Here is a 95,329-nt window from a genome sequence, read left to right as displayed (position 1 = left end):
ATTATATACTAATCCACTTTGTTGTGTTTAACAAATGTTTTAATAGTTATATCAAATAATTTTTGATATTATTGAAGGAGAATTATAAAAAATTTTATTTCAAAAGATACTTAGGCATCTAGTTTAATTAAGATAAAAAATAAGAAGGTTGGTTTAATTATGAATTTCCCTTTAATTGCGTCATTGAGTTCAATATTATTTGCACAACTGATTAAATATCCTATAGCTTATTTAACCAATCGAAAAAGTGCAAAATTAAATTTAATCACTTCTACAGGTGGTATGCCCAGTTCTCACTCGGCTGCAGTTAGTAGTTTAACGACGGCTTTGATTTTAGAATATGGTTTTAATTCACCATACGTAGCCATATCTACTGTATTTGCAGTCATTATCATGTTCGATTCGATGGGGGTCCGTCGTCAAAGTGGTGAACAAGGTATTGTCTTGGATATATTAGCCCGTAAACATTTAGCTGAGATCGATTATATATCTGATGATATAAGCTATGATGAAATCGAGGATAACCCTTTGATTTTAAGTTATGATATTGATAATTATGAAAGAATGATAATTAACCGTTATTTAGGCCATAAACCGAGTGAAGTTATTGTTGGTACTCTAACTGGTGGTTTTGTTGCCATGTTTCTACGTTTAGTTTTATTATAATATTATAGAAAGTGTGATACTTTGAGTTTTGAAGAGTCCTTGTTTGATATAACAATTGTTGGCGGAGGGCCTGTCGGTTTATATACTGCCTTTTACGCAGGCTTACGAAATGCGAGAACAAAGATTATAGAAAGTCTAGAATGTTTAGGTGGACAACCTGCCCATCTTTATGCTGAGAAGAACATTTATGACATACCTGGTTATCCTGCTATTAGAGGCGATGAATTAGAACGAAATCTTATTCAACAAATTTCTCGCTTTGATATTTCGATTCAATTAGGAGAAGAAGTTTTAAATGCAAATAAAAAGATGACTGAGGATGGCATCGAATATTTTGAAATTATTACTAGTGAACAAATTCATTATTCACGTACCATTATCTTAGCAATCGGAAATGGTGCCTTTTCTCCTAGAAAATTAAAATTACCAGAAATTGAGAAATATGAAGAAAGTAATCTACATTACTATGTTAATAACATCGAACAATTCACTGGAAGAACAGTAGCAATCTGTGGTGGTGGTGATTCTGCGGTTGATTGGGCATTAGCCTTAGAACCGCTAGCGAATAAAGTGCATTTAATCCATCGTCGTGACAAATTTAGAGCAGTTGAAAGCAGTGTGAAACAATTAGAAAATTCCACAGTCGAGTTATTGACTCCTTTTATTCCGGAATCCGTCAACGGTGATGATAGTCGTATTCAATCGATTAATTTGAAGAAAGCTAAATCAGATGAGATAATTACTTTGGATGTGGATAACTTTATTGTCAGTTACGGTTTTACATCAAGTATTGGCGAAATTAGAAATTGGGGATTCAACCTCAATCGGAATACAATTGAAGTCAATGCTCAATACGAAACGAATATAACTGGCATCTATGCTGTTGGAGATATTGCCAACTATGAAGGCAAAGTAAGAATTATTGCGACAGGCTTTGGTGAAGCTCCCCAAGCAGTGAATGATGCCTTATTAAAAATAGATCCAACAAACGTTAACCCTCCAATTCACAGCTCAGATTTATTCTAAGGAGAGATACTATGAAAAAAGATGAACAATTCATAAAACAAAGTCGTCTAGAGGATCAAGCTCACTACTTATTAAAAGAGCGTGGCGTTAAATTAGAGTCAATAGCAGAAATTGTCTATGATCTACAAAAAGACTACATTGATGATTTAACTTTAGACTATTGTTTAGAAAATATTATTGCGGTGATGAAGAAACGTGAAGTTCAAAATGCAGTTATCACAGGTATTGAAATTGATATCGCAGCGGAGAGACAACAGTTCTCACCTGTCTTAAATGATTTACTGATGCGAGATGAAGGATTATATGGCATTGACGAAGTATTAGTCTTATCCATCGTTAATGTTTATGGCTCAATTGGTCTAACCAACTTTGGTTATGTTGATAAATTAAAACCTGGTATTATTGGTGAGTTAAACGATAGCAAAGATGAACATTGTAATACGTTCATTGATGATATCGTTGGCGCACTTGCTGCAGCAGCTGCAAGTCGAATCGCCCATTCTCAACCTCAAACAGATGAGGTGAATGTTAATACTACACCTAAAGAGTCTTATGAAGATTCACATGAAAATTAAGAAAAAGTGATGAGCCCGCAGACTCATCACTTTTTTTATTTATTCCAATATACAATTTTTCGAATAGCTAAGATAATTAATTCATAAACTAATAAGGCAATGATGAATAACATCATGAAAAATTCCTGAGGGAGTACAGTTATAACCGGATCTTCCAAAGGATTAAACAGCCATAAATCATTATTAAATAGCAATTGATGGAAAAGAATAAACACTTGATCAAATGCGACAACAATGAAAAATAATAAAATCAATGGAAAGGCTAATTTAAATGTAAAATGAGGTGCCATAACTAATTGCCAATTCCGTTTATTAATGTACGAAATGACCCAAATCGTTAACACGAATAAAATCACTAAGATGATAAAACTAATAAAGAATAATACCTTTACCTCTTCAAAATGCTGTGCCCCGCCTTCTGACATACTAAAGTAAGGCATATTTAAATCATGGACTGTTGGATTCACTAAATAGCTTAACATAGTATCATAATTTTCAAGTAACTGCGCTTGAGTTAAACCTGAGATGTCTGTTAAATTAAACCATCCAATACATAATCGGTATAAAAATGGTGATATAAAGATGACAGTTGTAATTGATGAGCACATTGCAAATAAAAGGATAATAAAACTGCTCACTATTCGTTTTAATATATCCATTATTCATGCTTCCATTCTGAAAGTGATTCGATGATATAAGTTGGTTGCTTTTGAATCAATTCTAAGTCTTCTCTCACTGTGACACCTGTTAAAACTAACAGCGTATCCATATCCATATTCATTCCCGCCATAATATCTGTATCGTAGTTATCTCCAATCATTAAAACCTTGCTTTTATCAATCCCAAGTTGCTTAAGTGCCCCTTCCATGATTGGTTTATTGGGCTTACCGATAATAATCGGTTCTTTTCTTGTCGCAAATTGTATAAAGGCAGTAATAGCACCCGAACTTGGATTCATTCCAGTTTCAGTTGGTATTAATCGGTCTGTATTCGTCACCACATATTCAGCTCCAGCAAGGATTGCTTGAACAGCGACAGTTAACTGGTCGTAAGTAACATCACGTTTTAAACCTTGGACAACAACATCAATCGGTTTACTCGGATCAACCGTAAAATTTCTATCAAGCAATTGCTCTTTTAAAGCTGCTTCTCCTAGTACATAAACATTCGCTCCTGGATGATGTAATTCAATATAATCTCCTAAAGCAATAATTGAAGTATAAACATGAGAAGAATCAATTGGAATATCATAATATGAATTTAAATTATGAACGATTTCCTCAACCGTCTTTGTTGCATTATTTGTCACTAATTTAAAAGGGAAACCAACATCAAGTAAATGACGGATAAATACCTCAGCTTCTGGAATTCGCTCTTTCCCACGATACGTCGTCCCATCGAGATCGACTAAATAACCTTCATACTTTGTCATTCCTTAGTTGTCACCTTCTTAATTACGAATTTTTTATCATTAGTCACTTTTTCACTGACTTTCTCAGTGACTTTTTTTGGTTTGTTTATTCCACCTTTCGTTTGATTCTTTTTAAAGGCTTTTTTACGACGAATATTTTTGGGTTTAAAGTTAGTATCTTCTGCTTTTTCTTTGTCTGTTGTAGTTGTTACATGAGGTGTTTTTGGTCTTTGGTTTTTCGGTTTCCTTGAAACATTCTTTTGTTTAGTTTCGCGCTTCTCTAATTGATGGTACTTCTCTACGGCTTCCACCTTACCTAAGACAAAGTAAGCCGCCCCAAAATTACAATACTCTTTAATATAGTCATCTAAGAAATCAATTTGTTGATCGCGTGGCACTTTGCGTCTTCCTAACTGATAAAATCCTCTTAGACGTAACTGATCATGCCCCCAGTCTCCAACAATAAAATCAAACTTTTCAAAGAATGGTTGATACCGATTCGTAAAAGCTTCTTGTTCAAACCCTTCTCGGTAATTCTTTATCAAACGGTATTCTTGTTTGCTAATTTGAATTGTTTCATCGTCGATAATATAGATTTGTTTATCTTCGACTTCTTCACCTTGAATAATGTCATCTAAAATAGATTCAAGTTGATTTGTCATGGTATTTTTATTACTCAAATCACTTGCCTCCTTCTATTGGATATGTTTTTTCTAAATAATTTCGAACTACGTGTCTTAAAAAATCTGGGAAAATTAATTTTGGATTTCCATAATCACCAATCGTTGGGAAAAAAGGTAAGAACCAAATATGATCCACCGTCACAAACTGATAGTATTTGTCGTCAATAATCACTTCTCCATTTACTTCCCACTGATGTTTTAGTTCATTAAAAGCAATGCCCTTAAAAATTAGTTCTCCAAATATCTTACCACGAAAACCAAGTCCATTGATTAATTTGTATCTTAAATCATCTGCTTGTTGGTTCATTTCAGCTAGCATTTCTTTTAAATGCAACCCATTCATCTCCACTACAGCTAAATGCATCGGATGAGGTAGTGCTTCATGTAAGAGATGTTCAGTAATGAGCCCTCTATGCAAATCACTTAAAAATAAACCGGAACTTAATATTGCATTTTCAACCCCAGTTGCTTTTGTAATCGCATTGAGTGCCATTTGAATGAATGAATTGGATCCCGTTGTTTGAAGTGCTTGAAAAGTTTCAGGAATTTGAGCAACCCGGCGTTCCTCAAGTAGCTTTATTCCTTCTTGTTTATAATAATCCGATTCTTTTGGCAGATTATATCTTTGACTCAATTGATGAATGGAAAGAACTTCTGCAGACATCTGCCAAGTATCTGTTGCTTGATCAAAATACAAATCGATTGAACCAACAAAATTACCGTATTTTCCTGCTGCGCAAAGAAAGCTTTGATTCTCCCATTCTCCTTCAACAAGAACATGATGAGTATGTGCTCCGATGATTAATTGTATTTCAGGAAATAGATTCGCAATATAGCGGTCTGTTTCTAAACCTAGATGTGATAGCAAAATAATTAAGTCCGTGTCTTCTTTATCTATAAGATGAAGAGTGTCCTGCAAGCTATCAATAGGATTCTCAATGGTATATCCATTTAAGTGATAAGTTTCATAAGGTGCAGTTAAGCCGATAAAGGCCACTTTCATATCGTCAATCTCTTTGTATACGATATTTTCAGCATAGGAAGGAACTTCTTGAGTATCTTTATCAAATAAATTCGCAATGGTTACTGAATAATTTGCTCGACTATATAAGTCGCTTAGGCGTTCTTTAGAAAAGTTTAAACCTTCATTATTCCCAAGTGTCACGACATCATACTTCGCTTCATTGAACAAATCAACGATGACCTTCCCATATGTTGCTTCAACCAAAGGGTGTACAGAGTCCATAGCATCACCAATATCAATGGTAAGAAGTGCCTCTCCTTTAACTGATGCAAGGGACCGGTTCTCTTCTATAAACTTCGATATTAAAGGCCAATGTTCTAATTGTCCGTGTATGTCATTGGTATGTAGTATTTTTAGACGCAATGTGTACACCTCTTTCATTATACATTTCTTATAGATTATAATACAAAAAAAGACCGAACTTCAATCCCTAGGGAATGGAAGTTCGGAAATATCCTAAACTAAGACGGGTGTCAAAGTTCCTAAGAATATAAAGGCCACAACAAGAACAAGAGCCAATATTAAAACATAAACTAACCATTTTTCCGGAAGTTTTGGAATAGGATACTTAACTACAAAACTTGCACCAAGAATAATATAAGCAACTGCTAGAACATATTGAAATATATTCATTGGTATTATATAACCTAACAGTGAAATAATCGGTATGATAATCGCACTTGCTTCTAAAGGAAGTCCTTGTGTCTTCCCTTCTAACTGTTCACCTTGAAATTCAATCGCTTGGTTAAAATGCGCAAGTCGAATGATAACAGCTAAAATATATAATGCCGCGACGATGACCGATAATACCGATCCTAAAGATAAAGAAATTAATAATGACGCTGGTAACAATGCATAAACAACGGTTTTACTTAAGACATCAAATTCCAAATCAAATGAAATCTGAGCATCTTCTCGCTCAAACATCGCTGTGAAACGGTAACTAAAGATATAACCGACTGAAGCGATAATTAAGGAGATAATTGTATATTGAGATTCTCCAATCATTGAAAACCCAACACCGACCGCTCCAAAGAACATACTAAACAGTGTGAGTGCATTGGATTGATTAATTTTACCTAAGAACATTTGACACACCCTTTCATACTATATGTAATCGTTATTATTATTATTGTACCTATTTATTACCTCATTTACAATTGATAGATGGATTCTTCGTCAATAACGCTTGTCTTCATCGCTTAGAATTGAAATGACAAGATAGTTACTATATAATTATTATAATGCATACATGAGGTGATTAATGTGAAAAAATGGAAAATTGTTGTCGACTCAGGGTCGTCAATTCGTGAAATAGAAACAACAAACCAAAACATCGCTTTGGAAATCGTTCCATTAATGATAAATATTGGTAATGAGGTTTTTGTAGATAGTGCAGACCTAGATATTGCGAACTTCTTATCAGAACTAAAAGATACAAAACAAAAAACATCAAGTGCATGTCCTTCCCCAGAAGTCTATGCACAACGATTTGAAGGTGCAGAGAATGTCATCTGCTTTACCATCTCTTCTCAACTTTCAGGTAGTTACAATAGTGCTTCTTTAGGAAAAGACAATACTTTAGAGAGAAATCCTAACGCAAACATTCATATCTTTGACAGTCGATCAGCTGGTTCAGAGATGGACTTATTGGCTAAAAAAGCATTTGAGTTAGCTGAAACGGAGGCTGATTTCGATACCGTCGTAAAAGAATTGAATGCTTACCATGATAATCTAGATATCGCATTCTTATTAGAATCTGTAGATAACTTAGTTAATAATGGGCGTGTGTCTAAGATTTTAGGTCAAATGATTGGGTTATTAGGTATTCGCTTAATTGGTAACCGAACGCCAGAAGGTACAATTCAATTGGCTCATAAATCAAAAGGTCAAAAGAGAGCGTTAAAAACTTTAATTAACGAATTAAAATCTAAAGGTTATAACGGTGGAGAAATTGAAGTATCTCACGTTCTTAACCCAGATATTGCCAACGCGTTTAAAGAAGAAATTCTAAAAGAATATCCAAACGCTAAAATTACTACACGTGTAACGAGTGCACTATGTAGCTATTATGCAGAGCATAATGGTATGATCGTTGGTTTCGAAACAAATTAATATTTAAAAAAAAAGCGACAATTAAAAATTGTTGCTGTTTTTTTATTTTAACTATATTGCTTCAAAAAATAACTGATTAAACTGAAGTATGGTTTAGTAATCTCATCATGTTCTTGGAAAATACAATGTCCAGCATTGTCTACCGCTATAAGTTCAACTTGAGGTAAGTAGGTAGCGGCTGTAAAAATTCCATCCTCGCGAACAACTTTGTCTTCGACAGATCGAAATACTAGTAATGGGGTTTCAATATTCTTCAAAGCTAATTCATCCACTATCAAATTCAGTTGCTCTAATGATGTCGCCAACCAATTATATGTTCCCCCAGAAGTTGGATGAGCAACTGACTCCAATCGCAAATTAAATGCATATTTTTCTCTTTGCTGACTATGTGTTAAATATGGATTCGGAATATATTCAGATGCATCCGTTGATGCTTCTATGAATTCATTACTTCCTTGAGCGGGAAGGGGCTTATGACCTAAGTTCAGTAAACCGGCACCACTCGCTACTGCATGAGCTAAAGATCTAGGATATGGATATGTATTGACACTAAACATTGGTGAAGATAATATAGCTGCTTTAATTAGCTTTGGGTATTTCTTAATTAATCCTGTACTTACTGCCCCACCCATTGAATGAGCGAATAAGAAAAAGTGCTCGTTCAATTCATAAGTCTCTTTAACACTTTCAATCACTTCTTTTAAATCTTCAATATAGTAATCAAAATGTTGAATATCAATTAAAGAATTACGAGTTTCAACTCTTGAAGATCCATGACCTCTCGCATCATAAATAAGCACATTATAATTGAGTTGCAATAAATAATATACAACTTCAAAATACATCTCTTTATACTCATTAAAGCCATGAACAATAAAGACAGTTGGACGATTGCTATCTTTTAAATAAAATAAATATGATAAAGCAACATCACCCACCGGAATTTCTCCAGAATGTTCATATTGCTCAATATATGGTCGAGCGATAATGTTCATATCTCGGTCATAATGCTCTTCTTCAATCCAAGCTAAGTTCGCTTGCAATGACATGTCTACTTCATTTAAATTGACCTCTGCTTGGTAACTTTGTTTGCGCGGATGTTTTAGTCGATAAGCAAAATCATAGGCAAGTAAGCCTAAGGTGCCCTTAACAAGACCTTTTAATAATTTAGACGTTAAACTTTCCTTCAATTAAATTCCCCCTTCAGTATCCGAAACTAATGACACAACTAATCTCACATATGGTACTTCATCGACACTATAATCTGTCGGTGCTGCGTAGATCGAAATATATTGGCTTTGATAAATATCATAATTGGATAATGATACGGCATCAACATATACATCAAATAAATAATCTGCTAAAATCTTTTCATTCTCCCAAGTTGTCAGATGAACATCCCCGGCGGAGATGTAGAGTTCATATAAATTCTCACCTAAGCGATACTCTGCATCCGAAACACTTGGAAATTGGGCTCTAAAATCAGCTCCATCAGCCGTTATAGAGCTTAAATAATGATACTCCCCCATCTCTTCCACTCGCCTCAAGACACCTTCTTCAAGATGCTCGCCAAATTGAATTTGCTCCCAACCTTTCGTTCCTCGCAAGTGATTCATTTGTCTTAAAAATGCATCATTCAATGCACGATTATCTAACGCCGCATTAAATTGATTGGCAGATTGTTTTGCAATCGCATAATTATCATCCGACAATATTTTTTCGTGGATTTGATAGGGAACTTGATTTCCTGGTTGGGCGTATCCTGAAATATATTCGGAAATAACTTCGTCATTTTCAACGTTGTTTGGTAATTTCATTACCTCTCTCATAATGAGATTAAAAGATTCGTTCACATTTAATGATTCATCATTTAAAGTCGCTTGTATAAAATTTTGGTTCTGAAAATAACCAAATAACACTAATAGTATAATAAAACTTAATTTAAAGTAAAAACTCTTTGGAAATTTATTTGTCATGAATCTCTCCTATCATTCAACTAATACCTATAATATCAGAATCATAAGTAAAACAAAAAAGATTTAAACTAGATTAATGTCTAACTTAAATCTTTTAATACCAATTATAAAGGTTCTGTACTATTCTGTTGGTGTTGGATCAAATACGGGTCAACGATATGGTAGCCCAACTCGCGGTAGCCATCAATCATTGTTGGTAAAGCATCCAACGTCCACGAACGGTCATGCATTAATATGTTTGCTCCAGGTCGAATATATGTATTATCCAATGATACGGCTGCTAATTCAGGACCAGATAAATACTCATCCATCCAGTCATAACCAAATGACCATGTCATTAATTGTAAGCCTAACTCATTACAAATTAAGATAGTATCCATATTAAACAATCCGAAAGGAGGTCTAAACCAACGTACGGGTGCGCCAGTAATCTCTTCGACTACTTGATTCGTTGCGACAATCTCATTGTATTGTTCTTCATATGTCAATTCACGTAAATTCGGGTGAGTATGTGTATGGTTTCCAATTTCAAAGCCCATATCATGCACTTGTTTGGTAATCTCTCTGCCCCACTCCGACTCTAGATACATACCGTTAACTAGGAAAATAGCATTAACATCTTTTTCTTTCATAACTTGAGCCATCTCGAGCGCATAGCTATCTGGTTCTTGTGGCGCATCATCAAAAGTAAATAATAAGACATCTTCAGAAGAATTTCCATCTAATGGGAGGATTTCTGAAGAAATATCTGGATCTGCATGCATATAGTAGGCATATCCTTCTTCATTCGGTTGAGCGTAGTTTCCATAATCAGTCCAAGCTGCACGGACATTATCAGATTTGACAATATTATTCTCCGTTGCCACCGCTTCTTCTGTAATCTGGATTTGTGGTATATCTTCGGGTATCTCTTCAGCCTGTACCCAAGAAAGAATTGGCATATTACCAAGCAATACTGTACCTAAAAGTACCTTCAAAAAGACCTTCTGCATCGACTTACTTCCTCCTGTTAATTGTATAATTATTTTATAAACGCAATATCAACGATATTTATGTCATATAATCCCATTCTACAATAACTTTAATAAGTTTAAAAGCAGATAGTATAAACAATCCAGGTAATTTTAATAAATAGAGAAAGATAAACTCTCTGTTGGCAATACTTCAGATTGCTCCGGCTCTGCGACAAGTTTTTTACCAAACCATTTAACATCATGCCATTGGCCGAATTTGTAGCCTGCCTGAGGGAATGTACTGAGCAATTGAAAGCCATTCTTTTCATGGAAGCGAATACTTCTTTCGTTCGTTGCTACAATGTTCGCAATTATTTGTGTCATACCTAAAGCAGTTAATGTTCTTTCTAAAGCTGTGAATAGTGATTGGCCGACACCTCGAACAGGTGTATCTTCAGCTACATAAATACTCAAAGCGCACGTATTAACTAGATTCAGCATAAATGAAATTTCACTCACATAAACAAAACCAACGATGACTCCTTCGTATTCTGCTACTAAAAAAGGCAAATGACTTTGAGCTTCGATAATCAATTGTTCATAATACGAAAGGGTCCCTACTGTTTCCTCTAAGTTAAACACAGTATTCAATATATAGGGTGTATAAATTTGTTGTATTTGCTTCGCATCCTCAACCTGTGCGGGACGAATCATTAATTGTTGTGACTGAAATTTCATATAAACCTCCTTGTATACTTTTTTAAAACAAAATAATTATAGCTAATTATTTGAAATAAGCAATCACTTTTTGTCACTTTTATTGTAAAGTTTATATACAGTTTCAACCTCTCACAAAAAGTTGATATTACGGTCTTTATTCACATTATCTTTCCACCTTATTTCTCAATAACTGTCCGAATTTTATACCCCTTTAATGGGTGATATGTGAGTTGAACAGCGCCAACCATTTCAGTACTTAAATAAGGAACACTGTGTTGGTTTAATAAATCTGTCACTTCGGCATGGGGATGACCGTACTGATTATTAACACCAGCTGAAATGAAGGCGAGGAACGGTTGAGTATGCGTCAGTAATTCTTCAGAAGTACTCGTATTACTCCCGTGATGACCTACTTTTAAAATATCCGCTCGAATTTCTGGATAGGTCGCTAAGATTTTTGTTTCAATTCGCTTAGTCACATCTCCTAATGATAATACCGCGAGACCTTCTATATCGATTTGAGTAATCAATGACGAATCATTGGATTCACTTTGCGAATATTTAATATCAGAGAGTGCTGGGTTATACAATGTCAGCGGAATAGTTGGATGTTTATAGCTTTGACCCATGTCTAGACTCACAACGGTATTAACTTTAACTTGAGCTGAAATCTCTTCCCAAATATTACTCTTCAAAGTATAATCACTCACCCATAACTCCTGAATGTTGATCGCTTGAGACAAAGCTTGTAAATTCCCAATGTGATCAATATCGGGATGGGTAATAATGACACCATCTAATTGATTCACACCTAGAGCTTTTAAAGCGGGGATTAAATTCCACTCAGCAAAACTATGGTCGATATTCGATCCTTCCACTGGTTCCCAAAGTCGCTTGCCGCCGGTATCAATCAACCAATTCCCCTGTTGATGACCTAATTGAAATAACATCGCATCTCCCTGCCCCACATCAATCATCGTTAATTTAACCGTCGGATCCAAATAGGGTACCCCAAACAAAATAATTAAATACATCAGCAAGAATACACCATAACTTAAAAATGGGCGAACATGGATGAACGCAATAAAAAATACAGCGACAAGTATAAGTAAATAAAAAATCACTGGCGTCTGCTTCCCGACTATCAGATTAAAGGCATAAAATACGTCAGATTGGCTTAACAGTTCATTAATGAAGACAACACCTCTATCTAACATTGCACTCACTGTTTCTAAACCCGGGAAAGAAAATACAATCCATAATGTCGTTAAAAAGACGAGCGGCATAATCAGATGAGTAAAAACGACTGTAAACAAAATAACTATCACTACTTGAATTACATTCCATTCAAATGACGTCTGCATGATAATTGGCCAGGACAATAACAAGCAAGCAAAAGTCATTTCAATAATTTGAATGGCAGAATGTTTATTTGGGGTAGCTTGGTTATAACTCATCACAACAAAAGTCATCATAAAACTTAATGTATAGCCTAGCGATAAGACATTTAAAGGGTCAAAACAAATGAATAAAATTCCCACGATGGCAAGGCTATCTAAAGAAGCGATGGGTAAACGATACTTTGTTTTTAAAGAATTTAAGGCACTCGTAGATAAGACACGAATGACCCCAATCGGCCAACCGACTAACCACGTGTAAAGCCATAGCACAACTGTAATTAAAATCTTCGCATATTCAATTGGCATGCCAAATCTGAGCAATACACTATTTAACAAGCGTCTAATAAAATAAATATGAAAACCAGAGATTGCAAAGAAGTGTGCAACTCCTAAAGCAGTAAAGTTTTCTTTGTAGTGCCTATAAGTGTCGGAGTCAATATTGAAAAGTAGCTTATTATGAATCGCAATCCACTCATGATGGTTTAGCTTAATAAAGGGCTCCAATATCTTATATCTGAATGTATCTAATTTGCCAACAAATGATGGGTCCGATTTAAGCTGATATATGTTAGTAATTTCAAATTCCCAGGCGATATTTTGGGTAGCTAAGTAAGCTTTATAATCAAATACATCAAAATTTCTAGCCACATCCGGCTTTTCAAACTTACCTTCAACGAACCAAACAGTTGATTCTTCAAGTATGCTTTGATTTTCAGGTTCGTCATCTTCTAACCAATGAACAAAATTTACTCTTAATTCGATCTTCTCGGATTGATGAACGATTTGAACTTTCCCGTCACCACGGACTGAGTCCTCATCACTTTGTACATCAAAAGGATTCGTATATAAAATTGCACGCATTTCTTGCGAGGCAATGGGTAATTCCTCGAGTTTTTGAAACTGAAATGTTTGAAAGAATGCATATCCAAGAACTAAAATAGACAAGACAGTAACGGTTATGACTGTCTTCAGATTACCCAAACAAATTATTCTTAAGGCTATGAAGATAATAGGTAGCATTAGCCAAAAACTAAAGTAATAAAAGGCCTGTAACACGACATAAATAAGCAGAAAAATAAAGGGCCATTCATATCGTATGTGTTGTAAATATTTTATCATGGCGAAACCGTAATAAGGTCAGTTAGGTTCTCGAATGTCTTCTCACCTATCCCAGAAACAGCCATAATATCTTCAATGGCAGCAAAGCTTCCATTCTCTTCTCTAAATTGAATAATTGCGGCTGCCTTTTTGGGTCCAATATTCGGGAGAGTCATCAACTCATCTACGGTGGCGGAATTTATATTTACTAGACCAGGTACAATGTCATTAATTGAATTAGACCCTTCAATATAAGCCGGTTCAACTGACCTTGTTTCCGGTATCGTCTCTGCTTGTTCCAATTCTGAATAGCTATAAATGTATAACAACATCTGATCTTCAAGTAGTTTCGCCTGGTTTAATGTTTCTGTGGCGGCTTCTTCAGTTAGTCCCCCTGCCATTTCTATCGCATCATAAACTCTACTTCCTAGAGGCAAAGCATACATATCTGGTTTGGCAACTGCTCCTTTAATATCGACATAAACCACTTGCTGTTCATTATCTTCTGCTCGCTCTTCCGTCTGTTGTTTTAGCCCAGATATTGCTGCTAAATCCGTATTAACTTCAGGTTCTTGGGTTGATTCCGCCGAATGAGTTGAGTTACTTTCGAACAGTTTGACATAATCGGTTGACGATTGTTGGCTAGGTAGGATAGCCGATAATAAGACGATAACCAACACCGTCAGTACTAATATCTTAAAAATATTCTGTTGAATATGAGTCACGATTGTCTTAAAGGTCACATTTTGAAAATTCATATTATTCCTCCTAAAAATTTGTCTATATATATATATACAAAAAAAAAGCCGATTTTCATTTTTTAAAATGAAAATCGACCAAATAATTTTTTTATGATCTAATTTATGTGAATATTTACTTAGAAGTAATTTTTTCGTGCATGGCTTCTTCAACATTTGGTGGTACCATATCACTGATATCCCCATCGAAAAAGGCAATTTCTTTAATAATCGTCGAACTTAAGTAGCGATACTGATCGGCAGCATATAATATCATCGTTTCTAAACCATCTACTTGTCGAGCATTCGCAGAAGCGATGGCGTACTCGTAATCTACATCCGTTGTATTACGTAAGCCTCTGATAAGCGCAGTCGCTTGTTTTTCTTCGTAATAATGAGCAATCAGCCCATCCTTTAAAGTATCCACTGTTACGTTACCGATATGTTCCACGCTGTCTTCAACTAATTTAATTCGCTCATCAACCGTAAACAATGTTTTCTTATTTGTATTGATTGCGATTACGACAATGACTTCATCAAAAAGTTTACTACTTCGTTCAATTAAGTTTAAGTGCCCTTTAGTTAGGGGATCAAATGTTCCAGCAAAAATACCAATCTTTGGTTTATTACTCAACACTATTCTCCTCACCTTCATAGATATGAATGCGGGTTGCACCATAATCTTTTACTTTAATTAACTCATGACCTTCAATCCAATCTGGAAGGGTTACATCTGAATCTGTTTCACAGACAATGGTCGTTTGTTTATTAATGACTTCTAATTCCCAAAGCCATTGTATATCTTTTTCAATTTGTTGTTTGTGATATGGCGGATCTAGAAAGAGTAGTTTAAATGGCTCAGCCAATTGACTCGTTGCATAGTTTCGTAAACTCTTATGATTATCACCTTTTAATAAAGTGAAGCGCTCTTCCTCTTTAGTCACCTTTAAGTTTTCGTTGATTGTCTCGATGGCTGGTCTGTATTTCTCACACAGAACAGCAGAATCCATCCCTCTAGAAACAGCTTCAATGGCTAAAGCACCACTTCCAGCATATAAATCTAAACAAATACCACTTTCAAAGTACCCACCAATTAAATTAAACATACTTTCTTTAATTTTATCTGTTGTCGGCCGTGTATTTTGACCTGGGACGGCTTTTAGTCGTCTACTTCCATAATTTCCTGATATTACTCGCATATATTACCACCAATTATCCATTATTCATTTTTTTGTTGCTAAGTGACTCTGCAATTGACTCGATTAATGACTCTTCTTCATCCTCTACAGAAAAAGGACCCGATAAAGAATTGTCTGTTGAAGGTTCAATCGCATTTGCAAACGTCATGTCAATGTCATCTCGGTATGAATACTCGACTTCTCTGACAAAGTAATAGTCATTCACTACTTTCTCAACTTTTTCTGCATCTTTTTTATTCACATACATAATCGCATACTTCATTCTACGACTATAGTAATGAATATAGCCATGCTTTCTTAATTCTTTAATCTGCTTTGTTGAATATAGCCAAATAACCAGCGCTTGTCTTTCAATTATATTAAATTCCATATTACTCCCCTTTCCGCTTAGAATAAACTAAGTTGATATTTGGTTCTTTACCTTCTTCAATTATCATTCTTAAAGCCAGTCCAATCGCACTTAGCATTGCAATCATACTTGTTCCTCCATAACTAATAAATGGTAAAGTGACCCCAGTTAATGGCAGAATACTCACGACACCTCCGATATTAATGACAGTTTGAACGAGTAGTAAAGATGCAACACCTATTAGAACTGATTTACGGTATAACTCTGTACTTGCTGCCGCGCGTTGATAAATAATTACGATGAGGCTAAATAGTAAGCCTACCACGACTAACACACCAATTAAGCCAAGTTCTTCAGCGATATTTGCCAATATATAATCGGATTCAATGACCGGTAAAGCCCCTTGCTTCGATACACCTTCGCCTAATCCCATTCCAAACCAACCACCCCGACTAAATGCCATTAAGCCTTGGATGATTTGGTATCCTGAATCGGATGAATATCTGAATGGATCAATGAATGATGCAATCCGTTCAAACATATGGAAATCTTTTGACACTAGCCAATCTCCAAATTGCCGACCAATGATCGTTAATAATAAATAACCAACAAATAAAACACTATAGGCTATGATGTTCCACTTTAAAGACCCTTTCGTCAACAGAAAAATAAGTCCCAGAGTCGCTGATAGAATAATCAACATTCCTAAATCGGGTTGTAGAAAAATTAGCACACAGGAAACTACTAATGTTGCAATAGCTACATTATTCACGTTAAACCAGGAAGGAAGTTTCTGATTAGTCAGAATGACTTCCCTATCATAATACTTGATTAACCAACTAATCACTAGAATTCCAATGACTTTAACGAACTCACTTGGTTGAAAACTCACTCCAAATACGACAAACCAACTGGTTGCCCCCCAGACGCTTTCTTGAGTGGCCAAAGTATATAGTAGTAAGAAAATTAATATGACCATCATAATTAGAATGAGCTTGATATTTTTAAATAATTCAAAAGGTACAACAACCATTATACCGATGATGATGACACCAATAACAACTGAAAGACTTTGTGTCGTGATCGCGCTCATTGGATTATCATACATTGTCGCACTAAAGACTGAAATCAACCCAATGACCACCAATAAAGTTGTAATTAATACGATGGATTTGTCAATCAACCTAAAATTCTGTGCCATTTCTTTTTTTGAGAATAATTCTTTGAATAAATTTTTAAGCCTCATACTTTTTGAAGCATCATGATGTTCCTCATTGTTTGCCATCAAACGCCTCCTTATGGATAGATAATTACACTCAGTATACCACTTCAAAAAGTGTATTGAAAAGTGTATGATTTTTCATATAAGCTATTATAACATGTATCGCTTAATTAAAAATGACTATTTATTGAATCCTCAAATGACTCACTAACTACAATAATCCAATTTACAAGCAAAAAAATAATGCCACTGAGATTTCTCTCAATGACACTATCAATTCAAACTTTAGTTTACGCGTTTAAACGTTCTACAACTTTCGACCAGTTAACAACTTTCCAGAAAGCTGATAAGTATTCTGGACGACGGTTTTGGTAGTTTAAGTAATAAGCATGTTCCCATACATCTACACCTAATAGTGGTTTTTTACCATCTGTAATTGGGTTATCTTGGTTTGGAGTTCCAACAACTTCTAATGTTCCGTTGTTATCAACAAGCCATGCCCAACCAGATCCAAACTGACCTGCACCTGCTGCTTCAAATTTCTCTTTAAATGCATCTACTGATCCGAATGCATCTTCTAATTTTTTAGCTAATTCAGCAGGAACTTCATTATTATCTGAAGGTGCTTGTAGAGATTCCCAGAATAATGAGTGGTTTAAGTGTCCACCACCGTTGTTACGTACAGCTGTACGTTTTTCTTCTGGAATATCGTTTAAGTTTGCAACAACATCTTCGATTGCTTTATCAGCAAACTCTGTTCCTTCTAATGCATCATTTAATTTTGTTACATATCCGCTGTGGTGTTTGCCATGATGGATTTCCATTGTTTCCTTATCGATAACTGGTTCTAAAGCATCACTTGTATATGGTAAATTCGGTAAAGTAAAAGCCATAATTAAATTCCTCCTATTTATTTCATATAATACATTCATATTACCATCTAAGAATGGAATCACACAATAAAACGCTCTCTTAATGTGAGCGTTTTGCAAAATATTATTTCTTATCTTTTTTAGATGCTTTTTCACGAGCACTTTTATCTAAGATTTGTTTACGTAAACGAATACTTTCTGGTGTTACTTCGCAGTACTCATCTTCGTCCATGAATTGTAATGATTCTTCTAATGTTAAAATCTTAGGTTGTTTGATCACATTAGTTTGGTCTTTATTCGCTGAACGTACGTTAGTTTGTTGTTTAGCTTTAGTGATATTAACTGTTAAATCATTCTCACGGTTATGTTCCCCAATAATCATACCACCATAAACTTCAGTACCTGGCGTGATATAAATTTGTCCACGTTCTTCGATGTTCATAATACTATAAGTTGTCGCTTGACCAGAGTCTAGTGAAACTAGAGCACCATTACGACGACGGCCGATTGATCCTCCTACAGCTGGTCTATACTCATCAAAAGTATGGTTCATAATTCCGTAACCACGTGTTAATGACATAAATTCTGTTGCGAATCCTATTAATCCACGCGCTGGAACTAAAAAGATTAGACGAACTTGTCCGTTACCTGGGTTAATCATATCAGCCATTTCAGCTTTTCTTGTACCCAAAGCTTCAATAATAGATCCCATATATTCTTCAGGAGTATCAATTTGTAATCTTTCAAACGGTTCACTTGCGACACCATCAATCTCACGAATGATTACTTCTGGTCTTGATACTTGGAATTCGTATCCTTCACGTCTCATGTTCTCAATTAAGATTGATAAGTGTAATTCCCCACGTCCTGATACAGTAAAGGCATCAGGTGAATCTGTCGGTTCTACGTTTAAAGAAACGTCAGTTTGTAATTCACGTGCTAATCTATCTTCAAGATTACGAGCTGTAACGTATTTACCTTCTCTACCTGCAAATGGTGAGTTGTTCGTTAAGAACTTCATTTGTAATGTCGGCTCATCCACGTGTAGTAATGGCATCGCAATAGGGTCAGTACTACTTGATACTGTTTCCCCAACAAAGATATCATCCATACCTGATAGAGCAATTAAGTCTCCACCAATGGCTTCGTTAATTTCAACTCTGTTTAAGCCGAAGAAACCGAACATTTTCGATACACGGAAGTTTTTAGTGCTTCCATCTGTCTTCATTAATGTCACGCTATCTCCAACTTTGATTGTTCCTTGGAACACGCGACCAATACCGATACGTCCAACGTAATCACTATAATCTAACATAGATACTTGGAATTGTAGAGGCTCGTCACGATTATCTTCAGGTGCAGGAACGTGTTCCAATACTGCATCAAAGATGGCATCCATATTATCTTCTTGATCTTCTGGATCACTTGAAGTACTTGAAGTTCCGTTTAATGCTGAGGCATATACAACTGGGAATTCAATTTGATCGTCATCGGCACCAAGTTCGATGAATAATTCTAAGACTTCATCTACAACTTCTTCAGGTCGTGCAGATGGTTTATCAATTTTGTTAACAACGACAACTGGAACTAATCCTTCATCTAATGCACGTTTCAATACAAAACGTGTTTGTGGCATTGTTCCTTCATAGGCATCGACAACTAATACTACACCGTCGACCATCTTCATAATACGCTCTACTTCACCACCGAAGTCCGCATGTCCTGGTGTATCCATGATATTTATGCGAGTCCCTTTATAATCTACAGCCGTATTTTTAGCTAAGATTGTGATTCCACGTTCTCTTTCAATATCATTGTTGTCCATCGCACGATCGTCAAGTTGTGTATGTCCATCTAAAGTGTCCGATTGTATTAAAAGTTCATTAACCAACGATGTTTTACCATGGTCAACGTGAGCGATTATTGCGATGTTTCTTATATCATTACGTAATTCCATTATTTTATTCAATCCTTATCTATTTATGACTTAGCAATTCTAATGCCTCTTGATGCACATTCGGATGTGCAAATAATATTGGTGACCGAGTTAATATATCCGGCCGACTTCCATCTATTGTCGTTACTTTATATCCCATTGACTCGCATATAGCATAACCAGCAGAAAAATCCCAGGGTTGTAAACCAGCTGAGAAATAGAGTGCCGCCTCGCCTCTAATTAAGCCAATGATTTCTATCGCAGCTGATCCATATGATCTTGCGCCGAGTGAAACATTTAGTAAGGCTTTCATATTATACACGTTGTTGGAGAAAGATTCTACATTTCCGAGCACTAAAGATTCATTTAATTGAGAAATTTTTAGTGATTCGAGCGGATGATTATTTAAGTAAACGTCTTCACCCACAATACCATAGTATAAATCACTATTCATTACATCATAAATATAACCAGCAACTGGTAAACCATCTTCAAAAATACCAATCATAATTCCAAAGTGATTTTTGGCTTTAACAAAATTTAAAGTGCCATCGATGGGATCAATCACCCAAACAGTGCCTTTTACATCGTTCACGGTATCCCCTTGTCCTTCTTCACCAATAATTTGATGCGATGGATAATATTTACGGATTTTGTTAATAAAGAATTGCTCCGTTGCTTTATCCATCTCAGTGACTAAATCACTCGGGCTTTTCTTCTCTTCAACTTGTAACTCGCGCTCTAAAGAATATTTTAATGTTTCAGCCGCTTGCTCCATCCAAACTAAAATACGATGATGTAATTGATAGTCCACTTATTTTCTCCTTTGTTCCATAGTTAAATGCATAATTTGTGTTTTTTTATTTAAATTCTCTTCTTTTAATTTAGTTCGCATCAATTGAACCGCCCTGTATATTGAATATCCACTTATGTCTTCAAATTTTTTCCCTATTTGCTTTTCTTGACTCTTACTTGGAACCACTTCTTTGAATTGGTTATAAGCTTGTTGGAATTTTTCAAAGAGAATACCTTGTTCATACGTTGATTCAACTGCATTAAGAAAAGTGATGACATGAACGATGTCTTCATTTGACCAATCTAGGTCGATTGGATATTGATAGTTTTTCAAATAGAATCTCCTTACTATATTAAATTGCTGAAAATAAACTTTAGTTGTCTGTATATAGTTTATTTACTATCGCTAACACTTCATCATTAAATTTCTTCTGAATCGCTGTTACCGGTGTTTCGTTATTGATAATTAAGCTTGTATACACTTTTGGTGCATCTTCAATAGGAACCCTAATTAAGTGGTCTTGATTTCTGATAATAATATCTGTCATGAAACCAGCATAAATTCCTGAATCAATCATTGAATTAATTGTTTGAATTTCATTCGAATAACGAACTTTCTTTAACTTCAGACTATTATCACTTACCCAATGATTCATAATTGTATTATGTGTATACCCATTACCTAACGTAATGAAGTCTAACTCTTCAAGTTCTTCTACTGAAAGATTCTCACGGTCTGCTATTTTATGATTTTTATTTACATAAATCGCAAACTCATGTTCTTCCATAGGAACTTGAGTTAACCATTTTTCCTCAAAAATAGGTTTTTCACTTGAAATAATGGCTGATGAAACTTGATTGTTTCGAATCATTTCAAACATCACTTCAGAACTTTCTTCCTCAATAAAATTCAGTAACATACTATACTCTGCTAAGTCTGGAAGAATCTTTGGTAAGTAATAACCACCGATCGTCGGTAAGAAGCCAAACGATACTGTCTCTGCTTGAGAATTGATAATTTCTTGCTTAGTACGGTCAAGTATTTGTAATATCTCATGAGCAGATCGATATAAGATTTCACCTGATTCTGTTAATTGAACATTTTGAACGGCGCGGTTACGTTGGATTAATGTTGTTTCGAAATTCTCCTCCAATCTCTTTAACGCTATAGAGATAGATGGTTGCGATACATAGAATGCTTCGGCAGTCTTAGTAAAGCTCAAACTTTCTGCTAAATGAATAAAGTATTTTAAATCTCTAATATTCATATATTATTCCTCACTTCATAAATTATATTTATATTTGATAATAATTTGGTATTTATTTGTTTTATATCTATATGGTATTATACTCCTATGAAACGCTTTCATATCTTATGGATTTTGCTCCATATTGATTATATCATAATTGAAAAGGATGACATACATGGATAAGTTAAAACAGTTATTTTGGCTACTTATTTTCTCGTATTTAGGGGAAATATTGTCGCTAATTATTTCGCGGTTTGTTACAATTCCAGGTAGTGTTATCGGAATGGTCATATTATTCTTAGCTCTCCATTTCAATATTTTACCGATTGAAAAAGTAGATGACGTAGGAACTTGGCTGACTGATAACATGGCTTTCTTGTTTGTCCCAGCCGGGGTGGGATTAATGACTCAGTTCGAAGTACTGGGCGGGAACGTTTGGTGGCAGCTACTTATAATTTTATTTGTTACGACTGCATTAATGATGTGGTGTGTGGGTACAGTTGTTCAAAAACAGATCGACAAACGTCAGAACAAGGGGGCTAAAAAATGATAAGTACTTTAGTTGCAACACCATTTTTTGGTTTTATGGTTTCTATTGGCTTTTATTTACTTGGAAGTATTCTTTATAAGCGGATTAAATTACCACTTTTTAATCCTTTGGTATTCGCTATCATATGTGTCATTATTTTATTACTTCTAACGAATGTGTCATATGAAACTTATAATGAGGGAGGAAGATATATTAGTATCTGGGTTACTCCAGCTACGGTTGCCTTAGCAATCAAGCTAGAGAAAAACTTCAAGTACTTAAAAGAGAATTACCCAGCAATCTTAACAGGGATTGTATCCGGTGTGGCATTCCATACTGTATTGATCATTCTGTTTAGCTTGTTGTTTAGATTCGACTATCCATTAGCAGCGACATTCTTACCTAAACCGGTAACGACTGCAATTGCAATTGGTATATCTGAATCTGTTGGTGGCTTAGTACCGTTAACTGTTGCGGTCGTAGTATTCACTGGTGTTGTGGGGGCTTTAATTGGACCTACTCTATTTAGAGTAGCTAATATTACTAACCCGGTTGCTCAAGGGATTGCCTTTGGTTCAAGTGCTCATGCTATGGGGACTTCAAAAGCGATTGAAGTTGGAGAAGTTCAAGGAGCAATGTCTGGTTTAGCGATTGTTGTCACTGGTATTGTTATTGTTGTGTTCGCACCTATCGGTGCTCAAATATTACAATTATTATTTTAATTAAAAAAAGGAGAAGATTAATATGACAGAAGAAAACAAATATAATGCACCTCAAGAGGTAAAAGATTTAAATATTATTAATACGATTGAATTAGAGGACTTTGCTAAAGAAATCGTTCCTAGTGGCGGATTTGATTACATGGCTGGTGGATCTGGTGATGAGTTTACATTGCGTCGTAACGTTTCAGCATTTAACCAAAAAGGAATCTTACCTCGTATAGCAGCTGACGTTGAATTCCCTGATACACAAACAAAAATCTTTGAACATAATTTAAAAGTACCATTCATTATGGCTCCAATCGCTGCTCACGGTTTAGCTCACGAGTCTAAAGAAGCCGGAACAGCGAAAGGAATTAGCGAATTTGGCGGAACAATTATGTCAATTAGTGCTTATTCAGGTGCTTCATTCGAAGAGATTGAAGAAGGTCTCGCAGGTAACCCACGTTGGTTCCAAATTTACATGAGTAAAGATGATGAATTAAACAAAAATATCTTAGACGAAGCAAAAGCAGACGGTGCATCAGCAATCATCCTAACTGCTGATGCAACAGTAAGTGGTAACCGTGACCGTGATACACGAAATAAATTTGTATACCCATTCGGTATGCCAATTGTTTCACGTTACTTGACTGGTTCAGGGGAAAACATGTCATTAAACAATATCTATGGCCAATCTAAACAAAAAATTGACTTAAAAGATATTCAATTCATTAAACATTACTCTGGCCTTCCAGTATTCATAAAGGGTGTTCAAACCCCTGAAGATGCTATGGCAGCAATTGCTGTTGGTGTTGACGGAATTTGGGTTTCAAACCATGGTGGACGTCAACTAGATGGCGCTCCTGCTTCATTCGAAGTATTAGAAGAAATTGCTGAAGTAGTTGCTGGTCGTGTGCCAATCGTATTCGATAGTGGAATCCGTCGTGGAGAGCACATCTTCAAAGCGCTAGCAAGTGGTGCTGATATCGTTGCTATCGGTCGACCAGTATTATTCAGTTTAGCTTTAGGTGGATGGAAAGGCGTTAAGAGCGTATTCGAATACTTCGAAAACGATTTAAAACGTGTCATGCAACTTGCAGGAACACAAACAATCACTGACGTTAAAAATGCTCGCTTAAAAGATTTAAAATAATCACATGATAAAGGCCACACTAGAAAATTAAATCTAGTGTGGCTTATTTTTTTAAATTATTTTTCTTCTGTAGTTAAGCGAGTAATAATTTCTTTATGTTCGGGGTATTTTTCTAGTAGAACTTGTCGTTCAAATAATTCAAAGTCTTCAAATTTAAAGCCAGGACTCACCATACAACCTACAAGCGAATAACCGTCTTTCTCTTCAACCGTCGATCCAAAAATCGTATTTTTAGGTACGACCGCTTGAAGCACTTGGCCTTTTTCGATGTCCGTCCCTAAATAAACTTGTTGATACTCCCCTTCTGGAGTAATCATATGAACTGTTAATGGATTCCCATAATGATAGTACCAAATCTCATCAGAAGTTAAACGATGAAATCTGGACGGATTTGAATCAGTTAACAGAAAGTATATACTCGTATAAAGTGCCGTTGGAGATTGATTTTCTCTTTCAAAAGTTTCGTCTGACTTTAACACTTGATGAAAATAGCCACCCTCAGGATGGGCTTCCATATTATAATAATCAATCCATGTTTGTTTTTTCTGCATAATTTACTCCTTTTCAAGTTAGAATCATCATTCTTTTTAGTATATCTTGTTACAATGAATGTATCAATGAAGAAAAGGAGCAAGATGCAATGGATATAAATGAAATGACAAGAGAAGCTTTACTCCAAGACTCAAATGATACGGATCTAACGCAACATATTCGCGATTTAAGACGTTTAGCTGATAATGGCATGCTTTTACTTGATGATAAGAAAAGACCAGATGCACGTCGTAATTTATCGCTTTTAAAGAATGTTATTATAAAAGAAGCTCAACAGCTTAAAGGCACTGATAAAGCATCAATTTCTACTTTAGCCTCGAAATACATTGCAACAATTAAGAATCTGTCACGGACCCTTTCGAAGGAAACAGAAGATTCTGATTTATATCAAACACTTAATCAGATTTATAAACCTCTTCACAAATTAATTAAATAAATATAAAAAATATCCAGACCTGACTTTAGTAAGTAGGTTCTGGATATTTTTAAATATTTTTTGCCTTAACGTTAATCTTATTAATTGCTCGATTCAAAGCAATACGAGCACGACGGTGAGCAACTGTATCATTATTTGATAAGGCGGTTTCTAATTCTGCCTCGGCCTGTTGTTTCTCAATAAGTGCTTTCCCTTCGTCAATATCTCTTGAACGAATCGCATACGTCGCAGTAATTTCAACAACATTATCATGCATTTCGAGAATACCACCATTTATCGCAATATAGTTATCCGCCATCGATTCCTCACGTCGGCTCACTTTAATTGAACCAACCGTTAACGATGTGATCACTGGAATATGATTGGGAAGTATCGTCATCTCTCCGTCTGTTGTCTTCACTACAATACCTCGTGAGTAGTGAGTATAAATTAATCCTTCAGGAGCATAAATATTCACTTGTAATAGTTCGTGTTTTTTAGCCAATGTTACTTACCTCACTTCCTGAATCGAATTATTTATTTATATTGGGAAACATCAATACCTAATTCTTCAGCTTTATCAATCACTTGATTAATCGCACCCACGTTTCTAAACGCTTCTTCAGGTAGAGTGTCGTATTTACCTTCTAAGATACCTTCAAAGCCATCTAATGTTTCTTCAACTGTTACAAACGAACCTGGAACGCCAGTAAACTGTTCAGCTACATGGAAGTTTTGTGATAAGAATAATTGAATACGACGTGCACGTGTCACTGTCACTTTCTCTTCATCACTTAATTCTTCAATACCAAGAATTGCGATAATATCTTGCAATTCATTATATCTTTGCAATGTTTGTTGAACTTGTGTTGCAATTTGATAATGTCTATTACCAACAATATCTTCAGATAAAGCAATCGATGTTGATTCTAGCGGGTTCACTGCTGGATAAATACCTTGTGACGTTAACTTACGGTCTAAATTTGTTGTTGAATCCAGATGGGCAAACGTTGTCGCTGGCGCCGGGTCAGTATAGTCATCTGCTGGAACATATACAGCTTGAATCGATGTAATCGCACCATCAACCGTAGAAGCGATACGTTCTTGCATGGCGCCCATTTCACTTGCTAATGTCGGTTGGTAACCCACAGCAGACGGCATACGGCCTAATAGAGCTGATACCTCAGATCCTGCTTGAGTGAAACGATAGATATTATCAACGAATAGTAGTACGTCTTGTTTCATTGTATCTCTGAAATATTCTGCCATAGTTAAACCAGTTAATACAGTTCTCATTCTCGCTCCAGGTGGCTCGTTCATTTGACCAAACACTAAGGCAGTATTCTTATCAACACCACTCTCAGCCATCTCCTGAATTAAGTCATTCCCTTCACGAGAACGTTCTCCAACACCAGCAAAGACGGAAATCCCATCCCGTTCTTGTGCGATATTGTGGATTAATTCTTGAATGAGTACTGTCTTACCCACTCCTGCACCACCAAAGAGCCCGACTTTCCCACCTCTTAAATAAGGTGCCAATAGGTCAATAACTTTAATTCCAGTTTCCAATACTTCAAAGTTACTTTCTAAGTCTTCATACTTTGGAGCATCATTATAGATACTTTTCAATTCATAGCCAGTTTCTAATGGACCACGGCGATCGATTGTCTGACCGAGCACATTAAATACTCGTCCTAAAACTTCTTTTCCAACAGGAACTTGGATAGTTGAACCTGTATCAACCACTACCATATCACGACTTAAACCTTCAGTCGCATTCATAGCAATAGTTCTAACAGTCCCTTCACCTAAGTCCAATGATACTTCGACGACTGTTACATCATCACGATTTAAATCCTCTTCAGTAACTGTCTCTTCTGTTACATTTGGAATGATCACTAAAGCATTCTGAATATGAGGGACGCCATCGTCTTTAGGAAACCGAACATCGACGACTGGGCCGATAACTTGTTCTACTTTTCCAATTCTCATGTTATCTTGCCTTCTTTCCTTTAATTTTGTGCATTCGCACCACTCGTAATCTCGATGATTTCATTCGTTACGCGTTTTTGTCTTTGTTGATTATAGACATATTGTAAATTCTTAATTAAATCAGTAGCATTATCAGTTGCTTGAGTCATTGCTTGCATACGACTTGCTTGTTCTGCGGTTTTTGCATCTAAGATTGTTCCATAAATCATACTTTCTGCATATTGAGAAAGCAGTATATCTAACACATCTGGAACATCAGGTTCTATGGCATAATCAACATCTGTTTTTTCTTCAGTTGGAAGATTTGTCAGAGGTAATAATTGCTCACAACGAAATTCATTCTGCAAAGCATTTATTGAGTGATTATAAACTAGATATAATTCATCGAAAATCTCATTTTTAAATAACTCAACACATTTTTGGATTAAACTTTGAACTTGTGTAAATGTCGGAAAGTCAGGTAAATGATGCAACTCGTGTGCAACATTAAAATTTTCTTTTCGACATAATTTCATAATCGGTTCACCGACGGCCATCACAACGATATCTTCTGCCCCTTGATTTCTTTCGTCCAATAACGCTTTAAATTCTTTCAATATCGTTGAGTTGTAACCTCCAGCTAATCCTTTGTCAGAAGTAATCACTAAGTAACCTGATTTCTTAACTGGTCGATTAATCAATAAATCATGAAAATCGACAATACTTGTTAAATCACTATTCGTAACATAACCCGCATTACTAATATCGCCCACGTGGCGCATTAAGTTCGCAACCGTTTGTTTAATTTTCGTTGCATATATTTCATAATTACTTGATATGTTAACTATTCGGTTATACTTAGTCGTAGAAACTAAACTCATTGCTTTAGTAATTTGAGATGTCTTATTGATTGAATCAATTTGTCTTCTAATTTCTTCTAACGCCAATATATATCACCTCGATTAATCTACTGTTTGCGTTGTTCGAAACATTTCTCCAAAGTTACTTAATAAATTATCTAATCTTTCTTGATCCGGTAAATCACCCGTATCTACAATTTCTCTCAAGACGTCTGAGTATGTTGTCTCGATATAATCGTATAATTGCTCTTCATAGTATTTCACTTGATCAACAGGGATATTTTCTAAATATCCGTGAGTTAAAGCAAATAACATAATGACTTGATTCGCTACGGGTATTGGTGAATGAGACGATTGTTTTAATACTTCAACCGTTAATTTACCTTGATCTAATCTTCTTTGAGTGGACTCATCTAAATCTGCTCCAAATTGAGAGAATGCCTCGAGTTCTCGATAACTTGCTAAGTTTAAGCGAAGTGTCCCGGCAACTTTCTTCATTGCCTTCAATTGTGCTGATCCCCCTACACGAGATACTGATAACCCTGCATCAACGGCAGGTCTTACACCAGAGAAGAATAGATTTTGATCCAAGAAGATCTGTCCATCTGTAATCGAAATAACGTTTGTTGGAATATATGCAGATATATCTCCAGCAAGTGTTTCTACAATCGGTAAAGCAGTCATTGAACCGCCACCCATTTCTTTATTCAATTTAGCTGAACGTTCTAATAAGCGTGAGTGTAAGTAGAATACATCACCGGGATATGCTTCCCGTCCGGGTGGTCTTTTAAGTAATAAACTCATCTCACGATAAGCTGCTGCTTGTTTTGATAAATCATCATAAATAATTAATACGTGACGTCCGTTATACATAAACTCTTCACCCATAGCTGTAGCCGCATATGGAGCTAAATATAATAAACTAGACATAGATGAAGCACTCGCAGAAACAACGATCGTATGATCCATCGCTCCGTGACGTTCCAGTGTTGTCACTAAGTTTTTAACAGTAGATTCTTTTTGACCAATCGCTACATAAATACAAATCACATCTTCATCTTTTTGATTAATAATTGTATCTACTGCTAAAGTTGTCTTACCCGTCTTTCTGTCTCCGATTATTAATTCACGTTGTCCACGTCCAATTGGAACTAATGTATCAATGGATTTAATCCCAGTTTGCAATGGCTCAGCAACACTTTCTCTATCCATAATTGCTGGTGCTTCTGCTTCAATCGGACGATTTTTCTTAGTGATAATTTGTCCATTCCCATCTAAGGGTTCTCCCAGTGGATTGACAACTCTTCCTAATAGGGCTTCTCCTACTGGAACCTGCATCACTCGATTCGTCCGACGAACTAAATCTCCTTCGTCAATATCAACATATTCTCCAAGGATAATCACACCGATATCATCTTTTTCTAAGTTTTGTACCATTCCAATAGTACCGTTAGCGAATTCAATCATCTCACCGTTCATGGCATTATCTAAGCCATTGACTCTGGCAATACCATCCCCAACGAAAGAAATGATTCCAATCTCTTCAAGGTGATGTGATGCATCAAATTGTTGGATTTGTTGACGTAACCGCGTAGTTAATTTTTCAGTTTCCAATCATTTCACCTCTATTTCATATTGATTTGTTTGTGTAGATAACCATTTAAATCATTTAGTTTACGTTTTAAGCTGTTATCGTAAAAGTAAGTTGTACTTTGTACTCTGATTCCAGCTATCATGGATGGATCTACACGAAAATCGACTTTATCATTGTCGAAAGGAATGACATGACTCACCGCATCAATCACTGTTTTTCTTTCTTCATCAGTTAATTGTTGTGCACTTGTTATTCTCACTTTTTCATTCGAACGATAATCACCTTGCTCACTTGCTTGTCTGATTCGTTTTTTGTTGATAGAAGATGAAGCAAGTTGTCGTAGTAATTGTTCTTCATTAAGTGAATTATTTATATTATCTACTTTCATTTATACTCGCATCCATTTCTAATACTAATTCTGATATCAATTGTTGGTGGTCTTTCGAATTTACTTCACGTCTTAATACTTGTTCAGCAATTTCGATAGATAATTTACCAATTTGATCTTCCATTGATTCTAGCATTTGTCTACGTTCGCGTTGAATAGATAGTTCTGCTTGTGTGCGCATTTCTTCTATCTCTTCTTTTGCTTGTTCAATTTGATCAGCTTTCATCTTTGAAACTTGCCATTTTGTATCTTGTACTAATTTGTTGGCTTCAGTTCTCGCGTTAGTAAGCATTTCCCTTGCTTCATCTTCCGTTGCTTCAGCATTTTTTTTCGCTGTTTTAGCATCGTTAATATTACTTTCAATCATTTCTTCACGTTCTTGTAGAATCTTTGATATGGGATCCCAAGCAAATTTAGAAACGATAAATAAAAGAATAGCGAAGGATATAATTGTCATTAAGAAATGACCTACTCCTGTTTGAAGTATTGATTCAAGCATTTAATTCCCTCCATTTTCCGTAGTTAATTCTTACATGAATATTAACATGAATGCAATAACGGCAGCCATAATTGGGATAGCCTCGATCATACCTACACCGATAAACATTGTCCCTCTAATTTTACTTTCCATTTCTGGTTGTCGAGCCATCGACTCAATTGCTTTTGAAATAACCATACCGTTCCCGATCGCAGACCCTAAAGCAGCGAAAGCAATCGCTATTGCAGCACCAATTCCGTTCATAATTACATGTCTCCTTTATATTTTAAAATTTTAATGATCAGTAACAACTTTTTGTGATAAATAAACCATGGATAACGTTACAAAGATATATGCTTGTAATGCCCCAATGAATAATGAAAATCCTTGCCATACCATTTGTAATGGTATCCCAGCTAACCAAGTAACTAAGCCGAAACTGTTACCTAATTGAGCGATTAATGCGAGTAGTATCTCACCTGCAAAGATATTCCCAAATAAACGTAATGACAAAGTAGCAATTGAAATAATTTCATCTACAACTTTAATCGGGAGTACGGCTACATTAGGTGTAGCATAATTCTTTTTGAAATATTTGCCAAAACCAAATTTCTTGATCCCTAGAATATGCGAAATGAAATTCATAGTAAGAGCTAATGCAATACAGACGATTGGATCCGCTGTCGGACTTTTCCAATACGAAATCTCATGAGCTTCCACTAAAAATGGTAAACCAAGCACATTTGATACGAAAACGAATAGAAATAGCGTCAAAGCTAACATGACGTAGACAGGTTGAATTTGATTACCAAAAGATTCCTCAACAATCCCATTAATAAATGATATTAAATACTCAAAGACAGTTTGTGTCTTTCCAGGATTCTCAACCTTCAGTTTACGTGTGAAAAATAAAGATAGAAGAAATACAATAATCAAAGTAGCAATCATTGCAACTAATGTATTAAATCCAACATTAATACCGAATATATTAACTAATTTTGTCTCACTCAAAAGCGACCCCTCTTTCTTTAAAAATATTGTGCACAAACTTTTTATAGTTTGTATCACGTCAAATAATAAGCTAATAAATATTTATTCAACATTTTTTATTTTACCATGGAAATTACATTAACACAAATACTTACTAGTCAGTAATCACAGCGTTTTTTTGTGTAGGATTATATTGACCTTGAATATATTTAACATTATAGTTTTTATTTTTTTGCATTAAGTTTACTAACAAAAAATATTTTATTTTTTATTTTAATTTTTTCGGGCGATTATTTTTATATATTTCATAATGATTGCGCTACCACCTAGATTAAATCCAATGCATACAAAAAAATAAAAACAATTTATTTTTCAATATTTCAAGTTTTTTTAGTGTTCTTTTGTACTTTATACACACCCACATGTTGTTATAGTTTATAAAATATGCAAAAAAAAGAGAGAGTAAGTTTTTTACTTACTCTCTCAAAAATTAAATTAAATGTGGATGGGTTGTCCTAATGCTAATTCAGCAGTATCCATTACAACTTCACCTAATGATGGGTGAGAGTGAATAGTTAATGCTAAATCTTCTGCATTTAAGCCACCTTCTACAGCAAGGATTAATTCAGTTATTACCTCGGATGCGTTCGGACCTACTACTTGAGCACCAACAAGAATATTATCTTCTGTTGTAGTTACTAAACGAACGAATCCTTCAGTTTGGTCTAATGAAATTGCACGACCGTTACCACCGAATGGGAATTTAGATGCTTTAACTGATAATCCAGCATCTTTAGCTGTTTTTGCAGTATGACCTCCAGAAGCTAATTCTGGATCTGTAAATGCTACAGCTGGCATTGCAACGTAATCTACAGTATCAGCTTCTCCACTGATTGCAGCTGCTGCAACTTTACCTTCGTATGAAGCTTTATGTGCTAATGCCGCACCAGCAACGATATCACCAATTGCATAGATGTTAGGTAAGTTAGTACGACCTTGGTTATCAACTTCGATTAAACCACGATCAGTCATCTTAACGCCTGCTAACTCTAAGCCCATTTCGTCAGTGTTTGGACGACGTCCTACTGATACTAATACGTAATCAGCATTTACTTCTTCTTCTTTACCGTTAACTTCAAATTTAACAGTAACTGAATCTCCGTTATCAACTGCTTCTTTAGCCATTGCGCCTGTATGAACAGTCATATTACGGTTTTTCATTTCTTTCTCAACAACTCTTACCATGTCTTTTTCAAACGATGGTAATAATTGAGGTGAACCTTCAAGGATAGTTACTTCAGAACCTAAGTTAGCATAAGCCATACCTAATTCCGAACCAATCACTCCACCACCAATAACAACTAATTTTTTAGGTACTTCTGTTAAGTTTAAAGCACCAGTTGAATCGATAACACGTCCACCAAATTTGAATCCTGGGATTTCAATTGGTCGAGAACCTGTGGCGATGATTGCATTTTTGTATGAATAACTTTCTGCGCCATCTTCATGAATAACACGTAAATGATGATCATCTTGTAAGAAAGCTTCTCCCTTAATGATTTCAACTTTATTCTTTTTCAGTAACATTTCAACGCCACCCGTTAATTTGGCAACAACTGTGTTGTCTTTCCATTCTTGTGTGCGTTTGAAGTCTAATTTAACTTCGTTAGTTGTTACACCAAATACTTCACTGTTTTGTGCATTGTGGTATGCATGTCCAGCACTAATAAGTGCTTTAGAAGGAATACATCCTACGTTTAAACAAACCCCACCAATATGTTCACGTTCAATGATGGTAACTTTTTGGCCCAGTTGTGCTGCACGAATCGCTGCAACATATCCACCAGGGCCTGAACCGATAACTACTGTATCTAATTCAACTGCGAAATCTCCAACTACCATTTATTTATTCACCTTATCCTTCCATTAACAATAATTCTGGATCTGCTAAGTAACGTTTGATTTCGTTCATAGCGTGTTGTGCTGTAGCACCGTCAACGATACGGTGGTCAAAACTTAATGACAATTTAACAACACGTCCAACTGCTAATTCACCTTCGTCATTAACAACAGGTTGTTGTACAATTGAACCGAAACCTAAGATAGCTACTTCTGGATAATTGATAACTGGTGTGAACCATTTACCACCTGCAGAACCGATATTTGAAATTGTAACAGTTCCATCTCCCATTTCAGTAGCAGATAATTTACCTTCGTGAGCTTTACTTGATAAATCAGTGATTGCGTCAGCAATATCAAACATGCTTAATGCGTTAGCATCTTTAATATTTGGTACGTATAATCCACGATCTGTATCTGTTGCAATTCCGATATTGAAGTAGTTTTTGTAAACTATTTCGTTAGTTGAGTCATCAATCGATGCGTTTAATACTGGGTATTTCTTAACAGCTGCTACTAAAGCTTTAACAACATATGGTAAAAATGTTAATTTAGTATCGCGTTCTGCAGCAACATTTTTGAATTTCTTACGGTGATCCCATAATTTAGAAACTTCAATTTCGTCATGTAATGTAACATGAGGTGCTGTATGTTTAGAGTTAACCATTGCACGAGCAATTGCTTTACGCATACCTGACATAGGTTCGCGAGTTTGACGTTCTGAAACTGGTACAGAAGCTGGTTCTGCTGTTTTAGCTGGTGCTGCTTTAGCTGGAGCTGCTTTCACTTCAGAAGCTGTTTCAGTTTGTGCTGCTACTGCCACTGGAGCTTGAGCTGTTGTTTGATTTGGATCAAAGTTATTCACGTCATCAGCTGTAACACGTCCACCTTTACCAGATGGTGTTACTGATGTGATATCAATTCCTTTGTCACGTGCTAATTTACGTACAGAAGGCATTGCTAGAACGCGTCCTGTTGCGCTATTTACGCCTGCAGTACCTGTAGATGCTACAGGTTGAGCGTTAGAATCAGCAGGTTGTTGTGCTGGATCTTCGCCTGCTTCACCTGTTGGTGATGCTGGAGTTGATTGAGTATCTTCGCCTGAACCTTCGTAGTCCGGTGCATCAATTTCAACTAAGATATCATCAACGACTGCAACTGTTCCTTCTGATGCATGGATTTTAACTACTTTACCAGCGTATGGTGATGGTAGTTCTTCTACTGCTTTATCGTTTTGAATTTCTACAAGAATTTGATCTTCTTCAACTGTATCGCCTTCAGCTACTAACCAAGATACAACTTCACCTTCAACAATTCCTTCACCTAATTCTGGTAAACGGAACATGAAGTTAGATCCACCTGCTGCTGGTTTAGCTACTGGTGCTGCTGGAGCTGGAGTTGCTGGTGCTGCTGGAGCCGCTTCTTCTTCAGCTTCATCTTCGTAACCAGGTGCGTCAATTTCTATTAGTACTTGACCAACTGTTGTTACTTCACCTTCTTGTGCAACAATTTTTGAAACTGTTCCACTTACTGGAGAAGGTAATTCTTCTACTGCTTTATCATTTTGAATTTCTACTAAAATATCGTCTTCTTGAACTTGGTCGCCTTCAGCAACTAACCAAGATACAACTTCACCTTCAACGATACCTTCGCCTAATTCAGGTAATTTAAATTTAAATGCCATTGGGTGTTTACATCCTTTCTCGTTTTCAGATATGTTTAACAAATAACCAAAGAGTAGCAGTCCTACCCTAAGTATTTATATTTAGAAATCAGTAGCTTCTTTTACTTTTGCTACGATATCATCAGCATTTGGTAACCAGTCTTTTTCTGCCATACCGAATGAGAAGACAGTGTTTGGAGCTGCTACGAATCCAATTGGAGCTTTTAGTGAAAGAATTGCACGTTGTGAAATTTCAGAAATTACTTTCTCACCAACACCGGCTTGACGTTGTGCTTCTTGCACAACGACAACACGTCCAGTTTTTTCAGCTGAAGCAACGATTGTTTCGATATCTAATGGGTGAACAGTACGTAAGTCAACGATTTCAGCTGAGATACCTTCTTTTTCAAGCGCTTCTGCTGCTGAAATTGCTTCACGAACCATTGCACCGTAAGTGATGATAGAAACGTCAGTTCCTTCTTTAACAATGTTCGCTTTCCCTAATGGAACTGTATATTCTTCTTCTGGAACTTCCTCACGGAATGAACGGTAAAGTTTCATATGTTCTAAGTAAACAACAGGGTCATTATCACGAATTGCAGAGATTAATAATCCTTTAGCATCATATGGGTTAGATGGGATAACAACTTTAATACCAGGTGATTGTGCAATTAGACCTTCTAATGAGTCCGCATGCATTTCTGGTGTTGCTACTCCTCCACCGAAAGGTGAACGGATTGTGATTGGCATAGTGCGTGATCCACCTGTACGGTAACGAGTACGCGCTGCTTGTCCTACAATTGAGTCCATAACTTCGAAAACAAATCCGAAGAATTGGATTTCCATAATTGGACGGAAGTTTTCAAATGTTAAACCAACGGCTAAACCACCGATACCAGATTCTGCTAAAGGTGTGTTAAATACACGTTCCTCTCCAAATTTATCTTGTAAGCCTTCTGTGGCACGGAATACCCCACCGTTAGCTCCTACGTCTTCACCGAAGACTAAAGTACGGTCATCGTTGCCTAGTTCAATTTCTAAAGCGTTTGTGATCGCTTGAATCATTGTCATTTGAGCCATGATTATTTATTCTCCTTTGCTTCGTAGTATTCAATTTGTTCTTGTGTTACATAGTCAGGAGTTTCGAACATATTTTTCAAGAAGTCCGAAACTTTTTGTTTAGGAGTAGATTCTGCTTGTTTGATTGCCTCTTTAGCAGCTTCTTTAGTGTTCTCTACTACTTCATTCTCTTTTTCTTCTGACCATAATCCTTTTTCAGTTAAGAATTTACGGTACCGGTTTAATGGGTCACGTTGACGCCATTCTTCTTGAGCACCTTCTGGTTGGTAACGTTTTGGATCATCACCTGATAGTGAGTGAGGCCCGAAACGGTAACATAATGTTTCGATTAATACTGGTCCGTTTCCTGCAATCGCATATTCACGAGCAGCTTTCGTTACAGCATAAACCGCTAAAATATCCATACCATCAACTTGAATACCTGGAATACCTGCAGCCACAGCTTTTTGAGCCAATGTTGGTGCTGCAGTTTGGAATTCACGTGGAGTTGAGATAGCCCAACCGTTGTTTTGAATTACGAAGATTGCTGGTGCTTTATAAGCTCCGGCAAAGTTCATACCTTCATACACATCACCTTGAGATGAACCACCGTCACCCGTCCAAGTCATTGCTACGGCTTTACGACCATTTTTCTTGATACCCAGAGCTGCACCAGCAGTTTGAACATACTGAGCACCAATGATAATTTGTGGTGGGTAAGCTCGGAAATCTTCAGGGTAAGTACTTCCTTCTACATGTCCTTTAGACCATAAGTATGCTTTGTAACTAGGTAATCCATGTTGCATTAATTGAGGTATATCGCGGTATCCTGGGAAGATAATGTCATCTTCAGTTGTTGCGGCAATTGTTCCTAATTGAGAAGCTTCTTGTCCAGTTGTTGGAGCTACGAATCCTAAACGTCCTTGACGACTTAATGCTTGTGTACGGTTATACCACTCGCGATAGAAAACCATATCTTCCATAAATGTTACTAATTCTTCGTCTGAAAGTTCAGGCATTAATTCCTCATTAACTACCTTTCCATCATTATCTAATATTTGAACTGTGCTAAAATCAAAGTTGTCTGCTCTTAGCAGATCTTCCATTTTTGCAGGAGCTTTTTTATTTGCCATGCTATTACACATTCCTCTCTTAAAATTATATAGAATAATACAAAGCACAATAAACTGTACTATTCAGTTGCTTCTAATTTATCACGCTCATTAATTAATTGCAAGTATTATAAATATTATAAAACGTTTACAAAACTTGATTTTAAGCTTGTTGAGAAAACATTCACAATATGTCGATTGAAATTTGAAAATTTTTTTGTTGTTATATTTTCATTGAAAATGTGTTTCAATAAGGAAATTCTGTTGTAGTACAAAAAATCGACTGTAACATTTATTATAAGCAAATTAGATATTTCAAACGAGTTTGTTATAGTGTTTTTTTTATAGTACTTTTATAAATTGTTTCTATTTAATGTTTTGAGTGAATTTATATATAAAATTTTATTTAAATACTAGCTATAACTTAATTGTAAACTGTTTATTTTTAATATATTAAAGGCATTATTATTTTTGGAATTAATAAAATATTTTTATTCATTTCGTCTTTTTTTCACCTAATCGAATTATTTTGTCACAAAAAATAAGAGTCAGTGAACTATTTCACTAACACTTATTTATTTTATCTCTTAAAAAGATCTAAATCGTTTATTACGATTGGCTAATCGTGTTTCTACATCCAGCTGATTTAATTCCTTAAACTTCGCTTTAATATTATTTATAGTCCGTTTTAAGATGACATCTCGGTTTAAAGGAACTCCATGATTTATCTCTGGAATGATTTTTTCTACGACTTTTAATTCGTGTAAATCAGATGCAGTAAGTTTCATAACATCCGCTGCTTTTGAAGCCAGATTCGCATCCTTCCATAAGATAGATGCAAAGCCTTCTGGAGAAAGAATAGAGTAAACGCTATTCTCAAGCATCCACACTTCATCTGTTAATGCCAAAGCTAGCGCTCCCCCGCTTCCTCCTTCTCCGAGAATTATCGATAAGGTAGGAACTTCAACTTTCGCAAAAGTTAATAGTGATTGAGCGATTGCTTCCCCTATACCTGTCTCTTCTGATTCTGGTGAGGCATGTGCTCCAGCTGTATTAATTAAGGTTAATATTGGACGATTAAATTTATTCGCTTGTTCGACAAGGCGAATTGCTTTTCGGTAACCGCCCGGCCCGACTGACCCAAAGTTTCGTTCTATGTTCTCACGGGTTGTACGGCCTTTTTGAATACCGATAATCGTTATAGGTTGCCCGTCATACATGCCTATACCTCCAATAATGGATTTATCATCTTCCATATGACGGTCTCCATGTAATTCAATAAACCAATCAGTTAAATTCTCAATGATATCAATGGCTGAGATTCTTTTTAAATCTCTCGCTTTTAAGACTTTTTCATAGGCTTGGCTCATAATTACACACCACCTTCATATGAATGAGCTTGGACTAATTGGTTGATGATTTGTTTCTGGTTTGATCTTGGTACAATTGAATCGATAAAACCATTATCAAACACCCATTCAGCTTGTTGAAAGTCTTTCGTTAATTTACTTTTAATTGTTTGTTCAATCACACGTTTCCCTGCAAAACCTACGACTGCTCGAGGTTCTGCTAGTGTTACGTCCCCTTGCATCGCAAAACTCGCGGTGACACCACCGGTGGTTGGATTTGTCAACACACTACAATAAAATAAACCTGCGTCTTGATGTTGCGCAACCACTTGCGTGATTTTCGCCATTTGCATTAAGGATAAGATCCCTTCTTGCATCCTAGCTCCACCAGAAGCAATGTAAAGAATAACAGGTAGTTTATGCTCCGTCGCATGCTCGAACAGCCGTGTAATTTTCTCACCGACAATTGTTCCCATACTTGCCATGACGAATCGTTTATCCATCACACCAATTGCTATTGCTCTACCATCAAGTTCTGCTTCACCTACGACGACTGCTTCTTTCAATTGTGTATTATCTTGCGCTTTTTCTAACTTGGCACTATAGCCTGGAAAATCTAGTGGGTTCTTCGCATTTAGATCGCTATCCCATTCCTTAAATGACCCTTCATCTACTAACCATTGAATACGTTCATAAGCTGGAAAATGTAGATGTTCACTGCAATGTGGGCAGCAGTAATCTTCTGTAATATGATTTTGTAATATAATTCGATCACAATGTGGACATTTTTCTGCAATATTATCTGGAATAGATGATCTTTGTGTGGCTACTTCAGCGGGACTAATTGGATTTATTCTTATTGTTTTTTTTCGCCTAAATAAAGCCAAAACATCACCTCTTATTCTTCAGTGTTTACTTCTGTTTCTAACCATTTTGGCATATAGTGGGTTTCTAACCACTTCGTATGCACTCTGTCCCAATTAATATATTCATCACTTACAAGTGCTTCGAGTAAGTCGATATTTGTCTCAACGCCTTCAACCGTCACTTCATATAAAGCGCGCTCCATTATCTTCAAAGCATCTTCTAAAGTATTTGAATGCGTAATTACTTTCGCCACCATTGAATCATAGAATGGTGGTAATGTGTAATGAGGATAAAGAGCAGATTCAACTCGTAAACCTAGACCGCCTGCGGGAAACATTAATTGATCAATGTGACCAGCGGAAGGTCTGAAATTGTCTCTTGGATTCTCTGCGTTCAAACGTACTTCAACCGCAAAGCCTTTTACTTGAATATCCTCTTGCTTATAAGTTAATGGCTCACCCATGGCTACACGGATTTGTTCTTTTACTATGTCCACACCTGTAACCATTTCAGTTACGGGATGCTCAACTTGTAAACGTGTATTCATCTCCATGAAGAAGAAGTTATTGTCTTTATCAACTAAAAACTCAATGGTTCCCGCGTTCTGATAGCCTATGGCTTTTGCTGCTTTTACAGCTGTTTCACATATGTTTTTTCTGACCTCTAGGGGCAGACTGACTGCTGGGGAGATTTCTAGAAATTTTTGATTGTTACGTTGGAATGAGCAATCTCTTTCTCCTAGATGAATAACGTTACCGTATTTATCTCCTAACAATTGAACTTCAATATGTTTTGCTGGAGCAATAATACGTTCAATATATAGGTCTTTATTTCCATATATTGCTTCCGTCTCATTCTGTGCTTGACTAAACAATGCATCTAATTGTGAAGCATCTTCTACACGGCGCATCCCTTTACCGCCACCACCATCTGCGGCTTTAATCATCAAAGGGTATCCAATATCAAGCGCAATATCACGGGCTTCTTCAATTGAATAAATTAACCCCGCACTACCAGGAGTAATTGGAATACCAGACTTACGCATTGTATCTCTGGCATGTTGTTTATGTCCCATAACATCAATAATATGACTATTCGGTCCAATGAATTCAATACCTACATCTTCACATAAAGTCACAAAATCACTACGTTCTGATAGAAAACCGTAACCAGGATGGATTGCATCCACTCCTGTTGCTAAAGCAGCACTGATGACAGCGACTGGATTTGCATATGAATCCAAAGATTTTGCTGGACCAATACAAATAGCTTCGTCCGCTAATTCAGCATGCAAGGCATTCCGATCTGCTTCACTGAAGATAGCCACTGAAGTTATATCCATCTCGCGGAGCGCACGTATAATTCTAACCGCGATTTCTCCACGGTTTGCCACGAGAACTTTCTTAAACATCTTATTTCGCCCCTATAATGAATGTCATTTCACATTCACATACAACTTTATCTCCAACATATGCTTTACCAATTCCGATACCTGCATTACTTTTTAGTTTTTTAATATTAACTTCAAGACGTAATACATCTCCAGGAACAACTTTTTTACGGAATTTAACATTATTTAAACCACCTAAGTAAGCTGTCTTTCCGTCAAATCCTTCTAATGATAATAATGGAATTGAGCCTGCTTGTGCTAATGATTCTACAATTAGAACACCTGGGAATACAGGTTCTCCAGGGAAGTGTCCTTGGAATACTTCTTCGTTAATTGTCACGTTTTTACGTGCGACAACTTTTTCACCCGGTATTAATTCATCCACTGCATCGATAAAGAAAATTGGGTAACGATTTGGAATAATTTCCATTACTTGAGTTGCTGTTAATAGTGTCATTGTTTTCCTCCTAGTTAATTCTCATAATTGGTTGACCAAATTCAACAACAGTTTCATTCTCAACAAGAATTTCTACAACTGTTCCTGAATGGTTCGCTTGAATTTCATTCATTAATTTCATTGCTTCAATAATTACGACTGTATCTCCCTCTGACACAGTGTCACCAACCTTAACGAATGCTTCGCTATCTGGGTTAGGTTGTAAATACACTACCCCAACCATTGGTGATGTAATTAATACACCTTCCTCAACGTCGGTGTCGTTTGTTACTGGTTTCGCTTCATCGATTTGATTTGGAGCTGTTTCTTGCTCTACTGTCGGTGTTTGTGCTGGTTTACTTTCTTCTTGGTGTCCGTAGAAAACCGGTGCTTCCTTGGGCATTTCTTTTGAAAGAACGAGTTTTACATCGTCTGATTCATAATTTAAGAAAGCGAGTGATGATTGATCTAATTTATCGATTAATGATAATAATTGTTCTTGATTCAAATTACGCACCATCCCAACGTTTAAAGCAAAGGACTGCATTATGTCCACCGAAGCCAAGTGAGTTAGATAGAGCATATTGAATATCTTGTTTACGTCCTTCACCAGGTACATAATCAAGATCACATGCATCGTCTGAATTTTCTAAGCCTAATGTTGGTGGGATAAAGCCTTCTTGTAATGCTTTAACCGTCATAATTGACTCAACACCACCAGCTGCTCCTAATAAGTGTCCAAAGTGTCCTTTAGAACTTGAAATTGGTACTTTATGTGCGTGATCTCCTAAAGCATATTTAATCGCTGTTGTTTCACCTGAATCATTTGTTGGTGTACTTGTACCGTGAGCATTGATATAATCAACAGCTTCGGCTTCAATCCCTGCCATTTTGATTGCAGTTTTCATCGCTTCTCCAGCACCACTTCCGTCAGGTAATGGCGCAGTCATGTGATAAGCATCTGAGTTTGAACTATAACCAACAATTTCACCATAAATCGTTGCCTTACGTGCTTGAGCTGATTCTAATGATTCTAAAAACACAATCCCAGCCCCCTCTCCCATAACAAAACCGTCACGGTCTTTATCGAATGGACGAGAAGCTTTTGCTGGATCTTCATTTTTTGATAACGCAGTTAAGGCAGCAAAACCTGAAATTCCTATTTCATTAATTGTTGACTCAGCACCACCCGCGATACAAGCGTCTAATAGCCCATTTTGAATCTTAATAAACGCTTCACCAATCGCATTCGTGGCACTGGCACAGGCTGTGACGATATCTAAACTGATTCCACGTGCACCAAACTGCATTGAAATATTCCCAGCGGCCATGTTTCCGATAGTTAATGGCACGAATAATGGTGGGACTCTTTTAGGTCCTTTTTCTTTCATTTTTAAAATACCGTTTTGAATAGCGTGTAGTCCACCAATTCCTGAACTCACCATTACCCCTACATTAAAGGGATTACTTGAAATATCATAACCACTCATCTCAACAGCTTCTTTACTTGCTGCGACACCAAATTGTGAGAATTTATCCATTCTCTGACTATCTTTTCTTCCCAATTCTTCTCTTGCATCAAAACCTTTGACTTCCCCAGCAACAGTTATACCAGTTTCAGAAGCATCAAAACCTTCAATTGGTGCTATACCTGATTTATTTGTTAATACACTGTCCCAGAATGCATCGACACTATTACCAATAGGTGATACAGTTCCTAGACCTGTTATTACGACTCTTCTCATAGAATCCTCCTTAAATATGTAATCCACCGTTAACTTCGATTACTTGGCCAGTTATATATCGGTTAGTAATCAAGAAATCAACGACTGAACTAATCTCTTCAACTTGACCAAAGCGTTTTAATGGAATGTGACTTAACATTGTTTTCTTTACTTTATCACTCAAAGCGTCAGTCATATCAGTTTCAATATAACCTGGTGCTATGGCATTGACAGTGATTGATCGACTGCCTAGCTCTTTCGCTAAAGACTTAGTTAAACCGATTACGCCCGCTTTACTGGCAGCATAATTTGCTTGCCCTGGATTTCCTGTTACACCTACAACACTTGACATATTAATAATCGTCCCCGATTTTTGTTTTAACATTATCGGTGATACAAATCTTGTTAAGTTAAATGTTCCTTTTAAGTTTGTATTGATTACATTATCAAAATCTTCTTCTGTCATACGAAGGAATAATCCATCGCTTGTAATACCCGCATTATTAATTAAAACGTCGATTCTACCATATGTTTCGCGTACTTCTTCAACAAGTTTTTTCGCTCCATCAAAGTTACTAATATCTCCAATGGCTTGACCTACTTCCAATTCATAGTCAGCAAATTCTTGAAGTACTTTCTCAGCAATTGGTTTACGACTATTTAAAATTACTTGATGCCCAGCTTCTGCTAAATGTTTAGCGATGCCAAGACCAATTCCTCTTGAGCTACCGCTGATTAAACATGTTAATGTCATTATTTCCCTCCACTACTTAACCATTGTATTAATTCTTCAATATCTTCAACTTTATCCACAACTAAAACTTCTGGAGCCAATTCATCCTTCGCCATTAATTTAGCTAAGGTATTTCCTGGTCCAATTTGGACAACATGTGTAATTCCTTCTTCTTTTAAGCGATGAACCGTTGGGAACCATTTCACTGGTTTGACCAAATGGTCACTTAATAAAGTTCGAATCTGATCTGTTGAATGATTCTCAACGGTTACATTACTAATTACTGGAACTTTTCCTGCTTGAAAGTTTGTGTCGACAAGTACTTTTTCGAAGTCTGCTTGCATCCCTTTCATAATCGGAGTATGGAAAGGTCCTTCTACTTTTAAAGGTATGACTTTACGATAACCTAAACTTTTTGCTTCTTTTCTAAAAGCAGTGACTGCTTCTTTTATTCCAGCGACAACAATTTGTGTCGGCGAGTTATAATTAGCAATATATAAAGGCGTCTCTTCGGTACGAATACTTTCAACAAGTGTCTTAATTTCATCGATGGGCATATTAATTACAGCTGCCATAAGATAACTTGCATCCTTTTCGATGTGTTCACAGTACGCGGACATAATATCTCCACGTTTTTTGATTAAATTTAATCCTTCGTCAAGTTCTAATACGTTACTGGCAATTAAAGAACTATACTCACCTAAACTTAACCCAGCCATATATTGTATGGCTGGGAGTTTAGTTTTAATCGATTCATAAATAGCTAAGCTTGTTGTAACGATTGCAGGTTGAGCATTTTTTGTTAAAGCCAATTGATTGATATCAGAATTGATCCACGTTTGAATCGGTAATTGAGTGATGTCTTCTGCTTGAGTGAAGATTTCTTTTGCTTCTTGAAATGCTTCGACAAAATCCATTCCCATTCCCTCATAATGTGCACCTTGACCATTAAATATAATAGCCAATTTCATAAAATCACCCTTTCAATTAAGCTTCAAAATAATTTGCTTTTTCCTTATATGTTTCTTTCGCTACTTGAATATAATCTTCAATAATTTCTTTAACAGTTTGTCTTTCTTTAATTAAACCGGCAATCTGGCCAGCCATCATTGATCCACCTACTGTATCACCTTCCACAACGGCCTTTCTTAGAGCACCTTGAGCCATTTGCTCTAAGCGTGAAAAGTCTTGACCTGGAAGACTTGTGATTTCTTTCTCGACTTGTAAATATTCTTTTGTTAGTTGGTTTCTCAGTACGCGGACTGGATGTCCTGTAATCTGACCTGTTACAACTGTATCAATATCACTTGCTTTAAGGATTGCATTCTTAAAGTTATCATGCGCATTAGATTCTTCTGCAACAACGAAACGAGTACCCACTTGAATACCCTCAGCACCTAGCATTAAAGCTGCTGCTAATCCACGACCGTCTCCGAATCCTCCTGCAGCAATGACAGGAATCGTTACAACTTCTGTGACTTGAGCTAAAAGAGCTAAACTCGTTAATTTACCGATATGCCCCCCAGCTTCCATCCCTTCAACAACAACAGCGGCAGCTCCGATTTTCTCCATTCTTCGTGCAAGAGCGACTGAAGCTACAACTGGAATCACTTTAATTCCTGCATCGTGAAATCTTTGCATGTATTTTGCAGGGTTTCCTGCACCTGTTGTGATGATTTTTATTCCAGATTCGATTAAGTAATCAACAACCTCTTCGGTATTTGCGTTTAAAAGCATGACATTCACTGCAAAAGGTTTGTCAGTTTTTGACTTCATTAATTCAACTTTTTCTCGAACTAATTCTACAGGGTCATGTCCTGTTCCTAGAACGCCTAATCCACCAGCATTGGATACTGCGCTCGCTAAATCTGCATCAGCAACCCATGCCATTGCACCTTGAACAATAGGATATTCAATGTTTAATAATTCTGTAATGGCTGTCTTCATATATACCTCCCTTTATCTAACGAGAAAAATTATTTGTCTAATCCTTCTACGTAACTAACTAAATCTCCAACTGTTTTTAAGTCTTGGTCAGTATCAATTGTAATATCGAATTCGTCTTCGATTTCATTGATTACTTGGAAGATATCTAAGCTATCTGCTTCTAAGTCGTTTTCAAAGCTAGTTTCTAAAGTTACTTCACTCTCTTCTACACCTAATTGATCCACGATAATTTCTTTAATTTTTTCAAACATAATATTCTCCTCCAATGATTTTTATAATTTTGTGTGTACTTCGCCCCATGTTAAGCCTGCACCAAAACCAGTCATAACAACACTTTGTGTGCCATCCAGTCTGATTTGTTTTGCTTCAACCAATTCATTTAATAAAATTGGAATACTTCCAGCAGATACATTCCCAATACGGTCTATATTTGATGGTATTTTTGATAAATCCATCTTTAGTTTTTTGGACATCATCTTTATAAAGCGGTAATTCGCTTGATGACTAATAATATAATCCAAAGATTCTTGTTTGTTTGCAAATTGATCTAATGACGGAAGAACTGTTCTTTGAACGAAATTGAACACATCGCGTCCATTCATCGTCAAAGTAATATTTCCTTCTTCATTAGGAGCTACTGCGATGGATAGATTTTCGTCACCTTGAGAATACAAGCTACTATCATATTCAGGTAAGCCTTCGCCGTCATTGGCAATTAACATTGCCCCAGCGCCATCACCGAATAAGATAGATGTACCTCGATCATTGAAATCTAAAATCTGACTCATCTTCTCAGCACCAATCACTAATGTGTAGCCAGATAAAAATGATTTTGACATTTTCTCAGCTACATCCAATGCATACACAAATCCACTACATGCGGCATTAATATCAAAACTAATAGCATTGTGACAATTCAAATTTAACTGCACTTTATTGGCTGTTGAAGGTGTATATTCTCTTTGTGACATCGTTGCTACTATAATCAACTTAATGTCTTGTCGAATATCTTCATCCAGTTTACTGAGTAAATCGTCTACGGCATTTGTCGCGATACTCGCCACTGTCTCTTCATCATTTGCAAAAAAACGTTGTTTTATACCAGTTCGTTGCTCAATCCATTCTGTGGATGAGTCTAACTGATTTACCTCGATTAATTCTGTGTTTGATACAGCTTTCGCCGGTAAATACGCTCCTGTAGCAATAATACGACTCATATCATCTTCCTTTTTTACAATTTCTCTTTGATGTCATTTAAGAAATTATGTAGATTACCTAATCCCTTAATTAACATTTCCGCTTCTTCTTGATCAAGACCTGTGATTGTATCTCTTACCATATCTAGATGGAATTTGCGGTGTAAGCGAAAGAGTAGTTTTCCTTTTTTAGACAACTTAAGTCTAACAACTCGACGATCTTCTTCTAAACGCACCCGTTCAACATAGCCTTTTGTCACAAGATTTTGAATGGACACAGACAAAGTACCTTTAGTGACAGATAATTTCTCTGCTACTTGTGATGAACTTAAATCTCCTTCAAGACCAATTGCTTCAATAGTATGCATCTCTTTAATAGTTAAATCTGAAAACTCACTTTGTCTAAGCGAGTTTTCTTCAATTAATAGTACTTCATTAAATATCTGGACCAAATAATCGTTAATTCTTGTAACGGTCCCCTTATCCACTCATTATCACCTCTCACCATGTTCGTTTGATAATCAAACTATTTGATAGTCAAATAATAAATGATATTAGTTTGGTTGTCAAACTATAAAAGTTTAAAGTTTTTTTAAGATGTTAAAAACCGTTAGGAAAGCCGATTATTCAAATCTTTATTGTTATATTGTGTAATCGTTTTATGTATTATTATAGGTTTGTTTTGTTGAGGAGGTGTTTGGGGTGTTATTTAAAGTATGGAGTATATGAAAAATGTCCTTGAGTTTTTTCAAGGACATAAAACGCCTTTATATGTCCCTGAAAAAATATCAGGGATATTTAAATAATAAAAAAGCTATCAGATGAAAAAATCATCTAATAGCTTATTATTTCGTGTGTATTATACGACACCATTCATAATCATTAATTTAGCAATACTTTCAAATGACGCAATATCTGCTCCGGCAGCATAATCATGATCTAAGTCATAAGCATTACTTGCATCTAATGCTTGTTTGAAGATATCTTTCATAATGACTTTAAGTTTCTCATCAACTTCTTCCGTTGTCCATCTCAGTCGTTGTGAGTTTTGACTCATCTCAAGCGCAGATACCGCAACCCCACCAGCGTTAGCGGCTTTACCAGGTCCATAGTATAATTTGTTTTCTTTAAATACTTTTACTGCATTTGTATGACTTGGCATATTTGCACCTTCAGCGACAAATTTTATTCCATTATCAACTAAACGTTGGGCTTGTTCTTCGTTAATTTCATTTTGAGTTGCACATGGTAAGGCAATATCTGCTTTAATATCATGATCCCAAAGTGAACCTTCAAAATACTCAGCATCTGAATCAGCATCAATATATTCTTTAATTCTTCCACGGTTATCAATTTTAATTTGTTTTACCGTATCTAAATCGATACCATTTTGAGCATAAATTGCCCCATCTGAGTCACTTAATGAAACAACTACACCACCAAGTTCCATGGCTTTCTTAGCAGCAAAATAAGCTACATTCCCAGATCCAGAAATCATCACTCGTTTACCTTCTAGTGATTCATTCACTTCAATCAACATCTCTAATAAGAAGTAAATTAATCCGTAACCCGTTGCTTCAGTACGTCCTTGACTCCCCCCAGCTGGAATTGGTTTCCCAGTTAATACACCCGGTGTCTTAGCGTTTAAGCGTTTGTATTGTCCAAACATGTACCCTATTTCTCGTGCACCTACACCAATATCTCCAGCAGGCACATCTTCGTCCGCACCAATGTATTTTTGTAATTCAGTCATAAAACTTTGAGTAAAGTTCATAACTTCATTGTCTGATTTCCCTTTAGGATCAAAATCAGCACCACCTTTACCTCCGCCGATTGGTAGACCTGTTAAATCATTTTTGAAGATTTGCTCAAAAGCAAGAAACTTCATGATACTTTGGTTTACTGATGGATGGAAGCGTATACCACCTTTATAGGGTCCATTTAAGGAATTAAATTGCACACGGTAACCACGATTCACTTGAACTTTCCCTTGGTCATCTACCCAAGGAACACGGAAAGAAATAATTCTTTCTGGCTCAGTGATTCGTTCAAGTATTGCCAAATCTTCATATTCAGGATGTTTTTCAATCACTGGTTCAATTGCATCAAGAAAATTTTTCACAGCTTGTAAAAATTCTGTTTCATGCTCAAAAGTTTTTGATAATTTGTCATAAACACGCGTCATGTAATTATTTACCATTATGTGTCACTCCTCTTTTCGTATATGTCATTATAACACAGCTTTGTTTTTCATGATAATATTTTAATAAAGGTCTCTAATTTCTCATCTCATTTAAATAGAAATATATATCTGATTTACCCTCTTGCTGAGTAAAATCATAATCGTAATTGTTAAAGCCACCAATCTCAAAACCTTGATTTAAATAAAATTTACAAGCGCCTAAATTATTATCTTGTCCAATAGTGAATACGCCTTTATAACTTAGACTTTGGGCTTCTATGAGACCCTGTTTAATCAATGCTTGACCGTGTCCAAATCGGCGGTATGCTTTCATTACTTTTAAATCAGCTAAGTACATATACTTATTCCAGTGATTTTCAAAGATTGCTAATGCGACACATTTTGAATCTTGAAAAGCTCCAATGGCAAATCCTTTTTCAACAATCTCTTCATATATATAGTTCTCTTCAGGAAAAGTTTGTTCTTCAACTTGCTCGAACATTTCTTCTTTATAAGTCCATTGTTTATTATTCAATGAAACAACTAACTTGCCATATAATTCAAACGGCTCATTCGGTAAATTCAATGCTGCTTCTTCGTCTTTAGCTATGAGTTTATATTCCATGCCGATCACCCTTTTTTTGATATTTACTACTATACACCTTTCGGGAAAATGTTACTATTCTCAGATAGATGTTCTATCTAAAATTATCAAAAAACAAAAAACCTCCTACTTTAATAAGTAAGAGGTTTATTCAGTCAACAACGTAAGTCTATTCCAGCATGATACGACAAGCTTATAATAGGCGATTTTTAGGGGGGTTTTTCATAAAAAAACTTACCTCAGTTAGAACGCCACGCTACAAACCGCATATTATCAATGTTTCTTTACGATCTAGGCAGGATTCGAACCTGCGACCGTAGAATCGCTCTTAGTATGGCTGTTAGGCTCTACTGAGAGCTGATTGCTGACCTTTCAATAGTTTATAAGAAAGGGAATCGAAAAACTGATTGAAATTATTTTGAACCCTAATAATATTTTATCAATATTCTATCGTACTTGAATTAAAAACAGTTTCGCTCTTCTTTAAAAATGAATCAAAAATCTTTTGCAAATTTAATCGATGCAACAGTTTCAGTTTTGAGTAGTTAGGAAAATGGACGTAATGCCCCTAATGATATTTGGCTAAAAGCAATTGCTGATAACACCGGAATATCGGTAGACAAGTTAAAATATGGCAATGAATTAGAAAGAAAGATAAGAAATGAAGATATTGAAACATGGAAACGTACCCTTGAAAAGTATACGGATATGTTAGAATCAGTGGAAAGTCTTCATAATAGTAATTACCATAAAAATCTAATTGAGTATATTAACGAAGTAGAAGAGAAAGTGAGTGATATACTCAGTAAAATCGATACCGGTCAGGTCACTCTTGTTGATGTGACGACTGAACTACATTCATTAGAAGATTATTTAGAATTTTCAATTAATAACATCTTTGGGGAAATGGAAGAATTATTTCATATTATTAAAACTGCTAAATATGAAATAGATTTAGATAACCGTAAACTAAAAGAACTCGGTTAGGTTCCAGCATCTGATATTAAATTGAATCCCCCAGATTCTGACTAATATAATCCTATCCATAAAAATAAGCCCTACTCATAATAGAATGGGCTTTTACATACCTTCTATTTCTCACTAAAAGGTTGATAGTCGTTTATATATTCAATAATGGAATTACTTTATTTAGGTGTATATGTACTTATTTGAGCTATTTACAGCAAAACACTGCTGATTTTCGAATACTTCATAATGGTACCCGGTATGAAAACTATTCTCTAATGGTATCATGGTTTGTAATTAAATCTATATTTTACAAAGAATATTATAAAAAACTTGTTACTATGTTATCATTACTGTAGGAGCTATAAATTTATAGGAGGTTAGATATGACTAAACTTACAGATATAACCACAAGAGTTGAATGCCCTAATTGTCATAAGAAATTCACTGGTACGTGGGATTCAGAAATGTGTCCTCACTGCGCTTATAAAAATAACCAAGAAAACATAAGATATAGAATATCACAAAATATGAATACTTAGAAAATAGTACATTCACCAAAGTTGGTCGAGGGTTGGATTACACTAGTAAGAGTATGAAGAAAACTGGCGAAGGGATGCAGGGTTGTGGTTGTGGTTTAATGATATTGGGTATATTGTTTTTCTTACTCATGTCTATGTTATAATCTCAAACACAAAAAAATTCTATCCAACACCCCCGACAGAGGCAAGGAGTTTTATCAACACTACCGTTTAACTGAGGAGCTCACTGGGACAAAAGTTTATTCCCCTGATCCTCATACTCCATGGCAACGAGGGACTGACGATAATACCAATGCTTTATTACGGGAATATTCACCTAAAGGTGAGGATAGTTCAGGTGTATTAAGTATCCAAATTCAAGAGTGGGCAGACAAGCTGAATACATGACCCAAAAAATGTTTAAATGGGAAAACTCCTTATGGAGTTTTTTTAATGAAACGTTGCACTTAATTTGACAATTCAAGCCACAATAACAAAATCCTCTCTATCCAAAGCGAAGAAAAACGAAGTGTTGATTATAGTGACAAGAACAGACTGGCGTACATCAGTCCGTAAAGTTTTGTCTTGTACGGAATAAGTAGACCGCTGAGTCTGGTGACCTTGGTTCCTAACGGTTCCACTATAATCAACACTTCGTTTTTTCTGAACACCTCTTAAAAAGCAAACTCTTCAATCCTCACATGTTCCTCCGGAACACTATTATCCTCCAACATTTTCTTAGCTGCATTGAGCATCGGAGGTGGCCCGCAAATATGCCAAGTCGCCGATTGGAAATACTCTTCTAACCCTTCTGATTGAATATAGTCCTTATCGACAAAACCATAAGCAAAGCCTTCCACTTCTTCATTACTGAAAATGATATGGTGACTAAAATTAGGAAACTCAGCCGCAAACTTCTCAAATTCACTGTAATACATCAATTGATTTTCAAAGCCAACACCCCAAATAAAGATAATTCGGCGATTAGAATTTCTAGCCACTTCTTCCCTCAGAACACTTAGACTAGGAGTCACACCAATCCCGCCTGAATAAAGAACCATCGGCTGATTGGAATCACGAATATCCTCAGTATAGAAGTCCCCATAAGGTCCTTCAATCGTAAGCTGATCACCCACCTTGACTTGATCTAACGTGCTCGTGAAATCCCCATCCTCTTGAATCATTACTGTCATTGTGTTTGAGTCCTCGCTTGGTGCACTTGCGAAAGAGAATGGATGGGCTTCGCTATCTACTTTGGAATCTACAAAACGGAAGAAACCATACTGCCCAGCATCAAAATCCATTCGTTTTCCTTTAACCGGTTGAAACTTAAATTCATGAATTCGCTCAGATGGCTTAGATATGTTAACAATCTCATATTTCGGTAATCGTGCAATCCCGATTTTATATACTGCATACCAACCAAGAATCACAACCGTATAGAAAGTAGCCAAGCCTTTATAAGCCACATTTTCGGCTAAATACCATACATTATAAACATGAAAATGAATCGCAATTACACTGATAATGGCTAACCGGTGCAACCACAGATGCATATTTCGATTGGCATTTGCTTTAAAATTCAATAACTTTTTAGACTTATTAATCAGTGTGTCTGATAATACGAATATTCCAGTTAACATCACAACAATGAGAGATAGTAGACCCACATAACCCCAAATGGAAGCGGTCGTTAAATCGAAATCGAGAATATTTTCCAATCCACTCCAACGAATAAAAACGTGAATTAACAAAGTGAGAGGAAGAACCATCGCCATCCAGGCATGAATTTCATACATATGTGTGAGTCCCAAACGCTTCTCAACCCCTTTAGGACGCACTGAAATTAAAACTAAAGTTAGCATAATACAAAAAGACAAGGTCCCTGTGACATTTGAGAGTAACTCAGACAAATTCGGCGGAACATAGGTAGTTAACAGGGCAAAAAAGAACGTCAAAAACATAACTAGCGTAACCCCAGGGAAAAACCATTTTAAAACTTTACTATTCATTTTTCTCTTCCTTTCTAAATATTTCTAACAAAACATAATCTATCTAAGCAACAAAATGACTTCTCAATAAACAACAATTTATCTATTTTAAACAAACCTTAACACGATATTTTTATCGACACAACTGATATCCCCTGACAAAGCAAAAAAATTTTATAGTCAATTAAAAACTCGTCAAATGTTAAAGTAACTATTATAAAAATAATTTTCTACATCAAATAACATTGAGATGACGCTATTCCTTTTTATAATAAAAACTAAAGACATTCATTAATTAATCACAATCCATTAACAAAAATATTAATATTATTTATATGAAAACAAAAAAACACATACTAATGATCAGATAAAATCTGCATTCATTCATATGCGGTGATATAAAAGATAGCTAGTGTGAACAATGACACGCGAACTGACACCATTCAGTGAGACAAAGATAAAAACACTCCCGTTGAATTCATGTAAAATGGATCTGAAGGGAGTGTTATTTGTTATGAATAGAATCGCATATTCAGCTGAGACAAAATGGAAATGTATCGAGATGAAGAAAACGGGTTACACCAATAAAGAAATACAAGAGGCACTTAACATTAAAAATATTAGCCAGGTCAAAACTTGGTGGAGATGGTATAGAAAGGGAGAATCACATCGCTTTGACCAACAAGTAGGTAAACAATATAGTTACGGTAAGGGACAGGAAGAATTAAGTGAAGTCGAACAACTAAAATTGGAAAATTGTAGACAGGCAACAGAGTTAGAGATACTAAAAAAGTACAAAGAAATGGAAAGGAGTTGGTACCAGAAGTCGTTGTAAAACTTGTTGAGGAACTGAAAGAAACATACACGATCTCACTGTTACTTGAAACGCTAGATGTGGCTCGTGCGACGTATTACCGTTGGAAAAAGAAATACTTAAATCAAACTGAGGATCCGATTGTGAAGCGAATCGGTGAGTTATGCAAAGCAGAAGGCTATAAATATGGCTACCGCAAAATTCATCATGAATTAAATAAAGAATTAGACGAACCTATCAATCTTAAACGTGTCCAACGTATCATGCAAAAAAATGGTTGGAATTGCCGTGTACGACCTAAAAAACGAATGCGGTTAGGGAAACCTTACTACTTAACGGAGAACCGATTAAATCGACAATTTCAAGCAGACCAACCGATGACGACATTGGTCACAGATATTACTTATTTACCATTCGAAAATTCCATGTTGTATTTATCATCGATTATGGATCTATATAATGGAGAGATTGTAGCTTTTACAATTGGAGATAAACAAGATACTGCTTTTGTTATCGATACTCTGAATCAGTTGGAATTATCTGAAGGCGTGATGCTTCATAGTGATCAAGGAAGTGTTTATACCTCTAAAGACTATTATTTATTAAGTAAAGAAAAAGGCATTATCCGAAGCATGTCCCGTAAAGGAACCCCTGCAGATAACGCCCCCATCGAAAGCTTCCATTCCTCGCAAAGTGTGAAGCTTTCTACATAAACACAGAGCAAATTTGCTCTAATGACATTGTAATAGATATTGTCAAACATTACATTAAGAATTATAATCAACATCGAATTCAACAAAAATTAGGCTACCTATCGCCGGTAGAATACCGACTTCGATGCAGCCTAACAAACAGTGTTTTTATTGTTGTCTCATTTTATGGCGCAGTACCTAATATGGCTAGGGTTTTTATTATACTTTTTATAAGTCTCTTAGTGCTGCAATCACTTCTTCATTCCAATATGTAATTGCCTAGTTGTTGTGTAAATTCTCTTATGATTCAATGCCTTGCTGATTGTTGCAATATTTACACCTTTATCTAATAATCTTTTAGAAAATCCACATCTTATAGGGTGTGAGTTAATATTCTTAAAACCTGTTAACTTCTTATATCTATACACTCTCTTACCAAAAGAACGACTATCCATAAGATTGCCTAATGAACTAATAAATAAGTAATGCTGATCTGGCTCAAGTTTATTATGCTTTAATACTGTCTTATTTACTCTCATGAGTACTCTCAGCATCTCTAATAAAACGTCTGACAAAGGTAAGGATAATCTTTTCCTATTCTTCATAGATTCACCAGTATAATGAATCAATTTATCTTTAAAATCCACCATATCTTCCGTTACTCTTGACACCGTACCTAATCTAATTCCTGTTTCCCAGATTAATAAAAAGATACAACCATCTCTTAACTCAACAAAATTAGTAAAATCAAGATGTTTTAATGGTATTCCAAATTCAAGTTTAGTTAACCCTTCTTTAATATCTTCATCAACTCGTATGGTGATATCTTTCCAAAATTCAAACTCAATTAACCCTTCACTATACCCATCTGTTCAGTAATGCTTTCATTAACTTCAATCGTATCAACTTTTTACTTTGAGATACGTTATTATGATTAACATTCAAAAGAAGTGGGTCCTTATCCATTTCAGATAATAAACTCACTTTAGTAACTTCAATATATTTCTCAATGAGATAACGGTAATCGCACAGTGTAAGTTCTCTATACCCCATTGCTTTAAGTTGCTTGATGTTCTAACAAGTTGGTAAATGATATGATCAGGATCAGGATCAGGATCAGGATCAGGATCAGCATGATGATTGCTTACACCTTCATAATTTTCACCTAAATGTTTACTAATTCCTGTATCAAACTTCTTAATAAAACGTCTCGTCAAAAGTATTACTTTCCTAAATTTAGGGATAAAACTAGGGATATTTTCGGTTTGACCGAACGCTTTACTTCATTATTTCCATAGAAACTTTGATAAGTCAACGATCTAGGCAGGATTCGAACCTGCGACCGTTCGCTTAGAAGGCGAATGCTCTATCCAGCTGAGCTACTAGACCAAATCAATACTGACAACTCTTATAGTATAGCCCATGATTGACTGATTTGTCAATAATATTTTTAAAAGAGTTGCCGTATTTTTTCTCACTAAATCAATGTTGTATCTTCATCTGGTTCCCAAGGTGTTTTTTCATCAATATGATCGTAGAATAAGATTCCTTTTAAGTGATCAATTTCGTGTTGTACAACCACTGCTTGATAATCTCTTAAACGAATTTTCTTTTCGTTACCTTCTAAATCATTATATTTAACCGTTACACGTTTAGGTCTTGGAACGATTCCTGGTACTTCACGAGGAACTGAAAGACAGCCTTCGCCCTCTTTCAACGCTACTTTTTGAACCGCATGGCTTATGATTTTTGGATTAACAAAAATTTCATCAATCAGAGGTTCAGTTTCATTTCCCTCTTCATCATAATCCATTAAATATACAGCAAATATTTGTTGGTCGATACCAATTTGTGGTGCTGCTACTCCTACACCTGGACGCAAGTTATATTTTTCAGCCATTTTTGGATCTTGGCTGTTTATTAAGAATTGTCTCATCGCTACAGCTGTTTCTTTCAATTCTTCATTGATTGGAAACTCTACTGGCCTAGCTTGTTCTCTTAAGATTGGTTCTTTTTCAGGAACAAAATCTTTCATTGTTATCATATTATTCCTCATTTCTTATATCAGTTAGACGTCGTCGATATCCCGATAGTATATAATACTGATATTCTTCATTAAATTCAATGTCTTTTATTAAAGTTTTTTGTCGGTATAGCGCTAATAATTCAGCTTCTTCAGGTTGAATTTCTACTTGGAATTCTTCTGCATTCGATATACAGATATCCCAAATCGCTTGTTTTAAAGTTTCAATACCTTTTTTATCCAGTGCAGAGATAGTTACGTTTGGTTGCAATGTCGGTTCAATACCTGTATCTGCTTTATCTATCTTGTTGTAGACAGTTAAGACTGGGATATGATCCATATCTAAATCTTTTAACAACTCTACGACGGTATCTTCATGCATATTGCTTGCTGGATGAGAGGCATCTACGACGTGGATTAATAAATCCACAAAGCGAATCTCTTCCAATGTTGAATTAAATGCATGAATTAATTCTGTAGGTAGTTCATCGATAAAACCTACCGTATCTGTAATAGTGAAGGCATCATGACCGTTAATTTCTAACTTACGCGTTAAAGGGTCTAAGGTTGCGAATAATTGGTCTTGAACATACGTCTCACTTTCAGTTAATTCGCGTAACAAGGTTGATTTCCCTGCGTTTGTATAACCTACTAGACCAATATTAAATTCTCGCCCAGACTGTCTTCTAATACGCGTTCTTTCACGGTGTTCTTCCAATTGTTTCAAGTCTTTCTCAATCGTATGAATGCGACCACGAATGACACGACGATCTTGTTCTAGTTTAGTCTCACCGGGTCCTCTAGTTCCAATCCCACCGGCTAGTCGAGATAATGATGTCCCTTGACCGATGACTCTTGGAAGTAAATATTGGTATTGAGCTAGTTCAACTTGAAGTTTCCCTGCTTGGCTTCGCGCTCTTTGAGCAAATATATCAAGAATCAATTGTACTCGGTCAATGACTTTTACGTCAAGTTGTTCTTCTAAATACATATTTGTGTTTGGTGATAATCTATTTAAAAAGATAACTAAATCAATATCAGAGTTAATGACAAAATCACGAACATCCATTAGTTTTCCACTACCTACGACGGATTTCTGATCGATGCGTCTTAATTTTTGAGTGATTTCTCCAACGGGTAGACCATTAGCTGTCTCCGTTAGTGCCTTCATTTCTTTCATGATCGTTTCAAATTTTAAATCTGAAATGTTTTCTGTTTGTACTCCGACTATAAGTACCCTCTCGGGGTGATTTTCAGTCTCAATCATATTTTTTTATCAACCTTTCAATTATTCTCTAAATGTTCTTTCACTATACGTGAAGCTTCGTTTATTGCGTCTTCTTCATTCGTCATATCGATCCATTGTGGGTGATTCATACGGTTTCTAAACCACGTTAATTGTCGTTTTGCATAACGTCTGGAATTTTGTTGTATTGTTACAATGACTTCTTCTTTATCCATTTGATTATTGAAGTAAGGCCACCATTCTTTATAGCCGATACCTTTCACACTTTGCCAATCGGCACCTTCTGCCTGATTATATAACCATTTTGCCTCGTTTTCTAAGCCGGCTTTGACCATTTCATGCACTCTTAAATTTATTCTATCATATAATGCTTCTCGTTCGCGATTTAATACTAATAAGCATTCATTAAATACCGATTTTTTTGTGTCGTGTCCTGTTTGACTGGAAAAAGACCTTCCCGTTACTTGAATAACCTCAAGCGCACGAATGGTTCTGCGAAGGTTTTGGTATGGGATTTTCTTGGCTGCTTCTGGATCGAGTTCGTTCAATCGGTTCCACATGGCTAAATTACCTAATTCTGACGCTTGTTCTTCTAACCCCTTTCGAACTACCTCATCTTGGCTATCGTCTCTCCCAAATTCTAAGTCGTATAACAAGCCTTCTAAGTAGAGTCCTGTTCCACCAACGATGATCGGTAGTTTCCCTCTATGATGAATTTTGTTGATTAATTTTGTAGCTTCATGTTTAAATTCACTTGCGTTATAAGGTTCTGAAACTTCAAGAATATCAAGCATATGGTGGGGAACACCGTCCATTTCAGAAGCTGTAATTTTTCCTGTTCCAATATTTAAGTGCTTATACACTTGCAGACTATCGCCATTGATAATCTCACCATTAAATTCTTTCGCTAAATCAATACTCAGTTGCGTCTTTCCTACACCCGTAGGTCCTGCTATGACGAGTATCGATATTGATTTTAAATCCATGTACATTATCCTTTATACTTCTATTTCATTGGGTGATATTCTTTTAATAATTCTTTAGCCATACGAAGTGACGTTTGAGTCATATCTCTTCCTGAGAGCATGAGTGCTATGGCTTCAATACGTTCATTCGGTGATAACTGCTTCACATTTGTGACTGTCTTTTGATCTTCGACTTGCTTAAAGATATACAATTGTTTATTCGAAATCGCTGCAACTTGTGGGAGATGTGTAATACAAAATACTTGATGATATTGGGATACTTCGCGAATCTTTTCAGCGATGGCTTGTCCAACTCGGCCAGAGACCCCAGTATCTATCTCATCGAATACCATCACTTTTGGTGATGTTTCGCGACTAAATACGGTCTTCAATGCCAACATAAAACGCGATAACTCTCCCCCACTAGCGACTTGAACTAATGGTTTTTTATCTTCTCCCACATTAGTTGCGACATAAAACTCCACACTATTAAAGCCAGTTGGTGTTAATCTCACAATTTCATCGATATTAACCATGTTTAAAGCCGTATCAATACTAGGTTCACTAAATCGAACTGTAAAGCGGCTATTCTCCATATATAAATCTTTTAATTCTGCTTCAATGGCTGAAATTAAATCTTGGGCAATGGATTGTCTTTTGTCATTAAGTTGTTTAGCTTTATCTAACGCACTTTGATAAGCTTCACTCAATTGAGCTTCAAGTTCTTCAAGATAACTTTCCCGATGAATAATTTGATAAACTTCTTCAGATATTTCGTTGAAATAATCTAATATCTCACTTAATTCCATCCCATACTTTCGCTTTAAGCGACTTAATTCGCCTAATCGGTCTTCAACTTGATCAATGGTTTGATTTTCTTCATCGAAGTCATTATCAAGTGCGGCCAATTGATGACTGTATTCTTCTAAGTCATATTTAGATGACGAGAGTTCGTCATGGATGTTTGAGAGTTGAGGTTGATAATCTTTAATCTCTTCTAATAGTAACAAGATTTGATCTAATTGCGTGATGACACTTTGATCTGATTCGCTAAGTAAACTATTAATAGTACTCATATTTTGATTAATTTGTTGAGCGTGTTGCAATTGTTTACTCATCTCTTCGAGTTCTTCATCTTCACCAATAACTATTTGAGCTTCTTCGATCTCATTAATTTGAAATTCAAGGAAGTTTACTCGTTGGCGGTCATTCGTATCAGATTGCTGAGCATCTAGCCATTCTTTACGAAGTTGGCTATAAGTCATATAAGCTTTCTGATAGTCCTCCAAGTCTTTTTTAATTCTTTTATTGCCATAATTATCCAATAAAGATAAATGCTTTGTACGGTCCAACAATTCTTGATGTTCATTTTGTCCATGAATATCTACAAGATAGTTCCCTATTTCTTTGAGTAAGGTGACGTTAGCTAATTGGCCATTAATTCGAATGGTATTTTTTCCTGATTTATTAATTTCTCGTCGAATAATCAGACCATCCATAGCGATATCAACATTTAAGCCAAATTCGACTAAGACATTTTCTAAGTCTTCTGGTAAATAATCAAAAGAAAATAAGCCTTCAATTAATAATTTATCGTCTCCGTGTCGAATATAATCACTTGACCCACGACCACCACAAAGAATACCTAGGGCATCAATAATAATTGATTTCCCGGCTCCTGTCTCACCTGAAAGAACCGTCATCCCTTCGGTAAAATCAATATTCACTGCTTCAATAATCGCAAAATTCTCAATTGTTAAACTTTGTAGCATAACTTCACCCCATTGGTTTTTATAAATTATCGTGTGCTATTTGCACTATCTCTTCAATATTTATGTTTGCTTTACTATCATTGTTCAATTCTTTTGAGTTTTTAATATGGGCGAGAAATTCAATGTTTCCTTCGCCACCAGTAATTGGTGAATAAGTTAAATTCTCGATGGTATAGCCGATACGGCACATCATATCGATGACTTCATGTAAGACATCTTTATGAACAGTCATATCCTTAATAATCCCTTTTTTACCGACACGCTCTGGTCCTGCTTCAAATTGTGGTTTAATAAGCACTAGTACCGATCCGTCTTGTTCTAAGATTGGAATAAGTGGTGGTAAAATTAATCCAAGTGAAATAAACGAGACATCAATACTCGCGATCGTTGGTGTTCCTTCCGTGAAATCCTCAGGCACTGAATGACGGAAGTTTTGACGCTCCATCACTACCACTCGCTCATCTTGACGTAATTTATAAGCTAATTGATTATAGCCTACATCCAAGGCATAACTTAACTTTGCACCGTTTTGTAAGGCTGCATCCGTAAAACCACCGGTAGAAGAACCTATATCAAGTAATATATGATCAGTCATATCGATACCAAAATGTTTAATCGCTTTTTCTAATTTTAGGCCTCCGCGACTCACGTAAGGAATTGTCTTGCCTTTAATGTGTAGTTCTTTTGTAATATCAATCTTCTCGCCAGGTTTATCATAGCGCTGGTTATTCGCATCATAAATTTGCCCTGCCATAATTAAGCGTTTCGCTTGTTCACGTGTGTCTGTTAGTCCTGATTGAACTACTAATTTATCTAATCGTTCTTTTTTCATATGACTCCTTAGTCTATATCTGTAAATGAGAGAAATTTATTTAAAATACTATAATCCGTTCCACTCAACTTTGTAATTTTTTCAATAATTTTTTCGGCTTTTTCACGTTCTTGACCTAAAACTTCTTTAGATTCTTCTAAACCAAGTAAGTTTGGATAGGTTGATTTCTTGTTGAATTCATCACTTGAATGACCTTTTCCTGACAACGAACTGTCATCAATCACATCAAGTAAATCATTATGAATTTGGTATAAAACGCCAAAGGTTTCACCAAAGTTTACTAATAACTCTTCAACTTCAGGAGTGAATTCTCCAATAATGGCTGCGGCTTGTGTCGCAAAGGTAAATAATTTCCCCGTTTTAAATTCATGAATTTGATTTAATTCTTCTAACGTAATTTCTTTATTCTCCGCTTGCATGTCCCCTAGTTGACCTGCGACCATCCCGTGTGAACCTGCGGCAGAACTCAGTAAAGAAATAATTTTAACTTTTTGTTTGCTCTTTAATTTTGAATCATCACTAATCAGGCAGAATGCATCCGTTAGTAATGCATCTCCTGCCAAGATAGCTGTCGCTTCATCAAATTTAATATGAGCGGTTGGTTGACCCCGTCTTAAGTCATCATTGTCCATCGCTGGTAAATCATCATGAATTAAAGAATACGTATGAATAAATTCTAAAGCAACAGCTGTAGTCGCTCCTTTTTTCATATGTTTCTCAGATTCTGCGTTTAAAATAGCCAGTAATAGTAACGGACGTAGTCGTTTGCCGCCACCTTTTAATGAATAAATCATTGGTTTTAACATTTCGATTGGCGTTTGAAGAAGGCGAATATGTTTGTCTAATTCAGTTTCAAATACATTTCTTAAATCGTTTAAATCTTGTTTAGTCATTCATAACCTCTCTATCTAATTCAACATCACCTTTATCTGTCATCATCTTAGCGACTGTGCTTTCTGCATCAGTTAAAGATTTTTGGCAATATTGGCTTAATTCTACACCGCGTTGGAAAGATTCTAACGCTTTTTCTAAAGGTAAATCGCCTTTTTCAAGTTGAGATACAATTTGTTCTAATTCTTGTAATGCTTCTTCGAAATTTTCTGGTTGATTTATTTTTGCCATTGTTTACTCCTTCTCTATATCAGAAAGCTGTTGAAATATATTGTCTGTGGATGTTTTTGTTACTTGTGCTTCAATTTGTCCGTCACTTAAATTTACCTTAATCATATCATCTTTTTCAACTTCAGTGATATGTTTTACAATGTTATCTTTTGAAGTCACGACAGCATAACCCCTTTGAACGCTCTTTAATGGGCTATATGCGTCAAGCAATTGCATGAGATTGCCAAAGACAACTTTCTTATTGTATTGATATTGTTCCATATTACGATTTAATTGTTTCGTAAAAGCCGTTAAATCTTTTTGATATTGATTAATAAGCCCTTGCGGTTGTTGTAAGGACAGTCGTTGTTTTAACACATTTACTTGATTTTTTTGCTCTGTAAAGTAATTATCTTTGTTATTATTCAGTCTTTCAATCGCTAAGTCTAGCTGTTGCATGTATGGTTGATATAATCTCTCTGGTTGAGTCATGACATAAGATTGAGCAAAGCGGTCATAATACTTTCGCATATATTGAATGCGTTGATTCATTGAATAAAATACGCGCTCTTCCATCTGAGTTAAGTAAGTTAATACTTCTTGTAAGACTGGTACAGCAATTTCAGCCGCAGCAGTCGGCGTAGCAACTCGAATGTCAGCCACAAGATCAGACAAGGTTGTATCTGTTTCGTGACCAATAGAAGATATTACTGGAAGCGGACAATTTAGAATAGCCATCGCGACTTGCTCGTCATTAAAGCACCAAAGATCCTCAATAGAACCTCCCCCACGTGCAACAATGACTGTGTCAAATTCGTCTTGTCTATCTTTCACTTTATTGAAGGCTGTCACGATTTCTCCAGCGGCTTCTTTCCCTTGTACTCTGGTTGGAATGACAATGATTTCAACGATGGGATAGCGACGATTGATGGTCGTAATAATGTCGCGAATCACTGCTCCACTTGGACTCGTGATAACGGCAATTTTCTTAGGAAAGCGTGGAATTGGTAATTTAGGTCGGTCAAATAGACCGGCTTTTTTGAATTTTTCTTTTAATTGTTCAAGTTGTTGATATAAAGCACCAATACCATCTGGTTGAATACTATCAATCACGATTTGATATGCGCCAGAGGGTTCATATAAAGTAATCTTTCCGGTAACGAATACTTTCATCCCTTCTTCAATATTAAACTTGACGCGTTGAAAAGCCGAACGATACATCACTGCACTAATTCTTGCTCCTTCATCTTTCAAACTAAAATATTGATGGGAATTGGGTCTCAAGCGAAAATTTGACACCTCTCCTACAACAAACACTCGTTGTAAATGTGGATCGACATCAAATTTTCTTTTAATATATTTGGTTAACGCTTGTACTGTTAAGTACTCTTGATTTTTTTCACTCATAAACTAACTCCGTCTATATAATCCTCGCTATTTAATCCATGTTGAATGCAAGCACATAGAATCGTTTGTTCCATTAACATCGCGACCGTCATTGGTCCAACGCCACCAGGTACTGGAGTAATGGCACTCACTTTATCAAATACCCCTTCATAATCAACATCCCCGACGAGTTTCCCATCATCTAAACGATTAATCCCAACGTCAATGACAATCGCGCCCTCTTTTAAATCCTCTTCGTTTACCAGATGCGGTGAACCGGCAGCGACCATAACAACATCGGCATGAATTAAATGTTGATGCAATTCTCGCGTTAAGAGATGTGTAATTGTGACAGTACTGCCCATATTAGCTAATAAAATCGACAATGGTTTCCCAACAATTTGGCTGTAACCTACAACAGTAACGTCTTTCCCTTTAATATCGATATTGTAACGGTCAAGTAAACGTAAAATTCCTCTTGGTGTACAAGGATATAAATCGCCAGTGCCTTCGACAATTTTCCCCATATTATAAGGATGAAAGCCATCAACGTCTTTATCTGGTCGAATAACTTCTGTTACTGCCACTTGACTTAAATGTTTTGGTAGTGGGAATTGAACAATCATCCCAGTGACTGTTGGGTCATCATTTAACCCTTCAATCGTTTCATGTAATTCAGCTTGAGTAATCGAATGTTTTAAAGTGAGCCACTCAAAATCAAAGCCAATATATCGAGCCGTTTTTTCTTTTTGCCCAACATAAATTTTACTTGCTGGATCTTCACCAACAGTAATTACGACTAATTTCGGGGTGATATGCTTTCCCTTCAGCTTTTCTACCGCATGTTTATATTCTTCACGTAGTTGTAACGATAATTGCTTTCCATCTAAGACTTGAGTTTTAGACATCGGATCGCCTTCTTTCTGCAATTTAATTTCTAGATTAACCGATATCTATAAACCCCATCGGTTACTTTAATTCGTAGACTCAGTATAACTGAAATCGTAAAATCTAACAATCTTAGTCGGCATTTAAAGTAAGTACCCGACCACATCATCCGAATTGTTTAGGACAAACGTTTTAATCACAAAAACGAACTTTAAATATCATACTCAGCAAATTAGCTGAGTTCATAATATTTAAAGTTCGATGCTTATTTATTGAATTGTCATTGAGAATCTAACTGGTTGATTATTCAACAGTATCAGTTAATTCCTCTACAGGTTGTTCTTCCGTTTCAGTTGCTTCACTTTCTGGTAAGTCTTCACCTGGCTCTTCTTCGACTGGAACTTCCTCAGAAGGAACGTCTTCTGGAAGTGACTCTTCAGATGAAACTTCATCTTCACTTGTCTCTTCTTCTGAACTTGTTTCTTCTACTTCTGATTCTTCTGGAACATAACCAGGAAGAGTGTAGTCTACTGGAATTTCAACTTTTGATTGGTATAAGTTCTCTACAGAAACTCCGTAGATAGCGTTAAAGTCGTAAGCAGCTTGTAATGGAACCATCTCATTCGTTACAACATCTAATTCACTCATCTCGTCTGTCGCAACGTCAAATGAATATATTGTGAAATCAGCTTGGTTACCCGCTGGATTATCCCACATGTTTTCTAATGAAATAACAGTTCCTTCTTGAGTTGGATTCACATAGTTATACACTTGCGGTGCGCGACCAGTAGCAATCGCTAAGCGTGAAATAATTTCTGCTTGAACTGGATCTGATGCTTTTAAGCCTTCAAAAGCGTTTAATTTGTTTGTCCAGTTTTCTTTAATGCTTGTAAAACCAGGTTGATACTCACCAGATGCAATAAATTCATCTTGGTTCGCAGCGTATTGATACATTACTGTTCTTAAGTGGTTTAAAGCAGATTTTTCTTCAGATGTTAAATCTGGAGACATTGCTTCAAAGATAAATGTATCGCTATAAACACGGTCAACAACTTCACCGGCTTCAATCACTCGATATAGTTCATCCGAGAATGCTTGTAAGATTGGGTGATAAGTTTCAGTGTCCGAGAAGTCCACACGTTCAGCAGCTAATAATTCCTCAGCTAGAACTGAACCTTCTAAGCCAGCTAACACATCTGTCCAATCTTCTTGGATACTTTGTTCAAGTTGGCCAATTGTATCTTCAGATTGTGCTGCTTCAGTATTAGCAAACTCTTGTGCGAATTTTTCTAAAGCAAGTTGTAATTCTTCATCCGATACGCCGTAATTGTTTGTAATGTTGTTGACGATATTATTAATATTTGTGTTAGTTTCTTCACTGTTATCAACATTGACGTCTGAGTTTTCAGCATTAATATTAGTATTTACAATTTCTTGTTTAATTTCTGAAATCATTTGGTTGACTTGTGAATCAGAAATCGTTGCTCCTTCGCTCTCAATAATTTCATTTACTAACGAAATTTCTTTTTGAGCTACTTGAACATCTTCAGGATTTAATGCAACACCTTGTTGCTCTAATAACGCATAAACACCTGCTAAAGCTCCTTCACCTGTTACAGGAGATACTGTTGCGATACGGATTTGAGCGTTACGCGCACCGGCAGTAATTGCAGCATTTTGGTAAGTTGTTGCTGATACGCCAGTAATGTTTTGCGGTGTGACGATTTGAACTTGAACACCGTAGCCTTCGTTCATACCTTGGATGTATGCACTTGAGTATACAACTGTTCCTGGACCTGAACCATCTTGTAAGTATTGGTTAATCATCGTTCCATCAACATAGATAATGTTGCTTGAATCAACGCCGTTTGCACCTAACAATTGTAATGTTTGTTGTGCTTGGTTTTGATCTAATGAGCCACCTAAGGCAACTAATTGTGATTCTTGTGCTTGAACGTGTTGAATACCATCTGTATTAAAGTTTAATACTGGTTGAGCTAATGGTGCACCGACTAAGGCAACCATTGCTGATAATAGTAATCTTTTTTTCATTTATATACCCCATTTATAATTTTTATGTACTTTTATTATATCACAGAATATTTCATAATTTTACTCTGAGGCATTTATGCAAATATTATTCATACATTTTTCGTAAATGTGAATAATATTTAGTATTAGATAGCAAAAAACGCCATCCAACTGAATGGATCGCGTTTTTCTGCTTATTCATTTTCGGCTTTAGTATCATCTAATACTTTTGCAACAACACCACTCACGAATTGACGTGATTTGTCGTCACTAAAGAATTTACTTAATTCAATCGCTTCGTCAGCTGCTACATTATTTGGAACTTCTTCTTTTGAAACGAAAAAGATTTCATAGAATGCAACGCGTAAAATAATTAAATCAATGCGTGCGATTCGATCTAAACTCCAACCTGTTAAATAAGGTTCAATGAGTTTATCAATTTCGGTTTCTTTTGAACGAACACCTTCGATGAGCTCATAAAAGTATTCATTGTCGATTCCTTCATAGCCTTCTTCAGGAAATACGCCCGCTTCCAATACATAAGCCACAGCTTCGTTGATATCTAAATCTTTGTGTGCTGAAATCATCTGATAAAGTGTTTGGACAACAACTTGACGCACTTCGCGTCGCTTCACAACTTTCTTACTCAAAAGCTTCACCAATTGTTTCAAAAGCTTCTTCAACAATACTTGCATCTGACTCTGTAGTTTCAGTTTCAACTGACATAACGTGAACATTCACTTCTGTCACTGCTAAGTCGGTCATGAATAGAATTTGTTCTTTCACTTTATCTTGGATTGCGATAGCAATTTCAGGTACTGAGTACCCATAAAGAACACGGATTTCAACGTCGACAACGATTGAATTGTTTTCAGTTTTGATTTTTGTGTTAATACGGTCACGGTCCATCCCTAAGAAATTTCCTACTTCTTTTTGGAAGCCAGTTACTTTAGAGGCAACACCTTCGATTTCGCTTGCTGCTTGAGCGGCAATTGATTCTAGGACACCTGTGGTAATTTTAATTTCACCTAAATTTTCTTTCGCTTGAGTTTCAAATGGTACTTCGGTTATTTTAGCCATAATAGCCCTCCTTTATATACTTTACTCATCTATGTTCGCATTTTCCTTATTGTAGCGGAATTTCTTAGAAAGTGCTATACAATTATTAATTTTTTAGGACTACGGTTTAAACTTTCTACTCCGTCTGCTTTAACGATTAAGTCATCTTCAATACGAACGCCACCTAAACCAGAGACATAAATACCAGGTTCATTGGTAATGATATTGTTTTCAACTAATGGTTTTTCATTTCGGCTAGCAACCGCTGGTCCTTCATGAACATCTAAACCAATCCCATGACCTGTTGTATGACCAAAGTTTGGTCCATAACCTTTCTCGGTAATGTAATCACGTGCAAGGGCATCGACTTCTTTACCAGTCATCCCTGCTTTAGTTCCAGCAATTACACGGTTATGTGCTTCTAGGACGATATTGTAAATCTCTTCTAATTTCGGATCTACTTCACCTACAGCAATTGTACGAGTCATATCTGAAGTATAACCTTTGTAGTAGCAACCAAAGTCAAGTGTTACTAAATCACCGTGTTCAATTACTTTATCACTGGCAACACCGTGAGGCATTGATGATCTTACGCCACTGGCAACAATTGTATCAAACGACATGCCTGATGCCCCTTTACCTTTTAAGAAGCGGTCTAATTCATTCGCCACTTCAATTTCGGTAACACCTGGTTTGATAAACGTTAAGATATGTTCAAAGGCTTGGTCAGTAATGTCACAAGCTTCACGAATCGTTTCAATTTCGTCTTCGCTTTTAACTTCACGAATCGTTTCAATGACGCCAGATGTTTGAACTAACATTGGTTCGAATAAGTCACTTAAACGAGAATAAGTTGAAACATTCATATCATCGGCTTCTATTCCCATAGCTTTAACGTCTTCTGCGTTAAGAAGTTCGCTAATTTCTTCATACATTTTTCCTTGATGGATAATGACATCGAAGCCTTCAGCTTGCTCTTTCGCTTGGTGAGTATATCGGAAGTCTGTAATAAAGTATTCGTGTTCAGGCGTAATAACAATTAAACCCGCTGATCCTGTAAAGCTTGATAAGTAGCGTACGTTTTTAGGCGTTGTCACTAAAAATGCATCCAAGTTTTGTTTTTTCATTTCTGATCTTAATTCAGTTATTCTATTATTCATACTTTGCCCTCTTTCTAAATCAATAGTTGTATTATATCAAATAAAACATAGATGTTAAACTTGTTGCTATTATTAATTTAAATGAAGGGATGGCTTAAATATCCTCAGTGAACTCTCTCTCGAAAAGGTAGCCCCTCCAGCGAACAGAGTAGTTATATCGCATTTGTTCACTTTGTTCTCGTCGACTAAATTGCCGTGGCATTAATTCCGTTGACCGCATTTCAACCCCATTTGATCGGGAGTAGCTTGTGAGACCATGATTAGTTTGTATTTGTAACAATCTAATATCTTCTGGAGTCCAATCATATGTTCGTAGGAAGTCATCAACTTTACTCAAACGGAAACCTTGGTCTAATATAGATGCCTCAGTCGCTTTCCATAAAGCTTCAAGTTCTGGATTGGTTCCTTCAACTTGACCTGGTCGTGTAATCACGCCACTACAAACGATGGCATTGAATGCATCACAATAGTCTAGTGCTGCATCTTGCAGAAATACCTCTTGTGTATAGACATATAGTTGCTCGTATTGTTGGTTAGCTGTTAATTGTAAGACACCAAATTGCTTGTGTGAATCAATGTGGTCTAAGACTTGTTTCGGCATATAAGCTATAGCCTGCTCATTAAAGCGCATCTTAATGGCTTCTTCTAAGTTTTGTGCGTCCATCTGTTCAATCAGTGGCAATAAATTCATCACAAGTTCTTCTTGAATATTCGCTGTGTAATAATCATTAAAATTCAAATACCGACTTAAGTTGATTTGATTGAGTCTCAGTAAGCCCCAATAGATGAGTTGGCTAACGAGTAAAAAGACAATAACGTAAACCATTACCATTCCTTGTTTGTTATTTCGCATCATTATACTCCTCTAACTAGCTATTAAGTTTCACTGAAATGAAGCCTGAAAAGACTTGTCCATTATTAAAGGTTACCGTCACACTTACTTTGTTAGCAACTTGAAATACTTGCCAGGCATATACGTCGTACAATAAAGGTTGATGACCGGGGGCGATATAAATTTTATTGTTCTGGTTGATGATGCGACTACTTCTATTTGTTTCAGTACTTTGAATGCGAATAATGTTAGAATCGACCCCTGTTACCGTATATTTTTCCAATTCTAATTCAAGCAGCGTCATAAAGTGTAAGAAATCCGCACTGCGATCTGTGCGAATTTCTGTTTCAATTGTGTTGTAACTATTGTAAATTGTCATAAGGGAATGCATGAATAAACTCAATACGAATAGACTGATTATTACCTCTAACAAAGTAAATCCTTTTTTAAAAGTTGAGGTCTTGAATTTCGACATACAATTCACTCCCACCTTCTAACGATATGTAACAATAATTTAATTCACATGCGAATTCACTCACGTTATCTTCATTTAACGCTTCCCAATTTAGAATTAATTGTTCGCTTACAAGTGCTTTCGCCTCATCTTCTATCTGCTCATCCAATTCGATATCCACTAATTCAGAGAATAAGCGCCAGGCTTGACTCGTCTGTGCCGCATCCTCTATCCGCCTCAACTCATTATAATAAGCCGGCAAGTAGAGAAGCATCATCGAACTAAATAAGAAAAAGCCAATCACCGTTTCTATCATTGAAAACCCGGCTTTATGTTTGTAATTCAAATTGACCATTCCCTAACTGAAAGACTAAATAAATTCGTTGATTACGAGCATAGTCATAAAAACTAATCGTTCTAAATTGATCCACACCCCCACCTTGCAGATACATAAACATATAAGGTATTTGAAACTGTATGTGTTCAGGAGCGTCCAACGTCGCAATCCTTTCTTGACTATAAGCATCTCTAATTCTTAACTGATTTAAACTGGCGTGAAACTCAACTGAAATTAGTCGCTTTTGTAAGATTGCTATTTGTTGAGCTTGCTTTAAGTAACTCATGACTTCATCAAAGAAGATTCGACTTTCAATTTGCTTACTTAAGTTGACATTGGGACGAAACATTAGTAGCAAACTCATGGCTGAAAGTAAGACGAGTACTACCAGGGACTCCAAGAGTGAATAGCCTTGTTTATTCATACATACTAATTACCGGTATCATTCGTTAATAAATTTTGAGCTTCTTGGAGTTGTCGTTCAGTAATGTATCCTTCATCAAATAATGTTTGTAAATCTGGTGCCTCAGACCCATTCACCATTTGATACGTATTTGACTGTGTTTCAATTACTTCTTCGATATTTGTACGTGCCTGTTCATTAATACGCTCTCTTTGTCCTGCAACGTTTGGAATAATAATTGCCATAAGTAGACTTACTACGACCAACACAATAAGCATTTCGATTAAAGTAAACGCTTTTTTGTTTAATTTTTTTAATTTTTTCATTATGTTTTATATCCTTTCATATGCCTTGCATCGTTAACATAGGTAACATCATCAATAAATACATCGACATGACTAACATTCCGATTAGGATGAACAATATTGGCTGGACTAAAGTAAGTTTTGCTTGAAAATCCTTCATCAAATCTGAATAGACTTTCCTTGAATACAAATAACATTTCTGTGCTGTTTGACTCGTTAACTCACCTTGGTAAATTACTAATGGTAATTCCTTTGTAAAGATATCTAACTCATCTAGAATGACAGCTAAGTCTTCGCCCTTTAACATTCTTTCTTGTATTTCAATGGCTAGTTCACTTAAGAATGGATCAATCGGATAATCGACGATAACTGTCAGCGTTTGTTGAATGGAATACCCTCCAGAAAAGAAATGCCCAATCTCTTTTGATACTTTATAGGAACTGTAACTTCTTACCCATTTTTCGACTAATGGAATTTGAGTTAGTATTTGGTAGCGTCTCATTTCACTTTGTTTCAGCAAATACATGTCAACGCCGCCATAGATAATTAACACGAAGGCTAGTAATATTCCAAAAATCTGTGGCAAATAAGTAAAGAAATAAACTAAAACTCGAACCAAATATTGCTCATCATACACTTCTTGCGAAATAAAGCTAGCGACTTGCGGTAGAAGAAATTGTCTCATAGCAAATAACATCCCAACTAATCCCACTGCTAAAAATAATGGGTAGACTAAGGTTTTTACAAGTTTCTGCTTATAATGATGGGCCTCTTTTAATTGCTTACTCGCATCAGCTAATGACTCAGTAAATCTTCCTTGTCGTTGAGCGTAGAATAATTGAGCAATGAGTGAATTTGAATAACCTAAAGCACGTAAAGACTTTTCAAAGGAAATTCCCGACTCCAACTGCCTAATGATATAGTCAATCGCCGTTGTCTGTTTCCTCATCAGAACACGCATAAAAACTAAACTTTGATGAATAGAGAATCCTTCTAACAATAACTCACTTAAAGTTTGCAATAAGTAGGCTTGCAAGTTCTTAGGTATTTTTAAGTCCTTAGATAATTTCGAATTTAGTATACGTTGCTTCATCAATGTAACCATACGCCCAAGCCTTTCGTAATTTATTATTCAACGTATCGTACTGACTTAATGTGTGATTATTATGTAATACGCCGTTTAATGCTTCTTTAGCTAATATCTCAAAGATTGCTGCTCGTGAATAGTGCGTTTCCTTTTGAATTGCGGAAGGCACAAGTCTTTGAGAAATAACACCAATTAAGGTTTGTCTGAGTTGTTCATCGCTAATACTTAACTCCTGTAGTCTTGCGATAACTCCTCGGGCATTCTTAGCATGGATGGTCGCAATCATTAGATGCCCCGTTAACGCTCCTCGGATCGACATGCGTGCAGTCTCTTGATCACGAATTTCTCCTATCATCAAGACATCAGGATGGTGTCTTAGAGAAGATTTGATCAGCAAATCGTAAGTTATTCCGGCTTTTTCATTCACTTCCGTTTGCAAGAATCGCTCTTCAAATATCTCCACTGGATCTTCCATCGTTATAATTTGTAAAGCCTCATGTTGAATCAGCTCACGCAGTAATTGATAAATAGTCGTCGTCTTACCCGAACCCACCGGTCCTGAGAATAAAATCAGCCCACTCTTTCTTTTTGTGAGTTTCCGAAGTTCATCAATGTCTTGTGGAAAGTAAGTCACCACTTGATCATGATCAAACTTCTGAGTTTGTAAAACTCGAATAACCATTGACTCAAGTAATAAGACATTTGTGATGGTTGAAAACCTTAATTCTACCGATTCAGCATCAAGTTCAATGGCGGTGGATCCAGATTGCGGTCTTCGCTTCTCACCTACATCCATATTCGCCAAATACTTAAAGTGACTAATCAATCGCTTTCCCCACTCTAATGACTTCTCCTCAAATAACATTAACCGTCCATTCGCTCTGAAGTGAATCACATACTTTTCCTTCGTTGGTAATATGTGAATATCAGAAACCGATTCATCGATTGCCACTTGTATTAGTTTTTTAGCATCACCTTCAATCATCATCTCACTCCTTTAAACTAGCCTATATATATATACGTAAAAAAAGGCCATTTCCATTATTTTATTTTTACTTTTTTAAAAAAAGTGATTTCGCGTTAAAATATTTGACTATTCTGGATTTGAAAGGATAATATGAAGTATTGGAGTAAGTTCATCCGTTTTTTTCCTTTTTAAATGAGTTAACTAAATTGGGATATACTTGAAATAATGAATGTGATAAAATGGTTATAGCTGTGAATTCAATAAATTCACTACTCGTTTGAAAACAAATTAATGAAAAGGAGCAAATATTAATGATATTTAAAGTATTTTATCAAGAAACAAAAAATGAAGCACCACGTCGTGAATATACTAAAACTATGTACGTGGAAGCAAATGCAGTAAGTGAAGTGCGTGAATATTTATCTGAAACTACACCATACATGATCGAACACATCACCGAAATATCAGGCGATTTCTTAGAATATGAAAAAGAAAACAATCCTGACTTTGAGGTTGTGAAACCCTAGATGGCAGTAAATCTTAGAAACAATGAAGTCGGAGTATTCGCTATTGGTGGACTAGGCGAAATTGGGAAAAACATGTATGGTGTCCAATTCCAAGACGAAATTGTTATTTTAGACTGCGGAATTCTCTTCCCGGAAGATGAATTATTAGGAATTGACTACGTAATTAATGATTTTCAATATATCTTAGAAAATCGTCATAAAGTTAAAGGGCTTTTTATCAGTCATGGGCATTTAGACCATATTGGTGGAATTCCATATCTATTAAAACAAATCAATGTGCCAATCTATGCTGACCCTCTTGCAGCCGCGTTAATTCGCGACAAACTGCAAGAAAATGGCTTATTACGTGATGCGGAAATTACAGAATATAATGAAGATACAGTCGTTAACTTCCGTAAATTGTCAATTAGCTTTTACAGAACCGTTCACTCGATTCCTGAAGCATACGGTATTGTTGTAAAAACACCTGAAGGAAATATTGTCTTTACAGGGGATTATAAATTTGACTTTACACCTGTAGGAGAGCCTGCTGATATTCACCGTATGGCTGAAATTGGTAACGAAGGCGTTCTACTTCTATTAGGTGATAGTACAAATGCGGAAATTCCAACCTTCACCCTCTCAGAACGGGTTGTGGGTCAATCGATTCATAATATTATCCAAGGTGTTGAAGGGCGTGTTATCTTTGCGACTTTCGCATCGAATGTGTCACGTCTTCAACAAATCGTTGAAACAGCGATTAAAACAAATCGTAAAATTGCAGTCTTCGGACGTAGTATGGAAAACTCAATTAAAACTGGGACTGAACTTGGTTATATTGATGATTATGGCTTAGATATCTTTGTCGATAATCGTCAATTAGATCAATATCCTGCAGAAGAAATGATTATCGTATGTACAGGTTCTCAAGGTGAACCTATGGCTGCTTTAAGTCGAATTGCAAACGGGACACACCGTCAAATTTCAATTCAACATAATGATACAGTCATCTTCTCAAGTTCACCGATTCCAGGAAACACTTTAAGTGTGAATCGTGTCATTAACCAACTAGTTGAGACTGGTGCCAACGTCATCCATGGTAAAGTGAATAACATTCATACATCGGGACATGGTAGTCAACAAGAGCAATTGTTAATGTTACGTTTAATGAAGCCTAAATTCTTCATGCCAGTCCATGGTGAATACCGTATGTTAAGTATCCAAGCAAAACTGGCTGAATTAACTGGGATTGACCGTGAGAACACATTCATTATGAAAAACGGTGACATGCTTGCTTTAACTAAGAATAGCGCAAGACGAGCTGGCTTCTTTAATGCCCAAGACGTCTATGTGGACGGAAGTGGTATCGGAGATGTCGGAAATATTGTCTTACGAGATCGTAAAACACTTTCGGAAGATGGTTTAGTTATTGTTACAGCAACGATTGATTACGAAAACAAACAACTCATTAGTGGTCCAGATATTATGTCACGTGGCTTTATCTATATGAGAGAATCGGTTGATTTAATTCAAGAGATTCAACAAGCTATGAAATCTGCAATTAACCGTGGTTTAAATGAAAACGGAAATAACGTCAACGAAAAATTAATTCGTGATATTATCTTTGATCAAATCAAACCAATCTTATTTGAACGTACTCAACGTTCTCCTATGATTTTACCGGTTTTATTAGATGTTAATAAAGGTGTTCGTAAACGCAGTAGCAAATAATGTTTGAAGTGCCAATGTTAAATCATTGGCGCTTTTTTTGTCTCTTTCATTGTCTAATGATTCAATTGAGTAAAATATATAGTTAATAAAATAGAAAGAAAGTTAAAATAATGTATGATTTTATGCGAAAATTTCCTGGAGGCCTATTATTAGTACCAATGCTTCTCGCAGCTTTAATGAATACTTTTCTACCAAACTTCTTTACTAACCTCGGCGGTGTGAGTGAAGCCTTGTTTACAGCAAGTGGATTAAATTATGTCATTGGGGCAGCTTGTTTCTGTTCGGGTGCAGGCATTGATATTAAACGTTTACCCATTGTCTTTAAAAAACAAGGTTTATTATTAGTCTTAAAAACAATTATTTGTTTAGTCGTAGGCTTCCTTTACATTCAATTCTTTGGTATGGGTGGTGTTTTAGGTATTAGTGCCATTGCATTAATTACAGCCATCTGTAGTACGAACCCGTCATTATATTTAGCCTTAGAACAAGACTACGGAACACAAGATGATATGAATGCTTTTGGATTAGTAGGTCTATTCTGTGTCCCTGCTTACCCTATGCTTGTCTTCAGTATTGCACAATCTACCCCAGTTGACTGGACTCCTATTCTATCAACGCTTGTACCAATTATCTTTGGTATGATTGTGGGAAATCTTGATAAAAAAATGGCAGATTACTTAGCTCCTGGTGTAGTGGTGTTAACTCCCTTTATGGGTTGGGTCTTCGGTGCTGGAATTAATTTATTCGATGCACTTCAATCAGGACTACAAGGTATCTTGTTAACAGTAATCTTTTACGCCCTATTAGTCCCAATTTTAGTTATTTTTGAACAAAGAATCTTACATGAAGATGGTGTATCGTCTCTAGCAGTATCTTCAATCGCGGGTATGTCCGTGTCAGTTCCAGCTTTGATTGCCTTTTCAGCTCCTGAATATGCTATTTATGTGGAAAGTGCCACTGCACAAATTGCATTAGGTGTCGTTATTTCAAGTATTGTGACACCAATCTTAGCCCGTTGGGAATTCAAACATACACATCCGAATGCTTAAAGTTTAATCGTTTCAAACAAAAAAAGTGCTTAAGAATTTTCATTTCGAAAATCTTAAGCACTTTTTTATTACCTTGCTTTTAAAGCACGGTCGATATCACGCTTCATTTGTTGTTCTTTTAATGAATGACGCTTGTCATATCGATTTTTACCTTCAGCTAATCCGATAAGAACTTTCGCTCTCCCTCTAACAATGTATACTTTTAAAGGTATAATTGTTAAGCGATTTTGTTTAACTTCGCGTTCTAATTTTTCTATTTCTTTTTTGTGAAGTAATAACTTCCGATTTCGTAACGGATCATGGTTAAATATATTCCCTTGTTCATAAGGGCTTATATGAACATTTTTAAGGAAAGCTTCGCCTTGACGTATTGAAACAAATCCATCTTTTAAGTTTATCTTCCCTTGTCGGATCGATTTAATTTCAGTTCCTTGTAATACGAGTCCCGCTTCGACGGTCTCTAGTATAGTATAGTCATGCCGTGCTTTTCTATTCTGTGCTAATGGTTTGTCTTGCTGTTTCGCCATAGTCATCCCTCATTTGCATCAAAGGCTATTTTTTCCGTTTTCTAATTTGGAATTTCTTGCCTTTTTTATTATTCCCTTTAGACGATTGTTTCGCAACCTGTTTAAAGGATTGTCTGTTGTTACTTTGTCTTTTAGGTTTACGACTTTTCTTCTCACTACGATTCTTATTCTCACTAATCACATGTTCTAAATCTTTGTTATCCGTTGGATACGATTCAATAAGTTTGAAATCGATCTCTCGGTCTTCAACACTTACGCGTTCAACCTCAATTAAGACTCTTTGACCAATTCGGTACACGTTGTTTGTGTTCTCACCAATAAGAATTAAATGTTGTTGATCATAACGGTAATAATCATCTTTCAATTCTTGCAATGAAATTAAACCTTCAACCGTATTATCTAATTGAATAAACATTCCAAATGACGTCACTGAACTTACAGTTCCCTCAAATTGTTCTCCAACTTTATCTAACATGTACTCTGCTTTCTTGAGTGCGTCCGTTTCACGTTCGGCATCTACTGCGCGACGCTCCATCTTAGAGGAATGTTCTGCAATGTCTGGTAATTTTTCAGAAATCTTTCTCTTTTGCTCTGAAGTTGGTGTTGCTTTTAAATATTTATGAATTAAACGGTGAACCATTAAATCTGGATAACGTCGAATCGGTGAAGTAAAGTGAGTATAATCTTTAGCAGCTAAACCGTAATGACCGAATGGTTCATCCGTATAACGTGCTTGTTGCATACTTCTTAACATCATCATCGATACCACTTCTTCATAAGGTGTATCAGATAATTCATTCAAAGCTTCTTGTAATTGTTTTGGTTTAATTGATTCAGCGCGACCTCTTAAGACCACACCAAACGCAGTTATAAACTCCGCAAAGTGTTGCATACGTTCTTCATCTGGTTGCTCATGGACACGGTAAATCATCGGCCAGTCTTTCTCCGTATATGTTCTTGCGATTGTCTCATTCGCTGCTAACATAAAGGACTCAATTAGTCTTTCTCCGACCCCTCTTTGGCGGTGAACGATATCTATTGGTTTCCCATCTTCATCAACAATAATTTGCGCTTCAGATGTTTCAAAGCTTAACGCTCCACGGTTTTGACGCATACCTTCCAGAATAAAGTGTAATTCGCTCATCTGATCCAGCATCTCAGAAATCTCATGGTATTCTCTTCTTAAATCTTCATCACCAGCAAGAATACCATTCACATCCGTATAAGTCATTCGATATGAAGAATTAATCACACTTAGGAAGATATCTTGATCCACGACGCGACCATTTGAATTAATGGTCATCTCACAAGATACAGTTAAGCGATCTTCATTCGGTAATAGCGAACAAATCCCATTCGATAATCTTTGTGGAAGCATTGGAACCACTCTATCTGTTAAGTAGACAGATGTCCCTCTGGCTAGAGCTTCCGAATCAATCGGTGAATTCTCGGTCACATAGTGAGAAACATCCGCAATATGCACACCTAAACGGTAGTTTCCATTATCTAGTTTTTTTAATGATATTGCATCATCTAAGTCTTTTGCGTCTGCCCCATCGATCGTAATAATTAATTCATCTCTTAAGTCACGACGCCCTTCAATATCCTTTGGATTGATATCTTGTTCAATCGCTTGTGCTTCCTCTAAGACTTGTTCTGGGAATTCTGATGGAATATTGAATTGATATAAGATAGCGAGAATATCGACACCTGGCGCATCTTTATGACCAATTTCTTTCGCAACTAAACCAGTTAAATTGTTAGGCTTCTCCATCGTTGGGTAATCTTTAATCTTAACAATTACAATCGAATGATTCACTGGTTTCAAGCCATCAGGTAATACTTCTACTTTCAATTCATCGCTGAATTTTCCTTGTGGAATGACAAAGCCTAAAAAACCAGTTGAGTCGCGCATTTCTTTATCATAGGCAACAAATTCACCAACGATTTGAGTTGATGCTCTTTCAACAATGTTATCTACACGAGCTTCTGACCCTTTACCTGTTGATGGATTGACATGTTTAATAATTGTTGCTTCAACGGTATCGCCGTCCATGGCATTTCCAACTTTTCCAGGTGGTACAAATAAATCCGGTTGCTCTGGATCATAATCAATAAAGCCAAATCCACGATCATTTCCACGGAAAGTTCCGACAGCCGTTTCTTTTTTAGTACTTTTCGCTTTAAAACGGCCTGTATCTGTTACTTCTAATTCATTGATTCGCTCTAAAAATGCTAAAGCTTTGACTAATTTCTTGAAATTTTTACTTCCTTGATAATTAAAATGTTGGGCGATTTCATTTGTTTGATAATTCCTATCTGGGTTCTGTTGTAAAAATTCTAAAATTCGTTGTTCTAATTTTGATAACCTCATAGTGCCCTCCTTCTGTACAATATTAATTGTACGACTATTTAAAACTTGTTATAAAGTCGAATAGTGCCGCTTCAAAATCTTTGCGATTTCGGTTCACTGTAATCACATGTGTGTTTTCTGGGAACCAATTGAAGTCCACTTTCGCGTTTACTAACGCATTTTGTAATTTTTCTGCATCTTCTTCATTAATCATCTCATCTTTACCAGATTGAGCAATGAAAAAGGGTTGATCGATATTTTCTAGTTGACCTTGGAATTCGCTTTTGAAAGCTTCAAGTTGCTTCATTTGGTCTCTATGCTTAGTGAGGATGCCGTCGATCTCTTGATTGTAATTATCTTCAGATGAGAAGCGTTTGAAGATCGCTTTCACATATGAAGTAAAATGTACTTCTACATCAATCGGATTCTCAGTGTATACAGGTGAGTTAAATACGCCCCCACCTTGAATAGCAAGTTTTGGTTGTGTCATTAACCATGTCGCGAATATACCACCCAGTGACAAACCAAAGACAAGTATTCTATCATACTCACCTTGCATGGCTTCAACCGCCTTAAGGGCTTGTTGCTTCAATGTAGTAATATCTGCATCCAAAATATCATTCACATCTTTTGTGGCATGTCCTTCAAATTTTGGACATAAGACGCCATAACCGTTGCGATTTAACTCTCTCGCTAATAGATTCATATCATTTGGTGAACCGGTATAAGCGTGGAATAAAATGATTCCAATTTCTTTATCCTCACCTTCATAATACTTTGCATCTTTTATTTCGTTTAATTTCAAGTATGAACCCTCCCAAAAACTTTATAAACAAAGTTTACATGATATTGATTAATAGTTAAACTAAATAGATTAAAAAAAGAACAAGTCCATATAGCAATCCATCAAGCACGAATTACTTTGAACATTGTTCTGATTAATTAATATATAACTTATTTACTTGATAAATAAGCCAATGTAATTGTTAAGACAAAGAATAAAATTCCTAAAATAGTTGTTGCACGAATTAAGAAAACTTCAAATCCTCTTGCACGTGTCTTCGGTTGTCCGTCATCGCCCCCACCGAGCATACTTGCTGCATTACTCTTAGATGGTTGCATAACAACAAAAATAATCATTAAAATTGCTACAATAATCAAAGCTGTAAGTAAAACTTGATACAAAGGTCTTACCTCCTCTATAAAATATCCATTACTCATAATATCATTTATTATATATATTATCAATTAATGTTCCTGCTAATAATCATTATACTGTAAATCCTAATTAACAATCAACCGCAATCTCACGAATTTATCATTCAATCATGCGACTTTCTTTGACACAACAAATTCAAACATGATAAATTATCAGTATTGATAAAGAATGGAGTAATCAAATGCAAAATGAAGAAAACATATTAGCGGTCAGTCGCTACTTTAAAATACTAAGTGATTATAATCGCTTATCAATTCTTTACTTACTCAAAGAACAAAAACACTCAGTCTCTGAGATTGTTGAAGCCCTACATTTAGAGCAATCAGCAGTATCTCACCAGCTAAAGATATTAAGAGACTCACGCCTCGTCAAAGCAGAGCGCCAAGGTAAGTCAATGATTTATGAATTAGACGATGATCATGTATTCACCATCCTTCACCAAATTGTTGACCACGTGCAAGAAAACGAATAAATCTAGTAAACTGAAAGGAAACGATCCCTATGTCGAAACAATGGTTAGAATGGGCCAAAGAATTACAAGCCCTTGCCCAAACCGGTCTTCACTACACAAAAGATGTTTATGATAAAGAACGATTCCAGAGAATCCGCGAGATGAGTTGGCAAATGCTCGCTACCTTAAACGATAGCGACCTTGAGGGCATCAAAGCGCTATTCCATACTGAAGACGGCTACCAAACGCCCAAGGTCGATACACGAGCTATTGTTTGGAAAGAGGATAGAATTCTTTTAGTCCAAGAGAATGACGGTCGTTGGGCTCTTCCAGGTGGTTGGATGGATATTACAGAAACTGTCTCCTCGAATGCCGAAAAAGAATTATTCGAAGAAGCTGGTGTGGTTGGTAAAGCAGACCGAATTATTGCCATCCATGACCATCACCGGCATAATGCTGTGAATCAAATTTTTACTATTATTAAAATTTTCGTGGAATGTCACTATATTAATGGAGAATTCAAAACAAACAGTGAGACAATTGGAATGGATTTTTTTGATATGGACTATTTACCGACATTAAATGATGGCAAAACGACATATGAACAATTAGAACTATGCTGGCGTGCGCATAAAGATGCATCATTTAAAATTGAATTTGATTAAAAAAGCCTTCTTGCCTCAGCAAGAAGGTATTATTTTTATTGAGGTATATCAACGTAATGAGCGATACCTTTTTGAAACACGACCAGTTTATTAATACCATGATTTCTTAACTTATTAAAAGCTTCTTCAAAACCTAACTGATAATCTCCTGCCACATGCGCATCAGAACTCACTGTGAACATATCCCCCCCAACACTTTTAAATAAATCAATCGCATAGTCATAAAGATGGTCATTATCATAACGATACATACTGCGAGTATTTAATTCTAAGGCTTGTCCATTAGAAACCATAGTTTCAAAGATTTGTAGAAGTAACTCTTCACTATCCTGTAAATCTTCTACTTTCACATTATCGTAACCTCTTAATCCAAAATCAAAATGCGCTAAAACATTCGCATATGGAGCGTTTCTAACGGCTTCAAGCATCAAACCAAAGTATTCCTCTAGATGTGTCTTCAAGTCCTTTACATCGTGGTTTAAAGTCATAAAACCATGTCTTCCGTTATGATGGATACTGAGTAATTTAATATCGTAGTCTTTTCCTGCTAAAAACTGCTCAATCTTATCTCGATCGGCATAAGTAAACCCAATCTCAATTCCTCGAAGTAGTCGATTATTAAATTTTTGGTTCAACTCCGCAATCTTCTTCGAATAACCTTCATAATCTGGAATCACATCATCATGCGACTGATTCTGACTATAGAAATCAATATGCTCTGTCGTTACAACAGGCAATTCACTTTGAGATAAATAATTCTCAAATTCCTCTTTCGAATCGGGAGAAAAATAAGTGTGTAAGTGTTGATCGTAATATTGCATAATAGCTCCTTTTCATCTGAATATACTATAATACGTTTGAAATAAATCCTCTTTAATTATATCGAAAATAAGCCATACTTCCAAATTCTTGCACTCTATTTAGGAGTTAAAAAATGGCATAATAAAAACCCTAGCGTTAACTAGCGGCGTGAAGTTCATTAAGCTTCTTTATTATTCACAAAGTAGTCTCTTAATAAGAGAGCAGCTCCAACTAGTCCAACAAGAGCAATCATAATATATGTGCTATAACTTGGTCTAGTTTCACCTGTATTCGGTAATGTCGGTGCTGTATTATCCTCATCTTCATCAGGAACTTGAGTCGATGTTGTACACACTCCGTATTCCTGAACTAAGACGTGACTTAATGCTTCTAAATTCTCTTCACCGTTCTGTAACCAAACGGTATACTCTTCCCATAATAATTCTTGGTCAGATATACGTTCCTTCAATGAAGCTTCCTCTAGATTATAACGGTTGATTAATTCTCCACGAATGTAAGCAATCGTATCTTCGAATACTTCTGGATAATCACGCAATGCCCAGTTATAAGCAGTACTTGGGTCTCCACCTTCTTCATTAATTTGCTCTATATATGAAATCCAAGTTGTTGCCGGAATCGCTTCGAATTGGTCTGGTGTCATTGGTGTTGACTCAATCATCACCGTTCTAATTCTTTCAAGTTCAGTTTCACCAGGTGTCGCTTCGTTGTCATCTTTAATCACGTTATGCTCGTCAATGAGACGTTGTGCTAATGTTTCAAAGTCTTCAGTGTTACCTGCATCAACCCATACTGAATATTCTAACCATAGTAAGTCAATATCCGATACTGAGTTTAAAGATTCCTCATTTAAATTATAGTCTAAAACTAAAGTTCCACGAATATAATTTAATGTATCCTCAAACACTTCTGGGTAATCTTCTATAGCCCAGTAATAAACGGTACTTGGGTCTCCACCACCTTCATTCACTCGATCTGCATACTCTAACCAGCTACTTGCTGGAATGGCTTCAAATTGGACATCTGTTAAAGGTGTTGCATCAATCATCGAAGTTAGATCGCTTCTAGACGTTCATCACCAGGCGATTCTTCGTCATCATCTTCAAGCACGTCATGCTCGTCAATGAGACGTTGTGCTAATGTGTCAAAGTCTTCAGTGTTACCTGCATCAACCCATACTGAATATTCTAACCATAGTAAGTCAATATCCGATACTGAATTTAAAGATTCCTCATTTAAATTATAGTCTGAAACTAAAGTTCCACGAAAATAATTTAATGTATCCTCAAATACTTCTGGATAATCTTCGACAGCATTATTATAAACTGTACTTGGGTCGCCATCACCTTCATTGACTTCATCAGCATAAGCTAACCAATCTTGAGCAGGAATAGCCTTAAACTGTTCATCTGTTAAAGGTGTAGAAGCTAACATCATTTCTTTCAATGCTTCTAATCGTTCATTATCATCTTGGTCATATTCTACTCCGTGGTCTTCCACTAAAGCATTAGCCAACGATGGTAAATCTTCTTGACCGCCTGCAGCCATCCAAATTTGATATTCTAACCATACATAATAAATCTCGATCACTTACAGTAATTAAACTTTGTTCATCAAGATTGTAGTTTTCAACCATTGCTGAACGGTAAATTGTTGCTTCTGGTTCAAATACTTCTGGATAATCTTTGATGGCCCAGTCATAAACTGCACTTGGGTCTCCTCCTTGATTATTACCTTGTTCAACATAAGCCAACCACGCATCTTCAGAGATTTTCGCAAATTGATCTTCTGTTATAGGTGTTGCATCTATCATTGAATGTTTAATTGCTTCGATATCACTCGCATTTGTTTCACTTGAAGCTTGAGCTTCTACAAGTGCTAAGTTACTTGCTAAACCGTCATTTGGTGCCAAAGGAGCAACATTTGCCAGTGCAGAAAGGGACAGAATTGCGAGAAGTTTTTTATTGAATTTTGTATTGATTTTCATTTTTTATATCCTCTTTAAAAATAGATATATATTTTCTTACTTCTCTACTATCTTTAGTATGCATGACAAGTATGACTATTTTATGAAGGTTTACTTAAAATTGTAAGTGTTTTCGGCATAAAAATTATGAACCACAAAAAAAGAGCAACTAGCTTAGCTAGTCGCCCTTTTCAACCTTGCAAATAATTATTTGTTATCTAAATTGTAGAATGCGTCTTTTCCGTCGTATGCTGCAACATCAGCTAACATATCTTCGATACGTAATAATTGGTTGTATTTAGCAACACGGTCAGTACGTGATAATGAACCAGTCTTAATTTGACCAGCATTAGTTGCAACAGCAATGTCAGAGATAGTTGTATCTTCTGTCTCTCCTGAACGGTGAGAAACAACTGCTGTATAGCCAGCTTTTTTAGCCATTTCAATCGCGTCAAACGTTTCAGTTAAAGTACCGATTTGGTTAACTTTGATTAAGATTGAGTTACCAACGTTTTCTTTGATACCGCGAGCAAGAACTTCAGTGTTTGTAACAAATAAATCGTCACCAACTAATTGAACTTTACTTCCTAAACGTTCAGTAAGTAATTTCCATCCGTCCCAGTCGTTTTCGTCCATACCATCTTCGATAGAGATGATTGGGTATTTGTTAACTAATTCTTCTAAGTAGTCGACTTGTTCTTCAGCAGAACGTTTTACTCCGTTTTCACCTTCGAATTTAGCATAGTTGTATACGCCATCTTCGTAGAATTCTGAAGAAGCAACGTCGAATCCTAAGAATACATCTTTACCTGGTTCTAAACCAGCTTTTTTAATTGCTGCTAAGATTGTTTCAACACCATCTTCTGTACCTTCGAAACGAGGCGCGAATCCACCTTCGTCACCAACAGAAGTTTCTAATCCACGTTCGCTTAATAATGATTTAAGTGCGTGGAAGATTTCAGCACCCCAACGTAGAGCTTCTTTGAAAGTTTCTGCTCCTGAAGGAATAATCATGAATTCTTGGAAAGCGATTGGTGCATCTGAGTGAGATCCACCGTTAATGATGTTCATCATTGGTGTTGGTAATAATTTAGTATTAAATCCACCTAAATATTGGTATAAAGGAATATTTAAGAAATCTGCAGCTGCACGTGCAACAGCAATAGATACACCTAAGATAGCGTTAGCTCCTAATTTACCTTTGTTTGGAGTACCATCTAACTCGATCATTAATTTATCAATGGCTTGTTGTTCTAATACATCATAGCCTAATAATGCTTCAGCGATTACGTTATTCACGTTATCAACAGCTTTAAGGACACCTTTACCTAAATAACGGTCTTTGTCTCCATCACGTAACTCAACAGCTTCGTGTTCACCAGTTGACGCACCTGAAGGTACGATTCCGCGACCAAATGCTCCGCTTTCTGTATAAACTTCTACCTCAACTGTAGGGTTCCCACGTGAATCTAAAACTTCTCTTGCATAAATATCTGTAATAAATGGCATAATTTATTCTCTCCTTTAATTTGTTAGGCATGAAGTGACTCCATACCTTACTCTTCTATTCTATAAATTATTCGCTCAAAAAGCAAAGCATATCGGATGTTTTGCTTATTTAATTAAACTTGTTCCTGTCATGTCTTCAGGTTTCTCAACACCAACTAAGTCTAGTAATGTTGGAGCAAGGTCAGCTAAGCGACCTCCGTCTCTTAATTCAACACCTTCCTTAGTCACAATCACTGGAACTGGGTTTGCTGTATGAGCTGTCATTGGATTTCCTTCGATATCAATCACTTCATCGGAGTTACCATGATCAGCTGTAATAATCGCAGCTCCACCTTTTTCAAGGATTAAATCAACCACAGCACCCAGACACTCATCTACTGCTTCAATAGCTTTCACAGTTGGTTCTAACATACCACTATGCCCAACCATATCAGGGTTAGCAAAGTTTAAGATAATCGCATCAATCGTTTCTTCGTTGATTTTTTGCACTAGGGCATCTTTTACTTCGTAAGCTGACATTTCTGGTTGTAAGTCATAAGTCGCTACTTTTGGTGAAGGGATTAGGACACGTTCTTCACCTGCGTACTCTTTATGACGTCCCCCACTCATAAAGAATGTAACGTGTGGATATTTTTCTGTCTCAGCAATTCTTAGTTGTGTCTTATCAGCATCTGCTAATACTTCCCCAACCGTATTGACTAAGTTTTCTTTTTTGAATGCAACTTCTGCTACAACCGTATCACTGTAAGGTGAGAAAGTTGTCATATAGTTGTCTGTTGGAGTTTCTCCACGTTCAAAATCGTTAAATCCAGGATTTGATAAGGCTGTAGCTAATTGAATTGCACGGTCAGGTCTGAAGTTGAAGAATACGATTGAGTCACCATCGTTTACTGTTCCAACTGGTTTGTCGTTTTCATCTTTAATTGTAAATGGAACAACAAACTCATCAACAACATCTTCTGCATAAGAACGCTCTACGCCTTCTTTAGCTGAAGTCGCTGTCTTACCTAAGCCATGAACGATTGCGTCATAAGCTAACTGAACACGTTCCCAACGATTATCACGGTCCATTGCATAGTATCGACCTGAGATTGTTGCGAATTTACCTACACCAATTTCTTCAAAAGCTTTCTCAGTATCTTCGATATATTTCACAGCTGTTCTAGGTCCAACATCACGACCATCAAGGAAACCATGAACATATACTTCTTCTAGTCCATGTTTTTTAGCTAATTTAACTAAAGCAATTAAATGTTCGTAATGTGAGTGAACACCACCGTCAGATAATAGCCCCATTAAATGTAAAGCAGTTCCTTTTCTTTTTGCTTCTTCAACAGCTTTAACTAATTCAGGTACTACGTAAAATGATTCGTCTTCAATCGCTAAATTAATACGAGTTAAAGTTTGATATACTATACGACCTGCACCAATGTTTAAATGACCAACTTCAGAGTTCCCCATTTGACCATCAGGTAAACCGACGTCCCGTCCTGATGCTTTTAATTGGTTATGTGGAAACTGGTTCCAATAACGATCAAAGTTAGGTTTATTCGCTGCTTTTACCGCATTACCCCTAACTTCATCGCGAATTGCGAATCCGTCTAAGATAATTAAGGCATATGGGATTTTACTCATTATTTTACTGCCTCCAATAATTCGATGAATGAATCAGCTTCTAGACTTGCTCCTCCAACTAATGCACCGTCAATATGTTCTTGTGCCATATATTCAGCAATATTATTTGGTTTTACAGATCCACCGTATTGAATACGTACTTTTTCAGCTGTTTCTTCTGATGTAACTTCTGCAATAGCTTTACGCACTACGCCACAAGTTTCATTTGCTAATTCAGCAGATGATGATTTACCTGTTCCGATTGCCCAGATTGGTTCATAAGCAACAACTAATGAAGCAATTTGTTCTTCAGTTAATCCTTCTAAAGCTGCTTTCACTTGACCAGAGACAAAGTCAGCTGTTTCTCCAGCTTCACGTTGTTCTAAAGTTTCTCCACAGCAAATGATTGGTAACATACCGTTACGTAGGATTGCTTTTGCTTTTTTGTTGATGTCTTCATCTGTTTCTCCAAAGTATTCTCTACGTTCAGAGTGTCCGATAATTACATATTCAACACCTAAATCAGCCAATGCTTTAGGACTTGTTTCCCCAGTGAACGCACCTTCATCTTCAAAGTAGCTGTTTTGAGCAGCTGTTCTTAATTCAGTACCTTCACTTAAACGTTTAATTGTTTCTAAAAATAGTGCTGGTGCACCTACGACAGAATCTACAGCATCCGCTGAAGGGATTTTCCCTTTAACTGCTTCAACAAAATCTGCAGCTTCTTGAGCTGTTTTGTTCATTTTCCAGTTACCAGCAATAATTGGTTTACGTGACATATACATACTCTCCTTATTTTAAAGTCTCAGTGGTTATTTTTCGTCGATTGAAGTAACACCTGGTAATTCAGTACCTTCTAGATAGTTTAATGAAGCTCCTCCACCTGTTGAGATGTGTGAGAATTTATCTTCATAACCTAATTGTGCGACTGCAGTTGCTGAATCTCCCCCACCAACAATTGTTGTCGCATCTTCTAGATTAGCGATGGCTTCACAAACACCAATAGTTCCTTTTGCGAATGCTTCCATCTCGAATACACCCATTGGACCATTCCATACAACTGTTCTAGCATCTTTTAATACATCTTCGAATACTTTAATAGATTCTGGTCCACAATCTAAGCCTTCCCAGTCAGCAGGAATATCATCTACAGAAACAACGTCTGTATTTGCGTCATTTGAGAAATCATCTGCAATAACGACATCTACTGGTAATACAATTTTGTCTCCAGCAGTTTCTAGTAATTCTTTTGCTAAAGGAATACGGTCTTCCTCTAATAAGGATTTTCCAACTTCTTTACCTTGTGCTTTTAAGAATGTGTAAGCCATTCCTCCACCGATAATTACTTTATCAGCTTTGTTTAATAATGATTCGATAACTTTAATCTTATCAGATACTTTCGCACCACCTAAGATAGCAACGAATGGACGTTCAGGATTATCAACTGCGTCTCCTAAGAATTTTAATTCTTTTTCAACTAAGAATCCTACAGCAGAGTCTAAGTTTGAAGCAATTCCTACGTTTGATGCGTGAGCACGGTGAGTTGTTCCGAATGCATCGTTTACGAATAAGTCACCTAATGAAGCCCAGTATTTACCTAATTCTGGATCATTCTTAGATTCTTTCTTACCTTCTAAATCTTCGTAGCGTGTGTTTTGAACTAATAAGACGCCACCTTCAGATAAGTTAGCTACTGCTTCTTCTAATTCTTTTCCACGTGTTTTGTCTGAGAAAAGAACTTCTTTATCTAATAACTCGCTTAAACGTTTTGCAACTGGTTCTAAACTGTTGTTAGCTTTATCTTCTTCAGTTTTAATACGTCCTAAGTGAGAGAACAATACTACTTTTGCATTGTTTTCTATTAAATAATTGATTGTTGGTAAAGCCGCTTCGATACGGTTATCGTTAGTGATCTTTCCATCAGCCATAGGTACGTTGAAGTCAACGCGGACTAAGACTGTCTTACCGTTTACTTGAATATCATTTAAAGTTTTCTTTGCCATTATATATCCTCCTATATAAAGTCCTTAAAAAATAATAGCGGGGAAGCTTAAGCCTCCCCGCTATTTTGGATAGACGCTTAGGTTTAAACGCTATGCAATTAATTATAGTTTAGCGAAGTATTCTAAAGTACGAACCATGTTTCCTACGAAACCAGCTTCGTTGTCATACCAAGCAACAGTTTTAACTAATTGAGATCCGTCAGCTGCTTCTTGGATTTCAGTTAATGTAGCATCAAAGATTGAACCTGCATGAGTTGAAATAATATCTGAAGAAACAATTTCATCTTCATTATACGCAAATGAATCGTTTGAAGCTTTTTTCATAGCTGCGTTGATTTCTTCTACAGTTGTGTTTTTCTCTAATAATGAATAGAAGATTGTGTGTGAACCAGTGATTGTTGGAACACGTAATGCTGATCCATCTAATAATCCATTAACTTCTGGGATTACTTTACCGATTGCTTTTGCAGCACCAGTAGATGTTGGAATGATGTTTTGTGCAGCAGCACGTCCATCACGGAAGCTTCCGCTTGGTGAATCTTGTAAAACTTGTGATGCAGTGTAAGCATGAACTGTAACCATGTTACCAGCTTTAATTCCATATTCATTATGTAATACATTAACTACTGGAGCTAATGAGTTTGTTGTACATGATGCTGCTGAAATAATAACATCATCAGAAGATAAGATATCTTCGTTAACGCCGAATACAACTGTTTTAGTCTCTGCATCTTTAGCTGGTGCAGAGATAACTACACGTTTAGCACCTGCATTAATATGCGCTTGTGATTTTTCAGCTGAAGTGTAGAATCCAGTACTTTCGATAACGATATCTACTCCAAGGTCTCCCCATGGTAAGTTGTTAGCGTCTTTTTCAGCAAATACTTTAATTTCTTTACCGTCAACGACTAAACTTTCACCTTTTAATTCAACATCATGATCAAAACGACCGTGAGCTGTATCATATTTTAATAAGTAAGCTAAGTTATCGTTATCAGTTAAATCGTTAACTGCAACAACCTCTAAATCTGCGTTTGTTTCTAAAATACGACGGAATACTAAACGTCCGATACGTCCAAAACCATTAATACCAACTTTTACTGCCATAAAAAAATTCCTCCTTAAGGATTTTATTTCAAAGGGTCTCCCCATTTAAAACCATATTTGCTAAACCTTCATCACAGATTAACCATCCATGACTGGGGGCTTTTTGAAAGAACGCTTCTACAGCTTTCGCCTTAGAAGATCCTCCCACGATCGTAAGTAACAAAGGTATATTAGATAAATCTTTAAATTTCAACCCTATCCTAGGATATCGTAAAACCGTTTCTCCATAAGAATCGAAAAATATACCAAATGCTTCTCCAACGGCGTGTCCACTTTCGATAATTTCTTGTTGTTCGTCTGTAATCTCTCTACGTTCCGCCATTACATTAGCAGTTCCTATACTCAATAACAAGCAATTTGCACTTTTACTCATGTCAATGACATCTTTAATCATTGGATCTTTGAGAAGTATCTCCGATGTTTCTTTACCTAAGTTCTCAGGTATAAACAACGGAATATACTTAGAGCTTGTTCGCTGGGCCATTAAGCTTCCCACGCTATTTGATTGGATGTTAATCGAACTCCCCAATCCTCCACGTGAAGGAACGAATGTAATACTTCTTCCATCTGATAATTCTGGTGTGAATGATTCTGCTACTTTAGATAAAGTAAATCCACCTGTAACGGCAACCACATTATCACCTTTAGGTAAGTGTTTGTCCAAAATTAAATGAACGACTTGACCTAAGAACTGATAAACTGATGCATCTTTATCTGCATCACCTGGTACAATCCGACAATGTTCAATATTAAGCTTTCTCTTTACAGCTTCTTCCACTTCGTAAAACTTATGTTGTTGTTGATTAAGCACATGCTCATCAATCATCACAATAAGGTCTCTGCCTTGTTGTGTTAATTTTACACCACTACGGTTTACGGATACGAGTGATTGACTTTTTAGCATCTCTAATATCGTTCTTACCGTTCTTTCAGTGAAATTAGTCTGTTGTGAAATAAACTTACGACCAATTCGATTGTTTACATCATCCAAAACACGTAACACTGCGAGCCTCTCAGCTAACAAATCACTCATTTCAGGAACAATTGACTGAATAATTGTGAATATATCGGCCATTAATCCCCTCCTAGATGGTCAATTGACGACCATTAGATACAGAGCTACAACTCACTCAGAAAATCAAAATGAGTCTCACACCATGATTTTATCATAACATGACTTGAATCTCCTTGCAACTGTAAAGCTCTTTATCTTGGTAAAAAAGCACCCCATTAGGTCACTATGTGTCCAACGTGATTATTCAATTCTCAATTACTAAGGAAAAAACTAAAAAATACGCCCGTACAATGCTATTATCGCACGAAATACATACGTATTGCGAGTAATATCCATTGAACGGACGTATAAATTATAGATTATTTATCTATATCATATTTATTTTTTATTTAATGATTTGCTACTTTCCATGATTCCATCAATTAAGCCGTATTCAAGTGCTTCTTCAGCTGTTTTGAAATTATCACGATCAGTATCTTGCTCGATGACTTCAATTGGTTGGCCAGTTTTGTCACTTAAGATTTGATTTAAACGCTCACGAGTTTTAAGTATATGACGAGCAGCAATTTCAATCTCTGTTGCTTGTCCTTGTGCGCCACCTAATGGTTGGTGAATCATTACCTCAGCATTTGGTAAAGCCCAGCGTTTACCTTTCTCTCCAGCTGCTAATAAAACTGAAGCCATTGATGCTGCCATACCGATAACAATTGTTTGTACATCTGCATTAATAAAGTTCATTGTATCGTACATAGCCATCCCAGCTGTGACACTCCCACCTGGTGAGTTAATATATAGGAAGATATCTTTTTCTGGATCTTGTGCATCCAAGAATAAAAGTTGAGCAATCACTGAGTTTGCTACGTTATCATCGATTTGACCACTTAACATAATAATTCTGTCTTTTAATAAACGTGAATATATATCATAAGCACGTTCTCCACGTGATGTTTGTTCTATTACTGTAGGTACTAAATTCATAGTATTCCTCCTTCGCGAATTTAAAGCTGTTAAACAACTTTCTAACCAAGTATAACTCATAGGTCAATAAAGGTCAAGAATATAACTTCATAAGATTCGTTGCCTTATTTAGCCCTCATACAGACCTACAAATATTTCTAAATAAAGAAGCTGAGTTTTTATACTCAGCTTCTGACTACTTATATAGTTACCTTGATTATTCTGCAGACTCTTCTGATTCTTCTGAACTTTCTTCTGAAGCTGACTCTTCTGAAATTTCTTCGGTTGATTCTTCTTCTGAAGCTGCTTCTTCTGTACTTTCTTTTGTTGTTTCTCCACCTTTAGTAATTCCGAACGAGTGAACGATTGATACTTTACGTTCTTCACCTTCGTGTAAGTTACCTTCGATTTGATAGATATCTACTCTTAATTCATTTCCACTTACAGTATATGCAGCGAAGTTTTGAACTGCTGAGTCACGGTTGTTTGAGTGACTCGTTTCAAATGCATCTGATTCTTGTGGTTGTCCACCAAATGCGAATAAGTTGTTGTAGTAGTCAACATCTTCTTGAGTCATCCAATCTAACTTAGGACGAACAGTGTGAATGTGTTCTACACCTTTAGCATAGATATCGTCATACTCTTTAGTACCACCAGTGTTTGGTAATACGAAGATTGTTCCTTGAGGATTTACGTAATACTCTACGTCACCTTCTGTAGTAATTTCAGCTTCGTCCACAACACCGTTAGAGAAATTCTCATCAGTTGAAACATAGTTTAATGGTTTAGTGCGTGAAATTACGTGGTCATGACCTTGTAAAGCTAAATCGATATCTAACTCGTCAATTAATTCCATGAATTCTTCACGAACTAATTGAACATCTGTATCTTGTAATGAGTGATAAGATTTAGAGTATAGTGGTTTGTGGTAAGATAATACAACCCACTCAGCACCATTCGCACGAGCTTCCTCAACGTCATTTCTGATCCAATCAATTTGTTCTTGTCCTAAAGCTTTACCTTCTGAATTGTCTTCAGATTCTTTGTTGTCGTTTGTGTTTGCTACAACAAAGTGAACACCGTTGTAATCGAATGAGTAGTATGACCCACCATCAACTGCATCGTTTTCAGCTGGAACGTTAATATGTTCATTAAATTTAGTTGTTAATTGAGGATCACCATATGATAATGCATACTCATCGTGGTTACCTGCTGCAACAGCGAATGGTACTTGTAAGATAGACTCTTTAGATTGCTCTAAGATGTCAATCCACTCATCTTCAACTTCTGCAACTTCAACCACGTCACCTGTATGTAATACGAAATCTGCTTCAGTTTCTTCTAAAGCAGTAGCAACAGTGTCAGCACCAAATGCTGCTTCGTTATATACATGCTCATTCCAGTATGCGTTTTGAGTATCAGTATATTGTACGAATGTAAATTCTTCTCCTGCTTCACCAGCAGTTGTGAAAGTACCTACTTCACTTGTTTCTCCTACTTCACTACCTACTTGATAGTAGTAAGTTGTGTTTGGCTCTAAGCCTTCTGCCTTTGCTTTATATGAATATTCTGTCACTTCTACTAAATCCATCGATCCAACAGCTGAACCTGAAGTCCATTCTGGACCTGAAACATTCTCGTCAGTATAGTATCCGTTAACTTGTGGTTCGCCGTTTTCGTCAGTGACTACTTCGCCTTCTTCATCATATTCGATGTCAGCAAAGATAAAGTAACCATTCTCATCACGTTCACCATAAGTGTTTACTACTTCTTCTGCAGTCGCTTCAAATTCTAAGGCGTCACTTAAATCTTCATTAGTAGAAACCCAAACTTTAGCATCTTCAGCTAATTCAGTTGTGTACCAGTTGAATCCCATTTGCGTACTAGGATCACCATTAAATGTGGTAATAAGACGGTTTGGCGTATTATTAGGTGTTACCTCTGCTACAGTTGGCTTTTCTTCACTTAGTTCAATATCTTGTGCTAATGTCGCTACTGGTGAGAGTAATTGAGCAGCAATTAATGATCCAGTGATTAATTTCTTAAGACTTAAATTTTTCATTCTTTGAAATCCTCCTCATATATTTATAAGCTATCCACAGTGCTTATAAATATAGTTTATCAATCCATTGTAAATACAATGTAAATTCTATGTAAATGTGACGTAAACTTTACAAAGTTTTATAAATACAGTGTTTTATACTATT

At 36.2% G+C, this 95,329-nt stretch carries 100 protein-coding genes, 1 tRNA gene and 2 pseudogenes; 16 read left to right on the top strand and 87 right to left on the bottom strand.

The annotated features are described in order from the left end of the window. Positions 1–159: 159 nt before the first annotated feature. From HW423_RS03675 to HW423_RS03665, 3 genes are read left to right on the top strand one after another with little or no spacing between them, the layout of a single operon-like run. A complete protein-coding gene (locus HW423_RS03675) occupies positions 160–666 on the top strand; it encodes a divergent PAP2 family protein (RefSeq protein ID WP_218930595.1) in 507 nt (168 codons plus the stop codon). A 21-nt stretch (positions 667–687) separates the two neighbouring features. After that, a complete protein-coding gene (locus tag HW423_RS03670; RefSeq protein WP_218930594.1) occupies positions 688–1,692 on the top strand; it encodes an NAD(P)/FAD-dependent oxidoreductase in 1,005 nt (334 codons plus the stop codon). An 11-nt stretch (positions 1,693–1,703) separates the two neighbouring features. Then, a complete protein-coding gene (locus HW423_RS03665) occupies positions 1,704–2,267 on the top strand; it encodes a phosphatidylglycerophosphatase A family protein (RefSeq protein ID WP_218930593.1) in 564 nt (187 codons plus the stop codon). Between the two features lie 35 nt (positions 2,268–2,302). On the opposite strand, the gene HW423_RS03660 is transcribed toward HW423_RS03665, so the two are convergent. The 5 genes from HW423_RS03660 to HW423_RS03640 form a co-directional block, all read right to left on the bottom strand. Next, positions 2,303–2,926 carry a TIGR01906 family membrane protein gene (locus HW423_RS03660; protein ID WP_218930592.1) on the bottom strand — a complete coding sequence of 208 codons (624 nt, stop codon included), beginning with the start codon at positions 2,924–2,926 and terminating at the stop codon, positions 2,303–2,305. Further along, complete coding sequence (locus tag HW423_RS03655; RefSeq protein WP_218930591.1) at positions 2,926–3,699, bottom strand: TIGR01457 family HAD-type hydrolase; 774 nt, start codon at positions 3,697–3,699, stop codon at positions 2,926–2,928. Before HW423_RS03655 ends, HW423_RS03660 begins: the two co-directional genes overlap by 1 nt. Beyond that, positions 3,696–4,358 carry a YutD family protein gene (locus tag HW423_RS03650; protein ID WP_218930590.1) on the bottom strand — a complete coding sequence of 221 codons (663 nt, stop codon included), beginning with the start codon at positions 4,356–4,358 and terminating at the stop codon, positions 3,696–3,698. Before HW423_RS03650 ends, HW423_RS03655 begins: the two co-directional genes overlap by 4 nt. A gap of 1 nt (position 4,359) precedes the next feature. Beyond that, a complete protein-coding gene (locus HW423_RS03645) occupies positions 4,360–5,748 on the bottom strand; it encodes a bifunctional metallophosphatase/5'-nucleotidase (RefSeq protein ID WP_218930589.1) in 1,389 nt (462 codons plus the stop codon). Positions 5,749–5,841: 93 nt separating this feature from the next. Continuing rightward, positions 5,842–6,474 (bottom strand): hypothetical protein, encoded by a 633-nt coding sequence (locus HW423_RS03640; RefSeq protein WP_218930588.1) that lies wholly within the window; start codon positions 6,472–6,474, stop codon positions 5,842–5,844. Between the two features lie 177 nt (positions 6,475–6,651). On the opposite strand from HW423_RS03640, the gene HW423_RS03635 reads away from it, so the two are divergent. Continuing rightward, on the top strand, positions 6,652–7,500 hold the full coding sequence (locus tag HW423_RS03635) for a DegV family protein (RefSeq protein WP_218930587.1): 849 nt from the start codon (positions 6,652–6,654) through the stop codon (positions 7,498–7,500). A 47-nt stretch (positions 7,501–7,547) separates the two neighbouring features. Here the strand turns inward: HW423_RS03635 and HW423_RS03630 are convergent, their stop codons facing one another. The 15 genes from HW423_RS03630 to HW423_RS03560 form a co-directional block, all read right to left on the bottom strand. Next, positions 7,548–8,690, bottom strand: a complete 1,143-nt coding sequence (locus HW423_RS03630) for an alpha/beta fold hydrolase (RefSeq protein WP_218930586.1) — start codon at positions 8,688–8,690, stop codon at positions 7,548–7,550. After that, the gene (locus tag HW423_RS03625; protein WP_218930585.1) at positions 8,691–9,476 is read right to left on the bottom strand and encodes a hypothetical protein; all 786 of its coding nucleotides are present in this window, start codon (positions 9,474–9,476) and stop codon (positions 8,691–8,693) included. Between the two features lie 104 nt (positions 9,477–9,580). Further along, positions 9,581–10,468 carry a polysaccharide deacetylase family protein gene (locus HW423_RS03620; RefSeq protein WP_235956275.1) on the bottom strand — a complete coding sequence of 296 codons (888 nt, stop codon included), beginning with the start codon at positions 10,466–10,468 and terminating at the stop codon, positions 9,581–9,583. Between the two features lie 132 nt (positions 10,469–10,600). Next, positions 10,601–11,167 (bottom strand): GNAT family N-acetyltransferase, encoded by a 567-nt coding sequence (locus tag HW423_RS03615; RefSeq protein WP_218930584.1) that lies wholly within the window; start codon positions 11,165–11,167, stop codon positions 10,601–10,603. Between the two features lie 158 nt (positions 11,168–11,325). After that, on the bottom strand, positions 11,326–13,668 hold the full coding sequence (locus tag HW423_RS03610; RefSeq protein ID WP_268951460.1) for a DNA internalization-related competence protein ComEC/Rec2: 2,343 nt from the start codon (positions 13,666–13,668) through the stop codon (positions 11,326–11,328). After that, the gene (locus HW423_RS03605; protein WP_218930582.1) at positions 13,665–14,405 is read right to left on the bottom strand and encodes a helix-hairpin-helix domain-containing protein; all 741 of its coding nucleotides are present in this window, start codon (positions 14,403–14,405) and stop codon (positions 13,665–13,667) included. Before HW423_RS03605 ends, HW423_RS03610 begins: the two co-directional genes overlap by 4 nt. 115 nt (positions 14,406–14,520) lie before the next feature. Continuing rightward, positions 14,521–15,018 carry a pantetheine-phosphate adenylyltransferase gene (gene coaD / locus HW423_RS03600; protein ID WP_235956273.1) on the bottom strand — a complete coding sequence of 166 codons (498 nt, stop codon included), beginning with the start codon at positions 15,016–15,018 and terminating at the stop codon, positions 14,521–14,523. Further along, positions 15,011–15,583 carry a 16S rRNA (guanine(966)-N(2))-methyltransferase RsmD gene (rsmD, locus tag HW423_RS03595; protein ID WP_218930580.1) on the bottom strand — a complete coding sequence of 191 codons (573 nt, stop codon included), beginning with the start codon at positions 15,581–15,583 and terminating at the stop codon, positions 15,011–15,013. Before rsmD ends, coaD begins: the two co-directional genes overlap by 8 nt. A 13-nt stretch (positions 15,584–15,596) precedes the next feature. Next, the gene (locus HW423_RS03590; protein ID WP_218930579.1) at positions 15,597–15,953 is read right to left on the bottom strand and encodes a YlbG family protein; all 357 of its coding nucleotides are present in this window, start codon (positions 15,951–15,953) and stop codon (positions 15,597–15,599) included. 1 nt (position 15,954) lies between these two features. Then, a complete protein-coding gene (locus tag HW423_RS03585) occupies positions 15,955–17,217 on the bottom strand; it encodes an FtsW/RodA/SpoVE family cell cycle protein (protein ID WP_218930578.1) in 1,263 nt (420 codons plus the stop codon). A 227-nt stretch (positions 17,218–17,444) separates the two neighbouring features. Then, on the bottom strand, positions 17,445–18,047 hold the full coding sequence (locus HW423_RS03580; RefSeq protein ID WP_218930577.1) for a superoxide dismutase: 603 nt from the start codon (positions 18,045–18,047) through the stop codon (positions 17,445–17,447). Positions 18,048–18,150: 103 nt separating this feature from the next. After that, on the bottom strand, positions 18,151–19,983 hold the full coding sequence (typA, locus tag HW423_RS03575) for a translational GTPase TypA (protein ID WP_218930576.1): 1,833 nt from the start codon (positions 19,981–19,983) through the stop codon (positions 18,151–18,153). A gap of 19 nt (positions 19,984–20,002) precedes the next feature. Next, the gene (locus HW423_RS03570) at positions 20,003–20,776 is read right to left on the bottom strand and encodes an inositol monophosphatase family protein (RefSeq protein ID WP_218930575.1); all 774 of its coding nucleotides are present in this window, start codon (positions 20,774–20,776) and stop codon (positions 20,003–20,005) included. Continuing rightward, positions 20,777–21,091, bottom strand: a complete 315-nt coding sequence (locus tag HW423_RS03565; RefSeq protein WP_218930574.1) for a UPF0223 family protein — start codon at positions 21,089–21,091, stop codon at positions 20,777–20,779. Positions 21,092–21,131: 40 nt separating this feature from the next. Continuing rightward, positions 21,132–22,025 carry a LysR family transcriptional regulator gene (locus HW423_RS03560; protein ID WP_218930573.1) on the bottom strand — a complete coding sequence of 298 codons (894 nt, stop codon included), beginning with the start codon at positions 22,023–22,025 and terminating at the stop codon, positions 21,132–21,134. Positions 22,026–22,182: 157 nt separating this feature from the next. On the opposite strand from HW423_RS03560, the gene HW423_RS03555 reads away from it, so the two are divergent. From HW423_RS03555 to HW423_RS03545, 3 genes are read left to right on the top strand one after another with little or no spacing between them, the layout of a single operon-like run. After that, complete coding sequence (locus HW423_RS03555; protein WP_218930572.1) at positions 22,183–22,557, top strand: CidA/LrgA family protein; 375 nt, start codon at positions 22,183–22,185, stop codon at positions 22,555–22,557. Further along, positions 22,554–23,258 (top strand): LrgB family protein, encoded by a 705-nt coding sequence (locus HW423_RS03550; protein ID WP_218930571.1) that lies wholly within the window; start codon positions 22,554–22,556, stop codon positions 23,256–23,258. The genes HW423_RS03555 and HW423_RS03550 overlap by 4 nt, the downstream gene beginning before the upstream one ends. Before the next feature lie 22 nt (positions 23,259–23,280). After that, positions 23,281–24,390, top strand: coding sequence for an alpha-hydroxy-acid oxidizing protein (locus tag HW423_RS03545; protein ID WP_218930570.1), 1,110 nt, complete (start codon positions 23,281–23,283; stop codon positions 24,388–24,390). A gap of 56 nt (positions 24,391–24,446) precedes the next feature. Here HW423_RS03545 and HW423_RS03540 read toward each other — a convergent pair whose 3' ends face one another. Next, positions 24,447–24,941, bottom strand: coding sequence for a cupin domain-containing protein (locus HW423_RS03540; protein ID WP_218930569.1), 495 nt, complete (start codon positions 24,939–24,941; stop codon positions 24,447–24,449). An 89-nt stretch (positions 24,942–25,030) separates the two neighbouring features. On the opposite strand from HW423_RS03540, the gene HW423_RS03535 reads away from it, so the two are divergent. Continuing rightward, positions 25,031–25,378, top strand: coding sequence for a hypothetical protein (locus HW423_RS03535; protein ID WP_218930568.1), 348 nt, complete (start codon positions 25,031–25,033; stop codon positions 25,376–25,378). Positions 25,379–25,427: 49 nt separating this feature from the next. On the opposite strand, the gene atpC is transcribed toward HW423_RS03535, so the two are convergent. The 26 genes from atpC to HW423_RS03405 form a co-directional block, all read right to left on the bottom strand. Then, positions 25,428–25,862 (bottom strand): ATP synthase F1 subunit epsilon, encoded by a 435-nt coding sequence (gene atpC / locus HW423_RS03530; RefSeq protein ID WP_218930567.1) that lies wholly within the window; start codon positions 25,860–25,862, stop codon positions 25,428–25,430. 32 nt (positions 25,863–25,894) lie between these two features. Further along, the gene (gene atpD, locus HW423_RS03525) at positions 25,895–27,349 is read right to left on the bottom strand and encodes a F0F1 ATP synthase subunit beta (RefSeq protein WP_218930566.1); all 1,455 of its coding nucleotides are present in this window, start codon (positions 27,347–27,349) and stop codon (positions 25,895–25,897) included. Between the two features lie 20 nt (positions 27,350–27,369). Beyond that, positions 27,370–28,275, bottom strand: coding sequence for an ATP synthase F1 subunit gamma (gene atpG, locus HW423_RS03520; protein ID WP_218930565.1), 906 nt, complete (start codon positions 28,273–28,275; stop codon positions 27,370–27,372). Positions 28,276–28,290: 15 nt separating this feature from the next. Continuing rightward, positions 28,291–29,802 carry a F0F1 ATP synthase subunit alpha gene (atpA, locus tag HW423_RS03515; protein ID WP_218930564.1) on the bottom strand — a complete coding sequence of 504 codons (1,512 nt, stop codon included), beginning with the start codon at positions 29,800–29,802 and terminating at the stop codon, positions 28,291–28,293. A gap of 11 nt (positions 29,803–29,813) precedes the next feature. Next, positions 29,814–30,170: a F0F1 ATP synthase subunit delta gene (locus tag HW423_RS03510; RefSeq protein ID WP_218930563.1), complete on the bottom strand. Its 357-nt coding sequence runs from the start codon at positions 30,168–30,170 to the stop codon at positions 29,814–29,816. Next, a complete protein-coding gene (gene atpF, locus HW423_RS03505) occupies positions 30,157–30,669 on the bottom strand; it encodes a F0F1 ATP synthase subunit B (RefSeq protein ID WP_218930562.1) in 513 nt (170 codons plus the stop codon). Before atpF ends, HW423_RS03510 begins: the two co-directional genes overlap by 14 nt. Before the next feature lie 30 nt (positions 30,670–30,699). Further along, entirely contained in the window at positions 30,700–30,912 is a 213-nt protein-coding gene (gene atpE, locus HW423_RS03500; protein WP_218930561.1) for an ATP synthase F0 subunit C, read from the bottom strand. Positions 30,913–30,942: 30 nt separating this feature from the next. Then, positions 30,943–31,659 carry a F0F1 ATP synthase subunit A gene (atpB, locus tag HW423_RS03495; protein WP_218930560.1) on the bottom strand — a complete coding sequence of 239 codons (717 nt, stop codon included), beginning with the start codon at positions 31,657–31,659 and terminating at the stop codon, positions 30,943–30,945. A 474-nt stretch (positions 31,660–32,133) separates the two neighbouring features. Further along, a complete protein-coding gene (lpdA, locus tag HW423_RS03490) occupies positions 32,134–33,540 on the bottom strand; it encodes a dihydrolipoyl dehydrogenase (protein ID WP_218930559.1) in 1,407 nt (468 codons plus the stop codon). A 13-nt stretch (positions 33,541–33,553) separates the two neighbouring features. Continuing rightward, positions 33,554–35,221 (bottom strand): dihydrolipoyllysine-residue acetyltransferase, encoded by a 1,668-nt coding sequence (locus tag HW423_RS03485; protein ID WP_218930558.1) that lies wholly within the window; start codon positions 35,219–35,221, stop codon positions 33,554–33,556. 81 nt (positions 35,222–35,302) lie between these two features. Further along, positions 35,303–36,280, bottom strand: a complete 978-nt coding sequence (locus HW423_RS03480) for an alpha-ketoacid dehydrogenase subunit beta (protein WP_218930557.1) — start codon at positions 36,278–36,280, stop codon at positions 35,303–35,305. A 2-nt stretch (positions 36,281–36,282) separates the two neighbouring features. Continuing rightward, positions 36,283–37,392: a pyruvate dehydrogenase (acetyl-transferring) E1 component subunit alpha gene (gene pdhA, locus HW423_RS03475; RefSeq protein WP_218930556.1), complete on the bottom strand. Its 1,110-nt coding sequence runs from the start codon at positions 37,390–37,392 to the stop codon at positions 36,283–36,285. 566 nt (positions 37,393–37,958) lie between these two features. Then, entirely contained in the window at positions 37,959–38,741 is a 783-nt protein-coding gene (gene accA / locus HW423_RS03470) for a carboxyltransferase subunit alpha (RefSeq protein ID WP_218930555.1), read from the bottom strand. 2 nt (positions 38,742–38,743) lie between these two features. After that, positions 38,744–39,607, bottom strand: coding sequence for an acetyl-CoA carboxylase, carboxyltransferase subunit beta (gene accD / locus HW423_RS03465; RefSeq protein WP_218930554.1), 864 nt, complete (start codon positions 39,605–39,607; stop codon positions 38,744–38,746). An 11-nt stretch (positions 39,608–39,618) separates the two neighbouring features. Continuing rightward, entirely contained in the window at positions 39,619–40,998 is a 1,380-nt protein-coding gene (locus tag HW423_RS03460) for an acetyl-CoA carboxylase biotin carboxylase subunit (protein ID WP_218930553.1), read from the bottom strand. 1 nt (position 40,999) lies between these two features. Then, the gene (fabZ, locus tag HW423_RS03455) at positions 41,000–41,434 is read right to left on the bottom strand and encodes a 3-hydroxyacyl-ACP dehydratase FabZ (protein WP_218930552.1); all 435 of its coding nucleotides are present in this window, start codon (positions 41,432–41,434) and stop codon (positions 41,000–41,002) included. 10 nt (positions 41,435–41,444) lie between these two features. Further along, complete coding sequence (gene accB / locus HW423_RS03450; RefSeq protein ID WP_235956271.1) at positions 41,445–41,960, bottom strand: acetyl-CoA carboxylase biotin carboxyl carrier protein; 516 nt, start codon at positions 41,958–41,960, stop codon at positions 41,445–41,447. Further along, positions 41,923–43,158 carry a beta-ketoacyl-ACP synthase II gene (fabF, locus tag HW423_RS03445; RefSeq protein WP_218930551.1) on the bottom strand — a complete coding sequence of 412 codons (1,236 nt, stop codon included), beginning with the start codon at positions 43,156–43,158 and terminating at the stop codon, positions 41,923–41,925. The genes accB and fabF overlap by 38 nt, the downstream gene beginning before the upstream one ends. A gap of 10 nt (positions 43,159–43,168) precedes the next feature. Next, positions 43,169–43,891 carry a 3-oxoacyl-[acyl-carrier-protein] reductase gene (gene fabG / locus HW423_RS03440; RefSeq protein ID WP_218930550.1) on the bottom strand — a complete coding sequence of 241 codons (723 nt, stop codon included), beginning with the start codon at positions 43,889–43,891 and terminating at the stop codon, positions 43,169–43,171. After that, positions 43,891–44,841: an ACP S-malonyltransferase gene (locus HW423_RS03435; protein WP_218930549.1), complete on the bottom strand. Its 951-nt coding sequence runs from the start codon at positions 44,839–44,841 to the stop codon at positions 43,891–43,893. Before HW423_RS03435 ends, fabG begins: the two co-directional genes overlap by 1 nt. A gap of 16 nt (positions 44,842–44,857) precedes the next feature. Continuing rightward, the gene (gene fabK / locus HW423_RS03430) at positions 44,858–45,817 is read right to left on the bottom strand and encodes an enoyl-[acyl-carrier-protein] reductase FabK (protein WP_218930548.1); all 960 of its coding nucleotides are present in this window, start codon (positions 45,815–45,817) and stop codon (positions 44,858–44,860) included. A 29-nt stretch (positions 45,818–45,846) separates the two neighbouring features. Next, the gene (locus HW423_RS03425) at positions 45,847–46,068 is read right to left on the bottom strand and encodes an acyl carrier protein (RefSeq protein WP_218930547.1); all 222 of its coding nucleotides are present in this window, start codon (positions 46,066–46,068) and stop codon (positions 45,847–45,849) included. Between the two features lie 21 nt (positions 46,069–46,089). Then, a complete protein-coding gene (locus HW423_RS03420) occupies positions 46,090–47,034 on the bottom strand; it encodes a beta-ketoacyl-ACP synthase 3 (RefSeq protein ID WP_218930546.1) in 945 nt (314 codons plus the stop codon). Positions 47,035–47,048: 14 nt separating this feature from the next. After that, complete coding sequence (gene fabT, locus HW423_RS03415) at positions 47,049–47,501, bottom strand: fatty acid biosynthesis transcriptional regulator FabT (protein WP_218930545.1); 453 nt, start codon at positions 47,499–47,501, stop codon at positions 47,049–47,051. Positions 47,502–47,872: 371 nt separating this feature from the next. Beyond that, entirely contained in the window at positions 47,873–49,198 is a 1,326-nt protein-coding gene (gene gdhA / locus HW423_RS03410) for an NADP-specific glutamate dehydrogenase (protein ID WP_408014880.1), read from the bottom strand. Positions 49,199–49,289: 91 nt separating this feature from the next. After that, on the bottom strand, positions 49,290–49,820 hold the full coding sequence (locus HW423_RS03405; protein ID WP_218930543.1) for a GNAT family N-acetyltransferase: 531 nt from the start codon (positions 49,818–49,820) through the stop codon (positions 49,290–49,292). A gap of 687 nt (positions 49,821–50,507) precedes the next feature. Here HW423_RS03405 and HW423_RS03400 point away from each other — a divergent pair. Together HW423_RS03400 and HW423_RS11590 are read left to right on the top strand one after the other, a co-directional pair. Beyond that, a complete protein-coding gene (locus HW423_RS03400; RefSeq protein WP_218930542.1) occupies positions 50,508–50,786 on the top strand; it encodes a hypothetical protein in 279 nt (92 codons plus the stop codon). Between the two features lie 692 nt (positions 50,787–51,478). Beyond that, positions 51,479–51,762 (top strand): annotated as a pseudogene (locus tag HW423_RS11590) (transposase); the annotation flags it as partial. Positions 51,763–51,960: 198 nt separating this feature from the next. Here HW423_RS11590 and HW423_RS03395 read toward each other — a convergent pair. Further along, positions 51,961–53,298: a ferredoxin reductase family protein gene (locus HW423_RS03395; RefSeq protein ID WP_218930541.1), complete on the bottom strand. Its 1,338-nt coding sequence runs from the start codon at positions 53,296–53,298 to the stop codon at positions 51,961–51,963. 493 nt (positions 53,299–53,791) lie between these two features. Between HW423_RS03395 and HW423_RS03390 the strand changes: the two are divergent. Next, a pseudogene (locus HW423_RS03390) lies at positions 53,792–54,923 on the top strand (IS3 family transposase); the annotation flags it as partial. 111 nt (positions 54,924–55,034) lie between these two features. On the opposite strand, the gene HW423_RS03385 reads toward HW423_RS03390, so the two are convergent. The 23 genes from HW423_RS03385 to comGA all read right to left on the bottom strand — a co-directional run bounded on the left by HW423_RS03385 (position 55,035) and on the right by comGA (position 73,649). Beyond that, positions 55,035–55,550 (bottom strand): tyrosine-type recombinase/integrase, encoded by a 516-nt coding sequence (locus HW423_RS03385; protein ID WP_328803116.1) that lies wholly within the window; start codon positions 55,548–55,550, stop codon positions 55,035–55,037. 213 nt (positions 55,551–55,763) lie between these two features. Then, complete coding sequence (locus HW423_RS03380) at positions 55,764–56,000, bottom strand: hypothetical protein (RefSeq protein ID WP_218930540.1); 237 nt, start codon at positions 55,998–56,000, stop codon at positions 55,764–55,766. A 98-nt stretch (positions 56,001–56,098) separates the two neighbouring features. Continuing rightward, a tRNA-Arg gene (locus HW423_RS03375) sits at positions 56,099–56,172 on the bottom strand. An 88-nt stretch (positions 56,173–56,260) separates the two neighbouring features. Next, positions 56,261–56,827 carry a peptide deformylase gene (def, locus tag HW423_RS03370; protein WP_218930539.1) on the bottom strand — a complete coding sequence of 189 codons (567 nt, stop codon included), beginning with the start codon at positions 56,825–56,827 and terminating at the stop codon, positions 56,261–56,263. A gap of 1 nt (position 56,828) precedes the next feature. Beyond that, positions 56,829–58,073, bottom strand: coding sequence for a GTPase HflX (hflX, locus tag HW423_RS03365; protein ID WP_218930538.1), 1,245 nt, complete (start codon positions 58,071–58,073; stop codon positions 56,829–56,831). Between the two features lie 17 nt (positions 58,074–58,090). Beyond that, complete coding sequence (miaA, locus tag HW423_RS03360; protein WP_218930537.1) at positions 58,091–59,038, bottom strand: tRNA (adenosine(37)-N6)-dimethylallyltransferase MiaA; 948 nt, start codon at positions 59,036–59,038, stop codon at positions 58,091–58,093. 20 nt (positions 59,039–59,058) lie between these two features. Continuing rightward, a complete protein-coding gene (recN, locus tag HW423_RS03355; protein WP_218930536.1) occupies positions 59,059–60,789 on the bottom strand; it encodes a DNA repair protein RecN in 1,731 nt (576 codons plus the stop codon). 19 nt (positions 60,790–60,808) lie between these two features. Beyond that, positions 60,809–61,621 carry a TlyA family RNA methyltransferase gene (locus HW423_RS03350; RefSeq protein ID WP_197104474.1) on the bottom strand — a complete coding sequence of 271 codons (813 nt, stop codon included), beginning with the start codon at positions 61,619–61,621 and terminating at the stop codon, positions 60,809–60,811. A gap of 8 nt (positions 61,622–61,629) precedes the next feature. After that, complete coding sequence (locus HW423_RS03345; RefSeq protein ID WP_218930535.1) at positions 61,630–62,514, bottom strand: polyprenyl synthetase family protein; 885 nt, start codon at positions 62,512–62,514, stop codon at positions 61,630–61,632. Then, positions 62,507–62,743, bottom strand: coding sequence for an exodeoxyribonuclease VII small subunit (locus tag HW423_RS03340; RefSeq protein ID WP_218930534.1), 237 nt, complete (start codon positions 62,741–62,743; stop codon positions 62,507–62,509). The genes HW423_RS03345 and HW423_RS03340 overlap by 8 nt, the downstream gene beginning before the upstream one ends. A gap of 3 nt (positions 62,744–62,746) precedes the next feature. After that, positions 62,747–64,129 (bottom strand): exodeoxyribonuclease VII large subunit, encoded by a 1,383-nt coding sequence (gene xseA, locus HW423_RS03335; RefSeq protein ID WP_218930533.1) that lies wholly within the window; start codon positions 64,127–64,129, stop codon positions 62,747–62,749. Continuing rightward, entirely contained in the window at positions 64,126–65,016 is an 891-nt protein-coding gene (locus tag HW423_RS03330) for a bifunctional 5,10-methylenetetrahydrofolate dehydrogenase/5,10-methenyltetrahydrofolate cyclohydrolase (RefSeq protein WP_218930532.1), read from the bottom strand. The genes xseA and HW423_RS03330 overlap by 4 nt, the downstream gene beginning before the upstream one ends. Before the next feature lie 283 nt (positions 65,017–65,299). Further along, positions 65,300–67,048 (bottom strand): DUF1002 domain-containing protein, encoded by a 1,749-nt coding sequence (locus HW423_RS03325; RefSeq protein WP_218930531.1) that lies wholly within the window; start codon positions 67,046–67,048, stop codon positions 65,300–65,302. Between the two features lie 173 nt (positions 67,049–67,221). Further along, positions 67,222–67,677 (bottom strand): transcription antitermination factor NusB, encoded by a 456-nt coding sequence (gene nusB, locus HW423_RS03320; RefSeq protein WP_235956270.1) that lies wholly within the window; start codon positions 67,675–67,677, stop codon positions 67,222–67,224. Beyond that, positions 67,670–68,107 (bottom strand): Asp23/Gls24 family envelope stress response protein, encoded by a 438-nt coding sequence (locus tag HW423_RS03315; protein WP_218930530.1) that lies wholly within the window; start codon positions 68,105–68,107, stop codon positions 67,670–67,672. Before HW423_RS03315 ends, nusB begins: the two co-directional genes overlap by 8 nt. A 74-nt stretch (positions 68,108–68,181) precedes the next feature. Beyond that, entirely contained in the window at positions 68,182–69,246 is a 1,065-nt protein-coding gene (locus tag HW423_RS03310; RefSeq protein WP_218930529.1) for a M24 family metallopeptidase, read from the bottom strand. 94 nt (positions 69,247–69,340) lie between these two features. Next, on the bottom strand, positions 69,341–70,099 hold the full coding sequence (locus tag HW423_RS03305) for a hypothetical protein (RefSeq protein WP_218930528.1): 759 nt from the start codon (positions 70,097–70,099) through the stop codon (positions 69,341–69,343). A gap of 16 nt (positions 70,100–70,115) precedes the next feature. After that, on the bottom strand, positions 70,116–70,553 hold the full coding sequence (locus tag HW423_RS03300) for a competence type IV pilus minor pilin ComGF (protein ID WP_218930527.1): 438 nt from the start codon (positions 70,551–70,553) through the stop codon (positions 70,116–70,118). Then, complete coding sequence (locus HW423_RS03295) at positions 70,525–70,878, bottom strand: type IV pilus modification PilV family protein (RefSeq protein WP_218930526.1); 354 nt, start codon at positions 70,876–70,878, stop codon at positions 70,525–70,527. Before HW423_RS03295 ends, HW423_RS03300 begins: the two co-directional genes overlap by 29 nt. Beyond that, complete coding sequence (gene comGD, locus HW423_RS03290) at positions 70,862–71,293, bottom strand: competence type IV pilus minor pilin ComGD (RefSeq protein ID WP_218930525.1); 432 nt, start codon at positions 71,291–71,293, stop codon at positions 70,862–70,864. Before comGD ends, HW423_RS03295 begins: the two co-directional genes overlap by 17 nt. Before the next feature lie 5 nt (positions 71,294–71,298). Further along, positions 71,299–71,598, bottom strand: a complete 300-nt coding sequence (gene comGC, locus HW423_RS03285) for a competence type IV pilus major pilin ComGC (RefSeq protein WP_218930524.1) — start codon at positions 71,596–71,598, stop codon at positions 71,299–71,301. Between the two features lie 16 nt (positions 71,599–71,614). After that, positions 71,615–72,670, bottom strand: coding sequence for a competence type IV pilus assembly protein ComGB (comGB, locus tag HW423_RS03280; protein ID WP_235956277.1), 1,056 nt, complete (start codon positions 72,668–72,670; stop codon positions 71,615–71,617). After that, positions 72,636–73,649: a competence type IV pilus ATPase ComGA gene (gene comGA / locus HW423_RS03275; protein WP_218930522.1), complete on the bottom strand. Its 1,014-nt coding sequence runs from the start codon at positions 73,647–73,649 to the stop codon at positions 72,636–72,638. Before comGA ends, comGB begins: the two co-directional genes overlap by 35 nt. 293 nt (positions 73,650–73,942) lie before the next feature. On the opposite strand from comGA, the gene HW423_RS03270 reads away from it, so the two are divergent. The 3 genes from HW423_RS03270 to HW423_RS03260 all read left to right on the top strand — a co-directional run bounded on the left by HW423_RS03270 (position 73,943) and on the right by HW423_RS03260 (position 76,917). Further along, a complete protein-coding gene (locus HW423_RS03270) occupies positions 73,943–74,158 on the top strand; it encodes an RNA polymerase epsilon subunit (RefSeq protein ID WP_218930521.1) in 216 nt (71 codons plus the stop codon). Next, positions 74,159–75,868, top strand: a complete 1,710-nt coding sequence (gene rnjA, locus HW423_RS03265; protein WP_218930520.1) for a ribonuclease J1 — start codon at positions 74,159–74,161, stop codon at positions 75,866–75,868. It begins immediately after the preceding gene. 110 nt (positions 75,869–75,978) lie between these two features. Further along, positions 75,979–76,917: a 2-keto-3-deoxygluconate permease gene (locus HW423_RS03260; RefSeq protein WP_218930519.1), complete on the top strand. Its 939-nt coding sequence runs from the start codon at positions 75,979–75,981 to the stop codon at positions 76,915–76,917. 68 nt (positions 76,918–76,985) lie between these two features. Here HW423_RS03260 and smpB read toward each other — a convergent pair whose 3' ends face one another. The 4 genes from smpB to secG form a co-directional block, all read right to left on the bottom strand. Beyond that, positions 76,986–77,444 (bottom strand): SsrA-binding protein SmpB, encoded by a 459-nt coding sequence (gene smpB, locus HW423_RS03255; RefSeq protein ID WP_218930518.1) that lies wholly within the window; start codon positions 77,442–77,444, stop codon positions 76,986–76,988. A gap of 25 nt (positions 77,445–77,469) precedes the next feature. Further along, on the bottom strand, positions 77,470–79,818 hold the full coding sequence (rnr, locus tag HW423_RS03250; protein ID WP_218930517.1) for a ribonuclease R: 2,349 nt from the start codon (positions 79,816–79,818) through the stop codon (positions 77,470–77,472). A 34-nt stretch (positions 79,819–79,852) separates the two neighbouring features. Beyond that, positions 79,853–80,602, bottom strand: coding sequence for an alpha/beta hydrolase (locus HW423_RS03245; protein WP_218930516.1), 750 nt, complete (start codon positions 80,600–80,602; stop codon positions 79,853–79,855). Between the two features lie 149 nt (positions 80,603–80,751). Next, a complete protein-coding gene (gene secG, locus HW423_RS03240) occupies positions 80,752–80,982 on the bottom strand; it encodes a preprotein translocase subunit SecG (protein WP_138405485.1) in 231 nt (76 codons plus the stop codon). Positions 80,983–81,197: 215 nt separating this feature from the next. On the opposite strand from secG, the gene HW423_RS03235 reads away from it, so the two are divergent. Together HW423_RS03235 and HW423_RS03230 are read left to right on the top strand one after the other, a co-directional pair. After that, a complete protein-coding gene (locus HW423_RS03235; protein ID WP_138405484.1) occupies positions 81,198–81,488 on the top strand; it encodes an ArsR/SmtB family transcription factor in 291 nt (96 codons plus the stop codon). A gap of 29 nt (positions 81,489–81,517) precedes the next feature. Then, the gene (locus HW423_RS03230; protein ID WP_218930515.1) at positions 81,518–82,132 is read left to right on the top strand and encodes an NUDIX hydrolase; all 615 of its coding nucleotides are present in this window, start codon (positions 81,518–81,520) and stop codon (positions 82,130–82,132) included. Between the two features lie 35 nt (positions 82,133–82,167). On the opposite strand, the gene HW423_RS03225 is transcribed toward HW423_RS03230, so the two are convergent. The 12 genes from HW423_RS03225 to HW423_RS03170 form a co-directional block, all read right to left on the bottom strand. Next, positions 82,168–82,953 (bottom strand): PHP domain-containing protein, encoded by a 786-nt coding sequence (locus tag HW423_RS03225; protein ID WP_218930514.1) that lies wholly within the window; start codon positions 82,951–82,953, stop codon positions 82,168–82,170. Positions 82,954–83,111: 158 nt separating this feature from the next. After that, complete coding sequence (locus HW423_RS03220; protein WP_218930513.1) at positions 83,112–83,999, bottom strand: LPXTG cell wall anchor domain-containing protein; 888 nt, start codon at positions 83,997–83,999, stop codon at positions 83,112–83,114. Between the two features lie 5 nt (positions 84,000–84,004). Beyond that, positions 84,005–84,499, bottom strand: coding sequence for a hypothetical protein (locus HW423_RS03215; protein WP_218930512.1), 495 nt, complete (start codon positions 84,497–84,499; stop codon positions 84,005–84,007). Continuing rightward, complete coding sequence (locus HW423_RS03210) at positions 84,459–84,938, bottom strand: hypothetical protein (RefSeq protein WP_218930511.1); 480 nt, start codon at positions 84,936–84,938, stop codon at positions 84,459–84,461. The genes HW423_RS03215 and HW423_RS03210 overlap by 41 nt, the downstream gene beginning before the upstream one ends. A gap of 186 nt (positions 84,939–85,124) precedes the next feature. After that, complete coding sequence (gene eno / locus HW423_RS03205) at positions 85,125–86,426, bottom strand: phosphopyruvate hydratase (protein ID WP_218930510.1); 1,302 nt, start codon at positions 86,424–86,426, stop codon at positions 85,125–85,127. Between the two features lie 105 nt (positions 86,427–86,531). After that, entirely contained in the window at positions 86,532–88,061 is a 1,530-nt protein-coding gene (gene gpmI, locus HW423_RS03200; protein WP_218930509.1) for a 2,3-bisphosphoglycerate-independent phosphoglycerate mutase, read from the bottom strand. After that, positions 88,061–88,819: a triose-phosphate isomerase gene (gene tpiA / locus HW423_RS03195; RefSeq protein ID WP_218930508.1), complete on the bottom strand. Its 759-nt coding sequence runs from the start codon at positions 88,817–88,819 to the stop codon at positions 88,061–88,063. Before tpiA ends, gpmI begins: the two co-directional genes overlap by 1 nt. 33 nt (positions 88,820–88,852) lie before the next feature. Beyond that, entirely contained in the window at positions 88,853–90,043 is a 1,191-nt protein-coding gene (locus HW423_RS03190; RefSeq protein WP_218930507.1) for a phosphoglycerate kinase, read from the bottom strand. A 102-nt stretch (positions 90,044–90,145) separates the two neighbouring features. After that, positions 90,146–91,150 (bottom strand): type I glyceraldehyde-3-phosphate dehydrogenase, encoded by a 1,005-nt coding sequence (gene gap, locus HW423_RS03185; RefSeq protein WP_218930506.1) that lies wholly within the window; start codon positions 91,148–91,150, stop codon positions 90,146–90,148. Positions 91,151–91,178: 28 nt separating this feature from the next. Beyond that, entirely contained in the window at positions 91,179–92,225 is a 1,047-nt protein-coding gene (locus HW423_RS03180; RefSeq protein ID WP_218930505.1) for a sugar-binding transcriptional regulator, read from the bottom strand. Between the two features lie 318 nt (positions 92,226–92,543). Next, positions 92,544–93,143: an ATP-dependent Clp endopeptidase proteolytic subunit ClpP gene (gene clpP / locus HW423_RS03175; protein WP_218930504.1), complete on the bottom strand. Its 600-nt coding sequence runs from the start codon at positions 93,141–93,143 to the stop codon at positions 92,544–92,546. A 196-nt stretch (positions 93,144–93,339) separates the two neighbouring features. Continuing rightward, positions 93,340–95,184 (bottom strand): purple acid phosphatase family protein, encoded by a 1,845-nt coding sequence (locus HW423_RS03170; RefSeq protein WP_218930503.1) that lies wholly within the window; start codon positions 95,182–95,184, stop codon positions 93,340–93,342. Positions 95,185–95,329 lie beyond the last annotated feature (145 nt).

This window comes from Ruoffia halotolerans, from assembly GCF_014049385.1.
In the GTDB taxonomy this organism is placed as follows: domain Bacteria; phylum Bacillota; class Bacilli; order Lactobacillales; family Aerococcaceae; genus Ruoffia; species Ruoffia halotolerans.
Note: the sequence above shows the minus strand (reverse complement) of the source record. Positions and strands in the feature narration are given on the sequence as shown.

Excerpts from the sequence above, each read along its gene's own strand:
- HW423_RS03675 (WP_218930595.1), top strand. The coding sequence starts at position 160 with ATGAATTTCCCTTTAATTGCGTCATTGAGTTCAATATTATTTGCACAA.
- HW423_RS03665 (WP_218930593.1), top strand. The coding sequence starts at position 1,704 with ATGAAAAAAGATGAACAATTCATAAAACAAAGTCGTCTAGAGGATCAA.
- HW423_RS03660 (WP_218930592.1), bottom strand. The coding sequence starts at position 2,926 with ATGGATATATTAAAACGAATAGTGAGCAGTTTTATTATCCTTTTATTT.
- HW423_RS03655 (WP_218930591.1), bottom strand. The coding sequence starts at position 3,699 with ATGACAAAGTATGAAGGTTATTTAGTCGATCTCGATGGGACGACGTAT.
- HW423_RS03640 (WP_218930588.1), bottom strand. The coding sequence starts at position 6,474 with ATGTTCTTAGGTAAAATTAATCAATCCAATGCACTCACACTGTTTAGT.
- HW423_RS03625 (WP_218930585.1), bottom strand. The coding sequence starts at position 9,476 with ATGACAAATAAATTTCCAAAGAGTTTTTACTTTAAATTAAGTTTTATT.
- HW423_RS03620 (WP_235956275.1), bottom strand. The coding sequence starts at position 10,468 with ATGCAGAAGGTCTTTTTGAAGGTACTTTTAGGTACAGTATTGCTTGGT.
- HW423_RS03615 (WP_218930584.1), bottom strand. The coding sequence starts at position 11,167 with ATGAAATTTCAGTCACAACAATTAATGATTCGTCCCGCACAGGTTGAG.
- HW423_RS03610 (WP_268951460.1), bottom strand. The coding sequence starts at position 13,668 with ATGATAAAATATTTACAACACATACGATATGAATGGCCCTTTATTTTT.
- HW423_RS03605 (WP_218930582.1), bottom strand. The coding sequence starts at position 14,405 with ATGAATTTTCAAAATGTGACCTTTAAGACAATCGTGACTCATATTCAA.
- rsmD (WP_218930580.1), bottom strand. The coding sequence starts at position 15,583 with ATGCGAGTAATATCAGGAAATTATGGAAGTAGACGACTAAAAGCCGTC.
- HW423_RS03590 (WP_218930579.1), bottom strand. The coding sequence starts at position 15,953 with ATGGAATTTAATATAATTGAAAGACAAGCGCTGGTTATTTGGCTATAT.
- HW423_RS03585 (WP_218930578.1), bottom strand. The coding sequence starts at position 17,217 with ATGGCAAACAATGAGGAACATCATGATGCTTCAAAAAGTATGAGGCTT.
- HW423_RS03580 (WP_218930577.1), bottom strand. The coding sequence starts at position 18,047 with ATGGCTTTTACTTTACCGAATTTACCATATACAAGTGATGCTTTAGAA.
- typA (WP_218930576.1), bottom strand. The coding sequence starts at position 19,983 with ATGGAATTACGTAATGATATAAGAAACATCGCAATAATCGCTCACGTT.
- HW423_RS03560 (WP_218930573.1), bottom strand. The coding sequence starts at position 22,025 with ATGAATATTAGAGATTTAAAATACTTTATTCATTTAGCAGAAAGTTTG.
- HW423_RS03555 (WP_218930572.1), top strand. The coding sequence starts at position 22,183 with ATGGATAAGTTAAAACAGTTATTTTGGCTACTTATTTTCTCGTATTTA.
- HW423_RS03550 (WP_218930571.1), top strand. The coding sequence starts at position 22,554 with ATGATAAGTACTTTAGTTGCAACACCATTTTTTGGTTTTATGGTTTCT.
- HW423_RS03545 (WP_218930570.1), top strand. The coding sequence starts at position 23,281 with ATGACAGAAGAAAACAAATATAATGCACCTCAAGAGGTAAAAGATTTA.
- HW423_RS03540 (WP_218930569.1), bottom strand. The coding sequence starts at position 24,941 with ATGCAGAAAAAACAAACATGGATTGATTATTATAATATGGAAGCCCAT.
- HW423_RS03535 (WP_218930568.1), top strand. The coding sequence starts at position 25,031 with ATGGATATAAATGAAATGACAAGAGAAGCTTTACTCCAAGACTCAAAT.
- atpD (WP_218930566.1), bottom strand. The coding sequence starts at position 27,349 with ATGAGAATTGGAAAAGTAGAACAAGTTATCGGCCCAGTCGTCGATGTT.
- HW423_RS03510 (WP_218930563.1), bottom strand. The coding sequence starts at position 30,170 with ATGAAAGTAGATAATATAAATAATTCACTTAATGAAGAACAATTACTA.
- atpF (WP_218930562.1), bottom strand. The coding sequence starts at position 30,669 with ATGCTTGAATCAATACTTCAAACAGGAGTAGGTCATTTCTTAATGACA.
- atpE (WP_218930561.1), bottom strand. The coding sequence starts at position 30,912 with ATGAACGGAATTGGTGCTGCAATAGCGATTGCTTTCGCTGCTTTAGGG.
- lpdA (WP_218930559.1), bottom strand. The coding sequence starts at position 33,540 with ATGGTAGTTGGAGATTTCGCAGTTGAATTAGATACAGTAGTTATCGGT.
- HW423_RS03485 (WP_218930558.1), bottom strand. The coding sequence starts at position 35,221 with ATGGCATTTAAATTTAAATTACCTGAATTAGGCGAAGGTATCGTTGAA.
- HW423_RS03480 (WP_218930557.1), bottom strand. The coding sequence starts at position 36,280 with ATGGCTCAAATGACAATGATTCAAGCGATCACAAACGCTTTAGAAATT.
- pdhA (WP_218930556.1), bottom strand. The coding sequence starts at position 37,392 with ATGGCAAATAAAAAAGCTCCTGCAAAAATGGAAGATCTGCTAAGAGCA.
- accA (WP_218930555.1), bottom strand. The coding sequence starts at position 38,741 with ATGAGCCAAGCCTATGAAAAAGTCTTAAAAGCGAGAGATTTAAAAAGA.
- HW423_RS03460 (WP_218930553.1), bottom strand. The coding sequence starts at position 40,998 with ATGTTTAAGAAAGTTCTCGTGGCAAACCGTGGAGAAATCGCGGTTAGA.
- fabZ (WP_218930552.1), bottom strand. The coding sequence starts at position 41,434 with ATGACACTATTAACAGCAACTCAAGTAATGGAAATTATTCCAAATCGT.
- accB (WP_235956271.1), bottom strand. The coding sequence starts at position 41,960 with ATGCAGTCCTTTGCTTTAAACGTTGGGATGGTGCGTAATTTGAATCAA.
- fabF (WP_218930551.1), bottom strand. The coding sequence starts at position 43,158 with ATGAGAAGAGTCGTAATAACAGGTCTAGGAACTGTATCACCTATTGGT.
- fabG (WP_218930550.1), bottom strand. The coding sequence starts at position 43,891 with ATGACATTAACATGTTTAATCAGCGGTAGCTCAAGAGGAATTGGTCTT.
- HW423_RS03435 (WP_218930549.1), bottom strand. The coding sequence starts at position 44,841 with ATGAAATTGGCTATTATATTTAATGGTCAAGGTGCACATTATGAGGGA.
- fabK (WP_218930548.1), bottom strand. The coding sequence starts at position 45,817 with ATGAAGACAGCCATTACAGAATTATTAAACATTGAATATCCTATTGTT.
- HW423_RS03425 (WP_218930547.1), bottom strand. The coding sequence starts at position 46,068 with ATGTTTGAAAAAATTAAAGAAATTATCGTGGATCAATTAGGTGTAGAA.
- HW423_RS03420 (WP_218930546.1), bottom strand. The coding sequence starts at position 47,034 with ATGAGTCGTATTATTGCTACAGGAGCGTATTTACCGGCGAAAGCTGTA.
- gdhA (WP_408014880.1), bottom strand. The coding sequence starts at position 49,198 with ATGACGCGTGTTTATGACAAATTATCAAAAACTTTTGAGCATGAAACA.
- HW423_RS03405 (WP_218930543.1), bottom strand. The coding sequence starts at position 49,820 with ATGGAATATAAACTCATAGCTAAAGACGAAGAAGCAGCATTGAATTTA.
- HW423_RS03400 (WP_218930542.1), top strand. The coding sequence starts at position 50,508 with ATGTTAGAATCAGTGGAAAGTCTTCATAATAGTAATTACCATAAAAAT.
- HW423_RS03395 (WP_218930541.1), bottom strand. The coding sequence starts at position 53,298 with ATGAATAGTAAAGTTTTAAAATGGTTTTTCCCTGGGGTTACGCTAGTT.
- def (WP_218930539.1), bottom strand. The coding sequence starts at position 56,827 with ATGATAACAATGAAAGATTTTGTTCCTGAAAAAGAACCAATCTTAAGA.
- hflX (WP_218930538.1), bottom strand. The coding sequence starts at position 58,073 with ATGATTGAGACTGAAAATCACCCCGAGAGGGTACTTATAGTCGGAGTA.
- miaA (WP_218930537.1), bottom strand. The coding sequence starts at position 59,038 with ATGGATTTAAAATCAATATCGATACTCGTCATAGCAGGACCTACGGGT.
- recN (WP_218930536.1), bottom strand. The coding sequence starts at position 60,789 with ATGCTACAAAGTTTAACAATTGAGAATTTTGCGATTATTGAAGCAGTG.
- HW423_RS03350 (WP_197104474.1), bottom strand. The coding sequence starts at position 61,621 with ATGAAAAAAGAACGATTAGATAAATTAGTAGTTCAATCAGGACTAACA.
- HW423_RS03345 (WP_218930535.1), bottom strand. The coding sequence starts at position 62,514 with ATGACTAAACAAGATTTAAACGATTTAAGAAATGTATTTGAAACTGAA.
- HW423_RS03340 (WP_218930534.1), bottom strand. The coding sequence starts at position 62,743 with ATGGCAAAAATAAATCAACCAGAAAATTTCGAAGAAGCATTACAAGAA.
- xseA (WP_218930533.1), bottom strand. The coding sequence starts at position 64,129 with ATGAGTGAAAAAAATCAAGAGTACTTAACAGTACAAGCGTTAACCAAA.
- HW423_RS03330 (WP_218930532.1), bottom strand. The coding sequence starts at position 65,016 with ATGTCTAAAACTCAAGTCTTAGATGGAAAGCAATTATCGTTACAACTA.
- HW423_RS03325 (WP_218930531.1), bottom strand. The coding sequence starts at position 67,048 with ATGAAAAAAAGATTACTATTATCAGCAATGGTTGCCTTAGTCGGTGCA.
- HW423_RS03315 (WP_218930530.1), bottom strand. The coding sequence starts at position 68,107 with ATGGCTAAAATAACCGAAGTACCATTTGAAACTCAAGCGAAAGAAAAT.
- HW423_RS03310 (WP_218930529.1), bottom strand. The coding sequence starts at position 69,246 with ATGAATAATAGAATAACTGAATTAAGATCAGAAATGAAAAAACAAAAC.
- HW423_RS03305 (WP_218930528.1), bottom strand. The coding sequence starts at position 70,099 with ATGCGAAATAACAAACAAGGAATGGTAATGGTTTACGTTATTGTCTTT.
- HW423_RS03300 (WP_218930527.1), bottom strand. The coding sequence starts at position 70,553 with ATGTCGAAATTCAAGACCTCAACTTTTAAAAAAGGATTTACTTTGTTA.
- comGD (WP_218930525.1), bottom strand. The coding sequence starts at position 71,293 with ATGAATAAACAAGGCTATTCACTCTTGGAGTCCCTGGTAGTACTCGTC.
- comGC (WP_218930524.1), bottom strand. The coding sequence starts at position 71,598 with ATGAAAAAATTAAAAAAATTAAACAAAAAAGCGTTTACTTTAATCGAA.
- comGB (WP_235956277.1), bottom strand. The coding sequence starts at position 72,670 with ATGAAGCAACGTATACTAAATTCGAAATTATCTAAGGACTTAAAAATA.
- comGA (WP_218930522.1), bottom strand. The coding sequence starts at position 73,649 with ATGATTGAAGGTGATGCTAAAAAACTAATACAAGTGGCAATCGATGAA.
- HW423_RS03270 (WP_218930521.1), top strand. The coding sequence starts at position 73,943 with ATGATATTTAAAGTATTTTATCAAGAAACAAAAAATGAAGCACCACGT.
- rnjA (WP_218930520.1), top strand. The coding sequence starts at position 74,159 with ATGGCAGTAAATCTTAGAAACAATGAAGTCGGAGTATTCGCTATTGGT.
- HW423_RS03260 (WP_218930519.1), top strand. The coding sequence starts at position 75,979 with ATGTATGATTTTATGCGAAAATTTCCTGGAGGCCTATTATTAGTACCA.
- smpB (WP_218930518.1), bottom strand. The coding sequence starts at position 77,444 with ATGGCGAAACAGCAAGACAAACCATTAGCACAGAATAGAAAAGCACGG.
- rnr (WP_218930517.1), bottom strand. The coding sequence starts at position 79,818 with ATGAGGTTATCAAAATTAGAACAACGAATTTTAGAATTTTTACAACAG.
- HW423_RS03235 (WP_138405484.1), top strand. The coding sequence starts at position 81,198 with ATGCAAAATGAAGAAAACATATTAGCGGTCAGTCGCTACTTTAAAATA.
- HW423_RS03230 (WP_218930515.1), top strand. The coding sequence starts at position 81,518 with ATGTCGAAACAATGGTTAGAATGGGCCAAAGAATTACAAGCCCTTGCC.
- HW423_RS03225 (WP_218930514.1), bottom strand. The coding sequence starts at position 82,953 with ATGCAATATTACGATCAACACTTACACACTTATTTTTCTCCCGATTCG.
- HW423_RS03220 (WP_218930513.1), bottom strand. The coding sequence starts at position 83,999 with ATGATTGATGCAACACCTTTAACAGATGTCCAATTTGAAGCCATTCCA.
- HW423_RS03215 (WP_218930512.1), bottom strand. The coding sequence starts at position 84,499 with ATGGCTGCAGGCGGTCAAGAAGATTTACCATCGTTGGCTAATGCTTTA.
- HW423_RS03210 (WP_218930511.1), bottom strand. The coding sequence starts at position 84,938 with ATGAAAATCAATACAAAATTCAATAAAAAACTTCTCGCAATTCTGTCC.
- eno (WP_218930510.1), bottom strand. The coding sequence starts at position 86,426 with ATGCCATTTATTACAGATATTTATGCAAGAGAAGTTTTAGATTCACGT.
- gpmI (WP_218930509.1), bottom strand. The coding sequence starts at position 88,061 with ATGAGTAAAATCCCATATGCCTTAATTATCTTAGACGGATTCGCAATT.
- tpiA (WP_218930508.1), bottom strand. The coding sequence starts at position 88,819 with ATGTCACGTAAACCAATTATTGCTGGTAACTGGAAAATGAACAAAACA.
- HW423_RS03190 (WP_218930507.1), bottom strand. The coding sequence starts at position 90,043 with ATGGCAAAGAAAACTTTAAATGATATTCAAGTAAACGGTAAGACAGTC.
- gap (WP_218930506.1), bottom strand. The coding sequence starts at position 91,150 with ATGGCAGTAAAAGTTGGTATTAATGGTTTTGGACGTATCGGACGTTTA.
- HW423_RS03180 (WP_218930505.1), bottom strand. The coding sequence starts at position 92,225 with ATGGCCGATATATTCACAATTATTCAGTCAATTGTTCCTGAAATGAGT.
- clpP (WP_218930504.1), bottom strand. The coding sequence starts at position 93,143 with ATGAATTTAGTACCTACAGTAATAGAACAAACATCACGTGGAGAACGT.
- HW423_RS03170 (WP_218930503.1), bottom strand. The coding sequence starts at position 95,184 with ATGAAAAATTTAAGTCTTAAGAAATTAATCACTGGATCATTAATTGCT.